Below are 95611 nucleotides of genomic sequence, written 5' to 3' on the forward strand. Positions count from 1 at the left end.
CGACGTTGGACGGCAGCGGCCCCAGGTCGACGGCTTCCGGCACGGTCACCACGGTGTGCCAGGGCAGCTCGCCGAAGGCCCGCACGCAGGTGCGGAACAGGTCGGGACGGCTGCTGGCCACGGTGCCGAAGGTGAGCAGCGCGATCGGGCGGCCGTCGCCGGGCGGCGTCCAGTCCGACAGGAAGCTCCGCTCGCCCAAGGCCCGCTCACCTAGGCACGGCCCGACGAAGGCGAAGCGCTCGTCGAAGGTCTCCCCGGCGAACTGGAAGGAGCGCGGCAGGTTGACCAGGCTGAAGTCCTGCACCTGCCACCACAGGTCGGCCGGCGGCACGTCCACGCCGTGGTCCCGCGCGAGCGTGGCCGTCCTGGCCAGCATGTCATCCACCCAGCCGGGCAGCGCGCCGCCGGCGCCGCCGTCGCCGTAGATGGACGAGAGGTAGGAGAAATGCTCGTTGGACGCGAACACCGGAATGAGTTGTACGGCCGGCCGCCCCCACTTACGCGCCAGAATCCGCCCGGCGTGCAAGACGGAGATGTCATAGACGACCACGTCCGCCTTTTCCTCGCCGACACTTTCCAGCATGACCCGGCTCTCGTCGAGAAACAGCGAGATGAGCCCGAGCGGGTCGTCTTCGAGGCGGCGCAGATCGGCCTTGTGATAAATGGAGTCGTAGCCGATGACGGTGGCGCCCGCGGCGCGGACGACGTCGGCCATGCTTTCACCGGTGACGTAGGTGACCCGGTTTCCCCGGCGCACCAATTCGGCGACCACGGCCAGGTTCGGAATCACGTGGCCATGATCGGGCTGACACATGAAAAGGTAATGCCGTGCCATACGCACAAAGCTAGTGAGGACGGGGCATAACGTGTCACCCCTAACCCCGTGATAGGGGTACCGCCGGTACGGGGCCCGGTGATTACGTTGAGTCATGGCCACTCGTGTCTGGGACTACCTGCCGGAATACGACGTCGAGCGGGACGATCTGATCGACGCCGTCGAGACCGTGTTCCAATCCGGCCAGCTCGTGCTCGGCGAGAGCGTGCGCGCCTTCGAGGCCGAGTTCGCCGCCTACCACGGCGCGCGCCACTGCACCGGAGTCGACAACGGCACCAACGCGCTCAAGCTCGGCCTCCAGGCTCTGGGGGTCGGCGGGGGCGACGAGGTGATCACCGTGTCCAACACGGCGGCGCCGACCGTCGTCGCCATCGACGGCGTGGGCGCCACGCCGGTCTTCGCCGACGTGCACCGCGACACCTACCTCATGGACGTCGAGCAGGTCGAGGCGGCCATCACGCCGCGCACCCGCTGCCTGCTGCCCGTCCACCTGTACGGCCAGTGCGTCGACATGGCTCCGCTGGAGCGCCTGGCCGAGAAGTACGACCTGGTGATCCTGGAGGACTGCGCCCAGGCGCACGGCGCCAGGCACCACGGCCGCGTGGCCGGCTCGATGGGGCGGGCCGCGGCGTTCTCCTTCTACCCGACCAAGGTGCTCGGCGCGTACGGCGACGGCGGCGCGACGATCACCTCCGACGACGTCGTGGACGCCAACCTGCGCAGGCTGCGCTACTACGGCATGGAGCAGACCTACTACGTGGTGCGAACGCCGGGCCACAACTCCCGCCTGGACGAGGTGCAGGCGGAGATCCTGCGCCGCAAGCTCACCCGCCTCGACGCCTACATCGCCGGCCGCCGCGCGGTCGCCGAGCGCTACGAGCGGGCTCTGGGCGACACCGAGCTGGTGCTGCCCGCGACCGCCGAGGGCAACGAGCACGTCTACTACGTGTACGTGGTGCGCCACCCCCGGCGCGACGAGATCATCGAGGCGCTGCGCGCCTACGACATCCACCTCAACATCTCCTACCCGTGGCCGGTCCACACGATGACCGGCTTCGCCCACCTCGGCTACCGTCCCGGCAGCCTGCCGGTGACCGAGGAGCTGGCCGGGCAGATCTTCTCGCTGCCCATGTACCCCTCGCTCCCGGTCGAGGTGCAGGAGAAGGTCATCGCCGCCCTGCGCGAGGTGCTCTAGATCACCACTCGGGAAGCAGTCCGAGCGCGGCCGCCTCACCCAGCGTGGGGGCGGCCGCGTCGCGTTCGGACAGGATCGGCTCCGGCTCGGCGGGCAGGTCGAGCGCGAGGTCGGCGTCGAAGACCGACAGCGTCAGCTCGTTCTCCTTGCGGTACTCCGCCGACAACAGGTAGCACACCACCGAGTCGTCCTCCAGCGCGGCGAAGGCGTGCCCCACGCCGGGCGGGAAGTAGACCGCGCGCCCGTTGGCGAGGCTCAGCTCCGCCGCCTCCCACCGCCCGAACGTGGGCGAGCCCACCCTCAGGTCCACCGCGTAGTCGAGCACCCGCCCCGCCGCGCAGTACACGTACTTGGCCGTGCCCGGCGGGATCAGCGTGTAGTGGATGCCGCGGACCACACCGCGCCGGGAGACGTTCCTGCTGGCCTGCGCGACCGGGAAGAGCGCCTTCCCGGTCGCGGCGATGAAGGCCCCCTCCTGGTACGGCGAGGCGAACGACCCACGCTCGTCGGGGAAGACCGCAGGGGTGAACTCGAAGGCGCCGGCGACGGCGAGTTCGCGATGGCGCATCACACGACGTGGACGTCGGGGACGTACAGGATCCACCGGCCGCCCGACTCCCTGAAGCCCGCCTCCTTGGCCATGATCTCCTCGGCGTGGTTCCAGGCGAGCAGCAGCGCGTAGTCGGGGTAGGGGTCGCGGAAGGCCTCGGGCCCGAGCACGGGGATGTGCGAGCCGGGCGTGAGCCGTCCCTGCTTGGCCGGGGTGGTGTCGCTGACGAAGGTGAGCAGGTCCGGGCCGATGCCGCAGTAGTTGAGCACGGTGGCGCTCTTGGCGGTGGCGCCGTAGCCGTAGATGGTGGCGCCCTGGGCGCGCAGCCCCTTCAGCAGTGCCGTGAGCCGGTCGCGGTTGCCCTCGACGGTGGCGGCGAAGCGGTCGAGGGCGGACAGCCGGGTGATGCCGGCCTCGTCCTCCTCGGCCAGCATCGCGGCGACCGCCGGAGCGGGCGTCCTGGCGCCGGTCCTGGCGAGGGTGTAGCGCACCTCGCCGCCGTGCACGGGCAGCCGCTCGACGTCGACGAGCTCGAAGCCGTGGCGGGCGGCCATCCGGCTCACCGAGCCGGCGCAGAAGAAGTAGAAGTGCTCGTCGTAGATCTGGTCGAAGGAGGAGCGGGCCACGATGTCGGCCAGGTACGGGTCCTCGAAGACGAAGACGCCGTCCACCTTGAGCAGCGTGTCGACGCCGCTGAGGATCGAGTCCATGTAGGGGATGTGGCACAGGGTGTTGGCCGCGTAGATCACGTCGGCGGGGCCGTCCTCGGCGCGTACCCGGGCGGCGGTCTCGGCCTCGAAGAAGTCCTTGGTGACGCGCACGCCCTTGGCGGCGGCCAGGTCGGCCACGCCGCCCGACGGCTCGACGCCGAGGTGCCTGACTCCGGCGTCGGCGACGACCTCCAGCATGGTGCCGTCGTTGCAGCCGAGCTCGACGACGAACGGGTCATCGCCGCTCAGCTCGGTGGTCAGCAGCCGCTTGGCCAGCGTGTGGAAGTGCTCGCGCATGACCGAGGAGCCGGAGGAGACGTAGGGGTAGCCCTCGTGGAACATGCGCTCCCTCGGCACCTCTTCGAGAAGCTGCACCATCGTGCAGCTCTCGCAGACGCCGACCGCGAGCCGGAAGAAGAACTCCTCGCGTGGGTCACCGGGTTCGACGAAGGCGTCGGAGATCGGCTGCCGGCCGAAGTCCGCGAACTCGCGGAGCCGGCCGGAACAGATGCGGCACGCCATGCGATCCTCCTGAAGATTGCCGTCAGCGGCGGTACCTCACCCACACGTCACCGGTCTGCACGTAGCCGGTGAGCCGCACGACGACCGCGGCCTGGGTGGGCGAGACGATGGGCCTGTTGTGGACGGCGCCGAGGAGCCGGCGGGTCACCGCGTCGTCCTGCACCCACCAGTCGTAGGGGGCGACGATGACGACGTCGCCGAACCACGAGGTGATCTGCACGTCGACGGTCACCTCACGGTAGGCGCACTCGGCCCTGGTGAAGTCGACGCGCACGGTGCCGAAGCGGTGTGCCTTGGTCGTGATGAGCGGCGGCACCACCCAGCGCCCGTCCTGGCGGATCTTGCCGCTGCGCGTGTGCAGCTCCAGCACGTCACCGGGGTGAGCGGGCAACGGAGCGGCCGCCGCCACGGTGGCCGGCAGCAGCGCCGTAGGCGGCGGACCGGCCTGGGGTAAGTCCTCGACGACCTCGTCCAGCTCACGGAGCGTACGCGCGCCGTAGGTGCGGTCCAGGCGCTCGTTCAGCTCTTCGAGGTCGATGCGTCCCTCGCTGACCGCGACTCTCAGCATTTCCGCAATTCTGTCGCGATCCTGGTCACTGGCTCGGATTTCCGGACGATCGGTCATGGCGTCCACCCTAAGAGCGTATGAATGGCGGGTCCCAGAGATAACCCCTATTTTCCATCGCCGAAAAGCAGGGGTTGAGGTGTTATGGCGGCTCATGCGAACTTCGGCGGTAAAGGCCTGTTGTTAGGAGACCGCCATTCTTGACATCCGGAGCTGGTTCGAGGAAGTCGCCCAGCACACCGCGATGACGGTGGAGCGGCTTCCTCTGGAGGAGCTGGGCGGATGGCGCCGGTGTGAGAGCACCGGGAACATCAGCCACGACAGCGGCAAGTTCTTCACCGTCCAGGGGCTCGACGTGCGCTTTCCCGGCAGCCCCGTGGACGCCTGGACCCAGCCGATCATCAACCAGCCCGAGGTGGGCATCCTCGGCATCCTGGTCAAGCGGGTGGACGGCGTGCCGCACCTGCTGATGCAGGCCAAGAACGAGCCCGGCAACCACGACGGCCCCCAGGTCTCGCCCACCGTGCAGGCCACCAGGAGCAACTACACCCGCGTGCACCAGGGGCGGCCGGTGCCGTACCTGGAACACTTCAGGGAGCCGAGCGGGCGGGTGCTGGCGGACGTGCGTCAGTCGGAGCAGGGCGCCTGGTTCTACCGCAAGCGCAACAGGAACATGGTCGTGGAGACCGCCGAGGACGTCGAGGTGCTCGACGGGTTCCGGTGGCTGCCGCTGGGGCGGGTCCACGAGATGCTGGCCGTTCCCGACCTGGTGAACATGGACGCGCGCACGGTGCTGGCCTGCATGCCGGCGCTGGGGGCGCGGGTGCCCGAGGACGACGGCTTCCGCGCGGCGCTGATCCGCTCCCGCGACCCGCGTCAGGCCGCCGTGCACGGCATCGGCGAGGTGCTGAGCTGGCTCAGCGGCATCCGCTCGACCGTCGACATCAGCACCGAGCCCATCCCGCTCAACCGGCTGCGGCAGTGGCGCCGCGACGACGGCCGGATCTCGCACGACAGCGGCCGCTTCTTCGACATCATCGGCGTGCGCGTCGCCTCCAACGGGCGCGAGGTGAGCGGCTGGACACAGCCGATGATCGAGCCGGTGGGCACCGGCGTCATCGCCTTCCTGGTGCGCCAGATCGGCGGCGTCCTGCACGCGCTGGTCCACGCGCGCGTGGAGCCCGGCTACACCGACGTGGTCGAGCTGGCGCCGACCGTGCAGTGCGTGCCGGAGAACTACGACCACCTGCCGCCCGCGGCGCGCCCGCTGTTCCTGGACGAGGTGCTGGGCGCCGGGCCCGAGCGCATCCGCTTCGACACCGTGCTCTCGGAGGAGGGCGGGCGTTTCTACCACGCCAGGAACCGCTACCTGATCGTGGAGACCGGCGAGGACCCGGCCCCGGGCCACCCCGACTTCCGCTGGCTGGCCATGCACCAGGTCGTGGAATTGCTGCGGCACAGCTACTACCTCAACGTCCAGGCCCGCACACTGAGCGCCTGCCTCGACAGTCTCAGCGCAGCCGCTCGATGACCTTGCCGAAGTCCTCCATGGCCGCCTCGGTCACGGTGAAGTAGGCGAAGCCGTACCTCTCGCTGTCGCGCTGAACCTGCTCGGCGAGCTGCGCGGGCGTGCCGACGAGCAGCGTCGGGACCTCCATGAGCTGCTCGGCCGTGAGGTCGGGCGCGTAGCGGCGCAGGCTCTCCAGGCCCGCGCGGCGCTCGCGCGTGATCACGGTGGCCTTGGGCAGCAGGTTGAGCTCGGGCGCGCGGCCGCCCGCCTCGGCCCTGACGAAGGCCACGCGCTCGGCGAGCGCGTCGGCGTCCACGAGGGCGGTCCTTCCGTATTCGGCCCGGTACGGCGCGCCGGTGAAGCTGACCGTCTGGGCGCGCTGGGCGGCCAGGCGCAGGATGCGGTCGCCGTGCCCCCCGATCATCAGCGGCGGCGCCGACTCCCCCAGCGCCGCGTCGAGCTCCTTGACCAGGCTCTCCAGCCGGTCGGCGCGCGAGGACGCGGTGCCGAACGGGATGCCGGCCCGCTCGAACTCGGCCTTCACGTATCCGGTGCCGAGCCCGAGCTCCAGCCGGTCGCCGAGGAGCTGGGCGGTGGTGGCGACGTCCCTGGCGAGCAGCGCGGGCAGGTAGAAGCTGGAGTTGAGCACGTACGTGCCGATCCTCGGGCGCGTGGTCGCCTCGGCGGCCAGCACGGCGCAGGGGAAGGGCGCCAGCAGGTTGAGGTGGTCGGGGACGGCGACGACGTCGTAGCCGAGCGCCTCGGCCCTGCGGCACTTGTCCATCCACTCGTTCCTGGAGCAGCCTTCGGTGATGAGCACCACGCCAAATCTGATCATGTCATCCCGATCCTCGCGATCGCGGTGACGATCAGGCCGTTGCGGATGAGCCACCGCCCCTGCCACCGCAGGCCTTCCGCCATGATGTGGGCCGAGAACGTGCCGCCGAACGGGTCCACGTCGATCTCGGCGTCGTAGAAGCCCAGCCACCGGTTCGTCATCGGGAACCAGGCCTTGTAGACGGACTCCTTGGCGCTGAACAGCAGCCGGTCCCAGCAGGGCCCGGGGCTTTCCGCCGCCAGCCTGCGCAGCATGTCGCGCTCGTGCGGCAGCGAGACCGCCTCGATCACGTCGTCGCCCACCGGGGCGTCGGGCTCGGCGTCGATGCCGAGCATGGCGGGCTTCCTGGTGAGCGCGGCTGCGCGGTAGCCGGTGCAGTGGGTGATGCTGCCGGCGATGCCGGGCGGCCAGGTCGGCTCGCCCCTCGGGCCGCGCAGCACGGCGACCGGCGCCATCCCCAGCTTCCCCATGGCTCGCCGGACGCAGTAGCGCGCGGTCGCGAACTCCCTGCGGCGCTTTTCCACCGCCCGCCCGATCAGCGCCTCCTCCTCGGGGAAGAGCACGGTGCCGGGAGGATCGTCGAAGGTCTCGAAGGCCTCGACCTCCGGGGGGAGGATGTCCTCGATCACCCAGCCAACTTACCCATACAAGGCAATTCGCCAATAGGGCCGCGAAGATGATTCCCGGGCGGTCCCACGAAATTAGGGGTGCGTCCTATAGGGGCGACGGTGTGCGAGTTAACCCGGAATTTGACCGCTTTTTGAGCGATATTCGCTATCAAGGAGGATGCGCTATACACGGTTGGGGCGGGCGGGACCGGCCGTGTCCCGCATGGGGCTCGGCTCCCTGGCCCTGGCCGGCGCCTACGGCCACGCCGACCAGCACGAGGCGGCCGGCCTGATCCGCCGCGCGCTCGACGCCGGCGTGACCCTCGTCGACACCGCCGACTTCTACGCCGCCGGCCAGGTCGAACGCGTGGTGGGCCGGGCCGTGGCCGGGCGCGGGCCCGAGGTCGTCGTCTGCACCAGGGGCGGCGCCCGCGTCCTCGGCAGGAGGATCGAGTTCGACGGCCGGCCCGAATACCTGGAACGCGCCTGCGAGTCCTCCCTGAAGCGCCTGGACGCCGAGAGCGTCGGCGTCTACTTCCTGCACTGCCAGGACCCCCGCGTGCCGATCGAGGAGAGCGTGGGCGCGCTGGCCGCGCTCGTGGCGGCCGGGAAGATCCGCCACATCGGCCTGTCGGGCGCCACGGCCGCGCAACTGCGCCGGGCGCACGCCGTCCATCCGGTGACGGCGCTGGCGGTGGAGTTCTCCCTGTGGGTACGGCGGGCCAACGCCGCCCTCCTGGCCGAGGCGTACCGGCTGGGCGTGGGCGTGCTCGCCGCCCGCCCGCTGGGCCGGGGCTTCCTCACCGGCCGGATCAGGTCGGCCGCCGTGCTCGGCCCTCACGACTGGCGCCACGGCGACGCCCGCTTCCTGCCCGAACGCGACGTGCCAGCGCTGCGCCGCCTGGAGGCCGCCGCCGCCGAGCTCGACCTGGGCGCTGGACGGCTGGCGCTGGGCTGGCTGCTGGCCCAGGACGAGCGGGTGGTGCCGGTGCCCAGCACCCGCGACCAGGTGCACCTGGAGATGAACCTGGCCGCCACCACGGTCGCGCTGGGCCGCGAGACCCGCGACGAGCTGACCGGGATCTTCCCCGACTACTCGCCCTCGCTCCTGCTCTGAGGCGCGAGCAGCGAGGCCGCCACGGCCTTGTTGACGGCGTCGATCCGCGAGACCGCGTTGAGCTTGACGAAGATGTTGCGCATGTGCCGCTTCACGGTCGCCTCGGCCAGGCCGAGCCGGCGGGCGATCTGGGCGTTGCTGAGCGCCTGGGCGGCCAGTTGCAGGACCTCCAGCTCCTTCTCGCTCAGCCCGCCGGAGGGCGGCGCCGACTCCACGTGCGCCAGGCTGTGCCGGGAGACCGCGAGCACCACCCTGGACGGGTCCTCGTGCACGCTCTTGACCGCCGCGATCAGCTCGTGCCTGTGCACGCTCTTGAGGAGGTAGCCGCGGATGCCGGCGGCCAGCAGCCGGGTGAGCAACTGCGGGCCGTCGTACATGCTGAGGATGATGATCTGGGTCTCGGGCGAGATCCTGCGTACCTTGCCGACGGTCTCGGTGACCTCGTCGCCGGGGATCTCGACGTCGAGCAGGAGCACGTCCGGCTTCGTGGCGCCGACCATGGCGACGGCGCCCGCCGAGTCGCCGGCCTCGCCGACGATGCCGATGTCGCCGCCGGCCTCCAGGATCTCGCGCAGCCCCTCCCTGAAGAGGGCGTGGTCGTCCACGATGCCGACGGAGATCAGCGCGCTACCCGGGGTCGTGGTCATCGTGCCGCTTCTTCAGGGGGATGAACACCTCGACCAGGCAGCCGCTGCCGGGGGCGCTGGAGATCGTGACCCGCCCGCCGAGCAGTTCGGTGCGCTCGCGCATCGAGCTCAGCCCGACGCCGCCCTTGCGGCGCACCACGGCCGGGTCGAAGCCCCTGCCGTTGTCCTGCACGGTGGCGACGAGCTCGTGGGGGGCGATGTCGACGCGCATGAGGATCATCGTGGGCGCGGCGTGGTTGAAGGCGTTGCGCGCGGCCTCCCTGACGACCAGGAAGGCCTCGTCGAGCACCCGGGCGTCGGCCCAGCCCTCGTCGCCGTTGACGTGGAGCCCGACGGAGACGGTGTCGTCCTCGACCGCCTCCAGGAAGCCGAGCAGCGCCTTCTCCAGGCTCTTCAGCGGCACCTGGGGGTGGAGCTCGGAGGTCATCTGGCGCAGGTTCTCCATCGTCTCCTGGATGGCCTGCTGGGCGACGCCCATCTTGGTGGAGGCGCGGGCGGCGTTGGTGACCCGGTAGACCTCGGCCAGCGCGAGCTGCTGGTGCGCGACGCTGATGCCGTGGCCGATGCGGTCGTGTAACTCGCGGGCGATCCGGCGGCGCTCGTCCTCCTGCGCCTCGTGGACCTGGTTGAGCAGGAAGCCGTGGTAGCTCTCCGACGCCTCGCGGATGCGCAGGGACAGGCTCTCCTCCATGCCGGTGGCCACCAGCGTGAATGCCTCGGCCGGCGATTCCGATTCCGCGGCGACCTGAAGGGCCAGTCGCGTCATCGCGACACGAAAGAAAAGTGAGCCTGCCTCAAGAGAAGCTTTCGGGTGTACGCCGGTCGCGGCACGACGGCTGCCCACTTCCCACGCGTGGAATTTATACAGGTTGTTAATCTGTACCTTTCCGGCACGGAGAGTAGCCGCCACATCGTCCAGGACGTAACGCGCGGTCATTAGGGCCTGTCGCTTGGCCTGCGGGTCCGTGTACAGAACGTTGCCGGCAGTGAGCAGGGCGGCCTCGAATTCGACGAGGATTTCTTCCCGACATGCGTCCACGATTCGCGCCGGGTCGCCCCCAACCCCGTATGCCGCATCCAAGGATGTCCCTTCCGCCCATGGGACCGAGCACTCAACTATCTCGCAGGCTGGCCATCCTGGCAACATATAACGTCAAATGCCAGATATCAGCGCGGTAATGTGAACCAGATGTTGTGTGGCCATGAACGCGCGGTACGGCCGGCGTTGTTCGCGCCGGGTTCCCCCGCCTAAGCGCACCCGCCCGGCCCCGACCACCGCCACCGCCCCCACGGCCGTCGCCACGACCACCCAGACCAGCTCCACCCCCAGCAGCAGCACCGCCGCGAACAACGCCACGACCAGCACGGACGCCGCCACCGACATGAACCACCTGCAGGCCCGCTCACCCCTGGTCACCACGACCGTGCGCCGCCCGGCCGCGGCATCCCCCTCGCAGTCCGACAGATCCTTGGCCGGCACCCCGACGAGCGTCATCCAGTAGATGGACGCGGCGGCGAACACCAGCAGCCCGACAGGGGTCCCGACGGCCTGTCCCCCTGCCGCGAGCGTGAAGCCCCCCAGGTACGACAGCAGCCCGGAGAGCACCAGCACCGCCACGGTGCCGCCCGAGCTGCCCTTGAGCGGCACCGGCGGGCCTGAGTAGAGGTAGCCGAGCACCAGGTTGGCGCCCACGATCAGCGTCATCGGGCCCGGCAGGTCGAGCGTGACGGCCAGCGACAGCACCGCAGCCACACCCGCCACGAACAGCGCCGACCCCGGATCCAGCGCCCCGCGGGCGATCGGCCTGGCCGATCCGTTGACGCGGTCGCCGGCCACGTCGGTGACGCCGTTGAACAGGTAGATGGCGAAGATCGACAGAACCCACGCCGCGGCGCCCTGCAGCACCTTGAGCGGCTCCGGAGCCACCGCCGTGACCGGCAGGGCCAGCACGACTCCGGTGAGGAAGCGCATCGCGGACACGGTCAGGACGGCCGGCCTGGCCTCGGCCACGCACATCGCCAGCATCGAAGGGATCGAACCTGTCGCGTTCCTTGACGCGGTCACTCCAGCCATGGCCGGATTCTTGCCCCCAGCAGCCGCGAAAGATAAGGGGGTGATACGAAAGTTGTAGTCCCGGATGATTCCTCGGATACCCGGCCTACAACCTCCCGCGAATCCGTCTTGCCCGGCCCGCGAAACCCCAGCTAGCTTCGCCTCAAGTCGACCAACGCGACGATAGGGAATGTCATGCTGGATTTCAAGCTGCTCGGGCCTGTAGAGGTGCGCGACGAATACGCTGGAATACTGGCACTGCGTGGCCCGAAGATTCGCCAGGCGATTTCCCTGCTGGCGCTCAATGCCGGCCGTACCGTCGGGTTCGATCAATTCATCGATGAACTGTGGCCGGCCAGGACGCCGAAAGACGCGTTGAAGACCCTGCAGACCCACATCTATTACCTACGCAGAATGCTCGGGCCCGCGGCGGGACCCTTGGTCGCCACCAAACCCGCCGGCTACGTGCTGCACGCCGACGCGGACCGCGTCGACGCCCTCGTCTTCCCCCGCCTGGTCGCGCGGGCGGGGGAGCAGGCCCGCGAGGGCAGGACCGCCGCCGCCGAACGACTGCTGGAGCGGGCGCTCGGCCTCTGGAGCGGCCACGCCGCCCTGGCCGACGTGCCGCTCGGCTTCGTTCTCGGCCCGCCCGCGACCGCGCTCGACCAGCAGCGGCTGCGCGCCCAGGAGACCTCCATCGACCTGCGGATCAAGCTCGGCAGGCACACGGAGCTGATCGAGGAAGTGCGCGCGCTGGTCGCCGCGCATCCGCTGAACGAGACCTTCCACTCCCAGCTCATCACCGCGCTCACGCGCGCCGGCCGGCGCACCGACGCCCGGCGGGCCTACGAGGGGCTGCGCATTCTCCTGGACGCCGAGCTGGGCGTGAAGCCCACGTTCGAGCTCCCCGCTCTGCATTGAAAAGGCCTGCGAAAGGAAAACCGATGAAGGGTGTCGAGCGTTACGCCGGATTCACGCCCATCGACCTGGTCGACCGCACATGGCCCGGCAATCGAATTCGCACCGCGCCGCGCTGGCTGTCGACGGATCTGCGCGACGGCAACCAGTCCCTCGCCAATCCGATGACCCCCGAGCGCAAGCTCATGATGTTCGAGCTTCTGGTGGATATGGGATTCACGGAGATCGAGGTCGGTTTTCCCGTGGCCAGCCGGAGCGACCACGACTTCGTGCGCATGCTCATCGAGCAGGACCGCATTCCCGACGACGTCCGCATCACCGTGCTCACCCAGGCGCGCGAGGAACTCATCGAGCAGACCATCGACTGCCTCAAGGGCGCGCCCCGCGCGATGATCCACATCTACAACGCCACCTCCCCGGTCTTCCGCGAGGTCGTCTTCGGCATGGACCGCAACGGCTGCAAGGACATGGCCGTGCGGGCCACCCGCGTGATGATGGACGGCGCCGAGCGCCGGCTGCGCGGCACCGACGTGGCCTTCCAGTACTCCCCCGAGCTGTTCAACGAGACCGAGCTGGACTTCTCCCTGGAGGTCTGCGAGGCGGTCATGGACGTCTGGCAGCCCGGCGAGGGACGCGGGATCATCCTGAACTTCCCGACCACGGTCGAGCGCTCGCTGCCCAACGTCTTCGCCGACCAGATCGAGTGGCTCGGCCGCAACCTGTCCAGGCGCGAACACGTGTGCCTGTCCGTCCACCCGCACAACGACCGCGGCACCGGCGTGGCCTCGGCCGAACTCGCCCTGCTCGCGGGGGCCGAGCGGGTCGAGGGCTGCCTGTTCGGCAACGGCGAGCGGGCCGGCAACGTCTGCCTCGTGACGCTCGGCATGAACATGTACTCCCACGGCGTCGACCCCGGGCTCGACTTCTCCGACATCAGCGCGATCCGGCGCACCGTCGAGATCTGCAACGAGGTCCCCGTCCACCCGCGCCACCCCTACGGCGGCGACCTCGTCTACACCGCCTTCTCCGGCTCACACCAGGACGCCATCAAGAAGGGCTTCGACGAGCTCGAACGGCAGGCGCTCACGCGTGACCTGCCCGCCGGTGAGCTGCCGTGGCGGGTGCCGTACCTGCCGGTGGATCCCAAGGACGTGGGCCGCACCTATGAGGCGGTCGTGCGCGTGAACAGTCAGTCGGGCAAGGGCGGCGTCGCCTACGTGATGAGCGCGTGGCACGGCATGAACCTGCCGCGCGGCCTTCAGGCCGACCTGGCGGCGAAGGTGCAGGCGCACGCGGACGCGATGGGCGGCGAGCTGTCGCCGAGCCTGATCGGCACGCTGTTCGTGCAGGAGTACCTGTACCACGGGGACGCCTCGGAGGCGGCCGGCTGGCACACCCCCATCACCGCCTCGCTCTACGTGGACGGGGCCTTCGACCACTGCGGCCCGCGGGCCGACACCTTCCGCACGCTCGGCGCGCTGCTCGGCCCCTGGGGGATCCAGGTGCGCGTCGTCCACCGTACGGGCCGGTCCCTCGACCACGAGGAGCTTGAGCCCCACCAGCGGCTGCTCGGCGGCTGCTCGCGAGAAGAGACCGTGATCTACGCGGAGTGCGCGCTCGGCGACGAGGTGGCCTGGGGCGTCGGCATCGACGCCGACATCGCCACCGCCGCCTTCCTGGCCGTACGGGCGGCAGGCACGCGCCTGGTCCGCGAGACCCACACCAGCCGTGCCGTGAGCGTCGCCGCGGTGGGGCACTAGGAACGGGGAGAAGCGATGTCACTGGCCACTCTGCGCGCGCTGCTGGACGAGACGCTGTCCGGCAAGGGCCGCATCGCGATGGTCACCGGGGCCATCGCCACCGGCAAGAGCAAGCTCCTGTACGGCTTCGCCGAAGGCGTCTTCGAGCAGGGCGCGCTACCGCTGACCGCGACCGGCTCCCGGGCCGAGTCCGAGGTCCCGCTGGGCGTTCTCTCCCAGCTCATCCACAGTGCCCCGCTGACGGAGGAGCAGCAGGAGACCACGCGCGGCCTGATGAGCGAGGACGCCCGCGCGAAGCTCGGCATGGGCCCGCACTCGGAGGCCATCGAGCACATGGACGTCCAGGTCGTGGACGCGCTGGCCAGGGTTCTGCTGGACCTGTCGGAGCGCTGCCCGCTGGTGATCATGGTGGACGACGTCCACTACGCCGACCGGGGCTCCCAGCTGTGCCTGTCCTATCTGGCGCGCCGGGTCAGGTTCGCCAAGATCATGCTGGTCTTCAGCGCCGCCGACCACAGCCCGCACCTGCAGAGCCTCTTCCACACCGAGGTCCTGCGCCAGCCCCACTGCCGCCCGGTGCGCCTGTCGCACCTGTCGGCGGAGGGCGTGGCCGAGCGGGTGGCCGAACGCGCCGGCGCCGAGGCTGCCGAGCGGCACGCGGCCACCTGCCACGAGCTGAGCGGCGGCAACCGGCTGCTGGCCGACGCGCTGCTTGAGGACCTCCAGGACACCGGCGCCCCCGCCACCCGCTACGGCGACGCCGTCCTGACCTGCCTGCACCGGGCCGACCTGCGCATGCTGGTGACGGCCAGGGGCCTGGCGGTGCTGGGCGAGCCGGAGCGCCTGGGCAAGCTGCTCGGTGAGAGCGAGCCGGCCACCGCCAAGGCGCTGCTGGCCCTGGACGGCGTCGGCCTGCTCGACGAGGGCCGCTTCCGCCACGAGACGGCCACGTCGGCCGTGCTGGGCGAGCTGGACCCCGACGAGCGCGTCGGCCTGCACCGCCAGGCGGCCGAGCTCACCTACGACGAGGGCGCGCCGGTGGCGGTCGTGGCCCAGCACCTGCTGAAGGCCAGGCACGCCGAGGAACCGTGGGCGCTGTCGGTGCTGGAGGAGGCGGCCTCGCACGCGCTGCGCGACGACGGCGTGGAGATCGCGATCGAATACTTGAAGCTCGCCTCGCGCGCCTGCGACGACCAGCGGCGGCGGGCCAGGATCGCGACCATGCTGGTGCGCGCCAAGTGGCGCATCGACCCCAGCACGCCGACCGGCCAGCTGGCCGAGCTCACCGACGCCCTGCACAAGGGCAATCTGGGCGGCTCCGACGCGGTGGTGCTGGCCAAGGCGCTCCTGTGGCACGGCCACGCGGGCGACGCCAAGGAGGTGCTCGGCCACCTCGCCGAGCCCGACCGGCTCGACCAGGAGGCGATGGCCGAGGTGGCCGCGGCCCGGCCGTGGTTCCGCGGCACGTATCCCTCGTTCCTGCAGCACCTGCCCGGCCTGACCCGCGAGCAGGCGGGCAGCGCCGCCTCGTCGCTGCGGGTGGGCCGGCGGATGGAGTCGGCCGAGGCGCTGGCCGGCGTGCTGGCCGAGGGGCCGAAGGAGGAGACGATCGCCACGGCCGAGCAGATCCTGCGCGGCTCGCACCTGGACGAGATGTCCATGGACACGGTCGAGAGCGCGCTGCTGACGCTCACCTACACCGACCGCTCCGGCAAGGCGGCGCCCTGGTGCGACGCCTTCATCGAGGAGGCGGCGGCCCGCCGCGCCCCGAGCAGGCAGGCCAGGCTCTCGGCCATCCGCGCCGAGATCGCGCTGCGCCGGGGCGACCTGGCCGCCGCCGCCGAGGACGCCACCCGGGCGCTGGAGATCATCCCGGCCGGCAGCTGGGGCGTGGCCGTCGGCAGCCCTCTCGGGACCCTGCTGCTGGCCGGCGCCGCCATGGGCCGCCTGGACGAGTGCCTGTCACGCTTCGACGAGCCCGTCCCCGACGCGATGCTGGAGACGCGCTACGGCCTGCAGTACCTCTACGGCAGAGGCCGCTTCAACCTCGCGGCCGACCAGCCCAGGCAGGCGCTGCGTGACTTCATGCACTGCGGCGAGCTGATCCGCAAGTGGGAGATGGACGTGCCCGGCTTCCTGCCCTGGCGGGTGGACGCGGCCGAGGCGCTGATCCAGCTCGGCCAGAACGAGGAGGCCCGCCGGCTCATCGACGACCAGCTGACCCGCTGCCGCGGCCGGTCCAACCGGGTCCACGGCATCGCGTTGCGGGTGCTGGCCTCGGTGAGCGAGCCGCGTACCCGGCCGATGCTGCTGCGCCAGTCGAGCGACCTGCTGCAGTCGTGCGGCGACCGGTACGAGCTGGCCAGAGCGCTCTTCGATCTCACCGAGGCCTACCACGCGAAGGGCGAGGCGCGCCGGGCCGGGATGCTCGGGCGGCGGGCCCGGGTGCTGGCCGAAGCCTGCCACGCCGCCCCGCTGAGCCGGGCGCTGTCGCGCGGGCGCAGGACCGAACCGGCGCCCGAGCCCGAGCACCACGGCGAGAGCCCGGTGCTCAGCGACGCCGAGCTGCGGGTGGCGACGCTGGCCGCGGAGGGTTTCACCAACCGCGAGATCTCCGGGAAGCTGTTCATCACGGTCAGCACCGTGGAGCAGCACCTCACGAGGATCTTCCGCAAGCTCAGCGTCACCCGCCGCACCGATCTGCCGACGAGCCTGGCCCGTGAGCACACCTGATCGGGTCTCACTCCGCGATGGCGGTGTGCATGACCCAGCGCATGACCGGCAGGTCCTCGCCGTCGACGGAGGTGTTCTCGCCCTGGTGCCGGAAGTGCTCGTACCCGGCGCCCAGCGGCAGCTTGAACGTCTCCTCGACGGCGACGACCCGCTGGATGCGGCGGTCGGCGGGCAGGTGCGGCGGGCCGCCGAGCAGGATGACCTTGAACTGGGACTGGGACATGACTGCCTCCTTTCAGAGGGGGATGTTGGAGTGGCGCCCTCTCGACGGCGGTGCCTCGGCCAGAGCCTCGGCCAGCCGCAGCCGGGTGGTCTCGGGGGCGATGACCTCGTCCACGGCGCCCATCGCCAGCGCCCGCTGCACGCCGCCGGACACCCGCTGGTGCTCCTCGGTCAGGCGGGCCAGCAGCTCAGGCCGCGCCTCCTCCGGCGCGGCGGCCAGGACCTTGCGGTGCAGGATGCCGACCGCGGCCTCGGCGCCCATGACGGCCACCTCGGAGCCCGGCCAGGCGAAGACCCGGGTGGCGCCCAGCGACCTGGAGTTCATGGCGATGTAGGCGCCGCCGTAGGACTTGCGGGTGATGAGCGTGATGCGCGGGACGACGGACTCGGCGAAGGCGTGCAGGAGCTTGGCGCCGCGGCGTACCACCCCGCCCCACTCCTGGTCCACGCCCGGCAGGTAGCCGGGCACGTCCACCAGGACGAGCAGCGGGACGCCCAGCGCGTCGCACATGCGTACGAACCGGGAGGCCTTTTCGGCCGACAGGGAGTCGAGACAGCCGCCCTTGCGCAGCGGGTTGTTGGCCAGCACGCCGACCGTGCGCCCCCCGAGCCTGCCGAGGCCCGTGCACATGTTCCCGGCCCACTTGGGCTGCAGTTCCTCGAAGCCGTCGTCCACGATGGCGCGGACGAGCTTGCGGGCGTCGTACGCGCGGCGCGGCGAGTCGGGCAGCAGGGAGCCGAGATCCCTGGGCTCGCTCAGCTCGGTGAAGTCGAAGCTTCCGTGCCGGGTGAAGAACCCGGCCAGGCGGCGGGTCCTGCGGTAGGCCTCCTCCTCGTCGGCGACCGTGATGTGGGCGACGCCCGACTTGGGCCCGTGGGCGGCGGGCCCGCCGAGCCCGGCCATGTCGATCTGCTCGCCGGTGACGGTCTTGACGATGTCGGGGCCGGTCACGAACAGGCGGGCGTCCTCCGTCATGACGATCACGTCGGTCAGCGCCGGGCCGTACGCGGCGGCGCCGGCGGCGGGGCCGAGTACGACGGAGATCTGCGGCACCACCCCCGAGGCCTTGGTCATGGCGGCGAACATGCGGCCGACGCCGTCCATCGACTCCACCCCGTCGGCCAGCCGGGCGCCCCCCGAGTGCCACAGTCCGATCACAGGGGACCCCTGGAGCACCGCGACGTCGATCGCCTCGACGATGTGCTGGGCTCCGGCCGCGCCGAGCGCGCCGCCCTTGAGGGTGGCGTCGGTGCAGAAGGCGACCACGGGCGCCCCGTCCACCAGCCCGCGAACAGCGGTGACGCCGCTGCCGTCCTCCTCGTGAAGCGGCACGGCGGTGTCGGGGTCGAGCAGGCGGGAAAGGCGGACCGACGGCGCTCTCGTATCAGTGATTCGTTCTGACAGAACTGTCATCGCTGGAGATTTCCTGACGCTCGGCAGTGGTTAATGGCAAAAGTGCCAAGATCACAACGCCCTGCCAACCCTTATTGTCCGATTGCCGATGACAGCTTGTTGCCGCCCTTTCTGCGCGTTGACCGGCCTTCGTCATAGGCGCTTCCATATCGGGATCTTCACTTTTGGAGGACTGACGTGTCCCAATGGTCCTTACCTATCGTTTCCGCGCTTCTGGTCTCGCTGGCGATTCCGCCGGGGGCCACCGCCCAAACCCCCCAGACCGACCCTGCCGCGCTGGTCAACGTCTTCCATGGCACCAAGGAAGCGGCCCCCGACTTCGGGCACGGCGGTGGCGGAGGCATGACCTTTCCCGGCGCCGTACTTCCGTTCGGCATGATGCAGTGGAGCCCTGACACCGTCAGAGAGGCCGGCGGCGGATACGCGTGGGAGGACAACCGCCTGCGCGGATTCTCCATGACGCACATATCGGGACCGGGGTGCAACGGCGCCCAGGATTTCCCGATCATGCCGTTCTCCGGTGTCATCGGCCGCTCCCCCGCCACCAATGGCTGGGATTACGTCCAGACGTTCAAGCACGAGAATGAGAAAGGCCGGCCAGGCTCCTATTCGGCCACGCTCGACAGCGGCGTAGGGGTGGAACTGGCCGCCACCACCCGCGCCGGCGTCGGCCGCTTCAGCTTCCCGACCGGCAAGCCGGGCACCGTGCTGCTCAACACCAGCGGCTCCATCAACGGCGTCGACGACGGCGAGACCAGGGTCAGCGGCAACACCGTCGAAGGCTGGATCCAGACCGGCGGCTTCTGCGGCCCGCCCATGCGCTACAAGGTCTACTTCCACGCCACCTTCGACCGGCCCGTCACCGCGTACGGCACGTGGAAGAACGACACCGTCACCCCAGGCGCCGCCAGCGTCAAGAACAACGGCCCCGCCCGCGTCGCGAACGCCGAGACCGTCGGCGACGGCGACGTCGTCACCAGCGGTCCGGGATCCGGCGCCTACCTGCAGTTCGACCCCGGCCAGCCGGTCCAGATGCGCGTCGGCCTGTCGTACGTGAGCCTCGACGGCGCCAGGAAGAACCTCGCCGCCGAGGTCGGCACGCAGAACCTCGGCCAGATCAGCGACCAGGGCTTCTCCGCCTGGAACAAGCGGCTCGGCCAGATCCGGGTCACCGGCGGCGGCGAGGACCGCCAGCGCACCTTCTACAGCAACCTCTACCACGCGCTGCTGCAACCCCACGTCGCCGACGACGTGGACGGCCAGTACCCCGGCTTCGACCACAAGCCCAAACAGGTACGGCCGGGCCGCCACCACTACGCGCTCTTCTCCGGCTGGGACATCTACCGCAGCGAGGTCCAGCTGATCGCCCTGCTCGACCCGGTCGTCGGCGCCGACATCGCCCAGTCGATGTACGACAACGCCCAGGCCGTCGGCAACGTCTGGGACCGCTGGTCCCACCAAATCGCGATCACCGGCGTCATGGTCGGCGACCCCTACCACTCCATCCTGGCCAGCATGTACGCCTTCGGCGCCCGCGACTTCGACGCCCAGAAGGCGGTCCAGGCGATGGCCGAGGCGGCCAGGAGGGTCGGCCCGCAGGACATCGGCAGCCCGCTGCTCGGCTACGACGAGCGTCCGGGCAACGCCGCCTACATGAGCCAGGGCTACGTGCCGATCGACCCCGCCACCACCCTGGAGTACACGGTCGCCGACTTCGGCATCGCGCAGCTCGCCTCCCGGCTCGGCCAGACGCAGATCGCGCAGGAGTTCACCGCCAGGTCGCAGAACTGGCAGAACCTCTACAACCCGGCCAACGCCTGGATCCAGCCGAGGGCCAAGGACGGCTCGTTCGTCTCGCCGTTCGACCCGGCCAGCATGCAGCTCTACGTGGAGGGCAACGGGGCGCAGTACCACTGGATGGTGCCGCACAACGTGCGCGGGCTGTTCACCGTGATGGGCGGAAACGCCCAGGTGCTGCCGCGCCTGGACGCCTTCTTCAAGAAGCTCAACGCCGGGCCGCACGAGCCGTACGCCTACCTGGGCAACGAGCCTTCGCTGGCCACGCCGTGGCTCTACGCGTGGGCGGGCCGGCCGTACCGGACGCAGGAGCTCGTGCGCCGGGTGCAGCAGGATCTGTTCAAGTCCGGGCCCGACGGGCTGGTCGGCAACGACGATCTGGGCGCCATGGGCTCCTGGTACGTGTGGTCGGCGATGGGGCTCTTCCCCGCGATCCCCGGCCGAGCGGAGCTGATGGTCAACACGCCGCTGTTCGACAGCGTCACCGTCACCAGGCCGCAGGGCACGATCACGGTCAGCGCGCCCGGCGCCGCCGCCAACCCCTACGTGCAGACACTGCGGGTGAACGGCACGGCCACCGGCAAGGCGTGGCTGCCCGAGTCGTTCGCGCAGCAGGGCGGGCGGCTCGACTTCACTCTCGGCGCCAAGCCCAACACCCAGTTCGGCAGCGAGACCTGGAACGCGCCGCCGAGCTTCGGCGACGGCGTCAAGCCGTACCTGGCCGGGCTGAGCCCGGGCAGCGGGCCGGTCGAGCCGGGCGGCAGCTTCAGCAGCGAACTGGCCGTGCAGTCGTCCGGGCGGGCGCAGACCCTCGCGTGGACGGCCAAGGCGCCGGCCGGGATCACCGTCACCCCGGCCAGCGGGACCCTGCGCGTCCCGGCGGGCGGCCGGGCCACGCAGAAGGTGGTCATCTCGGTGAGTCCGGGGATGGCTACCGGGTTCCAGGAGGTCGCCTTTAAGGCAGGGGACGTCGTGGCCGGTGAGGTGAGCGCGGGCGTGCGGCTCAACGTCGCCCAGCGCGGCACCGTGGCCTGGGCGCAGAACGGCGCCGGCGTCGGCGACCCGGACCATCCGGGCATCGCCAACCTCGACGGCTTCAACTTCAGCTACTCCAACGAGGGGCTGGCGGCCAACGGGTTCGTGCCCGGCCAGCCGTACAAGTGGAAGGAGTTCGAGTTCACCTGGCCCGACCGCAAGCCCGGCGAGTGGGACCACCTGCGGGTGGGCAGCGGGCCGGTCGAGGTGAAGGCGCCGGCCGGGGCCTCCAAGGTCGCTTTCCTGGGCTCGGCCACGTTCGGCTACCCCGAGGTGGACGTCACGATCACCTACACCGACGGCACCACCGGCAGCGGCAAGCTGGGCTTCAGCGACTGGATCCTGAACTTCAGCAGCGCCCAGCCGCAGCACGGCAACGAGATCGTGGCCAGGCTCCCCAACCGGTTGTTCGGCGGTTCGTGGGCGTTCCAGCCGATTCCGTCATACCTGTTCGCCGCCCAGCCGATCGCGCTGGACCCGTCGAAGCAGGTGCGCAGCCTGACCTTCGGACCCGTTCCCGAAGGCGCGATGCACCTGTTCACCTGGGCGTTCGCCTAGGTGACTAGGAGGGGGCGGCGTCCAGGTAGACCCAGGCGCCGCCCTCTCTGACGAACCTGCTCACCTCGTGCGAATAGCCCGCCGCGCCCGCCTGGGTGAAGTGGGCGCGGAACTCCACGGTCCCCTCGGTGTGGATCGCGCTGCCCGCCGTGGCCGCGACGATCTCCAGCCGGTCCCAGCGCAGCCCGCGCTCGATGTCCACCCGGCCGGGCCGGGTGCTCGAGTGCCAGGAGCGGAGCAGGTAGGCGGAGTCGCCCACGGCGAAGGCGCTGTAGCGCGAGCGCATGAGCTGCTCGGCGGTCACCGCCCGCGCCTGGCCGCGGTGCAGCTTCCCGCAGCACTCGGCGTAGAGGGCGGGCAGCCCGCAGGGACAGGGACGCTTGGCCATGGGGCCCATCGTGTCAGGTGTAGATGACCGCCAGGAACCTGACCAGGATCTCCTCCCGCTTGGCCGCCGGCAGCGCGTCCAGGATCGTGTTGACCGCGGCCATCCCCGGCTGGCCGCCGCCGCCGAGATCCACCCCGACCGCCGCCGCCAGATCGCCGAACTCCCGGTCGCCCAGCGCTTCGAGATCCAGCTCGGCCACCATCTCGACCAGGCCGTCCGGCACCTGCGCGGGTCCGCGTTCCCTGGCCGCCTCGGCCGACTCCGCGATCACCTGCAGCATCGCGTCGACGCCCTTGAGCGTGGCGCCGGTGACCGTGATGTGCAGGTTGGCGGGGATTCCGGCGTACGAGAGCTGCGGCTGGATGAACCACCCGCGCGCCCGCGCCTCGTCGGCCAGCACGAACACGTCGATCTCGGTCGAGGTGAACGCGATCAGCGACCCGGCCGGATCCCCGAGCACCCGCAGCCCCGGGATCGCCGCCAGCCCCTCACGCAGCCGCCGCGCCGCCTCCAGCGTGTCCCGCCCCAGCTCCCGGTACCCCTCGTGACCCAGCATCCGCAACGTCGCCCACGCGCCGCCGAGCGGCCCGGCCGACTTCGAGCTCTGCACGGTCGCGTTGATCACCGTGTATCCCGGCCAGGCCGCCGCGGCGAAGTACGCCTTCCTGCGCATCGCCGGATCGGCGAACAGCACCACCGAGGCGCCCTTGGGCGCGTACCCGAACTTGTGCAGATCGCACGAGATCGACGTCACCCCCGGCACCGACAGGTCGAACGGCGGCACCTCCGCCCCCGCCTCCCGCAGCCACGGCAGCAGCCACCCGCCCACGCACGCGTCCACATGACACGGCACCCCCGCCGCGGCCGCGACGGCCGCCACCTCCGCCACCGGATCGACCACGCCCTGCGGATACGACGGCGCCGACGCCACCACCAGCACCGTCTCCCCGTCGATCCTCTCCCGCACGTCCGCCGCCGCCACCTTGAACGTCTCCAGGTCCACCGGCACCGCCCTGACCTCCAGGCCCAGGTAGTGCGCCGCCTTGTGGAAGGCCGGATGCGCCGTCACCGGCACCACCATGTTCGGCCTGGCCCGTCCCGCCTTGTCACGCGCCGCCTTCACCGCCAGCATGATCGACTCGGTGCCGCCGCTGGTGAAGATCCCGTACCCGCCGCCGAGCACCGCAGCCACCTCGCCGACGACCTGCTTCTCCATCTCCACCACGCTGGGGAAGGCGGTCGGGTCGAGGGTGTTGACCTCCAGCATCTCGAAGTAGGCCAGGGCCGCAGCCTCGTGCACCTCCGGCCGGCCCGTGTCGTAGACGTAGGCGGTCACCTGGCCGCCGCGTACCGGCAGGTCGTGCTGCTTCATCGCGGCGATCTCGGCCAGCAACTCCTCGGCGGTCCTCACGCGGTCTCCTTCTGGGCTTCTTCACGGGGTACGGCGAGCCGGCCGTACCAGCTGATGAGGGGGAGGCTGAGCAGCATGAGCGCGGCCGGGAGCGCGGTGAAGCCGAGCAGCATGCCGGTGAGCGCCTGCTCGGTCTGCACGGCTTGCACGGCTTGCACGGCTTGTGCGGCTTGGGTGGCTTGAGTGGCTTGGGTGGCGGCCGAGGTGAAGCCCGACAGGGCGAGCACCGCGGCGAACAGACCCGGCCCCAGCGCCAGCCCCGCCGTCTCGCCCGCCGTCCACAGGCCGGTGAACGCGCCCGCCTGCGCCTGGCCGGTGCGGGCGGTGTCGGCGTGGACGGTGTCGGGCAGGAGCGAGAGCGGCAGCAGTTGCAGTGCGGCGTAGCAGACCCCGGCCAGCGCGGTCAGTGCCAGGGTGGCGGCCAGCGAGCGTACGGCGATCGCCGGGACCAGCCCGAGCGCGGCCAGCCCGAAACCCAGTGTGGCGGCGAAGTAGCAGCGCACATGCCCATACGCGCGGGCCAGCCGGGACCAGGCGGGCACCGCCAGCAGGCTCGGCCCGACCAGGCAGACGAACATCAGCGACGTCAGGCTGTAGTCGCCCAGCCGGTGCGCGGCCACGTACGGGGCTCCGGCCAGCATCACCGCGACCCCGAGCGCCTGCGTCACGAAGGCGGCCAGCAGCGCGAAGAACGGCCGGTTCCCCCGCGCCATGCGGAACGCGGCGACCGGGCCGAGCTGGTGCGGGCCCGGCCTCGACGTGACCCAGCGGGTGCCCAGCGTGGCCCCGACCAGCGCCGCTGCCATGACCGCGCCCACCGCGACCCCCATGACCGCGTACCCGGTCCGGCCGCCGCCCGCCAGATCCACCACCGCCGGGGCCAGACCGCCCGCGACCAGGATGCCGACCGTCAGGCAGACCACCCGCCACGACATGATCCTGGTCCGCCCGCGCTGCTCCCCGGCCATCTCGGCGGGCAGCGCGACATAGGGCACCTGGAAGCACGCGAACGCCGTGGCTGCCAGGAGGAACGCTCCTCCGGCCCAGGTCACGGCGAACCCCGTGCCGCCGGCCGGGACCGCGAACATCAGCGCGAAGGCCACCGGCAACGCGACCGCGCCGGCCAGCAGCAGCCTCGTCCTGCGGCCGGTGCGTACGGCCTCGCGGTCGCTGGCGGCGCCGACCAGGGGGTTGAGCAGGACGTCCCAGATCTTGGGCGCGACCAGCACGGCGCCCGCGATCGCGGCCGGGACGGCCAGGACGTCGGTGAGGTAGTAGAGCAGCAACAGGCCGGGCACCGCCGAGAACACCCCGGTCCCAACGGATCCCACCCCATAACCGAACAACCTGCCCCGGCCGAGTCCTCGCGGCGTGCCTTCGTTGGGCAGCTGTCGTGCGCCGTCGTTTGGCGACCGCTGTAAGCCGTTGCGGTGCTGCCCTTGTGTGCCGTTGTTGGGCGGCTGTGGCGTGCCCTCGTTTGGCGGCGGCTGCGCGCCGTTGCTGGGTGGCGGGGTCATGGGAGGGTGCCGGGGAGGGCGAGGGTGCGGTGGACGGTCTGGTGCAGGTGGGTGCGGAAGCGGCGTGACGCGGCCCGGTCGCTTGCGCCCCTGCGGTTGCCGTCGGCGTCCAGGATCCCGCCCTTGGCGAACCCGTGCACGCACCAGATGACCGACCACATGGCCATCTCGACGTCCACGGTCGGGTCGATCACCCCGGCGGTGACGGCGGGTTCCAGGGCACGGGTGACGGCGTCGACGAGCGGGCGCACGTAGTGGCGTTCCAGGTCGGAGAGGTCACCGGCGTCGGACAGCCAGCGGTGCATCCACAGCGCGGGCACCTCGGGGTGCTCGACGCAGAAGTCGAGGTAGTCGTCGATGAGGCGGTGGATGGCCTCGACCGGATCCGCCTCGGACAACCTGGCCAGCGACGCTTCCAGCGCGGCTCGCTCGGCGGTGTGGGCGCGTTCCATGACGGTGAGGTAGAGCTCGCGCTTGCCGCCCACGTGGTAGTTGACGGTGGCGATGTTGAGCCCGGCCGCGTCGGCGATCTGGCGGGTGGAGGTGCCGTCGTAGCCGAGCGCCGCGAAGAGCTGCGTGGCCACCTTGACGATGTTCTCCTGGGGGTGCACCCGGTCACCATATTCCGGACATTTCCCTCAGTCAATCACTTGATGGAGAGGCCTGGCAGCCCAACGCCCGCCTTGGCCGGAGCCATGGCGGGCGTTGCGGGTTACTCGTCGGCGAGGGTGTCGAGGGCTTGCGAGAGCCGTTCCATGGCTGCCAGACAGGCGGGCCAGTCGTCGCCGACCGCGTCCGCGATCCGCTTGGCCATCTTCTGGTGGGCCGGGCCGATCCGCTCCACGGCGGCGAAGCCCTCAGAGGTGGGCCGGAGGAGCTTCGCCCGGCGATGTGCCGGGTTGGGCAGATACTCCGCCAACCCCTTCTCCACCAGCAGATCCGCTATCCGCTGCACGCTCTGCCGGGTGATCCCCATGACCCGGGCGATGCCCGCCACCGGCAGCGGCTCACGCAGCACCGCGCCGAGCACCTGCCACCAGGCGGCGGTGAGCCCGGCCGGGCGGGCCAGCTCCTCGGCGATCGCGAGGAACTGGCCGTTGAGCCGGAACGAGGTGATCGCGCTCCCGGACAGCAGATCCGCCTCCTCGCTCATGACTGCCCGGCGGCCTCAAGCACCGCGAAGGCCGAGGCGTCGCTGTTCTTGTACAGCCGGAACCACGCGTCCAGCACCTCGGGCTCGTAGACGCCGAGCCGGGCGAAGATCTCGCGAGCGAACGCCTCGGGCTCGGTCGCGCCCGCCGTGATGACGTTGTCCGCGGTTACGGCGTCCGCCTCGACGTAGAGCTGCGAGCCCTTGTACCCGGGCACCGTCATCGTCAGGAACTCCAGCACGTTGCTGGTGTGCGCGCGCTCGTCGAGCAGCCCCTGCCTGGCCAGCCCCACGGTCGCGCCGCAGATCCCGGCGACCGGGACGCCCGCCGCCACGAACTCCTTGGCCTTGCGCCCGAACGCGTCGAGCTCCCCGCTCACCCACGTGTCGGCGCCGGGCAGGATCAGCAGCTCGCTGTCCTGGGGAGAGAGCTGGTCGAGCGTGATGTCGGGGATGATCCGCATGCCGCCGGAGCTGACGACCGGGTCGAGGGTCTCCCCGACCACGACGATCTCGAACCCGCCGGGCTCGCGGTGCCAGGCGCCGTTGCGGAGGTGGACCGTGGTGTGCCCGGTCTCCCAGTCGGCGAGGGTGTTGTACACGGCGTGGTGAACTGTTTTCGTCATGACAGTATTCTGTCATGACGACAGCATGCTGTCAACTCCTCTTGGCCCGCAAACCTTCCAAGGCCCCGAAGCCCCAGCCCCATGGGCAGGGCACCTCAGAGACAGGAACCTCGGGACGCGCGTGCTCCCAGAGGGCGGAGCGCGGGTCCCCCCACCCGGGTCTCGGGCCTCGGGCCTCGGGACCCGGGCCTGGGGCCTCGGGCCTCGGCAGCGTGGGCCTTGGGCCTTGGGCCTTGGGCCTTGGGCCTTGGGAGCGTGGGCGGCAAGGAGCGCGGGAGCGCGGGTCCCCGGGATGCGAGACGCGGTCCCCGGGATGCGGGCCTTGGGCCCTGGGCCTCGGGCCTCGGGTCTCGGGCCTCGGGCCTCGGGCCTCGGGCCTCGGGCCTCGGGCCTCGGGCCTCGGCAGCGTGGGCCTTGGGAGCGTGGGCGGTAAGGAGCGCTGGAGCGCGGCATCCAGTGGACCGGGGTCCCAGGATTGCGGGTCCGGAGGCGTGCGGCCTGGGATGGGTGCCGGGGCGGGCACCAAGGGGTCTCCTGGGTGCCGGGGTCCGCAGGGGGGGTGGGGTTTGGGAGGGCGGGGGGTGGGTGGGGGGCGTGCGAGGATGGCGTCTATGGCAGAGATCGTCGGCGGAGGCATTCCGGTCAACGACGCCGAGCGAAGGGTGATCGCCCACCTACGCGACCACGCCCCCCAAGATTGGCTCCTGCTGCACAACGTCGAGGTCCCCCGAGGCGACGACCTGTTCGAGGTGGACCTGATCGTCCTCACCCCCCACTCCCTCGTGGTCGTGGACGTCAAGGGCACGCGAGGCCGTATCGAAGTGTCGGGCGGACGGTGGTTCCCGCAGCGCGGCGGCGCGGTCGGCTCGCCGGTCACCAAGCTCAGAGGCACGGCCAGGGCGCTGAAGGGCCTGCTGGTCGACGCCCACCGCCGGCTGGAGCGCGTCTACGTCGACAGCCTCGTGGTCCTGACCTCGCCCGACGCCGAGCTGCACGACCCGTCCGGCCGCGACGCCGTCAACGTCGCCGACCTCGACGACCTCATCTCCACGCTGGCCGACGTGACGCGGGTGCGCCGCGGCGGCAGCCCCGACGTGCGCCCCTATGTGACCGCGATCCTGGACGCCCTCCACCAGTCCGTACGGCGCAGCACCGCCCCGCCCAGATTCGGCAACTGGGAGGTGGAGGAACAACTGGGCGGCGACGCCAAGGTGACCGAATACCGGGCCTTCAACGCCACCCTGCCCGGCAGCGAGACCGTCCTGCTCCGCGTCTACCAGGCCGATCCCCTGGCCGACCAGCCCAGCCGGGTCGCCGAACGCCAGCGCATAGCCAACGCCTACCAGTCCCTGACCCGGATCCCGCCCCACCCGAACGTGGTCCGTTCGCGCGACTTCTTCGCCATCGACGACGAGAGCCGCTTCGTGCTGGTCCTGGACGACGTGCACGGCCAGGCCCTGCACGTACGGCAGAGCGCCCGCCTGACCGTCGTCCAGGACATGCTGCGCGGCCTGGCCCACGCCCATGCCAACGGCGTCATCCACCGCGCTCTCACCCCGGCCAGCGTGCTGGTGACGGACGAGGGCCACGCGGTGCTGACGGGCTTCGACTACGCCAAGCCGGGCGCCCGCAACTTCACCGTCGCCCACGAGCTCGGCAACGTGCTCGACATGCACTACGTGGCCCCGGAGTGCCAGGAGGGCCCGGACCGCATGACCCCGGCCTCGGACGTGTACGCCGCGGGCGTGATCGCCTACCAGCTCCTGACCGGCGGCCTGCCAGAGGACACGGAGGCCAAGGACGTTCCCGAGGTCGTGGCCAGGATGCTCGACGACGCTCCCGCCAGGCGACCTACCGCCGCGGATAGCCTGGCGTCTCTGGAGGGCATTCGTCAGGAATCCCGTCTCAGGCGCCTCTTCCGCCGCGTACTGTCTTGATCATGGATGTTTCACTGCGTCCTGTGCGCGAAGACGACCTACCCTTCCTCAATCATCTGACCAACGACCTAGAGGGCTCGGGGGCCCACCAGTGGTACGGCTGGCACGACCCGCACCACCACCGCCGGCGCTGGGAGGAGAACGGCTTCCTCAACGACGAGGGCGGTTATCTGATCATCACGAGAGACGACGATCGGCTCGGCTTCCTGTCGTGGCACAAGCTGACGACCAGCAGGGTCTCCTTCTGCTACGAGATGGGGCTCATCGTCGCCCCCGAGTTCCGCGGCCGGGGTTACGGCACGCACGCCCAGCAGCTCCTGGTCAGATACCTGTTCGACCACTCGACGGTCAACAGGATCCAGGCCGCCACCGAGCTGTCCAACCTGGCCGAGCAGCGGGCGCTGGAGAAGGCCGGGTTCACGAAGGAGGGTGTCCTGCGCGGCATCGGCTTCCGGGCCGGCCGATGGCAGGACGGGGTTCTCTACAGCATCCTGCGCGCGGACCTCAACTAGAGGCTGCGGCGCAGCGTGCTCGCGTGCTCCAGGTAGTCGTTGGCGAGAAGGGTGCGTCCGGCCGAGCGGTGCAGCTCGCCGAGCATCTCGGTGGTCTGGGCCTCGCCGCTGCGGTCGCCGAGCTCCTGGAAGACCTCCAGGGAACGTTCGAGACCGGCGGAGGCCGGCGCCCATTCGCCGCGTGCCACCTGGAGCCCCGCGAGGCTCTGCATGGCGTACGCGCCGCAGTGCCGGTCGCCGAGTGATTCGAAGATGTCGAGGGCGTGCCGGTGGAAGGAGACGGCCTGCTGAAGCCGGCCGATCTGCAGGCTGACGCAGCCTTCCCGGTGGGAGTCGCCGAGTTCCTGGGCCAGCCGCATGGCCTGCTTGAGCCATTTGCCCGCCTGGGCGAGGTCGCCGTTCCTGAGGCAGAGGCGGCCGATGGCCTGGCGGACGAAGGCCTCGCCGTTCTGGTCGCCCGCGGCCAGGAACATCGCCAGTGCTCGCCGGTAATGGCCGAGCGCCTTGGCCACGTCGCCGCGGAACTGCCGGACCGCGCCGAGCCCGCACAGCGTGGTGGCCTCGGCCCTGGTGTCGCCGAGTTCGCGGAAGATGCGGCGGGCGCGGCTGAACTGGCCGGCGGACTCCTCGTATCTGTCCTGGTAGAGGCTGACCTGGGCGAGGCCTCTGAGCATGGCGGCCTCGCCGTACCTGTCACCTGAGGAGCGGGCGGCGTCGAGGGCGAGCGCGTGCGTGCGGGACCAGGCGTCGAAGTGGCAGTGCAGGTCGAAGTAGGGGACCATCGCGGCGGCCAGCCCCCACGCCGACGCGGCCAGACCGGCTTCGGCGGCCACGCGCACGGCGCCGACCAGGGTGTCGTGCTCGGCCTCGAACCAGCCGGTGGGGTCGGCGGTCAGCCGGTCGAGCGTGCGGGCGGGCAGCCGCCAGCGCGGCGCCCGGTCGGAGGTGAGGCTGAAGACGACGGTGGGCAGGCGGGTCATGGCGTGCTCGGTGGTGGCCGTCCACGCCGCCAGCACGCGGCCGAGGGCGTCGGGGTCGGCGTGCCGTTCGAGGGCGTGGGCGCCGATGAGGCCGGGCACCACGTAGCGCGGCTGGCCGACGGGGTCGGTGCCGACGAGCCTGAGCAGGTTGGCGTCGACGAGCAGGTCGGTCACGTCGTCGGCGCGCGGGCGGTCGAGCACGGCGCCGACCACCCAGCCGGGCTGCGCCTGGCCGCCGAGCAGGCCGAGCGTGCCGAGCGTGCGCGCCGCCTCGTCGGGCAGCGCCGCGTAGCTGCGGTCGAGGCTGGCGCGCACCTCCTTCAGCTCGCCGAGCAGGTCCTCTTCAAGCCGTTCCTTCAGTACGGCCAGCGACCACCCCGGCCGGGCGGCCAGCCGGGCCCCCGCGCTGCGCACGGCCAGCGGCGACCCGCCGCAGGCGGCCACGATCGCCCGGGCGGACTGCGGTTCCCTGGCCACCCGGTCGGCGCCGGCGATCCGGCCGAGCAGGCGCAGCGCGTCAGCGGGCGGCAGCTCGCCCAGGTCGAGCTGGAGGGCGCCGGGCAGTTCGGTGATCTTCCTGCGGCTGGTGACGATCACCGCGCAGCCGTTGCCGGGCAGCAGCGGCCGGATCTGGTCCGCGCCGTCGGCGTCGTCGAGCAGGATGAGCATCGGCCGCTCGGCCAGCACCGTGCGCAGCAGCGCCGACCGCTCGTGCGCCGTGGGCGGCGGCGTGTCCACCCCCAGCGCCCGCAGCGCCTCGGCGAGCAGTTCGCCGGGTTCTCGTCCGGCCAGATCCAGATAGAGCTGCCCGGCGGGATAGCGCTCGCGCAGCGCGTGCCCGGCATGTACGGCCAGCGCCGTCTTGCCCGCCCCCGGCGGCCCCGACACGATCGCCACCCCGAACGGCGCCGCCAGGCTCGCCAGCGGCTCGGCCCGCCCGGTGAAGTCCGGCGTGTCGGGCGGCAGTTGCCTGGGCACGACCGGCGCGCCCTCGTCGGCCAAGATCGTCTCGTAGGCCCGGCGCAGGTCGGCACCGGGTTCGACGCCGAGTTCGTCGACGAGCTGGGCCCGGATGAGGCCGTAGGCCCTGAGCGCCTCGGCCTTCCTGCCGCCGCGGTGCAGAGTCAGCAGGAGTTGCTGCCACAGGTCCTCGCGGTAGGGGTGCTCGGCGATCAGGCTTCTCAGCAGGGCGATGGCGCCGGCCTGGTCGCCGCCTTCGAGGTGGTTCGCGATCAGGTTCTCGGCGGCGCGGAGCCGTACCTCCAGAAGGGGTTCGAGGCGGCGGTCCCAGAGCGGGCTGCCGGGCAGGTCGGCGAGCGGCGCGCCGCGCCAGAGCGCGAGCGCGCCGGCGAAGTCGCCGCGGGTCACCAGGTCCTCGAACACGAGCAGGTCGAGCGCGTCGCCGGGCACGTCGATGGCGTAGCCGCTGCCGTCGCCGCGCAGGTGGCCGCCGCCGAGGTCGGTGCGTAAGGAGCTGACGTAGGTGCGGATGTTGGCCTGGGCCGAGCGCGGCGGCCGCTCCGGCCAGAGGATCTCGACGAGTTGGTCGGCGCCCACCACGTGTCCCGCGTTCAGCAGGAGGGTGGCGAGCAGCATGCGGGGTTTCTTGCCGGAGACCCGCACGGGGTCGCCGGCGGACCTGACTTCCAACGGTCCGAGCACATGAAAAGTGACCGACATGACCGCATCCGCTCCCTTATGGAGACCTGACAGCCCTTTGTATCTGTTCTGGACGTTTCTTGTGCGGCTTATGCACACCCTGGTCTCAGAGATCCCAGAACCCCCCGAGAGGATCATCATGAAGCTCAGAGGAGCAGTGGTCGCAGGCGTCACCCTCTTACTCAGCCTCGGCGCGATGCTGACCACGGGGTCAGTCGCGTCGGCCGACCCGGAGCCGTTCTCCGCGGAAGCGGAGATCCTTGCCACCAACTTCCAGCTGCCGTTCCCCTGTGGACAGAGCTGGACGGGCAACTCCAGCGCCAGCAGCGCCCACCAGTCGTGGGAGATCGATTTCAACCGCGGCAGCACCGCCGACGCCGACCTCGGCGACCCCGTGGTCGCCGCCGCGTCCGGCACCGTGGTGATCTCGGCGCACCAGGGCTCCACCAACGGTTACGGCAACCTGGTCAAGATCGACCATGGCAGCGGCTGGACCACCTACTACGCCCACCTGAACGTCCGCTCGGTCAGCGCGGGCCAGGCCGTCTCCCAGGGCCAGCAGATCGGCACCGTGGGCAAGACGAGCAAGCCGGGCAACAACATCAGCCCCCACCTCCACTACGAGGTACGGCAGGGCGAAGGCTACCCGGGCAACATCCGCAAGGCCGTCTTCAACGGCACCACCTTCGGCTACCCGGTCCAGACGCTGACCTCCAGGAACTGCGGCGGGTCCAGCAACCCGTACACCCCCGAGCAGGTCTGCGGCGCCGGCTACGGCGTCGTCGACTCGGCCGCCCTCGGCACCAGCGGCACCGTCTACCTGCTCTACAACAACTCCAACGGCAACAACTGCGTGGTCACGCTGAAGAAGACCTCGCTCGGCACCGCCTCCGCGGTGGCGGCCTATCTGGAAGTCCAAGGAAGCGCACGGATAACCGATTCGGGCAACTTCAGCTACTACGCGGGCCCGGTCAGGGCAGCGGCGCCCGGCAAGTGCGTCAAGTGGGGCGGCAAGGCGGGAACGGCCGTGTACGACTCTCCCTTCGAGCATTGTGGATCATGAAACTGAGAATCCTCTTGCTGGCCGGACTGCTCGTGATGTCCGGCCAGCAGGCCGCAACGGCCTCCGCTGAATCCAGCCCGCTCGCCGACGCCTTCGACCGGGCGGCCAGCGGCTACGACGTCCCCCGCGACCTCCTGGCCGCGCTCGCCTACGCCGAAACCCACCTCGACGGCCACCGGGGCGAGCCGAGCGCCAGCGGCGGATACGGCCTGATGCACCTGGTTCCGAAGGCTCTGGAGGAGGCGGCCAAGCTCACCTCCACCCCGGCCGACCGGCTCAGGACCGACGACGCGGCGAACGTGCTCGGCGGCGCCGCCGTACTGCGGGCCAAGGCGGACGCGCTCGGCATGGACGCGAGCGCCCGCAAGGACCCGGCGCGGTGGTACGCGGCGATCGGCGCGTACGGCGGCGCGAAGAGCACCGCCAACATCTACGCCGACGCCGTCTACGAGGCGCTGTCCAGCGGCTTCCAGGCCAAGGGCGTAAGCGTCAAGCCGCAGCCGGTGCAGCCGGAGCGCGGCGAGGACTACACGCCGTTCGCCGCCGCGGCGGTCGACTACCCCGGCGCGCTGTGGTCGGCGGCCAGCACCTCCAACTACACGGCCGCCAACCGTCCGTCCAGCGCGGCGATCAACAAGATCGTCATCCACGTCGCGCAGGGCTCCTACGCCGGGACGATCTCCTGGTTCAAGAACCCGGCGGCCAAGGTCTCCTCCCACTACGTGGTCCGCTCGTCCGACGGGCAGATCACCCAGATGGTGCGCGAGAAGGACGTCGCCTGGCACGTCAAGGGCGCCAACACCAACAGCGTCGGCATCGAGCACGAGGGCTACATCAGCGACGCCTCGTGGTTCACCGACCAGATGTACCGCGCGTCGGCGGCGCTGACCCGCAACATCGCCGACCGCTACGGCATCGCGAAGACCCGCTCGAACATCGTGGGCCACGTCGAGGTGCCCGGCAACGACCACACCGACCCGGGCCCGAACTGGGACTGGAACAAGTACATGAGCTACGTGACCGGCGGCAGCGGCAACCCGCACACGCCCGAGTCGGTCTGCGGCAGCGGCTTCAAGATCATCGACTCGCAGTCGCTCGGCAGCGCCGGGACGGTCTACCTGCTGTACAACCCGGCCAACGGCAACAACTGCGTGGTCACGATCAAGCACACGTCGCTGGGCACGGCCACCGCGACCAGCGCCTTCCTCGAGGTCCAGGGCAGCCCCAGGACCACCGACTCCGGCAACTTCGCCTACTACGCCGGACCGGTCAGAGCGGCCGCACCGGACAAGTGCGTCAGGTGGGGAGGGTCCGCGGGCAGCTCCACTTACACGAGCCCGTTCGAACACTGCGGCTAACAGCCCCCTTTAGGGAGCGCGGCGCGATCAAGCGCCGCGCTCCTTCTACGCGCGGCCCTTCCATATGCGGGCCTTTCTATGTGCCGGCCACGTTTCTCGCCCAGGTGTAGTCGGGCTGACCGGCCGGACTCCGGTGGATCTCGCTGACCAGCCGCAACACGCCAGGCACCGCGTGCGCGTCCAGCCTCCCCGCGCAGTGCGCGGCCAGTTCCGCCAGCGACAGCGGCGCGACCGGAGCCACCACAGCGGTCACCCGGCCTTCAGGACCACCGACCACCACCGCGTCGTACACCGCCGGATGCGCCCGCACCGCCGCCTCCACCTCCTCGGCACGCACCTCCCCGCCGCCGGTGCGGATCACGTTGGCCACGCGGCCGAGCAGGGTGACGCTCCCGTCGTCCTCGACCCTGGCCAGGTCGCCCGGCACCGCCCACCTGCGGCCCCGGGCGTCGCACGGGAAGTCCGCGCCGTTCCAGTAGCCGCGCGCGACCCGCCCGGTCCTGCCCAGCACACCCTCCTCGCCGGGCGCGGCGAGCTCAAACCCATCAGCCAGTACGGCAGCGCCGTCCGCCAGCCCGAACCCCGCCCCAGAACCATCCGCCGGACCGAACCCTGCGCCGGCGCCATCCGCCGGCCCGAACCCGGCGCCCATCGCCTGACAGGCCAGACCGGACTCGGCGGCGCCCAGCGCGTCCACGACCGCCGCGAGACCGGGAACGGCCGCCAGCAACCCCGCCTTGGTCTCCCCCGACATGGCCGCCGCCCCCGTCACCACCGCCATGAGCCCGGCCAGTTCCCCCGGCTTCACCGCAGCCAGCAGCGGCCTGGCCATCGCGTCACCGGTCAGCACCACGACCTGGGCCCGCTCGGCCTCGGCCAGCCGTACGACCGCGCGAGGGTCGAAGCCGCGCCCGGTCCACAGGATGAGCGTGCCGCCCGTGGTGTGACAGGTCCAGCCGAGCCACTGCCCGGCGGCCTGGGCGAGCGGCGCGCAGACCAGCATCCGCAGCCCGGCTCCGGCCGCCGCGTTCTCCGCGACCTGCTCCGCCGAGGCCACCGGCTCGCTCACGAACGAACCCATCGCGGCGAAGAACACGTCCTCGTGCCGCCAGAGCACGCCCTTCGGGCGGCCGGTCGTGCCGGCGGTGTAGATCAGGTAGTGGTCGTCGCCGGAGCGCTCCTGGGGCTCCGGCAGACTCCGGGGAAGAGCAACCGCCCTCTCGTACGGCGGGCCGTACGAGATCGTGTTCGTGAACCACGGCACCCGCGCCAGCAGACCCGCCTCGCCCACGAGCGCGGCGCACCCGGAGTCGCGCAGCACGTGGGTGAGGTCGTCCTCGCGGCAGCGGTGGTCGAGGTTCACCGGCACCGCGCGCAGCTTGAAGCAGGCCAGTTCGCTCTCCTTCCACTCGGCCCTGTTGCGCGCGAGAATGCCCACCCTGTCGCCCCGCCCGACCCGCATCCCGCTGAGGTGGCAGGCGAACCTGGTGGCGCGTTCGTCCAGCTCGCGGTAGGTGAGGCGGCGCTCACCCGCGACCAGCGCCGTCCGGCTGGGCACCGCCCGCGCCACGCTCTCGAACAGGTCGGCCAGGTTGAAAGTGCGGCTCACCGGTCAAGGTTGCGCAGCCCTCACCACCTGTTGTCCAGACCTGTCAGAAGGTGTCGATGATGTCCACGACGTAAAGGAGCGGTCCACCGCCCGGGACGCCGATGCCACCCGTGGTCGTGAACCCTTTGACGGCCGGGACGATCATCGCCACCCGGCTGCCGACGGCCTTACCGGTCAGCGCCTCGACCCAGCCGGGCGGCACCGCCCCGGGCACCAGCGTGAAGCCACGCGGCCCGCCGCGCCGGCGAGAGGAGTCGAAGACCGTGCGCGCCGGCCACCGGGCGCCGACATACTGCACCACGACCTTGGCCCCCGCCTTGACCACAGGCCCGGACCCGTCGATGAGCGTCCGCGATGGCCCAGGCGCCCGAAGATCCGCCGGAAGCGCGGGCAGCCCCTCCCCGAGCAGCCGAGCATCGGCCGGATACCCACCAAGAATGTCGAACACCGCCACCAGCGTCTCCCCCGGTCCGACACCCGGCGGCGCCCCACCGCCCGCCGGCCCGACCAGCATCACCCGGCTGCCCGCCGCGTGCCCGGCCAGGGCCTCACGCCAGGCGTAAGGCACCTGCCCGTCGCCGAGCACCACGGTGGCGGGCTGGCGGGTGTCATAGGTGTTCATGTACGGCTTGTTGCCCTCCCACCGGCGTACCTCGACATCGGTGACCACCACGTCGCCCTCCTGCGTCACCCGCCCGCCGCCCTCCCAGAGCACGGTGACCCGAGGCTCCCGACCCGGGGCCTCAGTGGGCAGGCTGATAACGGGCTTGGTCCCAAAGGCCCCGGACACCCGCGGGGTGGCCGTGGCGGTGGCGAGCCCGCAGGAGGCGACGAGCAGGATCGCGGCAAAACAGATCAGTCGCACACTTCGCTTCTTTGCCGCGATCACTCCAAGGGATTGGCATCTACCCCCAAAACCACACGGCCGATGCCCTCTCAAGATGCGGCATGCTGGGTGGGTGAGCAGGCCCAACCTCGCGCGGCGGGTGGCGGAAACGGCCGAGATCGCGCTGACCCACCGCAAATACGTCACCTTCGTCGACGTCGTCACCGGCCTGCGCTGGCTGCACACGCGACATGTAGACACCTGGCGCCAGGGACGAGCAGCCACACTGGCAGACCTGGCCGCGGTGGACGACGACCGCCTGCTGGACGCCGCCGCGCACCTGCGCGAATGGGCACTGGGCAAGGGGCTGCTGCCGGTGGCGACGCCGTACGTGTCGAGCAGCCGCGACCGCCGCGACCTGCGCTTCACCAGAGAAGGCGACCAGGAGCCCTACAGAACCCACTGGCTCTCCCCCGACCTGAGCGAAGCCCGAGTCAAGCAGATCACCGAACGCCAAGCCAAAGCCCCGGACTTGGTGGCGATCCGCCCAGTCGACCCCTGGACCTGCGCCGAATGCGGCGACACCGGCGACTACTTGATCATGGAAGAAGACCGCCCCCACTGCCTGACCTGCACCGACCTGGACCACCTGGTACTTCTACCCGCAGGCAACGCCACCCTGAGCCGAAGAGCGAAAAAGGAAAGCGGCCTGTCAGCCCTGGTGGTCGAATACAACCGCAGACGCAAGATCTACCAGCGAGTGGGCGTGCTGGTAGAGGAATCAGCACTGGCCCAGGCCGAGGAATCCTGCCTGGCAGACGAGGAAGTACGGCTCCGCCGCCGCGACCGCGACCGCGTCAGGCGAGAAGAGCAGGACGTCGAGTACCAGACAAGAATGGCCGCCGAAATAGCCCGCCTCTTCCCAGGTTGCCCACCCGAACGAGCAAGAGAAATCGCCGAACACGCCGGCCAACGCGGCAGCGGCCGAGTAGGCCGCTCAGCAGCAGCCAGAGCCCTGGACGAAACCGCGATCACCCTGGCCGTGGTGGCCTCAATCCGCCACCAGGACACCGACTACGACCAGTTGCTCATGTCCGGCGTCCCCCGAAAAGAAGCCCGAGACCAAATCCGAGACGCCATAGCCACCAAATTGGCCAGCTTCCGCCCCTAAAGGCATGGTGGTCGCACCGCTCCCGCGTCCCCCCAAAAAGACTTCGCTCCGCTCAGACGCCCCTCCGGCCCCACCCCTTGCCCAGTTGGAGCACCAACCAGCTGACACCCACCCCGCGCAAAGGAACTCGCTCCGCTCGCCCGCCCACCCAGGGGCAAGCCCAGGCATGACCAGCGGCGCACCGCATGGTCGAACCGTCAAAGGCCGAGCGCTTGAGATCCCCAAGAATGCCTGCCCGTCAGGCAAGAAGGGGGCTGCGGTGGACAAGAGCCGGCTACCTCGATGCGCAGGTCCCCTGAGTTGGAACGGATGCGCTGCGAGCGCCACCGCACTCTGACCCGCCTCAGTGCTACCGCCACCGAAACGCCTGCGCGAACGCCGCTCCGTCCGCGGCCTCTGCAATCGGCCGACTCGCCCGTGATTTCCACTCACGCACGCACCCTCCACGGCCGAAGTCCGGGCGTGGGCACTCACTCAAGGGTCTCCGGCGCCTCATGGGGCGCGAACCCGGCCTGAGATCTCAGGAGCCCTGCGGTCCCGCCCACACTACGGAGACGTGGGCCAGAACTTGGGCAGATTCACCGCAGGATCGGTCACCCGGAGCCGGCTGGCCACCGTGGGATCGACACCCTTCAAAGTGATCAAGCGCGGCCCTCCGGCCTCTTCCAGCACCGCCAGCGCGCTCGGCAACCCAGCGGCGACCGTCGCGATGGCGATGCCCATCCCGACCAGCCCGGGATGTTTGTGCGGGTACTCGATCCGGTGCAGGCCAGAGGCTGCGATCGCGGCCACTTCCCGCGGTCGCTGCATCTGACGACCGTCGTTGGTCAGGACAACGTGGAACCCCTCGGCCGCGGCTCGCGGATACAAGGTCTCGTCACGCGTGCCCGACCAGCCAGGAAGATCCAGGAGATGGACGATGTCATGGTTCAGCACAAAGCTGGTCAGGACCTGATGCAGGGGGCGGGGGACGTTCTCATCCAGCAACAGCCTCACGCTGCTCCCGAGGAGGGTCGTAGCTGTCGACGTAGGCGGCGAAGTCAGCGGCGTCCATCGCCGCGGTGGCAGACACGCTCGGGTAGTAGTCCGCGATCCGCTCGGCCGGGACACCGTCCCGCAGCAGTGCCGCGATCTCGTCGTACGGCACGCGGGTCCCTTCGATCACCGGCATGCCACCACGGACCGCCGGGTCGACGGTGACGTGTTCCCTGGGACGCAGCAGGTCCGGGATATGCCGTCCATCGCGGTAGAACGGCCGCAACACCTCAACCATGTCATGGATGACGATGTTGGCCCTGCGGTGCACCAGATCGGTGGCCTGACCCTGCTCGACCAAGTAGATCGTCGAGCCGTCGGTCACCAACTGATAAGCCGATAGGTGCTCGCGCTGTCGCAGGTCGTCGCGGAGTGTGTCCAAGGCTCGGCGAATCTTCTGCAGGGACGCGTCGTTGCGCAGCTTCACACAGGTGCGCAACGCGACCAGGTCTCGAAACGAGTACAGCACGGGGCGCACCGGCGAGGTCTCCGGCACCAGCACGGCCCCACGGCCTGAGCTGGCCTTACGCCAGTGCGCGAGCTGGCGAAGCGTGGCACCCGACAACGCCGCCGCCAGCTTCGGACTGTAGGACACCCACTTCACCTCCCTCCGCCTGAATCAGCCCCTTCATCATCGCAAACATCCCCACGATTCACTCACCATTACCCCGTCTTGATCGGAGAGTCGCCATGCCCTGCACTGGTCATGTCCACAAGCACTGCGGCTGCCGGAATCCATCGGCGACCACGATCACCCAGAACCGCACGACGGCCTTGGGGCACGCATCCCGATGCACGCCCTTACGCGAGCAGACGCGCGTGAGACCTGAACGGCCACGGCCAACAGGCGCCCTCCGAACCGGGCGCGCAGCGCGACGGTGCGCTCTGGCGCTGGCAGATCTTGTGGATGGCGCGGGCTCGTGTGGCGGCTTCTCGGGTCAGAGGTCAGGCCAGAAGCGAGCGGGTGAGGTGCTCGATGATGGGCACGTGCCAAGCTCTTCCGCGACGGCCCGATCAGGCCGATCACCTGCCCAGGTCGTCAGGTGAACGTCTTCGGGACAGTTCGGGAGATGCGACCGGGCTGCGAGGTGTGGGCGTGTAGTGCGGCGTCAGGCGGGCGATGGGGACCTGGTGGTGCTTCCTCGTGTCGTGACGTTCATGGAGGGAAGCCTGCTTGAGGAGCCGGTTGAGCAGGGCGGTGCGTTCGGTGGCGTCGGTCAGCATCGTGATGTCGACCGGAATCTCCTGATCAGAGAGGGTCGCGGCAGTAGCGTTTCCCTTCGCCGAGCTGCCCGCTCCGTGTCGGGTCAGTGTCTCAGCCCGAGGTTCGAGGGGCGAGGGCCGGTGGGGGCGGTCTGTCGCGGGTCAGGCGAGGACCATGGCGCTGATGGCAGCGCGGGTGGCGGTGCCAGCACGGGCGCCGGTGGCGTGGGCGGTGGCGGCGCGGGCGGTGGTGGGGGTCGGGTGGCGGTGGCGTGGGCGGCAGTAGGGGGTTGGGTGGCGATGGCGGGTCGGGTGGCGGTGGTGGGTTGGGGGTTCGCCGTGCTGGGGTTAGGCCGGGTGTGAGCGGGTGAGGTGTTCGATGATGGGGCGCCAGGTGCCGAGTTCTTCGAGGGGTGGGCGGATTAGGCCGATTACCTTGCCCAGGTCGTCGGCGCGGCGGAGGGTTACGGCGGCCATGCCGTACGGGCTGGACTCGAAGGCGGTTACCTCGGCCTTGGTCATCAGCCCGCCCTGCAGGTCCAGTGTTCTGGCCGATTCTGGGGACAGGGCGCGTGACGGCTCTACGGTGGCCAGGTAGCGCTTGGCCGGGACGTGGAGTTCTACCAGGGCGGCCACCCGGTCGCCCAGCAGTGGCCGGACGGCGTCGGCGCCGGCGCTCGCGTGTCCTGCCTCGTCGCCCGGGTGCAGCAGGTGGCCGATGTCGTGTACCAGCCCGGCTACCTGCAGTTCGAGGTCGTCGGGGTGCCATTCGCGCACTACGGCCGCGACCTGCAGGCCGTGGTCGAGCAGCGCGACCGGGTCGCCGGTCCGGTCGGGGGTGTCCCAGGCGTCTTCGCAGCGGGTGAGGATGTCCATGAGTTCGTCTACCGTCACGGGATAGCGTCTATCACATGCGCAATTGGCACGACATCAGGGACGAGCTACGAAATTTCGCACTTGGTCTGCCGGAGACCCATGAAGACCATCCATGGGGCGAATCGGTCATCAAGGTCAACAAGAAGGTCTTCCTCTTTCTCGGCATGGAGGAGCCGACCGAGAAGTGGGACCCGACCTTCGGTGTGAAGCTGCTGTCGGAGACCCACGGCCACGCCCTCACCGTCCAAGGCGCCGAGCCCAGCGGGTACGGACTCGGCAAGGCCGGGTGGGTCACGGTGCCGTTCATGAGCGAGCTGCCCGAGACCGAGATCCTGCTCGACTGGGTCGAGGAGAGCTACCGGGCGATCGCCCCGAAACGGGCCATCAAGCTCTTGGACGGCCAGCCTTAGCGCGATGGCCACGGGACAACTCGCCGTAGGCAAAGGCGAAGGGACGGCCCGCCGTAGCGCGGTCCCGATGAGACGGCCAGCGTTAGCGTGATTGCGATGGGACAGCCCGCCGTAGTGCGAGCCCGATGGGACGCCCGCCGTAGCGCGATCGCGGTGAGACAACGCGCGATAGCGACGGGACAGCCTGCCTTAGCGGGGAAGCTATTGGACGGCCAGCCGTAGGGCGAACCCGACGAGCAGCGCCCCTGTCACCCGCTCCACCCGCGCACGCACCTTGGGCCGCCGCAGCAAAGCGCCCACCTTGTCCACGACCACGTTGTAGAAGCTGAACCACAACGCGTAGAGGGCAGCGAAGATCGCGGACAGCAGCATCGGCGCCGCCCCCTCCATGAACTGCGGCAGGAACGTCACGAAGAACAGCAGCACCTTGGGGTTGAGCAGGTTCGACAGAAACCCGTTGCGCACATGCCGCAAACCGGTGCCCGAGGCGGGCTCGGCGATCGGCGCGGCGACGGCACGGGCTCTGAGACCCTGGATGCCCAGCCAGAACAGGTACGCCACCCCCAGCCACCGCAACACGGAGAAGGCGGTAGGCGAGGCGGCGAGCAGCGCCGACAGCCCGATCGCGGCGGCGACGGCGTGCACTCCGAGCCCGAGCAGCCCACCGGTCATGGTGAGAAGCCCGGCGGTGCGGCCGTGCGCGAGCGAACTGCGCATGATGAGCGCGGCGTCAGGCCCGGGGATCATGATCATGATCAGGGCGGTGACCGAGAAGGTCAGCAGCATGGCGGGGGTCTCCCGGAAGCACTGGGGGCGCGCTCCCGCCAACCCGCTGGTGCGCAGGCCGCACGAGAACGCGGGTGAACACAAATATGCCTTGTGGGCGGACCTAATCTTAGGCGACGCGATAGGTCCTCACGACCCGACCCCCACATAGGTCGCTGCTCACGACCCACCCCCACACAGATCCGGCCTCAGGACCCGACCCCCAGGTACGCAGCGATCGCCGCCCCATCACCCGCGAACTCCCCAGCCGCCGCCCCGTATACGAACCGCCCCTTCACCATGCACCTGACCTCGTCAGCGACCTCCAAAGCCAGCCGAAGGTTCTGCTCAACAAGCACCACCGAGATCCCAGTAGCGCGCAACCCCGCCAGCACAACCCCAAGCTCCTCAACCAGCCGAGGCGCCAACCCCTCGGACGGCTCGTCGAGCAGCAACAGCCGCGGGTTACCAAGCAGCGCGCGCCCGATGGCCAGCATCTCCTGCTCACCCCCCGAGAGCTGATCACCACGATGCCTCCGGCGAGCGGCAAGGGCGGGGAAGATCTGGTAAACGCGCTCGACAGTCCATTCACCAGGCGACCGGGAGATCTCCAGCGTCTCGGCGACAGTGAGCGACCGGAACACCCGGCGCCCCTGCGGCACGATCCGCACCCCCAAGCGGGCGATGCGCCGCGTGTCAAGGCCGGACAGTTCGCGCCCGGCCAGACGAATAGACCCGGACGACGGCCTGACCAGGCCCATCAGCGCGTGGACGAAGGTGGTCTTGCCGACCCCGTTGCGCCCGAGCACGGCCACGGCCCGGCCCTGGTCGAGGGTGAGATCGGCGCCGTGTAACACCTGCGCGGTGCCGTAACCGGCGGTGAGGTTCTGGACGGTCAGCATCATGTCCCCAGATAGGCCTTCTGGACCTCGGGCGAGGCCCGCACCTGCGCGGGCGTGCCGTCGGCGATCACCTGGCCCGCCGCCAGCGCGGTCACCCGGGAGGCGACGGCGAAGACCAGGTCGAGGTCGTGTTCCACGATCATCACGGTCAGCTCGGGGGGCAGCGCCCGCAACATCGAGGCCAGCTCAGCGCTCTCGGCGGCCGACATGCCCGCGGCCGGCTCGTCGAGCAGCAGCAGCCTGGGCCGCGCCGCGAGCGCCATCGCCAGTTCCAGCCGCCGCCCCTGCCCGTGCGAGAGCGCACCGGCCGGCCCGTCCGGCGAGACGTCCGTCGCCGCCAGGTGCCCGGCCGCCTCCCGCTCGATCTCGGCGCGCCGCCCGCGCGGCAGCCACGCCCGCAACCCCAAACCCCGCCTCGCCCGTACGGCGAGCGCCACGTTCTCCAGGCACGTCAGCCCGGTGAACAGGCTGCTGTGCTGGAAGGTCCGCCCGATCCCGAGCCTGGCCCGGCGCGGCTCGGAGAGCTTGGTCACGTCCCGCCCGGCGAACTCGATCCGCCCCGAAACCGGCCGCAGCGCCCCGGCGACCGCCGCGAACACCGTCGACTTCCCCGCGCCGTTGGGCCCGATGAGCGCCCGCCGTTCACCCTCTTCGACGGACAGGGAGACCCGGTCCACAGCGGCCAGCGCACCGAAACGCACGGTCACCTCACGCAGCACGAGCACGTTTCCTCCACAGCCCGGCGAGCCCCTCGGGCAGCAGGTAGACACAGAGCACGAACAACGCCCCCTCGACCAGCAGCCACTTGTCGCCCAGCGCGCCGGAGGTGACATCGCGCAGCGCGATCAGGCCCACGGCGGCCAGCGCGGGCCCGGCCAGCGAGTCGCGCCCGCCGAGCAGCACCATGACCAGCAGCAACACCGAGACGCCCACGCCCAGGTGGGTCGGGGCCACGAAGGTGTCCTTCTGCGCCACCAGCGCGCCGCCCGCCGCGCACACCGCTCCGGCCACGGTGACGGCGGCCAGCCGTACCCCCGGAACGGAGTAGCCGAAAGCGGCCATCCGCGCCTCGTTCTCGCGGGTGCCCGCGATGGCCGCGCCGAGCGGCCCGCGCCGCACCGCCGCCAGCACCGCGAACCCGGCCGCGACCACGGCCAGCGCCCACCAGTAGAAGACCACGACGTACGGCATGGCCGTCTCCAGCCCGAACAACGTGCTGACCGGAATGCCAGAGAGGCCGTTGTCCCCACCGGTGACGCGGCCCGACCGGGTGGCGGCCTGGACGGCGATCTCCCCGATCGCCAGCGTGAACATCAGAAAGAAGAACCCCCGCGTACGCACCGCGAACCACCCGGTGACCAGCGCGAACACCACCCCCGCGAGCACCGCCGCACCCAGCTGCACCACGGCCGACTCGCTGAGATGCTTGGCCGTCAGCCCCGCGGCATAGGCGCCCACCCCGAGGAAGGCCGCGTGCCCCAGCGACGGCAGCCCGGCGTGCCCGACGAGGAGGGCGAGGCTGGCGGCCATCAGCCCGTAGGCCAGCCCGCCGGTGAGCAGGCTGAGCTGGTAGGCCCCCAGCACGAACGGCATCGCGGCCAGGACGGCGGCGGCCAGGATCGCCCTCACCTGGCCCGCCCGAACATCCCGGACGGATTCCACAAGAGCACCGCGGCCATGACCGCGAACAGCAGGTAGGCGGCCAGCTCCGGCGCCAGCGCCACCCCGACCGTCTGCACCTGCCCGACCAGCAGCGCCCCCACCACCGCCCCGCGGATGGAGGCGAGACCGCCGATCACGATGACGATGAGCGCCAGCACGAGCACCTCGCTGTCCAGCCCGGCCCGCAGGTTGAGCAGCGGCAGCCCCAGCACCCCGGCGAACGTGGCCAGCCCGCAGCCGGCCAGCATGACCGATAATCGGACCCGGGCGACGTTCACCCCGATCGCCGCGAGCATCCCGGGATCGTCCACCGCGGCCCTGACCAGCGCCCCCGCCCTGGTCCGCTCGAAGATCCAGTACACGATCCCGCCGATGACGAGACCGGCCGCGATCACCGCCACCCGGTAAAGCGGGTAGCTGCCGAGGACGCTCCCGTCCAGCCCGTCGGGCGGCGGAAGCGTGTGGAAGCCCCGGTCCACCACGCCGAGCAGGAACTCCGACAGCAGGATCGCCAGCCCCAGCGTGAGCAGGGCCTGGTCAAGATGGCCGCGTCCGCGTAACGGCAGGATCGCCGCCGACAGCACGCCGCCCAGCGCCACGCCGAGCGCGGCCACGAGCAGCGCGGCCCCTGCCCATAAGCCCAGCGAGACCGAGGCACCGCCGAGCAGCAGGTAGGCGATGTAGCCGCCGGCCATGTAGAGGGCGCCGTGGGCGAGGTTGAGCACGTCGAGCATGCCGTAGATCAGCGTCAGCCCGACCGCGAGCACGAACAGCAGCGCCCCGAACGCCAGCCCGTCGAACGCGTTGACGAGCAGGCTCACGAGGCCTCCGGCGCGATGGTGGCGATCACCTTGTTCACGCCGCCGGAGTACTCCCTGACGTACCAGTTCTGCACGGGGTTGTGCTTGGCGTCCAGCGTGAACGGGCCGCGCGGGCTGGCGATCTCCCCCACCTGGCCCAATGCCTGGGCGAGGTCGCCGCCCCGCTTGGCGGCCTGGTCGATGAGGCTCATGGCGTCCCAGCTCTGCAGCGCGACCGCCGACGGGTTCTTGCCGGTCTTCGCCTTCCACTTGGCGGTGAACGCCTGGTTCTCCGGGTTGTCGAGGGCGGGCGAGTACAGGCCGACGCTGGTGATGCCTTCGGCGTCGGCTCCGATCGCCTGCAGTACGTCTTCGTCGGTGATGTTCTGGCAGGTCAGGAGCTTGAGTTTGGTGTCGTAGCCGAACTGCTTGAAGTTCTTGGCGAACGTGATGGCCTCGCCGCCGGCGTAGAAGACGTAGAGGAACTTCGCCTCGGCGGGGATCTGGCTGAGGTACGGCTGGAAGTTCTGGGTCTTGCCGAACGGGGTGAGGATCTGCTTCAGCGGCTTGGCGCCGCCGCCCTTGGCGTAGCCCTCGGCGAAGCCCTTCAGCGTCTCGGTGCCGGCTGAGTAGTCGGCGCCCATGAGGACCGCGCCGTCCTTGCCGTAGGACTCGGCGGCGTAGCGGCCGGCCGCGTACCCGTGCATGTAGTTGGTGTAGGAGACGCGGAAGACGCCGGGGCCGCCCAGCGCGTCGGCGCCGGCGTTGGCGATGACCACGGGCGTCTTCTGAGCTGCGGCCTCCTTGGCCACGGCCACCGCGACCGGGGAGGCGATCAGCCCGGTGATCACGTTCACCTGGTCCTGCAGGGTGAGCTGCCTGGCCTTCTGCTGGCCGGTCTCCGGGGTGCCCGCGTCGTCGGCGACCACCAACCGCGCCGGTTTGCCGCCCAGTTTGCCGCCGTGCTCGTCCAGGTAGAGGCGCATGGCGGCCTCCATGTCGTCGCCGAGCGCCGAGTACACGCCGGTCTGCGAGATGATCGCGCCGACCTTCACCACGGAGTCGTCTGCCGCCTGCTGAGTGGCCGCGCCACCGCACCCTGCGGCCAGCGCGACGGCCAGAGCGAGCAAGGCAAATCTCATCGGAGGCTCCCGCTGCCGCTAGCGTTTCCGAGATCCTCGCGCGTGCGGCGGCAGAAGGGAAGAGCGCTATCCCTTGCCCGGATGCAGCGCCCCGCAGTCGCGGCAGGTCCGCGCCGCCTGGTCGGCGTAGAAGGCGGAGAAAACGGGTGGCAGGTCCTTGACGATGTCGCGTACCTGGAGTTCCACCTCGTGCACCATGGCCCCGCACTCCTGGCAGTACCACCGGAAGGTCTCCAGCCGCCCCTCCTCGCGGATCTTCTCCACGACCAGGCCGACCGAGTCCGCCTCCCGCTGCGGCGAGTGCGGCAGGTCGGCCGGCAACAACCACATCTGCCCCTCGCGGATGTGGACGGTGTCCGGGCCCTCCGGCGTCATCACGTTGAGCCGCATGTTCCCCTTGATCTGGAAGAACAGCTCCTCGTACGGGTCGACGTGGAAGTCGGTGCGCTGGTTGGGACCGCCGACGACCATCACGATGAAGTCGCCGGCCTCCTCGAAGACCACCTTGTTGCCCACGGGCGGTTTGAGCAGGTGCTCATGCTCCTCGATCCACTTGCCTAAGTCGATGGGCGGCAGCATGGCCACTCCTCTCATCCGAACGCGGCGCGCACGGAGCCGAGCCCGTCGATCCGCACCTCGAAGACGTCCCCGCTGACGGCCTCCACGAACGGCCCCAGCGTCCCGGTCAGCACCACGTCGCCCGCGCGCATCGGGAACGCCGAGCGCCCGGCCGCGCCCGCCAGCCAGACCAGCGCGTTGAGCGGGTGCTCCATGACCTGCGCCCCCGACCCGGACGACACCTGCTCGCCGTTGCGCGTCATCGTCATGGCCGCAGAACGCAGGTCGAGCCCGCGCAGGTCCCGAGGGTCGCTGCCCAGGACGAAGGCGCCGCTGGAGGCGTTGTCGGCGATCGTGTCGGCCGGGGTGATGTCCCAGCCCTCGATCCGGGAGTCGGCCACCTCGATGGCGGCCAGCGCGAAGTCCACCGCCCTGATCACCTCGGCCGTGGTGAACGGCCCGCCCTCCAGGTCCTCCTTGAGCACGAACGCCACCTCGCCCTCGACCCTCGGCTGCAGGAAGTCCCCGATCGGGATCGGCTGCCCGTCCAGGTGGCAGCGGTCCTGGAACAACATCCCGAAGTCCGGTTCGACGATGCCGAACCTGCCGCGTACCTCCGCGTTGGTCATGCCGACCTTGCGGCCGACGAGCCTGCGCCCCTCCTGGAGCGCGCGCCGCGTGTTGATCTCCTGTACGGCGTAGCCGTCCCGCACCGACCCGACCAGGTCGCGTACCGGCGGGCACGGCTTGCCCGACGTGGCCGCGTCCAGCAGCCGGTCGGCCGCCTGGGTGCGGACGTCGACCGCTTCCGACCATTCATCGTGCATCTGAATCACTCCAGCCTGATGGTGGGCTCTCGCCATCGTCTCCCCTGCGGGAGATCTATGCCAATTACGCTGCCTGTTATGCAGACTCGTACCGATCAGGTGAACGCCCATGACGGCTCCTTCGACGTCCACGTCTGGGTGCCCGACTCCGGCCGTGGGCCGGGCATCCTGTTGCTGCAGGAGGTCTGGGGCGTGGGGCCGTACATCAGGAAGGTCGCCGAGGACCTGGCCGCGCTCGGCTACGTCGTGGCCGCCCCCGACCTGTTCTGGCGGGTGCGGCGCAACTGGGAGGGCGCGCACGACATGGCGGGGCTCCAGGCGTCGATCGAGGTCGCCAGTCAGTTCGACGGGGCCCAGGGCGTGGCCGACAGCGGCACGACGCTGGCGCACCTGCGCGCGCTGCCCGAGGTCACCGGCGGCGTCGGCTCGCTCGGCATCTGCCTGGGCGGTTCGCTGAACTTCGCGCTGGCCGCCGACGAGCCCATGGACGCTGTGCTGTCGTTCTACGGCTCGCAGGTGCCCGACACCCTCGCCCTGATGGATCGCGTCGACGCTCCCCTGCTGCTGGCCTTCGGCGGCAAGGACCCCTACATCCCCCGCGAGCGGGTGGCCGAGGTGGAGCGGGCGGCGGCGGGCCGCCCCAACGTCACGGTGTACGTGGACGAGCGGGCCGGACACGCATTCCACAACCATGAGGCCCCGGATTTCTACCACGAGGAGGCCGCGGCGGACCTCTGGCGGGTGGCCGTCGACTTCCTCGGGAAGCACATTCCGGTCCGTCCGTAATAGCCGTGCACGAAAGCTGCACACGCCCCCCACACACCCTGTCTGGTACGCCACTTCCCCGTACCCCACGATGAAGCCGTGGCAGAGATCTTCACCATGTGGGGAAATGTCATCATCGCGACGCTTCTGACCGTTCCGGCGGCGGTGCTGGCGATCTCCCATCTCACCCGCGGCCGCGCCCGCCGCGCGCACCCGGCGCCCCTCCGCAGCGCGGTCGCCGACGTCGGGATCGTCATCGGCACCGCGCCCTGGATCTGGATGATCCTCACGCCTTCCAGCCGCCGGAACACGGTCGAACCCGTCCCCTTCCAGGTCTTGATCGACCTCGCCGCAGGACCGTGGCAGACGGCATTCGTGCAGGTTGGCGGGAATCTTCTGGTATTCGCCGCCCTGGGGGGACTGCTCCCGGTCCGCTCCGCGCGCTTCACCTCCCTGGCGCGCATCGCCCTCATCGCGGCACTGGCCTCCACGACCGTCGAGTGCCTCCAGTACGGCCTGCGACTGGGCCGCGACTCAGCCACCGACGACGTCTTGGTCAACACGGCCGGGGCCGTACTGGCTGCCGTGATTACTCGCCGCTGGTGGGCACCCGTAATACCGGGCAGGACCGTTCCAAGGTAACGGCCCGCGAAAACCCCCGAAGATCACCACACAGGCACGATCCACTCAAAAGAAGCACGCGACCAACCTGCGTATCTGTGCGATCGTGGACAAGACGGGGCAAGTTCTCTGGAGACGCCAAACCCGGTTGGTGACAGAGGGTGGTCAAACGTGTCTGAATCCCCGGTACCCCACGAGCCCCCCATCTATCGACGGATCGCCGACGGCCTCCGCGCGCGGATCATGGCCGGCGAACTGCGTGACGGGGATCGGCTACCGGGCGAGAACGCGCTCATGGCAGAGCACGACGTGGCACGCGCCACCGCTCGGCAGGCGCTTGCCGTACTCATCAACGAAGGGCTGGCGGTACCCAAGCGAGGTTCGGGGGTCTACGTGCGCTTGTTCAAACCGATCCGACGACACGGCTCCCGCCGCCTGTCCCGCGAGCAGTGGGGGCAGGGGCGGGCGATCTGGGACGCCGACACGCGCGGCCGTCCGTTCACCGTCGACGAGGTGGAGGTGGCCAGGGAGAACGCCACGGAAGACGTCTCAGCGGTGCTGGAGAGCGGCGAGGTCTGGGTACGGCGGCGGCGTTACTCGGTCGACAGCCGCCCGGTCCAGCTCGCCACCTCCTACTTCCCAGCCGCGCTGGTAGAGGGCTCGGCCATCACGGTGGCCGACACCGGCCCCGGCGGCGTCTACGCCCGCCTGGGCGACCTCGGACTGCCCCCCGCCCACTTCACCGAGGAGGTACGCGCCAGGATGCCCCGCCCCCGCGAGGCCGGCCTCCTGGGCCTGCCCGGCGGCACCCCGGTCATCGAGGTCTGCCGGACCGCCTACACCTCGGGCGGACTTCCGGTCGAGCTGAACGAGATGGTTTTGGACTCCGCAGCCTATGTACTTCAGTACGATTTCGATGCTTAGGTCAAGCCGAAATGTCAAGCGATAGGTTGACCTGTCCCTCGCGGATCTTGCCTTCTCTAGAGAGGTACCGCATCGTCGAAAGGGAAGGAATCATCGCCTAGCAGCGGGTCCCGGGAAGGGTGGTCATGTCCTTTGACCGGCACCTCGCGGAGATCGCCCGGGAGTTTCCGCACTGGACCATCTGGCGGAGCGACGCGGGACGCTGGTGGGCCACTCGGCATCACCCGCTCAGCGCCGAGCAGCGTGATGCCGGGTGCGCGATGACGATCGACGCCGACGACCCGGACGGTCTTCGCGACCAGCTCCGGGACCAGCAAAGGCGGGCGGGAACCCCGCCGCCCGCCTGAAATCTGGACCGTTCTCACGGCCCAGACCCACACACGCCCGAACCGTCCCAGCGGTTCGGGCGACACGAGCAGCCCGGTGCCGGGTCCAGCGTCTCGGCGGCTCCGGCACCGGGCCACCAAAACGGGGCCGCCAAAACGGGGCCAAGGTCGCGGAAGCCTCCGACCCTATCGGGGGCGGAGGCTTCCGCCCACGGAGTAGCGTCGAAGGCATGCTGTTCGAACAGCGCCTGCGCGAAGGAATCGCCGACGGCACCATCACGCTCGCCTTCCGGCGCTGGAAACGCAGCCAGGTCAGGCCCGGCGGCCGCTACCGCATGGGCGACGGCCGCATCGCCGGCGTCTCCTCGGTCGAGGTGGTCACCGACATCACCGACGCCGACGCCCGCGCCGCCGGCTTCCCCGACGCCGCGACGCTCCGCCGCGACCTCGACGCCCGGGGCGACGACCCGATCCACCGCGTCGTGTTCCACCTCGCCGACGCGAGCGACCCGCGCGACGCGCTCGCCGAATCCGCCGAGCTCTCCCCGGACGACCTCGCCGGCCTGCGCACCCGGCTGACCCGCTTCGGCCCCTGGGCGCTGCCCACGCTCCGCCTCATCGCCGAGCGCCCAGGAGTGCGGGCCGGCGACCTCGCCCCCGAGATCGGCCAGGAACTGCGCGAGTTCAAGATCAATGTCCGCAAGCTCAAGAACCTCGGCCTCACCATCAGCCTGGAAACCGGCTACCGCATCTCACCGCGCGGACGGGCGTACCTGGACATGACGCCGGCCCCGCCGTAGCGGGGCCCGCGACACCGTCGATCACTTGCGCACGTCGGTCAGCCCGCCGATGTTGACGTCCGTGTCGTCACTCCCACGCTGGGGCTGGGGCTGGGGCTGGGGCTCCTCGATCGAGTCCGCCACGATCACCCGCACGTCCTCCTGCGAGGGTACGGCGGGCTCGTCCTGAGCCGGGAACGTGACCACGTCCTGAGCCGCGGGCGTCTCCCGGGCGGGAAGCGTGAGCGCCTCGTCAGCCGGAACGGCCGGCGGCCCCTCCAGCAGCGGCCCGGCGGCCGACTCGCTGCGCATCAGGTCGCCCAGCACCGAACTGATCTCGGTCAAGCGGCGTACCACCTCGCCGTGGGTGTCGGTGAGGTAGCTGACCCGGCGCCCGGCGTGCTCGTCCAGCGAGGCGGCCCGTTGCTGCGCGGCCGTCAGCGTGGACTCGGCCTCGGCACGCGCCGTGTCGAGCGTCTGCTCCGCCTCGGTCCTGGCCGAGTTCATGGTCCGCTCGGCTTCGGCCTGCGCCCCTTCGACCAGGCGCTCGGACTCCGTGGTGGCCGCGGTCACCGCGCGGTCGGCCTCCGACCTGGCATCGCGCAGGGCCTCTTCGGCCTCGGCCCGTGCGGTGGTCAGGGTCTCCTCCGCGTCAGAGCCGGCCTGGGCCAGCATGCGCTCGGCGGCCGAGGTGGCCTCGCCCACGCGGCGCTCGGCCTCGGCCTGGGCCGAGGTCAGGATGTTGTCGGCGGTCTCGCGGGCCGAGGTGACCATGCGGTCGGACTCCGACCTGGCGCTCTCCCGCACGCTGGCGGCCTCGCTGGCGGCGTCCTCCTTCTTGGCCGCCGCCTCCTCCTCGCCCAGCTTGAGGATCTGCGCCAGGCGCGGGCTCAGGTCCTCGTAGCTCTGCGGCGCCTCGACCATGCGCCGCCTGGCCTCGGCGAGTTCGATGCGACCTTGTTCCGCCTGGTCGATCGCCCGTGCCAGCCGCTCTTCGAGATCTCGGATTTGATTGCGGGTTCTCATCATGTAGTCGTGGACCTGACGGCGGTTGTAGCCGCGCATCACGACCTCGAAGGTGTCCTCTTGCATCAGATCGGGGATGCTCTCGTGCTGGTTTTTCATGGGGGTTACCTATGGTCTGCGTGAGGCGGGGGACTGCAATTTGTGAGTGTCTGACGACGAGACGTCAGGAATCGACTTTCCTGCCATCTGCCCACGTCCGCAACCGGAACGCCACACCTGGGGCAGGAATTACGATGTCCCGGGTGTACATAGCAGCGTTGGACAACGGGGCAGTTCCGGACATTCATCCCGAGGCGTACATAGCGCCAGGGGCCGTCGTCGTGGGCCGCGTCAGCGTGGGCCGGGCGGCGTCCATCTGGTACGGATCCGTCCTGCGTGGAGACGACGAGCGGATCGAGATCGGGGAGGAGTGCAACGTCCAGGACCTCTGCTGCCTGCACTCCGATCCGGGAGAGCCGGCGATCCTGGAGCCGCGGGTCAGCCTGGGCCACAAGGCGATGGTCCACGGGGCGTACGTCGAGACCGGCGCCCTGATCGGCATCGGCGCCATCGTGCTCGGCGGCGCCCGGGTCGGCGCGGGCACCCTCGTGGCGGCCGGCGCGCTGGTCGGGCCGGGCAAGAGGATCCCGCCGGGCGTGCTCGTGGCAGGCGTCCCCGGCAAGGTCGTGCGCGAGCTCACCGACGACGACAGGGACACGTTCGCGCGTACCCCGGATTCCTATATGGCCAAGGCGATCAGACACCGTTCGGCGTCCCCCCTCCGATCGTCATAACGGACATTCTGCCCCCTATTGCCTCCGTCCGTGGCTGACCGGCGAAGTACGATTGCCGCCGTGCACCCCTTGGACCCCTTCTCGGCCGTCGAAGCGGACGTGCGCGCGCTCGTGGCGAACCCCCGCTGGGCCGGGCTCCCCGATCACCTCAGGGCCGAGGCGCTGGCCACCACGACGGTCGTCACCCCCGACGGCGGCCGCTGGCTCTTCGGCGCCCACGCCCGCTGGTACCTCCACGACCCCGCCGACGGCCGCTGGCACCTGGCCGCCCCGCCGCGCGGCCTGCCCGTCCGCGCCGGCCGCCACGGCTCGCCGGTCCTGAACCCCGTCCTGCTGCCCACCGGCGCCGACTTCATCGGCCCCGACGGGTCCACCCAGGCCTTCATCGGCCCCGACGTGCACCCGGGCCTCACCGAGGAGGTCCGGGTCCTGCTGCGCCGCGCGGGCCGCAAGTCGGAGCTCGACTACCCGCTGACCTCCTTCAGGGACGTCTTCGCCGCCGACGTCCCGAGCACGGTGGCCGCTGTCTGGGGCACGATCATGTGGTGCGCGTACGCGCCCGCGTTCGACGGCAACGAGCGCCTGCTCACCATCTTCGGCGAGTACCTGCGGCGGCCCCTGCCCGGCGACGAGTGGGTCCGCTGGCTCACCCGCCCGTCCCTGGAGGCCCTGGTCACGCTGTACGCCGAGCGCGTACGCGCCACCGGCCGATCCGACCCCCCACTGTCCGCCCCCTACCCCTGGCACACGGGCCCCGGCCACTCGACATCTGGTCACCACTCCGCTTATGGCACCACCGAGCACTCCCACGGCGGCGGCGCAGGACCGACCGGCGGTGCGCGGAATGCGAAGGACACCCCGGAAAAGGCCGGGCTGCGGCTGGTGGCCCTCATGGCCGACACCGCGCAGATCCTGGCCGACGACCCGCGCTTCGCCCCCCGCGCCCACGCGCTGCTGGCCATGCTCAAGCCCCTGCTCCACCAGCCCGCCCTCGACCACGCCGCGGCGCTGAGGGGCGACGACACGGTACGGCGGGCGTGGCTGGCCCGCGTCCCCGCCGACCTGGCCAGGTGGATCCTGCCCGACACCGACCCCGGCACCGCCTTCCGGCACACGGTCTACGACCTGGTGGAGTCCCTGGCGTTCACCTCCGACGCGCCGAGGGCGGCGGCGTCCTTCCTGACCGATCTGCCGGGCGCGGGCGATCGGCTGCACAACTGGCTGGACCACCGGGTCCGCAACGCCTACGCCGAGCTCACCGCGCATGTCGCCGAGTACGGGGAGCACACCGAGCCCGACGGCTTCGCCGTACCGGCGTTCCTGTGGACGGGGGCGACGGGCGGCTGGCCGGAGCGCGCGACCTCGCCGGCGACGGCGCGCGGGGTCCTGGTGGCCCCGCCGGACAGGGGTTCGGCGGCTGCGGTGCTGGGCGCGGCGTACGCGACGGGGCTGACGTGGTGCAGGCTGACGGGGGCGCGGCTGCCGGAGGAAGGTCTGGCGGGGGCGCGGGCGATCGTCCGCAGGCTCGTGCACGAGCGCGACGACATCCACCCCTAAACCACTAATACCGTAATTTCTCTCTTACTCCCCCTATATCGTTCTTTCTCCTGAACAACCGGACATTGGCTGAATTGTGATCTCTGAAACGGGAAATGATCCTGATGGGGCCCGGCGGTACAGAAAGGAATGACCCCGATGGGCCATGTCGCCTGAAGGGCCCCGGGCCGTAACCTCGTAGAGGGTGTGGGCTGCGGAAGGAAGGACGACGCGGTGGGGCACGATGACCTGGACTCTCGGGTCCACGATCGTGTCGCGTTGGACGAGATTGCACTCTACGCCGAGGTGCTGACCGCCGTGGCAATCAGCGACCGGCGACTCACCTTGGCCGAGCTCGACGACGCGCTCGGATTGCGGACTTCAGCGAGTCACTGAAATGGGCCGATACAAAGACCTAGTCCCGGACTCCCCAGGGGTCCGGGACCGCAGTGACAGGACTAGTCACTTCGACTAGGAGCGAACCAGACGCGCGATGGCCGCGGACGCCTCCTTCACCTTCGCGTCCGCCTCAGGTCCCCCTGTGTTGATCGCGTCGGCCACGCAGTGCGAGATGTGCTCCTCCAGCAGCCCGAGAGCCACGGCCTGAAGCGCCCGCGTGGCGGCGGAGACCTGTGTGAGGATGTCGATGCAGTAGGCGTCGTCCTCCACCATGCGCTGGAGGCCCCTGATCTGGCCCTCGACCCGGCGCAGCCGCGTGAGGTAGGCCTGCTTGTCTCCGCTGTACCCATGCATGGTCCTACGGTACCCGTAAGCGGTATGACGGGCCGCGTTCAGCGAAGTTCGCTGATCAGCTTCTCCCACTGCTCGCCCACGCCGTCGGCGGAGTGGCGGGCGGTCGTCTCCAGCGCCCCGGCGGCCAGCGAACGGCGCCGCCGTTCGTCGTCGATGAGCGCCAGCAGGGCCGCGGCGAACATCTGCTCCTCGCCCTCGGGCACGAGCACCCCGTTGTAGCCGGTCGCCACGAACTCGCTCGGCCCTCTGGCCCCGTCGAAGGCCACCACGGGCACCCCGCAGCCCATCGCCTCCAGCACGGTCATCCCCAGGTCCTCGGTACGCGAGGTCGTGGCCACGATCGACGCCTTGGCGAACTCGCCGGCCAGATCGGGCGTCGTGCCCATGAAGTAGACGTGGTTGTGCAGATCCAGCTCGCGCACCAGCGCCCGCAGCCGCCGTTCTTCAGGCCCGCCACCGTAGAGCCGCAGCCGCCAGTCCGGACGCTTGTCGGCCACCATCGCGAACGCCCTGATCAACCGGTCGTACGCCTTGGCCGGCACCCACCGTCCACCCGCCGCCACGATCCGGTTGTCCATCCGCGAGCGCGGCCACGGCCCACGGGGCAGCGCGTCCGGTACGGCCAGCACCTTCGGCCCACCCTCGACCAGCCGCGTCCACTCCTCCCGCGCCGACTCGGTGGCCGTGACGACCGCGTCGAGCCGGGGGTAGAACTTGCGCACCGGGGCGGGCACCGACGGCCGGCCCCATTCGCGGGCGATGCGGAGGATCTCGCGCGGGCCGTACCTGGCGGCCTGGACAGACAATCCTGGCCGCGTCGTGATCAGAACATCACTCTTCAGTCCGCGCAACGTGCGCCACAGGGCCACCTCCGTGCGCATCTGCCCGCTGGGGAACAGATGCCTGACGCCCGGCCGGACGTCCACCACCGAGCGGAGCCTGACCTTGGAGCCGACCGGGAAGAAGGGCTTCTCCTTCTGCCGCCTGATGCTGATCACTTCGACCTCGTGCCGCTCGGCCAGGGCGCTGGCGAGGTTGAGCGTGGACCGGATGTCGCCGCGCATGCCGTACGCGGAGGGGAGCATCAGGCTGACCTTCACCCGCCCACCTCGATCCGCAGTTCGTCGTCCGCGGTGTAGCAGGGCCGGACGGGCACGCCGTCCACCTTGGTCGCGGGATAGTGCAGGCGGCGGCGTTTGCCGTCCACGTCGTCGAGCCGCGAGCCCAGCCGCAGCGGCTCCGGCAGCCCCTCGACCTCCAGGGACGGCTCCCAGGTGCCGGAGGCCTCCGGGTCGGCGGCGATGACGTCCACGAGGGAGATCGCGGCGTGGAAGCGCACGCCCTGGACGGTGGCCCGCGCGGACAGGTGCGCGGCCGACTGCCTGCGGCGCAGCGCGAGACTGGCCTCGTGGCGGGCGTCGTCGTCGTCCAGGCCGGTGTAGGCGAGCAGGCCCATCACCTCGAACCGGCCCTCCCTGAACCACACCGAGCGCACCTCGGCCACCGGCTCCGCCTCGTCGATCTTGAGCGCGAGGAAGCCGTTGCGCGTGCGGTAGGAGCGGTAGGCGAAGGTGCGTTTGCACAGCGCGTAGGTGTCGAGGTGGTCCAGCGAAAAGCCGGGATCCACGCTCCTGAGCCTGGTCCTGGCGCCGTCGTGGCGCAGGTAGGCGTCCCATCTGCCGGCGATGAGGCCCAGCGGCGCCAGCGACACCGCGAGCGTGGCCTCGCGCGACCTGCCTCCCGGCTTGCCGAGCACCACGTCGCGCTCGACGCCCGTTCCCCGATGGCGCAGCACCAGTTCGGTGCCTTCATCGAGCGGGTCGTCGATCGCGAGTCGCAGGGAGAGCACGTCAGCCAGAGTGACTTCCGCGTCTGTGACGACGACGCGCATCGCGAGCCCCCTCCCCGTCGAATGAAGCCATGCGACGTTGAGGTTACCGTGATTTTCCCGTTATGTGGATGGCGGATTTCCGGCGCTTGACCGGTCTGACGTGCGAAACTCCTCCACAAGGGCAGTGAAGGAGTCCGACTTTCCCGCGTCAGGACGTGCCCTTGACCGACTTGATCAAGAGCTGCGCCACGTCCACGACCTCCAGCGACTCCTTCGCCTCGCCGCTGTTCTTCTTCTCGTTGATGGCGTCGCCGAGCATCACCATGCAGAACGGGCAGGCGGTCGAGACCGTGTCCGGGTTGGTGGTCAGCGCCTCGTCCACGCGCTCGGTGTTGATGCGCTTGCCGATGCGCTCCTCCATCCACATGCGGGCGCCGCCGGCGCCGCAGCAGAAGCCCCGGTCCTTGTGCCGGTGCATCTCCTGGGTCTGCACGCCGGGCACCTTCGACATGATGTCGCGGGGCTGGGAGTAGACCTTGTTGTGGCGGCCGAGGAAGCACGGGTCGTGGTAGGTGATCTTCTCCTCGATCGGCGTGACCGGGGTGAGCTTGCCGGTGTCGACCAGGTGCGACAGCAGCTGGGTGTGGTGGACGACCTCGAAGGTGCCGCCGAGCTGCGGGTACTCGTTGGCCAGCGTGTTGAAGCAGTGGGGGCAGGTGGCCACGATCTTCTTGACCCCGGCCTCCTTCAGCGTCTCGATGTTCTGCTGGGCGAGCATGTTGAAGAGGTACTCCATGCCCAGGCGGCGGGCCGGGTCACCGGTGCAGGCCTCCATCGGGCCGAGCACGGCGAACTTCACGCCCGCGATGTGCAGGAGCTCGGCGACGGCCTTGGTGGTCTTCTTGGCCCGGTCCTCCAGCGCGCCGGCGCAGCCGACCCAGAAGAGGTACTCGGCGTCCTCGGGCATCTTGTCCTCGACCAGCTCGACCTCGAAGTCGAGCTCCTCGATCCAGTCGGCCCGCTTCATCTCGGACATGCCCCACGGGTTGCCCTTGTTCTCCAGGTTCTTCACCATCACCCCCGCCTCGGACGGGAACGACGACTCGACCATCACCTGGTAGCGGCGCATGTCGAGGATGTGGTCGATGTGCTCGATGTCCACCGGGCACTGCTCGACGCAGGCGCCGCAGTTGGTGCACGACCACAGCACGTCGGGGTGGATGATGCCTTCCTCGCCGACCAGCGGCTTCTCCAGCAGCGCGAGCACGTCAGTGTCGGCGTGGCTGGTGTCGGCGCCCTGCAGCAGATAGGGGGCGACCTTGAAGGCGTGGTCGCGCTGGTCGAGGATCAGCATCTTCGGCGACAGCGGCTTGTCGGTGTTCCACGCCGGGCACTGCGACTGGCAACGTCCGCACTCGGTGCAGGAGTAGAAGTCGAGGAAGCCCTTCCACGTCGTGTCGCCGATCTTGCCCCGGCCGAGCTTCTCCGGGTCCAGGTCCTCGTCTTCGAAGTCCACGAGCTTGCCGTCCACCCGCAGCTCGGAAGCGGCGCCCAGGCCGTCGGGGCGGCGCGAGAACAGCACGTTCAGCGGCGCGGTGAAGATGTGCAGGTGCTTGGAGTTCACCACGATGACCAGGAACACCAGCATGAAGCCGATGTGCAGGAGCAGCGCGATCTCCTCCAGCAGAGCGCTGGCGGGCAGGACCTTTCCGAGCGCGATCGAGACGAAAGCGCCGCCGGTGTACGGCAGGTTGCCGTTCGCCGAGGCGACACCACGCGCCAGGAACAACGTCCAGATGATGTTGAAGATCATGAACAGGACGAGCCAGGCGCCGCCCAGGTGCGAACCGGAGAAGCGGGACTTGCGGCCAAGCGTCTTCGGCGAGTTCTTGATCCGGATGACCGCGAACGCGATGAGCCCGAGCACACAGGCCACCGCGATGAAGTCCTGCAGGAAGCCGAGCGCCGACCACTGCCCGATCAGCGGGATGTGGAAGTTCGGCCGCCCGGTGATGGCGCCCTGGACGATCCCGCCGTACGCCTCGATGTAGACGGTCAGCAGGATGAAGAAGGCCCACATGACGAAGAAGTGCGCCACGCCGGACGGCGTCCACTTCAGCAGCTTCTTCTGCCCGAAGACCTCGACGATCTGGGCCTTGAGCTCATCGGGTACGTGAGTCCTGGCGTACTCGATGCGTTCGGGGGCCGGTGGTCCGACGGTCGCGAGCTTGAACAGGAACAGGGCCCTGCGGCCCGCGACGGCCACCGCCGCCACGGTCATGACGAGCGCGAGCACGGCTACCCAGAGCACAGGTCCTCCCACAGACGGCGTTGGCTGCCAGCGTACGGTTGCCGGTCATCCACGCAATGACCAGGTCTCCCCAGAATCCTACCCACGAGTAACATTCCGGGCCCAACGCGACCCACCCTAAGGTCAACCCGCCTTCTAGAACAATGCTCTAGCCTGTGAGATAGCGCTGAATCGTCGGCGCCACCAGCTCCACCAGCTCCTCGTCGTCAGCGGACGCCAGGGGCTCCAGCTGCAGCACGTAGCGCGCCATCACCAGCCCGAACATCTGGGCGAAGGCCGCCTCGATCCGCAGGTGCGGCACGCCCAGCCCGTCGGCCACCCGGAAGAGCACCGCGTTGGTCATGAACTCCCGCAGCATCACCAGCGCCGCCTCGTTGGTCATCGCCGAACGCAGCAGCGCGATCACCGGCTGGCGGGCCGAGTCCTCGGAGGTCAGCTTGAGCAACAGGCGGACCATCCGCTCGCCCACCTCTTCACGCGGGCCCTCCAGGATCGCCGGAACCACCTCCTCCGGGTTGATCGGAAGGTGCATGGCCTGGGCGAACATGCCCTCCTTGGTGTCGAAGTAGTGGTGCACCAGCGCCGGATCGACCTGCGCCTGCCTGGCGATGCCGCGTACCGTCGCCTTGTCGAAGCCCTTCTCGGCGAAGACCGTCCTGGCCGCGGCGAGGATCTCGCCCCGCGTGTCCACGGAGCCCGGCCGGCGGCCGGGACGCCGTTTGACGGTCATCTCCCCACCGCCAGGTAGACGCGCATCGGCACGCTCAGCATGCCGTTGGGGAAGGCCCGCCTGAGCTCGCCGCGGCGGCGCTCCACCAGCTCGTCGGCCAGCTCGGCCGACAGCGCCGCCATGTAGGAGTGCGAGCGCAGGTCGAGCAGGAACTCCTCGATGCCGACCAGCCGGTTCCACGGGATCCAGCGCTCCTCGACCACCTCGAAGGCAGCCGCGATCGGCGGCACCGTCCACTTCTCGTGCGCCGGGCCCCAGTAGCGCGGCGCCTCGGCCGACAGCCGCGCCTCGTGGTCGGCCAGCCACTCGGCCTGGCGGGCGTCGGCGAGGTTCCAGCAGGCCGCGATCGCGCCGCCGGGGCGCAGCGCCCGCCGGGCCTCGGCGATCGAGACCGCCGGGTCCAGCCAGTGCCACGACTGGGCATAGGTGACCAGGTCGGCGCTGGCGTCGCCCACGGGCAACGCGTTGCCGTCCGCGACCACGGCGGCCACGCCGGCCGTACCGGAGAGGCGGGAGACGAGGTAGGAGAGCATTTCCGCGCCCGGATCCACGGCCAGCACCCGCGCGCCGCGGGCCCGCAGGGCACGCGTCAGGATGCCGGTGCCCGCGCCGACGTCCACGACCGTCGCGCCCGCGAGCTCGATCCCGGTGATCTCGGAAACCGCCCCGTAGACCTCGTCGGGGTAGTGCGGGCGGGCCGCGTCGTAGGCCTCGGCGACCCGGTCGAACATGCTGCCGAGCTCACGTTCGATCATGTGCGCGCCGCCAGGAACAGCCGGGCGAAGGCGAGCGCCTCGGCGAGGTCGTCGATCCGCTCGGTCCGCGAGGCCGCCTTGCGGGTGTTGATCTCCAGCACGACCAGGCCGTCGTAGCCGTTCCTGGCCAGGCGCTCCAGCATCGGCGCGCACGGCTGGTTGCCGCGACCCGGCACCAGGTGCTCGTCCTTGTTGGTCGTGCCGAGGCCGTCGGCCAGGTGCAGGTGGGCGAGCCGGTCGCCCAGCTTGGTCGCCATCTCCATCGCGTCGGAGCCGGAGACCGCGGTGTGCGACAGGTCGAGCGTGACATGCGGGAAGTCGTAGTCGACCGGGTTCCAGTCGGGCGAGTACGGCACCACGTCGTTGCCACGGGCGCGCAGCGGGAACATGTTCTCCACGGCGAAGATGATGTCGGTCTCCTCGCGCATGCGCGCCAGACCCGTCTCGAAGTCGCGAGCGTAGTCGCGCTGCCAGCGGAACGGCGGATGCACCACGACGGTCTGCGCGCCCAGCCGCTCGGCGGCCTTCTGCGCCCTGACCAGCTTGGCCCACGGATCGCGCCCCCAGACACGCTGGGTGACCAGCAGGCAGGGCGCGTGGATGGCCAGCACGGGCACCTCGTAGTGCTGCGAAAGCCGCTCGATCACGTCGATGTCCTGGCTCACCGGGTCGGCGCCGACCATGATCTCGACGCCGTCGTAGCCCAGGCGCGCGGCCAGTTCGAACGCATCGGGTGTGCGTTCCGGATATACCGAAGCAGTGGACAATGCGATCTTCGCATTGGGCACGCGGATGACGTCAGCCACGTTGCCAGCCTAAGCGGGGTGAGGCTGCGGCGTGGCGCATGCGCCTACGGTTGACGCATGTCACGCATTGCCCACGGTGCCATCCCGAGCCCCAACATCTGGCACACGCCGCAGGTCTACGAGCTGGAGAACCGCGCCGTCGACCCCGATGGCGCGGCGGACGCGGCGATGCGGGAGATCCGTCCGCGGGACGGCGCGGTCGTGCTCGACATCGGCTGCGGCACCGGCTACCACCTGCCCGCGCTCGCCGCGGAGTCCGCCCGGGTGATCGGCGTGGAGCCGCACGGCGACCTGGTCAAGCTGGCCCTGCGGCGCTGCGCGGGCCTGGCCGGCGTCGAGGTGCACCGCGCCACAGCCCAGAGCCTGCCGGTGCCCGACGCGAGCGTGGACGTCGTGATCGCGCGCTGGGCGTACTTCTTCGGTCCCGGCTGCGAGCCGGGCCTGCGCGAACTCGACCGCGTGGTACGGCGGGGCGGCGCCGCCTTCGTCGTCGACCTGGACGCCACCAGGGGCGACTTCGGCCGCTGGTTCCAGCGAACCGTGCCCGGCTACAACCCCACGGCCGTCGAGACCTTCTGGACCCGGCAGGGCTGGCTGCGCCGTCCCCTCGACCTGCGCATGTCCTTCGAGCGCCGGGCCGACCTGGAGGCGGTGCTGCGCATCGAGTTCACGCCGGAGGTGGCCGCCGAGGCGATCAAAGAGACTCCTGGGCTGGAAGTGGCGTATCCGAACGTGCTGCGGTGGCGTACCTATTGACATTGACGTTGGTGTCAACGTTTAGCGTGGACACATGCGGATCGGTGAACTGGCCAGACGGGCGGGCGTGAGCACCAGGTCACTGCGCTATTACGAGCAGCACGGCCTGATCAGCGCCCGGCGCGCCGCCAACGGCTATCGCGAGTACCAGGAGGACGACGTCCGGCTGGTCAGCGAGATCCGCACGCTGCTCACCAACGGTTTCACGCTGGACGACGCCCGTCCGTTCGTCGAGTGCCTGCGCTCCGGCCACTCCTCCGGCGGCGAGTGCGCCGGATCGGTCGAGGTCTACCGCCGCAAGCTGGAGGAGATCGACTCCGAGATCCGCACACTGCTCGCCCGCCGCGCCGAGGTGGCCGCGCAACTGTGTTCCGGATGTGTCTTCAAGGGAGAGAAATGATCACGCTCACCACCGACAACTTCGACGAGCAGGTACTGAAGAGCGACAAGCCGGTGCTCGTGGACTTCTGGGCCGAATGGTGCGGCCCCTGCCGTATGGTCGCGCCCGTGCTGGAGGAGATCGAGGCCACGCACGGTCTGGCGATCGGCAAGCTCAACACCGACGAGCACCCGCAGATCATGGCGCGCTTCGGGGTGATGAGCATTCCGACCATGATCCTTTTTGAGAACGGGGAGCCGGTCAAGCAGGTCATCGGCGCCAAGCCCAAGCGGCTGCTTGAGCGCGAACTGGGCCTCGCGTAGTCCCTTTTGTGTAGTTCGGATCGTCATCGCGAGCGATCCGCTCCGCTGAGTGACGGCCCTAACGTGGCCGGTCATGAGCCGAGTTCTCAGCCTTCTCGCGCTGGCCGTGCTGGTGGCGGTCACGATGTTCGACCTGGCGCCGCCCGGGAGCGGTGCCACGGACTTCAGCGCCGCACGCGCCTTCGAGGACGTGCGGGCGGTCGCCAGGGAACCGCACCCCACGGGCTCGCCCGCGAACGACCGCGTCCGCGAGCACCTCGTCGCCCGGCTGAAGTCGCTCGGCTTCGACACCCGCGTCCAGGAGGGCGTCGGCGTGCTGCCCCTGCCCTACGCGGGCACGACGGCCGTGGGCCGGGTGCGCAACGTCGTCGCCACCCGCCCCGGCACCGCCTCCACCGGCCGGATCATCCTGGCCGCCCACTACGACTCCGTACCCGGCGCTCCCGGCGCAGCCGACGACGGCGCCGGGATCGCCGCCGTCCTCGAGGTCGCCCGCACCCTGCCGCCGAAGCTCCGCAACGACGTCGTCGTCCTGCTCACCGACGGCGAAGAGGCCGGACTGCTCGGCGCCGAGTCCTTCGCGCGGCAGAACCGCTTCGACGGCCCCGTCGTCGTCCTCAACCACGAGGCCCGCGGTGTGCGCGGCACCGTGCAGATGTTCCGCTCCTCCGGTGGCCTCATCGACGTGTACGGCACCGCCGCCCCGCACCCCGCGGCGGACTCCGCCTTCGCCTCCCTGATGGGCCTGCTGCCCAACAACACCGACTTCCACGTCTTCGACCAGGCCCGGTGGATGGGGCTGGACTCGGCGTTCGTCGGCGGCGGCGCTTACTACCACACCCCGCTCGACGACCCCGCCCACCTGGACCGGGGCAGCCTGCAGCAGATGGGCGACAACACGCTGGCCGTGGCTTCGGCGCTGGGGTCCCGGGACCTGGGCGGGCTGGCGTCCGCCGGCGAGTCGGTGTTCTTCACCGTGCCCGGGATGCTGGTCAGGTATCCGGGGTGGCTGGAGCTCCCGGTTGCCGGGCTTTCCTTCGTGGTGGCTCTGGCCGTGGTGTTCGTGGTGCGGCGGCGGGGGCTGGTGAGCTGGCCCCGGGCTCTTGCCGGGCTGGGGGTGTCCCTGGTGACCGTGGTGCTGGCCGGGGCCTGGGGATACGCGCTGTGGCCGCTGCTGGGGCTACTGCGGCCTGACTACACGATGATGTTCACCGGGGATCCTTACCGGCCCTGGTTGTACTGGGCGGCGTTGCTGGTGTTCACGGCGGCGATCGTGCTGGCGTGCGCATCGCTGTCGCGCCGCCGGTCGATGAAGGCGCGTGGGCGGGACGGGCGGGCGCTTGACGGGCGGGCGCTTGACGGGCAGGTGCTTGACGGGCAGGTACTGGACGGGCGTGGGTTTGACGGGCGGGTGCTTGGTGGGCTTGCCGCCGGCGGACTGCTGCTGGTCGCCTTGCTCGGGCTGGTGTCGGCCCTGTTGCTGCCCGGCGGGTCGCACGTGTTCGCCTGGCCGGCGTTGTTCGCGGCGCTCGGGTGGCTGGTTTCCCTGATGGTGCCGCGGGGCGGGGTCGTGGCGTTGACCATCGGGCTGGCGCCGGCGGCGGTCATGCTCGGCGGCACCGCGCTGACCTCGCTGGACATCGGGCTGGGCATCGGCGGCATGCTGTCGGCTCCGCACTTCGCGCTCCTGCTGCTGCTGGCGCTGCCCGTGGTGGCGCGGCCGCCGGGCCGTACCGTATTGCCGGGGTTGGCCGTGGCGGCGGTGGCGCTGATCGCGGCGGGACTGTTCGCGGACCGCTTCGACCCCGCCCACCCGCGCCAGGAACGCGTCGCCTACGCGATCGACACCGGCACCGGCGAGGCGCGCTGGGGACGACCGGGCGGCGACAGCGCCGACAGCGTCCGGTTCTTCGGCGGGCCGGGCATGGCCACGAGCCGGGCGCCCGTCGCCCCCTTGCGCGCGCCCGAACTGGCCGTGCTCAAGGACACGACCTCCGGCGGCGTCAGGACCATGACGCTCCGCCTCACCCCGTCCGGGGCGGCGCCGATGGTGGGGCTGGAGGTCGAGGGACAGCGGCCGAAGATGACCGTGGCGGGGCGCGAGCTGGGCGAGCGCGTCGGGTTCGCCTTCCACGCGCCGCCCGCCGGCGGGGTGGAGGTCACGCTGACGCTCCGCGCGGGCGAGGCCAAGATACGCGTCTACCAGCAGGAGTACGACATGTCGGTGATCCCCGGATACCGGGTTCCGGAAGGCAGTGTGCAGGTCCGGCCGCGCACGACCGCCTTCCTCACAAAGATTGTCGCCCCCGCCCGCTAGCCTGCTCCGCATGGCCAAGACTGCGACGGGTTATCGCTGCACCGAGTGCGGCTGGCGCACGCTCAAGTGGGTCGGCCGCTGCGGCGAGTGCCAGGCGTGGGGCACGGTCGACGAGGAGGGCGCCAAGGGCGTCCACGTGGTGCGGGCCGGGGCCACCACGGGGCCGGCCGTACCGATCGGCGAGGTCAAGGCCGAGCTCGCGACCGCGCGCACCACCGGCGTGGGCGAGCTCGACCGGGTCCTCGGCGGCGGCGTCGTGCCCGGCGCCGTCATCCTGCTGGCCGGCGAGCCCGGCATCGGCAAGTCCACACTGCTGCTGGAGGCCGCCGCGTCCATCGCCCAGCGCGCCACCGTCCTCTATGTCACGGGCGAGGAGTCGGCTGCGCAGGTCAGGATGCGCGCCGACCGCATCGGGGCGCTGCGCGACAACCTCTACCTCGCCGCGGAGACCGAGCTGTCCGCGCTGGTCACCCACGTGGAGAAGGTCCAGCCGCGCTTCCTCGTGGTCGACTCGGTGCAGACGATCGGCTCGGCGCAGGCCACCGGCGTGCCCGGCGGCGTCACCCAGGTGCGCGAGGTCGCGGCAAACCTGGTCCGGCTGGCCAAGGAACGCAACATGGCGACCGTGCTGGTCGGCCACGTCACCAAGGACGGCTCGATCGCCGGGCCCCGCACGCTGGAGCACCTCGTCGACGTGGTGCTCAACTTCGAGGGCGACCGCCACTCGCGGCTGCGCCTGGTGCGCGCGGTGAAAAACCGCTTCGGCCCGACCGACGAGGTGGGCTGCTTCGACCTGCACGAGCGTGGCATCGAGGGCATCACCGACCCCACCGGGCTGTTCGTCTCCCAGCGCAGCAAGCCCGTCCCCGGCACCTGCGTGACCGTGACCGTCGAGGGCACCCGGCCGCTGCCCGCCGAGGTCCAGGCGCTGGTCGCGCGCACCGAGGCGCAGCAGCCCCGGCGCACCACCTCGGGGCTCGACTCCTACCGGGTGCAGTTGGTGCTGGCCGTACTCGAACGCAGGCTCAACGCCAAGCTGGGCGGGTGCGACGTCTTCACCGCCACGGTCGGCGGGCTGAAAATCGCTGACCCTGCGGTGGATTTGTCCGTTATGCTCGCCGTGGCCAGTGCAGCGGGTGACAAGCCGCTGCCGTCCGGTCTGGTCGCTCTCGGCGAGGTCGGGCTGGCCGGGGAGCTGCGGCCGGTCAAGGACGTCCGGAGGCGGCTCACCGAAGCCGCGCGGCTCGGCTTCACCCGCGCGCTCGTGCCCGCCGGATCGCTCGAAGAATCCGGCAACAAGCGCGCCGGCCAGCGCTCGCTGGTGCCGGTCGGGCCGGTGTCGTTCGCGCCCGGGTTCGAAGTCGTCCAGGCTGAGAACGTGTGGGACGCACTCACACACGTCACATAGCCCCGCTAAGCTGAAGTTGACGTATCTACACGGGGGTCAGGTGCCAAACGACAGGAGTCTTGACGACCGCCGTCGCGAAGCCCTGGCCGCAGTGGCGCCGGGCACACAGCTGCGCGACGGCCTGGAGCGGATCCTGCGCGGGCAGACCGGCGGCCTGATCGTGCTGGGCTACAACGATTCGGTCGAAGACCTGTGCAGCGGCGGGTTCCTGCTCGACGTCGAGTTCTCCCCGACCCGCCTGCGCGAACTGGCCAAGATGGACGGCGCGATCGTCGTCCACCACGACGAAGACAAGATCGTCCGCGCCGCCGTCCACCTCGTGCCCGACCCCTCCATCCCCACCGACGAGTCCGGCACCCGCCACCGCACCGCCCAGCGCGTGGCCCGCCAGACCGGCCTGCCGATCATCGCGATCAGCAAGTCCATGCGCATCATCGCCCTCTACCTCGACGGCATCCGCTACGTCCTGGAGGAGTCGGCCGCCATCCTGTCCCGCGCCAACCAGGCGCTGGCCACGCTCGAACGCTACAAACACCGCCTCGACGAGGTCTCCGGCACCCTGTCGGCCCTGGAGATCGAAGACCTGGTGACCGTACGCGACGTGGCAGCGGTGGCGCAGCGACTGGAGATGGTCCGCCGCATCAGCGACGAGATCAAGGGCTACGTCGTCGAACTCGGCACCGACGGCCGCCTGCTCTCCCTGCAACTGGACGAACTGGTGGCCGGAGTCGACTCAGAACGCGAGCTCGTCGTCCGCGACTACCTCCCAGCTCCCGCCGGCCGCCGCCACCGCAACTTCGCCGAATCGCTCCACTCCCTCGACAACCTCACCGGCAGCGAACTCCTCGACCTGTCCGCCGTCGCCCACGTCCTGGGCCACAGCGGCAACGAAACCCTCGACAGCCCGGTCAGCCCGCGCGGCTTCCGCCTGCTGGCCAAGGTCCCCCGCCTGCCCGCCACGGTCGTCGACCGCCTGGTGGACCACTTCGGCGGCCTCCAGAAGCTGCTGGCGGCCAGCATCGACGACCTTCAGGCGGTGGGCGGCGTCGGCGAGTCCCGCGCCCGCAGCGTCCGCGAGGGCCTCTCCCGCCTCGCCGAGTCCAGCATCCTAGAGCGCTATGTGTGACTGATCCTTCTTCTGTCGTTTCCGTCCCGCGCGGCAGCTCTCTCGGCGCCGCTTTTGCGCCGCGCGTTCTCTGACGGCTTGTGTCTGTTCGGCTTGTGTCTGTTCGGCTTGTGTCTGTTCGGCTTGTGTCTGTTACGGCAAGCCCACTAACCCGTCCCGCCGTCCCCCTGGGCGCCCGTCGAGCGATGGTCGTGAGGGCTCACGGGGTGCTCGCCGCTACAACTCCGCCCTTGGCCCGCGGCGTGGCCCACCCGGCCGCCGTCCAAGGCGCCGGATCACCACCGACCCCCACCCCACCGCCCCGGCGCCTCCCGGGTTCTCCGGACAACCTGGGGCCTTCCCGGGTTTCCCCTGAGGACCCTTGCTTCCCGGGTTCCCGGCAACCCAGCGATCCCCACCGGCCACAGGCCGACTCTCTGTAACCGCCGCTGCCTCGGGCGCACGACTCGGGCCGAACCGCGTCTTACCGCTGCCCCGCGCCTTGCTTGCCCGGGTGTGTTGTGTCGTGGGTTCCGAGGGTTGTCGGGGTTAGCGGAGGTGGAAGACGACTAGGGGGCTTTTTAGTTTGCCCAGGCGGGCGACGGCCACGTAGGTGCCGGGGAGGGCGGTGGGGCCCTTGGCGGTGCATTCGGTACGGGAGCGTTTGCGGTCCCAGTCCACCGTGCGCACGAACGGGATCCCCCGCTCCAACTCCTGCGCCGTGCCCGTCTCCCCGCTCACGCAGTCGGCCGTGGACCAGATGCGGTCCTCGCCGGACGTGATGCGGATCTCCATGGCCCGCGGCCCCACGTCGGTCGTGCACATGACCTGGCCGGTGTTGACGAGGGTGGCCATCAGGTTGGGCATGGCGCCGGAGGCGTACACGTCCTGCCTGCCCTGCAGGTTGAGGACCAGGTCGGTCTCCTCGCACGGCGCACCGGGGCGTTTCACCTTGGCCGGGGCCGTGGTGGCGGGGTTCTTGGTGGGGGACGGGGTGGGGCTTGGGCTGGCCGTACCGAGAGCGAGGGTACGCAAGCCGGCCAGAAGCGGATCGGCCGCGGGCGGACCGCTGCTCGTCGCGGTCTGCGCGCTGGAGGTCCGCTGCGGACCGCTGGCGCCGCTGGAGCACGCCCACGCCACGACGGCGACCACCACCAGCACGCCGACCAGCACGCTCATGCGCCGACGCCAGTAGACGTCGCCGCCATCGCCACGCATCGCATCCGAATCCATACGCACAGCATGGTAATTCTGTGGCCACCGAGGGTGACGACACGCCGTCAACGGCCCTTTCCGCGTACGCTAAGGCGGGTGATCGAGCCGATCCTCCTCCACACCCCCGTTCTGGAGTGGTATTCCGAGAACGCCCGAGACCTCCCCTGGCGCGCCGATGACGCGACGCCGTGGGGTGTGCTGGTGAGCGAGATCATGCTGCAGCAGACGCCGGTCGTCCGGGTGCTCCCGATCTGGCACGAGTGGATGCAACGCTGGCCCACCCCCAAGGCCCTGGCCGTCGAACCGCCCGGCGAGGCCGTGCGCCACTGGGGCCGCCTCGGCTATCCGCGCCGCGCGCTGCGCCTGCACGCGTGCGCCAAGGCCATCGCGGACGAGCACGGCGGCGAGGTCCCCTCCGACCACGCGACGCTGCTGGCCCTCCCCGGCATTGGCGAATACACAGCCGCAGCCGTGGCCAGCTTCGCCTTCGGGGGCCGCCACGCCGTCCTGGACACCAACGTCCGCCGCGTGTTCGCGCGGGCCGTGCGCGGCGATGAATACCCGCCGACCGCCACCTCCGCCGCCGAGCGCCGCCTCGCCGAAGCCCTCCTGCCCGCCCTGGGCGCGCCCCGCTGGGGCGTGGCCGTCATGGAGTTGGGCGCCTTGGTCTGTACGGCCCGCAGCCCCAAATGCGCCGACTGCCCGATCTCCAACCTGTGCACATGGCGCCTCACCGGCAAACCAGCCCACGACGGCCCAGCCCGCAAAGGCCAGACGTACGCCGGAACCGACCGCCAATGCCGCGGCCGCCTCCTGGCCGTCCTCCGCGCCGCCCACGGCCCCGTCCCGAAGGTGGCCCTGGACGCGGTCTGGGACGACCACGTCCAACGCGAACGCGCCCTGGACGGCCTCATCACCGACGGCCTAGCCGAACACCTACCCGACGGCACCTACCAACTCCCCACCTAACCCCCGCCCCGGACACCGCACGGACAGTCCCAGCCCGACGCACTCGAAGCCCCCGAGCCCCACGGCCTACCACCGGGCCGGTCATGTGGCCTGCCAACCGGGCCCGTCATGCCCGAGAACCGTCCGCCGCCTGGGCGCCCCTGCCCCCCAGCCCCCGAACCGGACACCGCCCAGATGAGATCCGCCCCAGCGTGACCTGTAGCCGATGGCTGATGGCCGCCCAAGTGCGGCGCATGCTTCTGGGGTGCGGGCGCGCCAGGTGGAGACCGGCCGTGTCGAGGATGTGACCCTCGTGAGGGCCGGACGGGGCGAAGCGCCGGAAGGGGCGGAGCGCGTGAAGGGGTGGAGCACGTGAAGGGGCGGAGCACGTGAAGGGGCGGCAGGCGCGGAGCGCGTGGAATGCGTGAAGGCCGCCCAGTTTCCCGGGCGGCCTTCTGGCGGGGGTCAGACGATCCAGGCCGGGGTGCCGAACTCCTTGCCGTCGGCTCCAAAGGCATGGGCGTCGCCCGGTGCGGTCACCACGGCGGTGTAGCCCTCGGCGGCGTCGGCAACGATCTGGCGAGCCGTACGCGCCGGCATGATCACGGTGTCACCGGCCGCCACCGTGAACGTCTCCTCACCCAGCGACACCGTGGCACTCCCGGTGATCCAGGTCCACACCTGCTCGACGTCGAAGTCGTGCAGCGGCCCCTGCCCGCCCGGCTTGACTTCCACCCGCCACAGCGAACGGCTGGCACCGCCCAGCGTCGGCGAGGCCAGGGTGGTCATGACGCCTCCGGGCGTCTCGGTCACGCGGGCGTCGGCGTTGCGAACTACTGTCATGGCGCGCTCCTCATGTAAAATAGACAACCAAGTTGTCCATAAGGTAAACGAGGTTGTCTATCATGTCAAGCGATCCCCCGGGGTTCGAGTTGCCGCTGCGCCTGTTCATGGGGTTCCGCATGATCATCGACGAGCTGCACGCCGAGCTCGCCCGCCAGGGCCACCCGGACGTTCGCCCCATGCACGGCTTCGTCATGCAGGCAGTCGGCCCCCACGGCACCACAGCCGTGGACCTGGGCCGCACCCTGGGCGTCTCCAAGCAGGCAGCCGGAAAGACCATCGACACCCTGGAACGCCTCGGCTACGTGGAACGCAGCACCGACCCGGCCGACTCCCGCCGAAAGATCGTCAAGCTGACCCCGCACGGGATAGACGCGCTGATGAAGTCCGCCGCCATCTTCGACGACCTGCGGCGCACCTGGTCCCACACCCTTGGCGAGGACCGGCTACGCGCCCTCGAAGAGGACCTCCGCACGATGACCCCACCAGACTTCTTCCGCCTGGACATCCCGGGCTGGTTCGGCGGCCTGTGACAACCACCGCCTGGCCATCGACACGAAGCGCCTGCCCAACGCGCGACGCGGCACATTATCGAGAAGCACCGCGCCGAGAAGCACTGCGCCGCCCCCGAAGGGGACTAGGCGGCCAGCTGGAGGCCGAGGCTGGTGAGGTTGGTACGGGCCCAGTCGAGCTCCTCCGCGAGGAGGGACACCAGAGCGCCAGGGCCCTTGGCGCGACCGGGGACGATGAGGTTGTGGGTCTCGACCTCGATGTGCGCCGTGCCGTTGACCGCCCCGGACAGCATCGCCGTCAGCGTGTCATGGAGTACGGCGCCGGTGCTCGGGTTCTCGTCGGTGTGGTTGTGCACGTGGCCCAGCTTGACCACGGGCGCACCGGCGGCCGCCAAGCCGCGCAGAGCAGCACCGGGCTCCTCCGCACCACAGGCCAGATGACAGGCGTCCAGGCACACACCGAGATGCTCGGAGTCGATGCCACAGACCCGCTCCAGCGCCTGCTCGGTCGTCTCCAGCACACACCCGGGCCACGGCTCGAACCCGACCCGGATCGTCTTCCCGGTGACGCTGTAGATGCCGCGGAGCTCGCGCGCCAGCCGTTCCAGCCGCTTGGTGGCGATCGTGTGCAGATCGGACGGCCAGTCGCGCCGCCACCCGATCGGAATCGTGGAGATGCTCCCGAACCGCACATCCTCCGGCAGCAGGAACGCCAGGATCTTGGCCAGGGCCATCGTGTAGCGGTAGCGCTCGGGCTTGGCCCAGTCGGGGCCCGGAACCTCCTGGTTGCGGCCGCCGGTCCCGTTGAGGCTGACGACCTCAAGCCCGCGTTCCTCCAGGGAACGGCGCAGGCGTACCAGCTCAATGCGGTCAGCCGTCAGATGATCGGCCACGGCGGGCGACAGCCACAGCCCGATCCCCATGCGCTCCACCCCAAGCCGCTTGCGCACCGGTACGGCGTAGCGGGTCAGGTGGGCGATCAGGTTCTCGAGGTCTTCCGCGGGGTGCACGCCTGCGTTGTAGGCCAGGTGAACGAGCGTTCCGTCGTCGTGACGCAGGCGCATCGGCTTCCTCCACGGCTTGCACTGGTGTTGTTCCGGTCGCCCGCCTCGGGATAGCGCGGCCACTGTCCGAGCATGTCTGCTCCCGGGTGGCCGACGCGTCCGCCCTGAGTTGATTCCTCACTACTCCCCAGGGAGCAGCCTCACGGTAGGCGCACCTTCTTGTGGCGCACTTGGACGAGACTTGGCGACCTCATGCTCTACGCAGTGTAGTACTACCTGCCGTGGTGATACACCCCGTCTGCCCAACGATTCGGAAACATTGCCGCCCACCCCACCCCACCACCGAAACCCTTCCCCCCAACCCCCACCAACACCCCAGAACCCCCACCACCCAGTCCTGGGCGTAGCAGCAGCCGCAGACGCCGGCGGCCAAGGTGTGGACGCCTGGGAGGCGGTGACCATGCAAGCGGTGGCCGAGGAGGTAGTGACCCGGGAGGCAGTACCCGGAAGGTGACGGCCTAGGAGGGGGTTGGCCCAGGAACTGGTTGGCCCAGGAGGGGGTTGGCCTAGAGGTGAAGACCTTGGGTCACGGGGAGCCTGGGCAAGTGTGCGCGCGTCACGGCGGGGAGCGGTGAGGCGGAGGAGCGTGCCCCTGGAGGGCCGTGCAGGCACGACGGCGGGTGGGGCCGACCAGGCTTGCCGTAACCGATACAAGGCGTGAGAGCGGCGCCGTAACCGATACAAGGCGTGAGAGCGGCGCCGTAACGGATACAAGGCGTGAGAGCGGCGCCGTAACGGACACAAGGGCGTGGGCGGCACCGCATCGAACGAAAAGCGCCCGAACGCGCGAAAGAGCCCCCGCGGAAAAACCCGCGGGGGCTCGATCAAACTGAGCGGATCAGTTCTGGATGGGGGCGGCGATCGCGGCCGCCGAGTCGGGCACCTCGGTGGGCGCCGTCTCGCCGGTGAAGACGAACTTGGCGTTGTCGCCTTCGCCCTCGATCGTCACCTTGATGACCTGGCCCGCGCGCAGCTCGCCGTAGAGGATCTTCTCCGACAGCGAGTCCTCCAGCTCACGCTGGATGGTACGGCGCAGCGGCCGGGCCCCCATGACGGGGTCGTAGCCGCGGTCGGCCAGGAGCTGCTTGGCGTCCTGGGCGACGTCCAGCGACATGTCCCGGTCCTTCAGCCGCTCGGACACCTGGGCGAGCATCAGATCGACGATCTTGATGATCTCCTTCGGCGTGAGCTGGTGGAAGACCACGATGTCGTCGACACGGTTGAGGAACTCGGGCCGGAAGTGCTGCTTGAGCTCCTCCTGGACCTTGGACTTCATCCGGTCGTAGTTGGACTCCGCGTCGTTGGCCTTCGCGAACCCGACCCCGATGCCCTTGGAGATGTCCCGGGTGCCGAGGTTGGTGGTCATGATGATGACCGTGTTCTTGAAGTCGACCACGCGGCCCTGGGCGTCGGTCAGGCGACCGTCTTCCAGGATCTGCAGCAGCGAGTTGAAGATGTCGGGGTGGGCCTTCTCGATCTCGTCGAACAGGACCACGGAGAACGGCTTGCGCCGCACCTTCTCCGTCAGCTGGCCGCCCTCCTCGTACCCGACGTAGCCGGGCGGGGAGCCGAACAGCCTGGAGACGGTGTGCTTCTCCATGAACTCCGACATGTCCAGCATGATCAGCGCGTCTTCGTCGCCGAACAGGAACTCCGCCAGCGCCTTGGACAGCTCGGTCTTACCGACGCCGGACGGGCCGGCGAAGATGAACGAGCCACCGGGGCGGCGGGGGTCCTTCAGGCCGGCGCGGGTGCGCCGGATGGAGCGGGACAGACCCTTGATGGCGTCGTCCTGGCCGATGATCCGCTTGTGGAGTTCGTCCTCCATGCGGAGCAGGCGCTGCGACTCCTCCTCGGTCAGCTTGAAGATCGGGATGCCCGTCGCCGTGGCGAGGACCTCCGCGATGAGCTCCTCGGTGACCTCGGCGACGACGTCCATGTCGCCGGCCTTCCACTCCTTCTCCCGCCGCTCGCGCTTGAGCTGGAGCTGCTTCTCCTGGTCGCGGAGGGCAGCCGCCTTCTCGAAGTCCTGCGCGTCGATCGCGGACTCCTTGTCGCGACGGACGTTGGCGATCTTCTCGTCATACTCGCGCAGGTCCGGCGGTGCGGTCATCCGGCGGATGCGCATCCGGGAACCGGCCTCGTCGATGAGGTCGATCGCCTTGTCGGGAAGGTAGCGGTCGCTGATGTAGCGGTCGGCCAGCCGGGCCGCGGCGACCAGCGCGTCGTCCGTGATGGACACGCGGTGGTGCGCCTCGTAGCGGTCGCGCAGACCCTTGAGGATCTCGATCGTGTGGCTGAGCGAGGGCTCGGCCACCTGGATCGGCTGGAACCGGCGCTCCAGCGCGGCGTCCTTCTCGAGGTACTTGCGGTACTCGTCGAGCGTGGTGGCGCCGATGGTCTGCAGCTCACCGCGGGCCAGCATCGGCTTGAGGATGCTGGCGGCGTCGATCGCGCCCTCGGCGGCGCCCGCACCCACGAGCGTGTGCAGCTCGTCGATGAACAGGATGATGTCGCCGCGGGTGCGGATCTCCTTGAGCACCTTCTTCAGGCGCTCTTCGAAGTCACCGCGGTAGCGGGAGCCGGCGACCAGAGCGCCGAGGTCAAGCGTGTAGAGCTGCTTGTCCTTCAGCGTCTCGGGCACCTCGCCCTTGACGATCTTCTGGGAGAGCCCCTCGACGACGGCGGTCTTGCCGACGCCGGGCTCGCCGATGAGAACGGGGTTGTTCTTGGTCCTCCGGGAGAGGACCTGCATGACCCGCTCGATCTCCTTCTCGCGGCCGATGACCGGATCCAGCTTGCCCTCGCGGGCGGCCTGGGTCAGGTTGCGGCCAAACTGGTCGAGCACCAGGGACGTCGAAGGCGCCGACTCCTGCGGTCCGCCCGCAGCCGCCGGTTCCTTGCCCTGATAGCCATGCAGCAGCTGGATCACCTGCTGCCTGACACGGTTGAGATCGGCTCCAAGCTTGACCAGCACCTGGGCTGCCACACCCTCACCCTCGCGGATGAGACCGAGCAGGATGTGCTCGGTGCCGATGTAGTTGTGGCCCAGCTGCAAAGCCTCACGGAGCGACAGCTCGAGGACCTTCTTGGCCCGCGGGGTGAAAGGAATGTGCCCCGACGGAGCCGACTGGCCCTGGCCGATGATCTCCTCGACCTGCTGGCGCACACCCTCAAGGCTGATGCCGAGACTCTCCAGAGCCTTGGCGGCAACGCCCTCACCTTCGTGGATCAAACCAAGAAGAATGTGCTCAGTGCCGATGTAGTTGTGGTTGAGCATCCTGGCCTCTTCTTGGGCCAAGACGACAACCCGCCTCGCTCGGTCGGTGAACCTCTCGAACATCTCGTCGCTCCTCACAGAGCGGTCAGTCAGGCCGGTTTAGTCCGGTCCCGTCATCCCGCATGCTAGCCCTGGCTCGGCGAACCGTGCCCACTGCCGCTGACACGCTCTATAGCAGAGACGTTCCCCGAGAGCAGGGCGTTCACCCTCCATCCAACTACCGTTCGGGGGTGGTGTGTTCCCGATACGCCGCAAGCGAACGAGGTTTAGGACGCCCTCGGCGGAGCGTCGGGAAATTACCGCCCGCCACGCGTACGGACCGCCACGACGAGGCGCCGGACACATCCGTAAGCCGTACTTGACATCCTATGGCCTCCCGGCAAGCGGTTGGCATGCGATCAGCCAGCGACTCCGCACTGATCGGCATTCAGGAATCAAGGACGCGTAAACCGCGAGTGCATCGGCAAATCCGGCTGCGGGGAGTGAGTACTCCCGCGGTACGGCGGAGCGAAATCGTCGGGAATCACAGGTACCAAATGCGGCACAATGGGCCCCCAGGTCCACGATGCGAGACGCGCAAACCAGGACAAAGACCGCCCTAAAAAACGATCATGCGCTTATGGCAGTCGCCGGGGTTCTAGGCAACTGTCATAAGCGCATGGTCCATCGCGACAGCGGTTAGTGCGCTGCTTCGTACTTCTCCACCACGGTGGAGGCGATGCGGCCGCGCTCGCTGACGGGCAGGCCGTGAGCCTTGGCCCACTGCCTGATCTCGGAGCTCTTCTCGCGGGTCATCGCGCGCTGCCCGCCGCGACCCCGACGACGCGTGGAGACGGCACCGCCGCGCCGAGCGTGCTGCACGAAAGGCGAGAGCGCATCCCTCAGCTTCTTGGCGTTAACGTCACTGAGGTCAATCTCATACGAAGCGCCGTCAATAGCGAAGCTGACCGTCTCATTGGCCTCGCCCCCATCGAGGTCATCGATGAGAATCTCCTGGATCTGCTTGGCCATCTACGCAATCCTTTCCCGGAGCATTGTTTCATTCGCCTGCCCAAACATATACCCGGAAAGGCGCTAAGACAATTCAGCGAGACACGGATTCGGCTGACTCGCGGATCAGTTGTGGTTCTCGACCCGATCCTGGCGGTTTGACCACCGGGCGGCGAGGGTCGGCGGGGCGCCTTCAGCGCACGCCAAAGTCGAAGGGGCCGGTGACTCCAGCCGGTGTCACGGCGGCCGCCAATGCTTCCGTAAGGCCTTCCATTCGTCCTCGGCCCGCGCGCCGATCCGGGTTTCCACGGCGGCGGATTTCCCGGGAGCCGGCTGAACGCCTCGGGCGCGGCGCCGCGCGTGGGGGCCGTGTGGCGGACTACCGCCGTCGCCAGACCATAGCGCCACGCGGATGCCACCCGTGCCGCAGGCCGCCGACAAGGGGTGACCCGGGCGACTGACAGCCTAATGCCAGTCTCTCCAGGCTCCTTACCGGATCAAGGGAAATTTTTTGGGCTATCCGGCCTGCCCAGGTCTTTGACCACCCGCGTTCCCGCCAGCCGGTCATGCGGACCACGCAGCTGGGGACGGTCGATGAGGATGAGCATCCCCACGCCGAAGGCGATCACCGCGGCCCCCAGATCGAGCACCGGAATGCCCATCAACATGGTCGGCCCCGGATACAGCAGCGAACGTTTCAGCAGCCCACGGGAGGTGACAACGGCGCCGTCCGCCGGAATCACGCGAATCCGCATGATCGCCTGCCCGAAGGTGCGGCCGCCCGTGGAATGCGACACCCAGTCGTAGACCGTATAGACAAGGCCGGCGCCAAACCAAGCGATGACCTCGGGCCAGCGGCCCCCGAAGAGCTCCAGCAGCCCTACAGACCGGAAGAGTGTCCACAGCCCGATGAACAGAATGTAATAGAACACGCCGAAGACCAGGGCCTCAATGAGGCGCGCGACCAGCCGCTCCCACCATTCGGCGGTCACTGCTCGTTGGGCGGGCGCGGCCATAGCCTCAACCTCTCGACGGCCTTTAGATCGGCTGTCCCCTCATTCTGATACTCCACGGCGCCACATGAAACAGGGGCCACCCTGGCGGTGACCCCTGAATCCATGACACGACCGCTACTTGATCTTGACCACCACGGTACGGGCGACCTTGTCGGCGAACGTCTGCTGCAGCGGCTTGTCCCACAGCTGCGAGGCGCCGTTCAGCGCGACGAAGATGTAGCCGAGCCAGCCGAGGAACGGGATGCCCGAGATCAGGTATCCGCCCCACGTCACGCCGGCCCGCTTCAGCGCGACGTCGGTGGACAGCCCGCCGGGCGGCATGGCGCCGCCGACCGGGACGATCTTGATGCCCATGACGATCTTGCCGAGCGTCTGCCCGTTCATCTTGGTCATGATCAGCTCGTAGGCGATGTAGATCGCCCCGAGCAGCACACCCGAGATGAGCCCGATGACCACCGAGCCGAAGATGCCCGAGCTGGAGCCGTCGAGCGAGCTGTAGGTCGCCAGGAACAGGCCGGCCATGATCAGCGTGATCACCCAGTAGACGATGCCGAAGAGCACACCGTCGATGATTCGGGCGACCAGACGCTGCCACCACTCGGCCAGCGGCGCGGGCGCGCCGGGCGGCTGGACGCCCACCGGCTGACCGTACGCCTGGCCGTAGCCGGGCTGGAAGCCCTGCTGGCCATAGCCCTGCGGCTGCTGTGGCTGGCCGTAACCCTGCTGCGGCTGCTGCTGGCCGTAGCCAGGCTGACCGTAGCCCGGCTGGGCGTACTGCTGGCCGGACGGGGCCTGCTGGCCGTAGCCGGGCTGCTGCTGACCGTAGCCAGGTTGCGAACCGGGCTGCTGACCGTAACCAGGCTGCTGCTGGCCATAGCCGGGCTGCTGCTGGCCGTAACCCGGCTGGGAGCCGGGCTGCTGACCGTAACCGGGCTGCTGGCCGTACTCCGGCTGCTGCTGACCGTAGCCGGGCTGCGAGCCCTGCTGCTGGCCATAGCCAGGCTGCTGCTGGCCGTAACCGGGCTGGGAGCCGGGCTGCTGGCCGTACTCGGGCTGCTGCTGGCCGTAGCCAGGCTGCGACTGAGCCTGCTGACCATAGCCAGGCTGCTGCTGGCCGTAGCCGGGCTGCTGACCGTATCCCTGCTGCTGGCCGTACTGGGGCTGCTGACCGTAACCGGGCTGGGAGCCGGACTGCTGTCCGTATCCCTGCTGGCCGTAGGGGTCGCCGTCTTGGCGGTAACCCACGACGGTCACGTCCGGGTCGGGCTCGCCCTGTGCGTGGCCCGCGTTGTGCTGTCCGTATTCGGGGGTCCCGGAGTTGTCGCCGGGATCGTCCTGTGGATACGGCGGCTGTCCGGTGCTCACCGTGTCACCTCGCTTCGAGTGTGCATGTGGCACATGTCAGGACACATGCCTTAGCTGCCCAACGTATCGACATAGGTATCTACAATCACCTTTCCCTTTGGTCGAGGTCCGAGTCAAACGACGGCAGGTGGAGCAACATCCTGGTGTTGCCCAGGGTGTTGGGCTTGACGTGCTCCAAGTCGAGGAACTCGGCTACGCCCTCGTCATAGGAGGCGAGCAGCTCGGCATAGACCTCGGGAGATACCGGCGTGCCCTGGATCGGGCGGAACCCATGCGCGGCGAAGAAATCCACCGCGAATGTCAGGCAGAACACCCGCCGCAGGCCGAGTTCGCGGGCCGTTCCGATCAAAGCGGTAACGATTTGACCCCCAACTCCGAGACCGCGGGTGTCGGGGTCGACCGCCACGGTGCGAATCTCGGCGAGGTCCTCCCACAACACGTGCAGAGCACCGCATCCGACGACCTGCCCGTCACGCTCGGCCACCCAGAACTCCTGGACGTGCTCGTAAAGCGTGACCGTGGCTTTTTCCAGCAGGCGCGGCCCGGCTCCGGCATAGGTGTCGACCAGGCGCCTGATCGTCCGGACGTCCGGCGTGCGAGCTCGCCTGACGACGACCTCGATGTCGGGTACCGCCCGTTCGGCGACCTGTTCCATGGCACTTCAGAGTACAGACGCAATTACGGCTGCCCCCTATTTACCCACCTACTTCCTCAACCATCTCATCTAGTGGACGAGCATGCCCGACAACAGGCGTCGCCCCCTCAACCATCAGGCGAATAGCCGGTGACGAGGAAAGACTCCCCCGGTGACGCCGAACCTCACGTACGTCCCACACACCCGCAAAGTGCGCATAAAGTCGCTCTTGTACGGCGGAGCACGTGATCCCCCCGTGACACTTCAGTTGTGAAACCTCAACAGACTTGGCAGTTCTGGTTGAGCACGAACCTGGAGTGCACTAGTGTCCAGCGTCGATGTCCCCCGTGCTCCGGCGCGGGGCGGCACGCCTAATCCCCTCCCCTGGGGAGCCGGGGACCCGCCAGTGGCCGCAGGCCATCCCGGGGTGAATCCGAGCCACGGCTCGGTAGGGCTGCTCCGGCCCGAACCCGTCAGCTAACCCGGTAGGCGGCCATGAGAGGAGCTGGTTGGTGAAGCGCACGCGCAACCGCGAAGGGAAGCCCGCGGGCAAGCACGCCCGCCCTCCCGAACCAGGCATCAGGAAGCGGCTGGTCGTCCTCACGGCAGCCGTAGCCGCGGTGACGTTCACCGTCACGCCTCTCGGTTCCGCAGCCGCCGATCCGAAGCCGTCGCTCAAGCAGCTTTCCGAGCAGGCCGAGAAGCTCCACACGGAGATCGAGACGCTCAGCGAGCAGTTCAACGGCCAGCGGGTGAAGCTCAAGGACGCCCAGAAGGCCGTCGACGCCGCCAAGAAGACGCTGGCCTCCAGCGAGGCCGATCTCGCCGCCAAGCGTCAGCGGGCCGGCATGCTCGCCCAGAGCGAGTACATGATGGGCGGCTTCAGCCGCGCCCTCGCCTTCGCCGCCTCCGACGACCCCGAGCTCTTCCTCGACCGCGCCGCGACCAGCTACGCGCTGGAGCAGCAGCAGGGCGAGGAGGTCAACCAGGTCACCCGCGCCAGGGCACTGGCCGAGCAGGCCCAGTCCGAGGCCAAGACCCGCATCGACAAGGTCACCGAGATCGTCGAGGACCTGGACGCGCGCCGCGACAAGATCGGCAAGCTGGTCAAGAAGGTCGAGAGCGACCTGTTCCAGCGGGCCATCGGCGAGGCCGGCCGGCCGGGCACCCGCGCGGTGCGGGTCAGCCTGCCGATCAGCGGCTCCGGCAAGGCGGCCGAGGCGGCCAGGTGGGCGCTGACCCAGCAGCTCAAGCCATACGTGTGGGGCGCCGAGGGGCCCAGCTCCTACGACTGCTCCGGTCTGGTCATGGCGGCCTACCAGCGGGTCGGCATCTCGCTGCCGCACTACACCGGTGACCAGTGGACTGCCGGCACCCGCATCTCCCGCGAGGAGCTGCGCCCCGGTGACCTGGTGTTCTTCTACAGCGACCTGCACCACGTCGGCATCTACGTCGGCGGCGGCATGATGGTGCACGCACCGCAGACCGGCGACGTCGTGCGCCTGGCCTCGATCTCACGCCGCCCATGGGCGGGCGCGGTCCGCATCGCGGACTGACCCAACCGAAGAGCTGACCCAACCGAAGGGACTGCCCGCCAAGAGATCGCGAGCGGACCGCCAAGAGATCGCGAGCGGACCGCCGGGAGACCGCGGGCGGACCGTGAGGAGACCGCGGGAGACCGCGGGCGGACCGTGAGGAGACCGCGGGAGACCGCGGGCGGACCGTGAGGAGACCGCGGGAGACCGCGGGCGGACCGCGGGCGGACCGCGGGCGGACCGTGAGGAAACCGCGGGAGACCGCGGGCGGACCGTGAGGAAACCGCGGGCGGACCGCGGGCGGACCGTGAGGAAACCGCGGGAGACCGCGGGCGGACCGTGAGGAAACCGCGGGAGACCGCGGGCGGACCGTGAGGAAACCGCGGGAGACCGCGGGCGGACCGTGAGGAGACCGCGGGCTGACTCCGTCAGGAGCCGGGCAGCACCCGGTCTCACGCCAGCCAAAACCGACCCCGCCGGTCCAACCGGCGGGGTCGGGTCTCAGCCCTGCTAGATCAGCTGGCGGCGTGCCGCCCAGGCCACCGCCTCGATGGCGGTGGCCACACCGATCCTGTCGCATATCCCGCGCAAACGGCGGCGTACCGTGCGTCCGCTGATTTCCAGCCGCCGCCCTACCCGATCGACCGTGACTCCCTTGGCCAGCTCGGCGAGCAAGGCTAAATCGGCGTGGCTCAGCTCAACGCCCTCGGTGAGCACATCCATCGGGAGCCCTCCCCCCAACAGCAGAACTCGCAGACGTATCGGACCGCGCAACGCGCTCGTCCCGCAGACGGTAAACGCATTCAGGAAAGGTCGTCAAGCTCGACAATTGCCCAGCTTGACCAGCTGTATTGACATGATCAAATCTATGTGAACTACTCGCCATATGTCGTCACACTTCGGGGCACGATGAGCGATCTCACTGATCCTTACAACGCCCCTCAGTCACCGACACTGACCCCCGCCGACGTGCTGGGATTCGATCCGTTCGATCCCGGGTTCCGGCGTGACCCGTACGGAAAATATCGCGAGCTTCGCGAGCGTGGCGATTTATTTCATACCCGGGGCGGTTTGGTGGTAGCGACATCACACGAGCACGTCTCGGCGATGCTGCGCGACCCCCGATTCGGACATGGAGCCGTCCCGGCGGACCCGGACGACCCTGACAAGCCTCGGGTTTCGTTCCTGCGTCTCGACCCGCCCGACCACACGCGGCTGCGGGCTCTGGTCAGCCGGGCGTTCACACCCCGCATGGTCGAACGGCTGCGCCCCAGGGTCGAGGCGATCACCGCGGAGCTGATCGGCGCCATGGGCGAGGAGGCCGATCTGGTGGCCGAGTTCGCCTATCCGCTGCCGGTCCTGGTGATCACCGAGATGCTCGGCGTGCCGCCCGAGGACTACGAGCGCTTCCGCGGCTGGAGCGAGACGCTCGCCCGCAGCCTCGACCCGATGCTGCCCTCCGGCCAGGCGGACACCACCGAGCGGGCCAGCCTGGAGTTCCGCGCGTACTTCCGTGAGCTGCTGGCCGAGCGGCGCGTACGCCCCGGCGAGGACCTGCTCAGTGCCCTGGTCCAGGTCGAGGAGCTCACCGAGGCCGAACTCCTGGCCACCTGCGTGCTGCTGCTGGTCGCCGGGCACGAGACGACCGTCAACCTGATCGCCAACGGAGTGCTCAACCTGGCCAGGCACGGCATGCTCCACCTGGCGGCCGACGATCCCCGGCCGGTGGTCGAGGAGGTGCTGCGCTACGACCCGCCGGTGCAGCTCACCGCCAGGACGGCCCTGCGGGAGGCGGAGCTGGGCGGCACCGCCCTGCCCGCGGGCACGGCGGTGATGGCGCTGGTCGGCGCGGCCAACCGCGACCCGGCCGCCTTCCCCGATCCGGACCGCTTCGATCCAGGACGCTTCGATCCAGGACGCTTCGATCCAGGACGCTTCGATCCAGGACGCGTTGATCCGGGACGCGTTGATCCGGGACGTTCCGATCCGGGGCGTTCCGATCCGGGACGGGCACCGGAGCGGCATCTGGCCTTCGGGCTCGGGATCCACTTCTGTCTCGGGGCCACGCTGGCGCGCATGGAGGGTGAGATCGCGCTGCGGGCGCTGGCTGAGGCGGCGCCGGAGCTGAAGCTGGTCGAGGAGGCGCCGCCGTACAAGGAGAACGTGGTTTTGCGGGGGCTGGCCAGGCTTCAGGTGAGGTTGTCGTAGCGGGTTCTGGCGGTCTGGACGTCCTCGATGTGGGCCTCGGCCCATTCCTTGATCGAGGCCATGATCGGCAGGAGTGTGCGGCCGAGGTCGGTGAGCTCGTAGTCGACGCGCACGGGCACCGACGGGGTGAGCGTGCGGGAGACCAGGCCGTCGCGCTCCAGGCTGCGCAGGGTCTGGGTGAGCATCTTCTGGCTGACTCCGGCGATGGTCCTGGCCAGGTCGCTGTAGCGCTGGGCGCCGCCGGCGAGCGCGGTGAGGATGAGGCTGACCCATTTGTCACTGAGCGTGCTGAGGAGCTGGCGCGAGGGGCACTTGGCGATGTACGCGTCGTAGGCCAGGCGGGCTGCCGCGCGCCTGTCCGCGGCCGACTGGGTGGGCACGGCATTCCTCCGGGTTGCTTACGCACCTTCAGGTGCCTTCTTACCAGGAGAGAGTACGCCTTCCTACCGTGGGCGCATGACAACGATGCGAGCGCTGGTCGGGCGCGAAGGTGAAGTGGAGATCGTCACGGTTGCGGTGCCGCAGGCGGGACCCGGGCAGGTACGGGTGAAGGTGGCCGCGGCCGCCGTGCAGCCGGTCGACCTGTTCACCGCCTCGGGGACGCTGCCCGACTACAAGCTGACCGACCCCCTGGAACAGTACGGGCTCGGGTGGGACGTGGCCGGAGTGGTCGACCAGGTGGGACCGGGGGTCAACGGACTGACGGCAGGGCAGGCGGTGTTCGGGCTGTCGGTGCGGCTGATGCTGCCGTACAAGGCGCAGGCCGAGTACGTGGTGCTGGACGGCGAGGAGGTCACCGCCGCGCCCGAGGGGCTGACGCCGGAGCAGGCCGCCACACTGCCGCTGAACACGCTGACCGCCGTCCAGGCCCTCGACCTGGCCGACCTGGCTCCCGGGCGGACGCTCCTGGTGACCGGGGCCGCCGGGGCGCTGGGCGGCTACCTGGTGGAGATCGCCGCCGTGCGCGGGCTGCGGGTGGTGGGGCTGGCCGGGGCCGGCGACGAGAAGCTGGTGCGCGGCTTCGGCGCGGAGTGGTTCGTGTCCCGGGACGCCGACCTGGCCGCGTCGGTGCGCGCCCTGGTGCCCGGCGGGGTGGACGGCGTGGTCGACGCCGCGCTCGTGGGGCTCACCGCGCTGGACTCGGTGCGGACCGGCGGTGCGTACGTGGCGGTCGCCGCGGGGGCGGCGCCGATCCCGTTGCGCGGGATCCGCGTCTCCACCGTCTACGTACGCGCCGACGCCGCCCAGCTCGCCCAGGTCGCCCGCTGGGCGGAGGCGGGCCGGCTGACGGTACGCCTGGCCGGAACCCACCCCCTGGACAAGGCGGCCGAGGCCTACGCCCGGCTGTCGGCGGGAGGGCAGCGCGGGCGGTTCGTCCTCACTCCGTGACGGTCAGCCGGTGGGCTTGACCAGCGGGAACAGGATGGTCTCGCGGATGTTCCTGCCGGTGAACGCCATGATCATCCGGTCGATGCCGACGCCTACGCCGCCGGTGGGCGGCATGGCGTACTCCAGAGCCTGGAGGAAGTCCTCGTCGAGCTGCATCGCCTCAAGGTCGCCGCCGGCGGCCAGCAGCGACTGCTCGACCAGGCGGCGGCGCTGCTCGATCGGGTCGTTGAGCTCGGAGTAAGCGGTGCCCAGCTCGGTGCCGAACCCGATGAGGTCCCACTTCTCGGTGACCAGCGGGTTGTCGCGGTGGTTGCGGGCCAGCGGCGAGGTCTCCAGCGGGTAGTCCATGACGAAGGTGGGCTGGATGAGCGTGTGCTCGACCAGCTCTTCGAAGATCTCCTGGACGAGCTTGCCCTGGCCCCACTTCGGGTCCCAGTGGATGTCCCGCTTGTCGGCATATTTCCGGACCTGCTCAAGGGAGGTCTCGGTCGTGATCTCCTCGCCCAGCGCGTCGGAGACCGAGCCGTAGAGCGTGATGCGCGGCCACTGCTTGATGCCCAGGTCCACCTCGACGCCGTCGTGCTCCACCACGGACGTGCCCAGCGCTGCCACGACGCACTTCTGGTACATGCGCTGGGTCAGGTCGGCCATGTCGTTGTAGTCGAGGTAGGTGCCGTAGGCCTCGAGCATGGTGAACTCGGGGTTGTGCGTGGAGTCCGCGCCCTCGTTGCGGAAGTTGCGGTTGATCTCGAAGACCTTCTCGATGCCGCCGACCACGAGCCGCTTGAGGTAGAGCTCGATCGCGATGCGAAGGTAGAGCTCCATGTTGTAGGCGTTGATGTGGGTCTTGAACGGCCGCGCCGTCGCCCCGCCGTGGATGGGCTGCAGCATCGGGGTCTCGACCTCGAGGTAACCCTCCTCGTGCCAGAAGTCGCGCGCGGCCCGGACGGTGGCGCTGCGCAGGTGGGCCATCCTGCGGGCCTCGTCGTTGACGATGAGGTCGACGTAGCGCTGGCGTACGCGGGCCTCGGGGTCGGTGAGGCCGAGGTGCTTCTCGGGCAGCGGGCGCAGGCACTTGGCGGTGATCTGCCAGGAGTCGGCGAGGATCGACAGCTCGCCGCGGCGCGAGGTGATGACCTCGCCCTCGACGCCCACGTGGTCACCGAGGTCGACGTCGCTCTTCCAGGCGGCCAGCGACTCCTCGCCGACCTTGTCGAGCGAGACCATGACCTGCAGGTCGCCGGAGCCGTCGCGCAGGGTGGCGAAGCAGAGCTTGCCGCCGACGCGGTTGAGCATGACGCGGCCGGCGATCGCGACCCTGTCTCCCGTGGCGGTGTCCGGCTCCAGGCCCTGGTATTTCTCCCTGACCTCGGCGTTCGTCGCCGTGCGGGGGAAGTTGACCGGGAAGGGCTCGACGCCCTCGCTGCGGAGGCGGTCGAGCTTCTCCCTCCGGATGCGCATCTGCTCGGGAAGTTCGTCGCTCACAAGAACAAAGGGTAGGGGATATGGCGAACTGCAAGGGCTCGTCGGCTCTCTGCAGGGGCACTGCAAGCACTCTCCGTTACCAATGGAGCACAGCACCTCCGGGTTCCAGGAGAGAAACCATGATAAAGAAGATCGCGATCGGCGCCCTCGCCGTTGCCGCCACCTCCGCCCTCGCCCTCAGCCTGCCGACCGCCGCCTCCGCCAGCACCTCGAGCGACGACTACAGCTCGTACTGGGGACCCGTCTACGCCAAGCACTTCCAGGCCAAGTCGCACGGCTGGGTCGGCGTGGAGTGGGACGAGCACCAGGAGTCCAACACCGTCTCCGTGACGGGCCGGCTCTATGACCTCGACTCCCGCACCTACAACCAGGGTGGCAAGTGCGCGTACGTGAAGTTCCAGGCCAGCGACTTCGACTACGACTGGTCGACGGTCTACACGAAGAAGTACTGCGGCTACCCCGGCTACAAGAAGTACGCCTTCTCCGAGGACGACGTCTTCAGCCTGCGCGTCAAGGTCTGCCAGATCGGCCCGCACAGCAGCCACCCGACCAAGTGTGGCTCGTGGAAGTACCTGTACACGGCCGAGTCCGAGTAACGACGGAGCCAGAAAGCCGCGAGCGGCCCCCCATTCCCGAGCGGGGGGCCGCTCGCTCACGTCGTGTTGCGGTTGTAGACGAGCCGCAGGCCGATCAGGGTCAGCCAGGGCTCGTGCACGTCGATCGAACGCGACTCCCCCACCACCAGCGCGGCGTGCCCGCCGGTGGCCACCACGGTCACCTCGTCCGGGTCGTCGGCCAGCTCAGCCACCATCCGCTCGACGATGCCGTCGACCTGGCCGGCGAAGCCGTAGATGATGCCGGCCTGGAGCGCCTCGACGGTGTTCTTGCCGATGACCGAGCGCGGCCTGATCAGCTCGACCTTGTGGAGCTGGGCGCCGGCGGCGGCGAGCGCGTCGACGGAGATCTCGATGCCGGGCGCGGTGACCGCCCCCACGTACTCGCCCTTGGCCGAGACCGCGTCGAAGGACGTGGCGGTGCCGAAGTCGACGATGACGCACGGCCCACCGTATTGGTCGATGGCGGCCAGGGCGTTGACCACCCGGTCGCTGCCGACCTCCTTGGGGTTGTCCATGCGGACCGGCACGCCGGTGCGGATGCCCGGCTCCACGATCACCGCGGTCACGTCGCCGTAGTAGCGGCGGCACATCTCCCGCATCTCGTTCAGCACGGACGGCACGGTCGAGCAGATCGCGATGCCGCTGACGTCGGCTCCCTTGAGCAGCGGTGACTGGCCGAGCAGCCCCTGGAGCACGACGGCGATCTCGTCGGCGGTGCGGCGGGCGTCGGTGGCCAGCCGCCAGTGCTCGATCACCTCTTCGCCTTCGAAGAGGCCGAGCACGGTGTGCGTGTTGCCGACGTCGATCGTGAGCAGCATCAATTACCCCCGTAGATCCAGTGCGATGTCCAGGGCCGGCGCGGAATGCGTAAGCGCTCCCACCGCAAGATAGTCAACGCCAGTTTCAGCCACATCACGGGCCATTTCCAAGGTCAGTCCCCCACTGGCCTCCAACTTCGCCTGATTTTTCGTGATTTGTACGGCGAGCGCCATCTCCTCGACGGTGAAGTTGTCCAGCAGGACCACCTCGGCCCCCTCGGCCAGCACCTCCCGCAACTGCTCCAGCGTGTCGACCTCGACCTCGACCGGCAGATCCGGGTACCGCTCCCTCACCGCCCTGAACGCCGCCCCGACTCCCCCGGCCGCGACCACGTGATTGTCCTTGATCAGCGCCGCGTCCGACAACGACATGCGGTGGTTGACCCCGCCGCCGGCCCGCACCGCGTACTTCTCCAGCGCCCGCAGCCCCGGCAGCGTCTTACGGCTGTCGCGCACCCGCGCCCCGGTGCCCTCCAGCGCCGCGACCCACGCGCCGGTCCGCGTCGCGATGCCCGACAGGTGCGTGAGCAGGTTGAGCGCGGTCCGCTCGGCCGTGAGCAGCGCGCGCGTCGGCCCCTCGACCGTCATCAGCACCTCTCCCGCCGCGACCCGCTGCCCGTCCTCCACCAGCCTCGTCGTACGGCTCGCGCCCAGCCGCGCGAAGACCGCCTCGGCCACGGACAGCCCCGCGACCACGCCGGCCTCGCGGGCCACCACGTCCCCGGCCGACCGGTGCTCGGCCGGGATCGTGGCCAGGCTGGTCACGTCACCGGCCTCCTGGAGGTCCTCGGCCAGCGCCCGGTCGATCACGTCCTGGATCTCGGGCGCGCCGGCGTCCAGCGCGAGCCCGTGGGGCGTGTAAGTCATCTGCAAGCCTTCCTCGGTCAGTCGCACGTCCAGATGTCCCAGCCAGCGCTCGTCGTCGCGCTCGCCGAAGTCCTCCCGCCAGTGCGAGCCCCTGGTCTCCTCGCGGGCCACGGCGGTGGCGGTCAGCACGGTCGCCACCGTGAGCAGGTTCGTCGTCTCCCACGCCTCGGTGCACGGCAGCACCCGCACCGGCGTCCAGCGGGCGTCGCCGAGCGCCTTCGCGGTCAGGACCAGCGACTCGCGGCTGCGCAGCACGCCCGCTCCCCTGCTCATGTGGGCCTGGATCCGCGGGCGGACGCGCGGGTCGAACAGTCCTTCCGGCGCGTGGGTGTCCGTGGGCGCCGGCCGTACCGTGGGATGGATGTCCTGGGCGATGCGCTCGGCGAAGACGAGCCCCTCCAGCAGCGAGTTGGAGGCCAGCCGGTTGGCGCCGTGCACGCCGGTGCAGGCGACCTCGCCGCAGGCGTACAGGCCGGGGATGGAGGTGCGGCCGTGCAGGTCGGTGCGGACGCCGCCGCTGGCGTAGTGCGCGGCGGGCACGACCGGGATCAGCTCCTCGGCCGGGTCGATGCCGTGCTCCAGGCAGAGCGCGCGGATCGTGGGGAAGCGGGTGCGCCACTTGTCGTCGCCGAAGTGGCGGCCGTCGAGGTAGACCTGCCCGGCCCTGCGCATGATCGCCTTGGCGACCACGTCTCGGGGGGCGAGGTCGGCGAGTTCGTGCACGTCCTCCATGAAGCGCGTGCCGCGCTCGTCCACGAGGAACGCGCCCTCGCCCCTGACCGCCTCGGAGATCAGCGGCTGCTGGCCGGTGGCGTCCTCGCCGAGCCACAGCACGGTCGGGTGGAACTGGACGAACTCCAGGTCGCGCACCACCGCTCCGGCCCGCAGCGCCAGCGCCACGCCGTCTCCGGTGGAGACCGGCGGGTTGGTGGTCGACTGGTAGACCTGACCCATGCCGCCGGTGGCCAGCACGACGGCGCCCGCTCGTACCGCGCCGACGCCGTCGCTCGCGCCCTCGCCCATGACGTGCAGCGTCACCCCGGCGGCGCGGCCGTCCGCGTCCTTGAGCAGGTCGAGCACGAGCGCGTGCTCGATGACCTCGATCCCGCGCTCGCCCAGCGCCGCGACGAGCGCGCGCTGCACCTCGGCGCCGGTGGCGTCGCCGCCCGCGTGCACGATCCGGTCGCGCCGGTGCCCGCCCTCGCGGCCGAGCTGCAGCTCGCCGCCGTCGGTCAGGTCGAACCTGGCGCCGCGCGCGATCAGCCGCCGCAGCGCCTGCGGCCCCTCGGTCACGAGAGCGCGTACGGCCCGCCGGTCGCACAGTCCGACCCCGGCGATCAGCGTGTCGTTCAGGTGTTCCTCGGGGGTGTCGCCGGGATCGAGCACCGCCGCGATCCCGCCCTGCGCGAACCTGGTCGAACCCTCCCCCAGCACGTCCTTGGTGACGACGAGCACCTTGGCCTCGGGCCGTAGCTCGGCATGGCGCAGCGCCACGGTCAGCCCGGCCACTCCCGAGCCCACCACGACCACGTCGGCCTCGCGGGTCCAGCCGGGCTCCGGCGCGCTGAGCCGCAGGGGGATCGCCGGTCCACTCATGGGGGTCTCCTCATCCGAGGGAATTTCGTCATTATGACGATAACCCCTGCCGATGAGTGACCTGTCGCCGGGGTGGGCGGTTTCAGGACAGGCGCAGGACGGCGTTGTCGATGAGCCGCGTGCTGCCGACCTTCGCGGCGACGGCGAGGACCGCCTCACCGGTGTAGGACTCGCCGACCTCGGCGAACGTGGCCGGATCGACCAGCACGAGGTAGTCGAGGGCGAGGCCGGCCCCGTCGAGCACGGACCGCGCCGCCGCCTTGATCCGCGCGGGCGTGGACTCGGCCGCGCCGGCGAACAGCGCCCGCGACAGCGCGAGGGCGGTCTGCCGCTCGCCCGGCGACAGGTACCGGTTGCGGCTGGACATCGCCAGGCCATCAGGCTCGCGCACGGTGGGGATGCCGGCGATCTCGATCGGCAGGTCCAGGTCGGCGGCCATCCGCCGGATCATCGCCAGTTGCTGGGCGTCCTTCTGCCCGAAGACGGCCACGTCGGGCTGGACCAGGTTGAACAACTTGAGCACGACGGTCAGCACGCCGTCGAAGTGCCCGGGACGCACCGCGCCCTCGACGATCGTGCCCATGTGCCCGGAGGAGACGCTCACCTGCCGCTCGGGCTGGTACATCTCCTCGGCCGCCGGGGTGAAGACCGCGCACACGCCCTCCGCGCGGCAGACGTCGAGGTCGGCCTCCAGGGTGCGCGGGTAGCGGGAGAAGTCCTCGGACGGGCCGAACTGCAGGGGATTGACGAAGATGCTGACCACCACCCGGGGGGCCAGCGCCCTGGCCTCGCGGATGAGCGCCCGATGCCCCTCGTGCAGCGCCCCCATCGTCGGAACCAGGGCGACCCTGCCCTCTCCCCGAGCCTTGACCAGGTCAGCGCGATTGCGCGCGACGATCAGCTCCACGCCACAGCCTCCTATGCCACGATCAGGGCCATCCGGTCCCTGTCAGGTCCATATGTTGCCGCCCAGCGCGTCGAGCAACCTCTCCGCCTCCTCGGGTTTGAGCAGACCCGCCGCGAGCGCGCGGTCGGCCGTGAGCCGGGCCAGCGCGATGTAGGCGTCGGCCGCCTCGGGCGCGGCCAGGATGAGGGCGTCCACGTGCTTGCGCACCGTGCCGGCGTCGCCGCGCACGACCGGCCCGGTCAGCCCGGCGATGCCCAGCCTGAGCACGTTGTCGAGCGCGGCGCCGAGCAGCGGGCCGAGCATGCGGCCGGGGTGCTCGACGCCGATGCCCTCCAGCAGCTCCGAGGACTCGGCGATCAGCGTCACCATGTGGTTGGCCGCCCCGGCGAGCGCGGCGTGGTAGAGCGGGCGGTCGGCGTCGGCGATCCAGACCGGCTCGCCGCCCATCTCGATGACCAGCGCCTCGGCGATCGGCCGCAGCGGGTCGGGCGCGGTGACGCCGTAGGAGATGCCGGTCAGCCGGTTGATGTCGTCGTCACGGCCGGTGAACGTCATCACCGGGTGCAGCGCCAGCGGGAGCGCTCCAGCGCGCGCCGCCGGGTCGAGCACGGCCAGCCCGTACGCGCCGCTGGCGTGCACGACCAGCTTGCCGCGCAGGTCGGCGCCGGTGGCGGCCAGCCCTGCCACCAGGCCGGGCAGGGCGTCGTCGGGCACCGTGAGCAGGATCAGCTCGCCGGCCGCGACCACGTCCTCCGGCCTGGAGGTGGCGACGCCGAGCCGCTCGGCCGCCCAGCGCTGGGAACTGTCGGAGACCCCGCTGGCGGCCACGATGCGATGGCCGGCCTGGGCCAGCGCGGCACCGAGTGCCGAGCCCACTTTGCCCGCCCCGACCACGCCGACGGCCAGCCGTGCCGGGCGATCACCTGCGTCCATGTCGTCCCGTCCCTGTCCCGCTGTTGGCACTGCCGACCAGCGTAACTGGAGCCTTGCCATGCACAGGTGACCGGCCTTTTACCGCATGTTGCGTTAACGACAAAACCGACAAGGGCATACAAAACGTGCACCCCCTGTCGGGAGAGATGAGGAGAGGGGATTTTCATCGCATGGCAGCGGGCGCCGAGCCCATAGTGGACCCGACGCCCGCAATGACGATGTGCTACCCCCTTGGGAGTGCACCATCGACCGGCCATCCGCCGACTGGCCGGCCGAAAAGGGCTCGGGCCGGGTTTAGCCATAACCGGTCCGAGCCCTCCGTCCGTCTACCAGGTGTGCGCGCCACCCTTGCAGCCGGCGATCGCCTGGCCGAGCACGGCCACGGCGTTGCCGCAGATGTTGATCGGGATCCGGACCGGGGCGAACACCTGGTTGCCGGAGAGCACGCCGTTGTTACCGGAGGTGGTGAGGTCGGCGTGGGCCGGGGTGGCCAGGGCCAGCATGGCGAAGGCGCCGGCCGCGACGAAGGTCTTCTTGAGCATTTGGGGGGCTCCTCTCGGTGACGCGGCCCCGGGTGGCCGCTTCAGCTACTTACTCGGCTACCGGTGTGACCGGACCGAGCCCGCTGGGGGGCGGGCCGGGACGATCGCCGGTGACCATGAGTAACGATAGCGCAATCTCGCCACAACAAGTAGTCATGACATCACTGTGCGTGTCGGCGCTTGGTCATGAGATAGTCCTGGAATGTGGCTCACCTGGCGTGCCGCGATGGAACGCGCACTCTATGGCGACAGGGGTTTCTACCTGCGCGAACGCCCCTCCGGCCACTTCCGCACCTCGGTCAGCGCCGGGGCCGCCTTCGCCGACGCGGCGCTCACCCTCCTTCTCCGGGTCGACGCCGATCTCGGTCACCCGGAGCGCCTCGACTTCGTCGACGTCGGCGCCGGGGAGGGGGTCCTGGTCAGCCGCGTGCTCGCGGCCGCGCCCGCCGAGCTGGCCGTACGCCTCAACGTCACCGCCGTCGACCTCTCCGCCCGGCCGTCCCATCTGCCCGAGCGCATCGCCTGGTCGCAGACCATCCCCGACGGCATCACCGGCCTGGCGATCGCCAACGAGTGGCTCGACAACATCCCGCTCGACGTGGCCGAGCACACCGCGGAAGGCCCCCGCCTGGTCATGGTCGACACCGACACCGGCGAGGAACGCCTCGGCGAGCCGCCGCACCCCGCCGACGAGAAGTGGCTCGCCCGCTGGTGGCCCCTGTCCTGCGTCGGCGCCCGCGCGGAGATCGGCCGCGCCCGCGACGCCGCGTGGGCGGCGGTCATCGTACGGCTGGCCCGCGGCCTGGCCGTGGCCGTCGACTATTCACACCCTGTGGACAACCGGCCGCCCTGTGGAACGCTCACCGGATACCGCGACGGTTCGGTCGTCCCGCCCATACCAGACGGGACCTGCGACATCACCGCACACGTGGCACTCGACTCCTGTGCGGCAGCCGGCGAGCGAGCCGGCGCGATATCCACAACGTTGTCCACACAGCGCGACACGCTGCGCTCCCTCGGCATCACCGCCGCCCGCCCGCCACTCGACCTGGCCCACACCGACCCCCGCGGATATCTGCGGGCACTGGCACGCGCCTCCGAGGAGGGCGAGCTGATCGACCCCCGCGGCCTGGGCGGCTTCGGCTGGCTCCAGCAGCAGGTGTGATTCACCCATAGGCGATCACTGTCCGCCATGAGACGATTACCCACATGGATCTGCCCAGGGGTCTGCTCCGCGCGGCTCCGGCCCCGTGGAACCTCGCCGTCACCCACGAGCCCTCTCTCACCGTGCTGGCCGAGTCCCCGGAGCACGTCAGGGACGCGGTCCGCTACGCAGCCGCGCACGACCTACGCGTGCGCGCGCAGAGCACCGGCCACGGCGCGCTGCGCCCGGCCACCGCCGGCGACCTGCTCGTCGTCACCTCCGAGCTGACCGGCGTCGAGATCAACCTGGCCGACGACACCGCCACCGTCAGCGCCGGAGCCACGTGGAAGGACGTCATCGCCGCCGCCCGGCCCCACGGCCTGGTGCCGCTGACCGGATCCAGCACCGGCGTCGGCGCCGTCGGCAACAGCCTCGGCGGCGGACTCGGCTTCCTGTCCCGCGAGTACGGCCTGGCCTGCGACGCCATCACCGCCGCCCAGATCGTCACCGGCGACGGAAACCCGCGCTGGCTCAACGACTCCAGCGAGCCCGATCTCATGTGGGCGCTGCGCGGCGGCGGGCCGAACCTCGGCGTGGTCACCGCGCTGCGGATCAAGCTCATCCGTGAGCCGCGAATCTACGGCGGCGGCCTGTACTGGCCGGTCGAGCTGACCCGGCAGGTGCTGACCGCCTACCGCGAGTGGACCGCGGACCTTCCGGCCTCGCTCACCTCGGCCGCCGGAACGATCCACCTGCCGGACGCGCCCTTCGTGCCCGAGCCGATGCGCGGGCGCTCGTTCGCACGCGTGTGCCTGTGCGCCACCGGCTCCGATGCCGAGGAGCTGGTCGCGCCGATGCGGGCGGTGCCCGGCCTGGTCGCGGATCTGGCCGGGCCGTTGCCGTTCACCGAGATCGACGCGGTGACCCGGGATCCGGTCGACCCGCTGCCGTACACGATGCGGGGTGAGATGGTGACCGAGCTGTCCGACGCGGTGATCGACTACCTGGTGGAGGTGGCGCCGCGCGGGGCGGAGCCGTACGTCTTCATCCTGGTCAGGCATGTGGCCGGGCTCCCGCACGCGGACGACGCCGGGCTTGGTTACTGGCAGGGGGACTTCGCCGTCGGGGCCGTCAGCATGGTGCCGGACGAGCGGGCGGCGGCCGAGGTGGCGGCCTTCGGCGATCGGTTCTCGGCCGCGCTGGCGGGCAGCGCGACCGGGTTCGTGCCGCTCAACTTCATGGGCGTGCCTGAGCAGGCGGTGCGGGCGTTCACACCCGGGCACCTGCGGCGGCTGGCCGAGGTCAAACAGCGGCACGACCCGGCCGGCATGTTCGGCGGCGACCGCGCGATCAGCCCGTCGTCACCTCCAGCCACTCCAGGCCACGGCCGGGCGATCAGCCCGTCGTCACCTCCAGCCACTCCAGGCCACGGCCGGGCGATCAGCCCGTCGTCACCTCCAGCCACTCCAGGCCACGGCCGGGCGATCAGCCCGTCGTCACCTCCG

Annotated in this window: 89 protein-coding genes and 1 riboswitch (1 of these 90 only partly in view); of the genes, 34 read left to right on the forward strand and 55 right to left on the reverse strand. The window is 70.1% G+C overall.

What is annotated here, in order from left to right; all coding sequences use genetic code 11:
- On the reverse strand, positions 1–931 hold the 5' portion of the coding sequence (locus tag HNR40_RS40690; RefSeq protein WP_312896695.1) for a macrolide family glycosyltransferase. 344 nt of this gene lie to the left of the window's left edge; only the first 931 of its 1275 coding nucleotides appear in the window; it begins with the start codon at positions 929–931; the stop codon falls past the left edge of the window.
- Between HNR40_RS40690 and HNR40_RS40695 the strand changes: the two genes are divergently transcribed.
- Positions 930–2030: a DegT/DnrJ/EryC1/StrS family aminotransferase gene (locus HNR40_RS40695; protein WP_184971241.1), complete on the forward strand. Its 1101-nt coding sequence runs from the start codon at positions 930–932 to the stop codon at positions 2028–2030. The two genes, HNR40_RS40690 and HNR40_RS40695, sit on opposite strands and share 2 nt — an antisense overlap.
- A 1-nt stretch (position 2031) precedes the next feature.
- On the opposite strand, the gene HNR40_RS40700 is transcribed toward HNR40_RS40695, so the two are convergent.
- The 3 genes from HNR40_RS40700 to HNR40_RS40710 are packed head-to-tail and all read right to left on the reverse strand — an operon-like array spanning position 2032 to position 4533.
- Complete coding sequence (locus tag HNR40_RS40700) at positions 2032–2598, reverse strand: dTDP-4-dehydrorhamnose 3,5-epimerase family protein (protein WP_184971242.1); 567 nt, start codon at positions 2596–2598, stop codon at positions 2032–2034.
- Positions 2598–3812 carry a class I SAM-dependent methyltransferase gene (locus HNR40_RS40705; RefSeq protein ID WP_184971244.1) on the reverse strand — a complete coding sequence of 405 codons (1215 nt, stop codon included), beginning with the start codon at positions 3810–3812 and terminating at the stop codon, positions 2598–2600. The genes HNR40_RS40700 and HNR40_RS40705 overlap by 1 nt, the downstream gene beginning before the upstream one ends.
- Positions 3813–3834: 22 nt before the next feature.
- On the reverse strand, positions 3835–4533 hold the full coding sequence (locus HNR40_RS40710) for a DUF1707 SHOCT-like domain-containing protein (RefSeq protein ID WP_312896696.1): 699 nt from the start codon (positions 4531–4533) through the stop codon (positions 3835–3837).
- A 49-nt stretch (positions 4534–4582) separates the two neighbouring features.
- Here HNR40_RS40710 and HNR40_RS57595 point away from each other — a divergent pair, with 49 nt between their 5' ends.
- On the forward strand, positions 4583–5908 hold the full coding sequence (locus HNR40_RS57595; RefSeq protein ID WP_312896713.1) for an NDP-hexose 2,3-dehydratase family protein: 1326 nt from the start codon (positions 4583–4585) through the stop codon (positions 5906–5908).
- On the opposite strand, the gene HNR40_RS40720 is transcribed toward HNR40_RS57595, so the two are convergent.
- On the reverse strand, positions 5889–6725 hold the full coding sequence (locus HNR40_RS40720) for a TIGR03621 family F420-dependent LLM class oxidoreductase (protein ID WP_184971247.1): 837 nt from the start codon (positions 6723–6725) through the stop codon (positions 5889–5891). The two genes, HNR40_RS57595 and HNR40_RS40720, sit on opposite strands and share 20 nt — an antisense overlap.
- On the reverse strand, positions 6722–7354 hold the full coding sequence (locus tag HNR40_RS40725; RefSeq protein WP_184971248.1) for a 4'-phosphopantetheinyl transferase family protein: 633 nt from the start codon (positions 7352–7354) through the stop codon (positions 6722–6724). Before HNR40_RS40725 ends, HNR40_RS40720 begins: the two co-directional genes overlap by 4 nt.
- A gap of 202 nt (positions 7355–7556) precedes the next feature.
- Between HNR40_RS40725 and HNR40_RS40730 the strand changes: the two genes are divergently transcribed.
- Positions 7557–8450 carry an aldo/keto reductase gene (locus HNR40_RS40730; RefSeq protein WP_246510148.1) on the forward strand — a complete coding sequence of 298 codons (894 nt, stop codon included), beginning with the start codon at positions 7557–7559 and terminating at the stop codon, positions 8448–8450.
- Here the strand turns inward: HNR40_RS40730 and HNR40_RS40735 are convergent.
- The 3 genes from HNR40_RS40735 to HNR40_RS40745 form a co-directional block, all read right to left on the reverse strand.
- Positions 8426–9097, reverse strand: a complete 672-nt coding sequence (locus tag HNR40_RS40735) for a response regulator transcription factor (RefSeq protein ID WP_184971250.1) — start codon at positions 9095–9097, stop codon at positions 8426–8428. The two genes, HNR40_RS40730 and HNR40_RS40735, sit on opposite strands and share 25 nt — an antisense overlap.
- Positions 9078–9863 (reverse strand): sensor histidine kinase, encoded by a 786-nt coding sequence (locus HNR40_RS40740; protein ID WP_184971251.1) that lies wholly within the window; start codon positions 9861–9863, stop codon positions 9078–9080. The genes HNR40_RS40735 and HNR40_RS40740 overlap by 20 nt, the downstream gene beginning before the upstream one ends.
- A 387-nt stretch (positions 9864–10250) precedes the next feature.
- Entirely contained in the window at positions 10251–11123 is an 873-nt protein-coding gene (locus HNR40_RS40745; protein ID WP_184971252.1) for a UbiA family prenyltransferase, read from the reverse strand.
- Between the two features lie 222 nt (positions 11124–11345).
- On the opposite strand from HNR40_RS40745, the gene HNR40_RS40750 reads away from it, so the two are divergent.
- From HNR40_RS40750 to HNR40_RS40760, 3 genes are read left to right on the forward strand one after another with little or no spacing between them, the layout of a single operon-like run.
- Positions 11346–12071 carry an AfsR/SARP family transcriptional regulator gene (locus HNR40_RS40750; protein WP_184971253.1) on the forward strand — a complete coding sequence of 242 codons (726 nt, stop codon included), beginning with the start codon at positions 11346–11348 and terminating at the stop codon, positions 12069–12071.
- 23 nt (positions 12072–12094) lie between these two features.
- Entirely contained in the window at positions 12095–13828 is a 1734-nt protein-coding gene (locus HNR40_RS40755; protein WP_184971255.1) for a 2-isopropylmalate synthase, read from the forward strand.
- Between the two features lie 15 nt (positions 13829–13843).
- Entirely contained in the window at positions 13844–16561 is a 2718-nt protein-coding gene (locus HNR40_RS40760) for a helix-turn-helix transcriptional regulator (RefSeq protein WP_184971257.1), read from the forward strand.
- Between the two features lie 7 nt (positions 16562–16568).
- On the opposite strand, the gene HNR40_RS40765 is transcribed toward HNR40_RS40760, so the two are convergent.
- Together HNR40_RS40765 and HNR40_RS40770 are read right to left on the reverse strand one after the other, a co-directional pair.
- A complete protein-coding gene (locus tag HNR40_RS40765) occupies positions 16569–16784 on the reverse strand; it encodes a DUF5988 family protein (RefSeq protein ID WP_184971259.1) in 216 nt (71 codons plus the stop codon).
- A gap of 12 nt (positions 16785–16796) precedes the next feature.
- Complete coding sequence (locus HNR40_RS40770; protein WP_184971261.1) at positions 16797–18197, reverse strand: acyl-CoA carboxylase subunit beta; 1401 nt, start codon at positions 18195–18197, stop codon at positions 16797–16799.
- A gap of 177 nt (positions 18198–18374) precedes the next feature.
- Between HNR40_RS40770 and HNR40_RS40775 the strand changes: the two genes are divergently transcribed.
- On the forward strand, positions 18375–21587 hold the full coding sequence (locus HNR40_RS40775) for a GH92 family glycosyl hydrolase (protein ID WP_184971263.1): 3213 nt from the start codon (positions 18375–18377) through the stop codon (positions 21585–21587).
- Between the two features lie 4 nt (positions 21588–21591).
- Here HNR40_RS40775 and HNR40_RS40780 read toward each other — a convergent pair whose 3' ends face one another.
- The 6 genes from HNR40_RS40780 to HNR40_RS40805 form a co-directional block, all read right to left on the reverse strand.
- The gene (locus HNR40_RS40780) at positions 21592–21975 is read right to left on the reverse strand and encodes a YchJ family protein (protein WP_184971265.1); all 384 of its coding nucleotides are present in this window, start codon (positions 21973–21975) and stop codon (positions 21592–21594) included.
- Between the two features lie 13 nt (positions 21976–21988).
- On the reverse strand, positions 21989–23347 hold the full coding sequence (locus HNR40_RS40785) for a pyridoxal phosphate-dependent decarboxylase family protein (protein WP_184971485.1): 1359 nt from the start codon (positions 23345–23347) through the stop codon (positions 21989–21991).
- A 35-nt stretch (positions 23348–23382) separates the two neighbouring features.
- Entirely contained in the window at positions 23383–24717 is a 1335-nt protein-coding gene (locus tag HNR40_RS40790) for an MFS transporter (RefSeq protein ID WP_312896697.1), read from the reverse strand.
- A gap of 182 nt (positions 24718–24899) precedes the next feature.
- The gene (locus HNR40_RS40795) at positions 24900–25514 is read right to left on the reverse strand and encodes a TetR/AcrR family transcriptional regulator (RefSeq protein ID WP_184971269.1); all 615 of its coding nucleotides are present in this window, start codon (positions 25512–25514) and stop codon (positions 24900–24902) included.
- Between the two features lie 101 nt (positions 25515–25615).
- Positions 25616–26056: a MarR family winged helix-turn-helix transcriptional regulator gene (locus HNR40_RS40800; RefSeq protein ID WP_184971271.1), complete on the reverse strand. Its 441-nt coding sequence runs from the start codon at positions 26054–26056 to the stop codon at positions 25616–25618.
- Positions 26053–26679: a DJ-1/PfpI family protein gene (locus HNR40_RS40805; RefSeq protein WP_184971273.1), complete on the reverse strand. Its 627-nt coding sequence runs from the start codon at positions 26677–26679 to the stop codon at positions 26053–26055. Before HNR40_RS40805 ends, HNR40_RS40800 begins: the two co-directional genes overlap by 4 nt.
- Positions 26680–27290: 611 nt before the next feature.
- On the opposite strand from HNR40_RS40805, the gene mads6 reads away from it, so the two are divergent.
- Positions 27291–28616, forward strand: a complete 1326-nt coding sequence (gene mads6, locus HNR40_RS40810; protein ID WP_184971275.1) for a methylation-associated defense system protein kinase MAD6 — start codon at positions 27291–27293, stop codon at positions 28614–28616.
- A 2-nt stretch (positions 28617–28618) separates the two neighbouring features.
- A complete protein-coding gene (locus HNR40_RS40815) occupies positions 28619–29128 on the forward strand; it encodes a GNAT family N-acetyltransferase (protein ID WP_184971277.1) in 510 nt (169 codons plus the stop codon).
- Here the strand turns inward: HNR40_RS40815 and HNR40_RS40820 are convergent.
- Positions 29125–31758 (reverse strand): AfsR/SARP family transcriptional regulator, encoded by a 2634-nt coding sequence (locus HNR40_RS40820; protein ID WP_246510084.1) that lies wholly within the window; start codon positions 31756–31758, stop codon positions 29125–29127. The genes HNR40_RS40815 and HNR40_RS40820 overlap by 4 nt on opposite strands.
- Positions 31759–31906: 148 nt before the next feature.
- On the opposite strand from HNR40_RS40820, the gene HNR40_RS40825 reads away from it, so the two are divergent.
- Positions 31907–32830 (forward strand): M23 family metallopeptidase, encoded by a 924-nt coding sequence (locus HNR40_RS40825; protein WP_184971281.1) that lies wholly within the window; start codon positions 31907–31909, stop codon positions 32828–32830.
- Positions 32827–34188 (forward strand): N-acetylmuramoyl-L-alanine amidase, encoded by a 1362-nt coding sequence (locus HNR40_RS40830; protein ID WP_184971283.1) that lies wholly within the window; start codon positions 32827–32829, stop codon positions 34186–34188. The genes HNR40_RS40825 and HNR40_RS40830 overlap by 4 nt, the downstream gene beginning before the upstream one ends.
- Positions 34189–34264: 76 nt before the next feature.
- On the opposite strand, the gene HNR40_RS40835 is transcribed toward HNR40_RS40830, so the two are convergent.
- Together HNR40_RS40835 and HNR40_RS40840 are read right to left on the reverse strand one after the other, a co-directional pair.
- Complete coding sequence (locus HNR40_RS40835) at positions 34265–35797, reverse strand: AMP-binding protein (protein WP_184971285.1); 1533 nt, start codon at positions 35795–35797, stop codon at positions 34265–34267.
- Between the two features lie 43 nt (positions 35798–35840).
- On the reverse strand, positions 35841–36662 hold the full coding sequence (locus tag HNR40_RS40840) for an FKBP-type peptidyl-prolyl cis-trans isomerase (RefSeq protein ID WP_184971287.1): 822 nt from the start codon (positions 36660–36662) through the stop codon (positions 35841–35843).
- A gap of 94 nt (positions 36663–36756) precedes the next feature.
- On the opposite strand from HNR40_RS40840, the gene HNR40_RS40845 reads away from it, so the two are divergent.
- Positions 36757–37794 carry a DUF2293 domain-containing protein gene (locus HNR40_RS40845; protein ID WP_312896698.1) on the forward strand — a complete coding sequence of 346 codons (1038 nt, stop codon included), beginning with the start codon at positions 36757–36759 and terminating at the stop codon, positions 37792–37794.
- Between the two features lie 546 nt (positions 37795–38340).
- Here the strand turns inward: HNR40_RS40845 and HNR40_RS40850 are convergent.
- The 3 genes from HNR40_RS40850 to HNR40_RS40860 form a co-directional block, all read right to left on the reverse strand.
- Positions 38341–38790, reverse strand: a complete 450-nt coding sequence (locus HNR40_RS40850) for a PIN-like domain-containing protein (RefSeq protein WP_184971291.1) — start codon at positions 38788–38790, stop codon at positions 38341–38343.
- Entirely contained in the window at positions 38771–39424 is a 654-nt protein-coding gene (locus HNR40_RS40855) for a DUF433 domain-containing protein (protein WP_184971293.1), read from the reverse strand. The genes HNR40_RS40850 and HNR40_RS40855 overlap by 20 nt, the downstream gene beginning before the upstream one ends.
- A gap of 956 nt (positions 39425–40380) precedes the next feature.
- Positions 40381–40926, reverse strand: coding sequence for an HD domain-containing protein (locus HNR40_RS40860; RefSeq protein WP_221341434.1), 546 nt, complete (start codon positions 40924–40926; stop codon positions 40381–40383).
- A gap of 17 nt (positions 40927–40943) precedes the next feature.
- Here HNR40_RS40860 and HNR40_RS40865 point away from each other — a divergent pair, with 17 nt between their 5' ends.
- Positions 40944–41318: an MmcQ/YjbR family DNA-binding protein gene (locus HNR40_RS40865; protein WP_184971294.1), complete on the forward strand. Its 375-nt coding sequence runs from the start codon at positions 40944–40946 to the stop codon at positions 41316–41318.
- A gap of 201 nt (positions 41319–41519) precedes the next feature.
- On the opposite strand, the gene HNR40_RS40870 is transcribed toward HNR40_RS40865, so the two are convergent.
- From HNR40_RS40870 to HNR40_RS40900, 8 genes are all read right to left on the reverse strand, one after another.
- Positions 41520–42104 (reverse strand): LysE family translocator, encoded by a 585-nt coding sequence (locus tag HNR40_RS40870; RefSeq protein ID WP_184971296.1) that lies wholly within the window; start codon positions 42102–42104, stop codon positions 41520–41522.
- 188 nt (positions 42105–42292) lie between these two features.
- Positions 42293–42988 carry an ABC transporter ATP-binding protein gene (locus HNR40_RS40875; RefSeq protein ID WP_184971298.1) on the reverse strand — a complete coding sequence of 232 codons (696 nt, stop codon included), beginning with the start codon at positions 42986–42988 and terminating at the stop codon, positions 42293–42295.
- Complete coding sequence (locus tag HNR40_RS40880) at positions 42985–43710, reverse strand: ABC transporter ATP-binding protein (protein WP_221341435.1); 726 nt, start codon at positions 43708–43710, stop codon at positions 42985–42987. Before HNR40_RS40880 ends, HNR40_RS40875 begins: the two co-directional genes overlap by 4 nt.
- On the reverse strand, positions 43694–44614 hold the full coding sequence (locus HNR40_RS53935) for a branched-chain amino acid ABC transporter permease (protein ID WP_221341436.1): 921 nt from the start codon (positions 44612–44614) through the stop codon (positions 43694–43696). The genes HNR40_RS40880 and HNR40_RS53935 overlap by 17 nt, the downstream gene beginning before the upstream one ends.
- Complete coding sequence (locus HNR40_RS40885; RefSeq protein WP_184971302.1) at positions 44611–45468, reverse strand: branched-chain amino acid ABC transporter permease; 858 nt, start codon at positions 45466–45468, stop codon at positions 44611–44613. Before HNR40_RS40885 ends, HNR40_RS53935 begins: the two co-directional genes overlap by 4 nt.
- Entirely contained in the window at positions 45465–46589 is a 1125-nt protein-coding gene (locus HNR40_RS40890; RefSeq protein WP_184971304.1) for an ABC transporter substrate-binding protein, read from the reverse strand. The genes HNR40_RS40885 and HNR40_RS40890 overlap by 4 nt, the downstream gene beginning before the upstream one ends.
- Positions 46590–46655: 66 nt before the next feature.
- Positions 46656–47168, reverse strand: a complete 513-nt coding sequence (locus tag HNR40_RS40895; RefSeq protein ID WP_184971306.1) for a 3-hydroxyanthranilate 3,4-dioxygenase — start codon at positions 47166–47168, stop codon at positions 46656–46658.
- 11 nt (positions 47169–47179) lie between these two features.
- Positions 47180–47974: a 2-keto-4-pentenoate hydratase gene (locus HNR40_RS40900; RefSeq protein ID WP_184971309.1), complete on the reverse strand. Its 795-nt coding sequence runs from the start codon at positions 47972–47974 to the stop codon at positions 47180–47182.
- Positions 47975–48052: 78 nt separating this feature from the next.
- Here HNR40_RS40900 and HNR40_RS40905 point away from each other — a divergent pair, with 78 nt between their 5' ends.
- From HNR40_RS40905 to HNR40_RS40925, 5 genes are all read left to right on the forward strand, one after another.
- A complete protein-coding gene (locus HNR40_RS40905; protein ID WP_184971310.1) occupies positions 48053–48760 on the forward strand; it encodes a dienelactone hydrolase family protein in 708 nt (235 codons plus the stop codon).
- A 78-nt stretch (positions 48761–48838) separates the two neighbouring features.
- On the forward strand, positions 48839–49381 hold the full coding sequence (locus HNR40_RS40910) for a VanZ family protein (protein WP_221341437.1): 543 nt from the start codon (positions 48839–48841) through the stop codon (positions 49379–49381).
- Positions 49382–49531: 150 nt separating this feature from the next.
- Positions 49532–50284, forward strand: a complete 753-nt coding sequence (locus HNR40_RS40915) for a GntR family transcriptional regulator (protein WP_184971312.1) — start codon at positions 49532–49534, stop codon at positions 50282–50284.
- 125 nt (positions 50285–50409) lie between these two features.
- Positions 50410–50631 (forward strand): hypothetical protein, encoded by a 222-nt coding sequence (locus HNR40_RS40920; protein WP_184971314.1) that lies wholly within the window; start codon positions 50410–50412, stop codon positions 50629–50631.
- A gap of 209 nt (positions 50632–50840) precedes the next feature.
- The gene (locus HNR40_RS40925) at positions 50841–51410 is read left to right on the forward strand and encodes an ASCH domain-containing protein (protein ID WP_184971316.1); all 570 of its coding nucleotides are present in this window, start codon (positions 50841–50843) and stop codon (positions 51408–51410) included.
- Positions 51411–51431: 21 nt separating this feature from the next.
- On the opposite strand, the gene HNR40_RS40930 is transcribed toward HNR40_RS40925, so the two are convergent.
- Positions 51432–52514, reverse strand: coding sequence for a DivIVA domain-containing protein (locus HNR40_RS40930; protein WP_184971318.1), 1083 nt, complete (start codon positions 52512–52514; stop codon positions 51432–51434).
- A 134-nt stretch (positions 52515–52648) separates the two neighbouring features.
- Here HNR40_RS40930 and HNR40_RS40935 point away from each other — a divergent pair, with 134 nt between their 5' ends.
- A complete protein-coding gene (locus tag HNR40_RS40935; protein WP_184971320.1) occupies positions 52649–53188 on the forward strand; it encodes a gamma carbonic anhydrase family protein in 540 nt (179 codons plus the stop codon).
- Positions 53189–53248: 60 nt separating this feature from the next.
- Positions 53249–54745, forward strand: coding sequence for a hypothetical protein (locus HNR40_RS40940; RefSeq protein ID WP_184971322.1), 1497 nt, complete (start codon positions 53249–53251; stop codon positions 54743–54745).
- A gap of 450 nt (positions 54746–55195) precedes the next feature.
- Here the strand turns inward: HNR40_RS40940 and HNR40_RS40945 are convergent, their stop codons facing one another.
- The 7 genes from HNR40_RS40945 to HNR40_RS40975 all read right to left on the reverse strand — a co-directional run bounded on the left by HNR40_RS40945 (position 55196) and on the right by HNR40_RS40975 (position 61910).
- Positions 55196–55477 carry a metal-sensitive transcriptional regulator gene (locus tag HNR40_RS40945; RefSeq protein WP_184971324.1) on the reverse strand — a complete coding sequence of 94 codons (282 nt, stop codon included), beginning with the start codon at positions 55475–55477 and terminating at the stop codon, positions 55196–55198.
- Positions 55478–55515: 38 nt separating this feature from the next.
- Positions 55516–56577, reverse strand: coding sequence for a glycosyltransferase (locus tag HNR40_RS40950; protein ID WP_312896699.1), 1062 nt, complete (start codon positions 56575–56577; stop codon positions 55516–55518).
- On the reverse strand, positions 56574–57326 hold the full coding sequence (locus HNR40_RS40955) for a hypothetical protein (RefSeq protein WP_312896700.1): 753 nt from the start codon (positions 57324–57326) through the stop codon (positions 56574–56576). The genes HNR40_RS40950 and HNR40_RS40955 overlap by 4 nt, the downstream gene beginning before the upstream one ends.
- Before the next feature lie 190 nt (positions 57327–57516).
- A complete protein-coding gene (locus HNR40_RS40960) occupies positions 57517–59619 on the reverse strand; it encodes a (Fe-S)-binding protein (RefSeq protein ID WP_184971328.1) in 2103 nt (700 codons plus the stop codon).
- A gap of 148 nt (positions 59620–59767) precedes the next feature.
- The gene (locus HNR40_RS40965) at positions 59768–60349 is read right to left on the reverse strand and encodes a TetR/AcrR family transcriptional regulator (protein WP_184971331.1); all 582 of its coding nucleotides are present in this window, start codon (positions 60347–60349) and stop codon (positions 59768–59770) included.
- Positions 60346–61104, reverse strand: a complete 759-nt coding sequence (locus HNR40_RS40970; RefSeq protein ID WP_184971333.1) for a class I SAM-dependent methyltransferase — start codon at positions 61102–61104, stop codon at positions 60346–60348. The genes HNR40_RS40965 and HNR40_RS40970 overlap by 4 nt, the downstream gene beginning before the upstream one ends.
- A complete protein-coding gene (locus tag HNR40_RS40975) occupies positions 61101–61910 on the reverse strand; it encodes a sugar phosphate isomerase/epimerase family protein (RefSeq protein ID WP_184971335.1) in 810 nt (269 codons plus the stop codon). The genes HNR40_RS40970 and HNR40_RS40975 overlap by 4 nt, the downstream gene beginning before the upstream one ends.
- Before the next feature lie 57 nt (positions 61911–61967).
- On the opposite strand from HNR40_RS40975, the gene HNR40_RS40980 reads away from it, so the two are divergent.
- The 6 genes from HNR40_RS40980 to disA all read left to right on the forward strand — a co-directional run bounded on the left by HNR40_RS40980 (position 61968) and on the right by disA (position 68219).
- Entirely contained in the window at positions 61968–62666 is a 699-nt protein-coding gene (locus HNR40_RS40980) for a class I SAM-dependent methyltransferase (RefSeq protein ID WP_184971337.1), read from the forward strand.
- A 34-nt stretch (positions 62667–62700) separates the two neighbouring features.
- Positions 62701–63066, forward strand: coding sequence for a MerR family transcriptional regulator (locus HNR40_RS40985; protein ID WP_184971339.1), 366 nt, complete (start codon positions 62701–62703; stop codon positions 63064–63066).
- A complete protein-coding gene (trxA, locus tag HNR40_RS40990) occupies positions 63063–63368 on the forward strand; it encodes a thioredoxin (RefSeq protein ID WP_184971340.1) in 306 nt (101 codons plus the stop codon). Before HNR40_RS40985 ends, trxA begins: the two co-directional genes overlap by 4 nt.
- Before the next feature lie 73 nt (positions 63369–63441).
- Entirely contained in the window at positions 63442–65685 is a 2244-nt protein-coding gene (locus HNR40_RS40995) for a M20/M25/M40 family metallo-hydrolase (protein ID WP_184971342.1), read from the forward strand.
- Positions 65686–65695: 10 nt separating this feature from the next.
- A complete protein-coding gene (gene radA / locus HNR40_RS41000) occupies positions 65696–67093 on the forward strand; it encodes a DNA repair protein RadA (protein WP_184971344.1) in 1398 nt (465 codons plus the stop codon).
- 40 nt (positions 67094–67133) lie between these two features.
- The gene (disA, locus tag HNR40_RS41005) at positions 67134–68219 is read left to right on the forward strand and encodes a DNA integrity scanning diadenylate cyclase DisA (RefSeq protein WP_184971346.1); all 1086 of its coding nucleotides are present in this window, start codon (positions 67134–67136) and stop codon (positions 68217–68219) included.
- Between the two features lie 528 nt (positions 68220–68747).
- Here disA and HNR40_RS41010 read toward each other — a convergent pair.
- The gene (locus tag HNR40_RS41010; RefSeq protein ID WP_184971350.1) at positions 68748–69431 is read right to left on the reverse strand and encodes a hypothetical protein; all 684 of its coding nucleotides are present in this window, start codon (positions 69429–69431) and stop codon (positions 68748–68750) included.
- A 195-nt stretch (positions 69432–69626) separates the two neighbouring features.
- Between HNR40_RS41010 and HNR40_RS41015 the strand changes: the two genes are divergently transcribed.
- On the forward strand, positions 69627–70382 hold the full coding sequence (locus HNR40_RS41015; RefSeq protein WP_246510173.1) for an iron-sulfur binding domain-containing protein: 756 nt from the start codon (positions 69627–69629) through the stop codon (positions 70380–70382).
- A gap of 444 nt (positions 70383–70826) precedes the next feature.
- Here the strand turns inward: HNR40_RS41015 and HNR40_RS41020 are convergent, their stop codons facing one another.
- The gene (locus tag HNR40_RS41020) at positions 70827–71204 is read right to left on the reverse strand and encodes a cupin domain-containing protein (protein WP_184971352.1); all 378 of its coding nucleotides are present in this window, start codon (positions 71202–71204) and stop codon (positions 70827–70829) included.
- 62 nt (positions 71205–71266) lie between these two features.
- On the opposite strand from HNR40_RS41020, the gene HNR40_RS41025 reads away from it, so the two are divergent.
- Positions 71267–71737, forward strand: coding sequence for a MarR family winged helix-turn-helix transcriptional regulator (locus tag HNR40_RS41025; protein ID WP_184971353.1), 471 nt, complete (start codon positions 71267–71269; stop codon positions 71735–71737).
- Positions 71738–71841: 104 nt separating this feature from the next.
- On the opposite strand, the gene HNR40_RS41030 is transcribed toward HNR40_RS41025, so the two are convergent.
- The 6 genes from HNR40_RS41030 to HNR40_RS41055 form a co-directional block, all read right to left on the reverse strand.
- On the reverse strand, positions 71842–72780 hold the full coding sequence (locus tag HNR40_RS41030; RefSeq protein WP_184971354.1) for a TIM barrel protein: 939 nt from the start codon (positions 72778–72780) through the stop codon (positions 71842–71844).
- Between the two features lie 838 nt (positions 72781–73618).
- A complete protein-coding gene (locus tag HNR40_RS41035) occupies positions 73619–76123 on the reverse strand; it encodes an ATP-dependent Clp protease ATP-binding subunit (protein ID WP_184971355.1) in 2505 nt (834 codons plus the stop codon).
- A 615-nt stretch (positions 76124–76738) separates the two neighbouring features.
- Positions 76739–77071 (reverse strand): histone-like nucleoid-structuring protein Lsr2, encoded by a 333-nt coding sequence (locus HNR40_RS41040; protein ID WP_184971356.1) that lies wholly within the window; start codon positions 77069–77071, stop codon positions 76739–76741.
- Positions 77072–77547: 476 nt separating this feature from the next.
- Positions 77548–78066 carry an RDD family protein gene (locus HNR40_RS41045; protein ID WP_221341439.1) on the reverse strand — a complete coding sequence of 173 codons (519 nt, stop codon included), beginning with the start codon at positions 78064–78066 and terminating at the stop codon, positions 77548–77550.
- Between the two features lie 114 nt (positions 78067–78180).
- On the reverse strand, positions 78181–79431 hold the full coding sequence (locus HNR40_RS57600) for an RDD family protein (protein ID WP_221341440.1): 1251 nt from the start codon (positions 79429–79431) through the stop codon (positions 78181–78183).
- A gap of 85 nt (positions 79432–79516) precedes the next feature.
- Positions 79517–80086: an amino-acid N-acetyltransferase gene (locus HNR40_RS41055; RefSeq protein WP_184971358.1), complete on the reverse strand. Its 570-nt coding sequence runs from the start codon at positions 80084–80086 to the stop codon at positions 79517–79519.
- A gap of 337 nt (positions 80087–80423) precedes the next feature.
- Positions 80424–80572, forward strand: a riboswitch (cyclic di-AMP (ydaO/yuaA leader).
- Between the two features lie 5 nt (positions 80573–80577).
- On the opposite strand from HNR40_RS41055, the gene HNR40_RS56785 reads away from it, so the two are divergent.
- Complete coding sequence (locus HNR40_RS56785) at positions 80578–81621, forward strand: C40 family peptidase (RefSeq protein WP_312896701.1); 1044 nt, start codon at positions 80578–80580, stop codon at positions 81619–81621.
- Positions 81622–82110: 489 nt separating this feature from the next.
- Here the strand turns inward: HNR40_RS56785 and HNR40_RS41065 are convergent, their stop codons facing one another.
- Positions 82111–82323 (reverse strand): LuxR C-terminal-related transcriptional regulator, encoded by a 213-nt coding sequence (locus HNR40_RS41065; RefSeq protein ID WP_157251897.1) that lies wholly within the window; start codon positions 82321–82323, stop codon positions 82111–82113.
- Positions 82324–82674: 351 nt separating this feature from the next.
- On the opposite strand from HNR40_RS41065, the gene HNR40_RS41070 reads away from it, so the two are divergent.
- Positions 82675–83808, forward strand: coding sequence for a cytochrome P450 (locus tag HNR40_RS41070; RefSeq protein WP_312896702.1), 1134 nt, complete (start codon positions 82675–82677; stop codon positions 83806–83808).
- Here the strand turns inward: HNR40_RS41070 and HNR40_RS41075 are convergent.
- Positions 83790–84188: a winged helix-turn-helix transcriptional regulator gene (locus tag HNR40_RS41075; protein ID WP_184971360.1), complete on the reverse strand. Its 399-nt coding sequence runs from the start codon at positions 84186–84188 to the stop codon at positions 83790–83792. The two genes, HNR40_RS41070 and HNR40_RS41075, sit on opposite strands and share 19 nt — an antisense overlap.
- Positions 84189–84264: 76 nt before the next feature.
- Between HNR40_RS41075 and HNR40_RS41080 the strand changes: the two genes are divergently transcribed.
- The gene (locus HNR40_RS41080) at positions 84265–85197 is read left to right on the forward strand and encodes an NADP-dependent oxidoreductase (protein ID WP_246510088.1); all 933 of its coding nucleotides are present in this window, start codon (positions 84265–84267) and stop codon (positions 85195–85197) included.
- A 3-nt stretch (positions 85198–85200) separates the two neighbouring features.
- Here HNR40_RS41080 and lysX read toward each other — a convergent pair whose 3' ends face one another.
- On the reverse strand, positions 85201–86682 hold the full coding sequence (gene lysX, locus HNR40_RS41085; protein ID WP_184971361.1) for a bifunctional lysylphosphatidylglycerol synthetase/lysine--tRNA ligase LysX: 1482 nt from the start codon (positions 86680–86682) through the stop codon (positions 85201–85203).
- 119 nt (positions 86683–86801) lie between these two features.
- Here lysX and HNR40_RS41090 point away from each other — a divergent pair, with 119 nt between their 5' ends.
- Positions 86802–87278 (forward strand): hypothetical protein, encoded by a 477-nt coding sequence (locus tag HNR40_RS41090; protein ID WP_184971362.1) that lies wholly within the window; start codon positions 86802–86804, stop codon positions 87276–87278.
- A 56-nt stretch (positions 87279–87334) separates the two neighbouring features.
- Here the strand turns inward: HNR40_RS41090 and HNR40_RS41095 are convergent, their stop codons facing one another.
- The 5 genes from HNR40_RS41095 to HNR40_RS41115 all read right to left on the reverse strand — a co-directional run bounded on the left by HNR40_RS41095 (position 87335) and on the right by HNR40_RS41115 (position 92962).
- Positions 87335–88117: a type III pantothenate kinase gene (locus tag HNR40_RS41095; protein ID WP_184971363.1), complete on the reverse strand. Its 783-nt coding sequence runs from the start codon at positions 88115–88117 to the stop codon at positions 87335–87337.
- 3 nt (positions 88118–88120) lie between these two features.
- The gene (locus HNR40_RS41100; protein ID WP_184971364.1) at positions 88121–90580 is read right to left on the reverse strand and encodes an L-aspartate oxidase; all 2460 of its coding nucleotides are present in this window, start codon (positions 90578–90580) and stop codon (positions 88121–88123) included.
- 82 nt (positions 90581–90662) lie between these two features.
- On the reverse strand, positions 90663–91487 hold the full coding sequence (panC, locus tag HNR40_RS41105) for a pantoate--beta-alanine ligase (protein ID WP_184971365.1): 825 nt from the start codon (positions 91485–91487) through the stop codon (positions 90663–90665).
- 42 nt (positions 91488–91529) lie between these two features.
- Positions 91530–92420 carry a Rossmann-like and DUF2520 domain-containing protein gene (locus tag HNR40_RS41110; RefSeq protein WP_184971366.1) on the reverse strand — a complete coding sequence of 297 codons (891 nt, stop codon included), beginning with the start codon at positions 92418–92420 and terminating at the stop codon, positions 91530–91532.
- A gap of 326 nt (positions 92421–92746) precedes the next feature.
- On the reverse strand, positions 92747–92962 hold the full coding sequence (locus HNR40_RS41115; protein ID WP_184971367.1) for a chaplin: 216 nt from the start codon (positions 92960–92962) through the stop codon (positions 92747–92749).
- Positions 92963–93188: 226 nt separating this feature from the next.
- Between HNR40_RS41115 and HNR40_RS41120 the strand changes: the two genes are divergently transcribed.
- Both HNR40_RS41120 and HNR40_RS41125 read left to right on the forward strand, forming a co-directional pair.
- Positions 93189–94127 (forward strand): SAM-dependent methyltransferase, encoded by a 939-nt coding sequence (locus HNR40_RS41120; protein ID WP_312896703.1) that lies wholly within the window; start codon positions 93189–93191, stop codon positions 94125–94127.
- A 44-nt stretch (positions 94128–94171) separates the two neighbouring features.
- Positions 94172–95611 (forward strand): FAD-binding oxidoreductase (locus tag HNR40_RS41125; protein ID WP_184971369.1); only part of this gene is annotated, 1440 nt, incomplete at its 3' end.

It is taken from the genome of Nonomuraea endophytica, from assembly GCF_014203235.1.
Lineage (GTDB): Bacteria > Actinomycetota > Actinomycetes > Streptosporangiales > Streptosporangiaceae > Nonomuraea > Nonomuraea endophytica.

Bases quoted from the DNA above. Each gene is read 5' to 3' on its own strand.
- HNR40_RS40695 (WP_184971241.1), top strand. From the start codon at position 930: ATGGCCACTCGTGTCTGGGACTACCTGCCGGAATACGACGTCGAGCGG.
- HNR40_RS40700 (WP_184971242.1), bottom strand. From the start codon at position 2,598: ATGCGCCATCGCGAACTCGCCGTCGCCGGCGCCTTCGAGTTCACCCCT.
- HNR40_RS40705 (WP_184971244.1), bottom strand. From the start codon at position 3,812: ATGGCGTGCCGCATCTGTTCCGGCCGGCTCCGCGAGTTCGCGGACTTC.
- HNR40_RS40710 (WP_312896696.1), bottom strand. From the start codon at position 4,533: ATGAGCCGCCATAACACCTCAACCCCTGCTTTTCGGCGATGGAAAATA.
- HNR40_RS40720 (WP_184971247.1), bottom strand. From the start codon at position 6,725: ATGATCAGATTTGGCGTGGTGCTCATCACCGAAGGCTGCTCCAGGAAC.
- HNR40_RS40730 (WP_246510148.1), top strand. From the start codon at position 7,557: ATGGGGCTCGGCTCCCTGGCCCTGGCCGGCGCCTACGGCCACGCCGAC.
- HNR40_RS40735 (WP_184971250.1), bottom strand. From the start codon at position 9,097: ATGACCACGACCCCGGGTAGCGCGCTGATCTCCGTCGGCATCGTGGAC.
- HNR40_RS40740 (WP_184971251.1), bottom strand. From the start codon at position 9,863: ATGACGCGACTGGCCCTTCAGGTCGCCGCGGAATCGGAATCGCCGGCC.
- HNR40_RS40745 (WP_184971252.1), bottom strand. From the start codon at position 11,123: ATGCTGGCGATGTGCGTGGCCGAGGCCAGGCCGGCCGTCCTGACCGTG.
- HNR40_RS40750 (WP_184971253.1), top strand. From the start codon at position 11,346: ATGCTGGATTTCAAGCTGCTCGGGCCTGTAGAGGTGCGCGACGAATAC.
- HNR40_RS40755 (WP_184971255.1), top strand. From the start codon at position 12,095: ATGAAGGGTGTCGAGCGTTACGCCGGATTCACGCCCATCGACCTGGTC.
- HNR40_RS40760 (WP_184971257.1), top strand. From the start codon at position 13,844: ATGTCACTGGCCACTCTGCGCGCGCTGCTGGACGAGACGCTGTCCGGC.
- HNR40_RS40765 (WP_184971259.1), bottom strand. From the start codon at position 16,784: ATGTCCCAGTCCCAGTTCAAGGTCATCCTGCTCGGCGGCCCGCCGCAC.
- HNR40_RS40770 (WP_184971261.1), bottom strand. From the start codon at position 18,197: ATGACAGTTCTGTCAGAACGAATCACTGATACGAGAGCGCCGTCGGTC.
- HNR40_RS40780 (WP_184971265.1), bottom strand. From the start codon at position 21,975: ATGGCCAAGCGTCCCTGTCCCTGCGGGCTGCCCGCCCTCTACGCCGAG.
- HNR40_RS40785 (WP_184971485.1), bottom strand. From the start codon at position 23,347: ATGAAGCAGCACGACCTGCCGGTACGCGGCGGCCAGGTGACCGCCTAC.
- HNR40_RS40800 (WP_184971271.1), bottom strand. From the start codon at position 26,056: ATGAGCGAGGAGGCGGATCTGCTGTCCGGGAGCGCGATCACCTCGTTC.
- HNR40_RS40805 (WP_184971273.1), bottom strand. From the start codon at position 26,679: ATGACGAAAACAGTTCACCACGCCGTGTACAACACCCTCGCCGACTGG.
- mads6 (WP_184971275.1), top strand. From the start codon at position 27,291: ATGGCAGAGATCGTCGGCGGAGGCATTCCGGTCAACGACGCCGAGCGA.
- HNR40_RS40815 (WP_184971277.1), top strand. From the start codon at position 28,619: ATGGATGTTTCACTGCGTCCTGTGCGCGAAGACGACCTACCCTTCCTC.
- HNR40_RS40825 (WP_184971281.1), top strand. From the start codon at position 31,907: ATGAAGCTCAGAGGAGCAGTGGTCGCAGGCGTCACCCTCTTACTCAGC.
- HNR40_RS40830 (WP_184971283.1), top strand. From the start codon at position 32,827: ATGAAACTGAGAATCCTCTTGCTGGCCGGACTGCTCGTGATGTCCGGC.
- HNR40_RS40865 (WP_184971294.1), top strand. From the start codon at position 40,944: ATGCGCAATTGGCACGACATCAGGGACGAGCTACGAAATTTCGCACTT.
- HNR40_RS40870 (WP_184971296.1), bottom strand. From the start codon at position 42,104: ATGCTGCTGACCTTCTCGGTCACCGCCCTGATCATGATCATGATCCCC.
- HNR40_RS40875 (WP_184971298.1), bottom strand. From the start codon at position 42,988: ATGATGCTGACCGTCCAGAACCTCACCGCCGGTTACGGCACCGCGCAG.
- HNR40_RS40890 (WP_184971304.1), bottom strand. From the start codon at position 46,589: ATGAGATTTGCCTTGCTCGCTCTGGCCGTCGCGCTGGCCGCAGGGTGC.
- HNR40_RS40895 (WP_184971306.1), bottom strand. From the start codon at position 47,168: ATGCTGCCGCCCATCGACTTAGGCAAGTGGATCGAGGAGCATGAGCAC.
- HNR40_RS40900 (WP_184971309.1), bottom strand. From the start codon at position 47,974: ATGCACGATGAATGGTCGGAAGCGGTCGACGTCCGCACCCAGGCGGCC.
- HNR40_RS40905 (WP_184971310.1), top strand. From the start codon at position 48,053: ATGCAGACTCGTACCGATCAGGTGAACGCCCATGACGGCTCCTTCGAC.
- HNR40_RS40920 (WP_184971314.1), top strand. From the start codon at position 50,410: ATGTCCTTTGACCGGCACCTCGCGGAGATCGCCCGGGAGTTTCCGCAC.
- HNR40_RS40925 (WP_184971316.1), top strand. From the start codon at position 50,841: ATGCTGTTCGAACAGCGCCTGCGCGAAGGAATCGCCGACGGCACCATC.
- HNR40_RS40930 (WP_184971318.1), bottom strand. From the start codon at position 52,514: ATGAAAAACCAGCACGAGAGCATCCCCGATCTGATGCAAGAGGACACC.
- HNR40_RS40935 (WP_184971320.1), top strand. From the start codon at position 52,649: ATGTCCCGGGTGTACATAGCAGCGTTGGACAACGGGGCAGTTCCGGAC.
- HNR40_RS40945 (WP_184971324.1), bottom strand. From the start codon at position 55,477: ATGCATGGGTACAGCGGAGACAAGCAGGCCTACCTCACGCGGCTGCGC.
- HNR40_RS40965 (WP_184971331.1), bottom strand. From the start codon at position 60,349: ATGACCGTCAAACGGCGTCCCGGCCGCCGGCCGGGCTCCGTGGACACG.
- HNR40_RS40970 (WP_184971333.1), bottom strand. From the start codon at position 61,104: ATGATCGAACGTGAGCTCGGCAGCATGTTCGACCGGGTCGCCGAGGCC.
- HNR40_RS40980 (WP_184971337.1), top strand. From the start codon at position 61,968: ATGTCACGCATTGCCCACGGTGCCATCCCGAGCCCCAACATCTGGCAC.
- HNR40_RS40985 (WP_184971339.1), top strand. From the start codon at position 62,701: ATGCGGATCGGTGAACTGGCCAGACGGGCGGGCGTGAGCACCAGGTCA.
- trxA (WP_184971340.1), top strand. From the start codon at position 63,063: ATGATCACGCTCACCACCGACAACTTCGACGAGCAGGTACTGAAGAGC.
- HNR40_RS40995 (WP_184971342.1), top strand. From the start codon at position 63,442: ATGAGCCGAGTTCTCAGCCTTCTCGCGCTGGCCGTGCTGGTGGCGGTC.
- radA (WP_184971344.1), top strand. From the start codon at position 65,696: ATGGCCAAGACTGCGACGGGTTATCGCTGCACCGAGTGCGGCTGGCGC.
- HNR40_RS41010 (WP_184971350.1), bottom strand. From the start codon at position 69,431: ATGGATTCGGATGCGATGCGTGGCGATGGCGGCGACGTCTACTGGCGT.
- HNR40_RS41015 (WP_246510173.1), top strand. From the start codon at position 69,627: ATGCTGCAGCAGACGCCGGTCGTCCGGGTGCTCCCGATCTGGCACGAG.
- HNR40_RS41020 (WP_184971352.1), bottom strand. From the start codon at position 71,204: ATGACAGTAGTTCGCAACGCCGACGCCCGCGTGACCGAGACGCCCGGA.
- HNR40_RS41025 (WP_184971353.1), top strand. From the start codon at position 71,267: ATGTCAAGCGATCCCCCGGGGTTCGAGTTGCCGCTGCGCCTGTTCATG.
- HNR40_RS41030 (WP_184971354.1), bottom strand. From the start codon at position 72,780: ATGCGCCTGCGTCACGACGACGGAACGCTCGTTCACCTGGCCTACAAC.
- HNR40_RS41035 (WP_184971355.1), bottom strand. From the start codon at position 76,123: ATGTTCGAGAGGTTCACCGACCGAGCGAGGCGGGTTGTCGTCTTGGCC.
- HNR40_RS41040 (WP_184971356.1), bottom strand. From the start codon at position 77,071: ATGGCCAAGCAGATCCAGGAGATTCTCATCGATGACCTCGATGGGGGC.
- HNR40_RS41045 (WP_221341439.1), bottom strand. From the start codon at position 78,066: ATGGCCGCGCCCGCCCAACGAGCAGTGACCGCCGAATGGTGGGAGCGG.
- HNR40_RS41055 (WP_184971358.1), bottom strand. From the start codon at position 80,086: ATGGAACAGGTCGCCGAACGGGCGGTACCCGACATCGAGGTCGTCGTC.
- HNR40_RS41065 (WP_157251897.1), bottom strand. From the start codon at position 82,323: ATGGATGTGCTCACCGAGGGCGTTGAGCTGAGCCACGCCGATTTAGCC.
- HNR40_RS41080 (WP_246510088.1), top strand. From the start codon at position 84,265: ATGACAACGATGCGAGCGCTGGTCGGGCGCGAAGGTGAAGTGGAGATC.
- HNR40_RS41090 (WP_184971362.1), top strand. From the start codon at position 86,802: ATGATAAAGAAGATCGCGATCGGCGCCCTCGCCGTTGCCGCCACCTCC.
- HNR40_RS41095 (WP_184971363.1), bottom strand. From the start codon at position 88,117: ATGCTGCTCACGATCGACGTCGGCAACACGCACACCGTGCTCGGCCTC.
- HNR40_RS41100 (WP_184971364.1), bottom strand. From the start codon at position 90,580: ATGAGTGGACCGGCGATCCCCCTGCGGCTCAGCGCGCCGGAGCCCGGC.
- HNR40_RS41110 (WP_184971366.1), bottom strand. From the start codon at position 92,420: ATGGACGCAGGTGATCGCCCGGCACGGCTGGCCGTCGGCGTGGTCGGG.
- HNR40_RS41115 (WP_184971367.1), bottom strand. From the start codon at position 92,962: ATGCTCAAGAAGACCTTCGTCGCGGCCGGCGCCTTCGCCATGCTGGCC.
- HNR40_RS41120 (WP_312896703.1), top strand. From the start codon at position 93,189: ATGGAACGCGCACTCTATGGCGACAGGGGTTTCTACCTGCGCGAACGC.